At 58.9% G+C, this 114,160-nt stretch carries 111 protein-coding genes and 1 rRNA gene (1 of these 112 cut by a window edge); 40 read left to right on the top strand and 72 right to left on the bottom strand.

Annotated features, from left to right (window positions below; translation table 11 throughout):
* Window positions 1-607 carry the 5' portion of an HAD family hydrolase gene (locus LOH53_RS03535; protein ID WP_230066347.1) on the bottom strand. Its footprint begins 287 nt before the window's first position, so the window shows 607 of its 894 coding nt (coding positions 1-607); the start codon lies at window positions 605-607; its stop codon lies beyond the left edge, outside the window.
* Between the two features lie 93 nt (window positions 608-700).
* A complete protein-coding gene (locus tag LOH53_RS03530; RefSeq protein WP_230066346.1) occupies window positions 701-1,378 on the bottom strand; it encodes a TetR/AcrR family transcriptional regulator in 678 nt (225 codons plus the stop codon).
* 84 nt (window positions 1,379-1,462) lie between these two features.
* Between LOH53_RS03530 and LOH53_RS03525 the strand changes: the two genes are divergently transcribed.
* Window positions 1,463-2,887, top strand: a complete 1,425-nt coding sequence (locus LOH53_RS03525; RefSeq protein ID WP_326832732.1) for an MFS transporter — start codon at window positions 1,463-1,465, stop codon at window positions 2,885-2,887.
* Between the two features lie 98 nt (window positions 2,888-2,985).
* On the opposite strand, the gene serS is transcribed toward LOH53_RS03525, so the two are convergent.
* Complete coding sequence (gene serS / locus LOH53_RS03520) at window positions 2,986-4,263, bottom strand: serine--tRNA ligase (RefSeq protein ID WP_230066345.1); 1,278 nt, start codon at window positions 4,261-4,263, stop codon at window positions 2,986-2,988.
* Window positions 4,264-4,314: 51 nt separating this feature from the next.
* Here serS and LOH53_RS03515 point away from each other — a divergent pair, with 51 nt between their 5' ends.
* On the top strand, window positions 4,315-5,382 hold the full coding sequence (locus LOH53_RS03515) for a diacylglycerol/lipid kinase family protein (protein ID WP_230066344.1): 1,068 nt from the start codon (window positions 4,315-4,317) through the stop codon (window positions 5,380-5,382).
* Window positions 5,383-5,434: 52 nt separating this feature from the next.
* Here the strand turns inward: LOH53_RS03515 and LOH53_RS03510 are convergent, their stop codons facing one another.
* From LOH53_RS03510 to LOH53_RS03500, 3 genes are all read right to left on the bottom strand, one after another.
* Window positions 5,435-5,608 (bottom strand): hypothetical protein, encoded by a 174-nt coding sequence (locus tag LOH53_RS03510; protein ID WP_230066343.1) that lies wholly within the window; start codon window positions 5,606-5,608, stop codon window positions 5,435-5,437.
* 162 nt (window positions 5,609-5,770) lie between these two features.
* Window positions 5,771-6,712, bottom strand: a complete 942-nt coding sequence (pheA, locus tag LOH53_RS03505) for a prephenate dehydratase (protein WP_230066342.1) — start codon at window positions 6,710-6,712, stop codon at window positions 5,771-5,773.
* Window positions 6,713-6,744: 32 nt separating this feature from the next.
* Window positions 6,745-7,071, bottom strand: a complete 327-nt coding sequence (locus LOH53_RS03500; RefSeq protein WP_230066341.1) for a rhodanese-like domain-containing protein — start codon at window positions 7,069-7,071, stop codon at window positions 6,745-6,747.
* Between the two features lie 170 nt (window positions 7,072-7,241).
* Here LOH53_RS03500 and LOH53_RS03495 point away from each other — a divergent pair, with 170 nt between their 5' ends.
* A complete protein-coding gene (locus tag LOH53_RS03495; RefSeq protein WP_326832731.1) occupies window positions 7,242-8,720 on the top strand; it encodes a peptide MFS transporter in 1,479 nt (492 codons plus the stop codon).
* A 96-nt stretch (window positions 8,721-8,816) separates the two neighbouring features.
* On the opposite strand, the gene LOH53_RS03490 is transcribed toward LOH53_RS03495, so the two are convergent.
* Entirely contained in the window at window positions 8,817-9,077 is a 261-nt protein-coding gene (locus LOH53_RS03490; protein ID WP_230066403.1) for a hypothetical protein, read from the bottom strand.
* Between the two features lie 81 nt (window positions 9,078-9,158).
* On the opposite strand from LOH53_RS03490, the gene LOH53_RS16980 reads away from it, so the two are divergent.
* Complete coding sequence (locus LOH53_RS16980; RefSeq protein ID WP_407651403.1) at window positions 9,159-10,409, top strand: hypothetical protein; 1,251 nt, start codon at window positions 9,159-9,161, stop codon at window positions 10,407-10,409.
* A 175-nt stretch (window positions 10,410-10,584) separates the two neighbouring features.
* Window positions 10,585-12,228, top strand: a complete 1,644-nt coding sequence (pgm, locus tag LOH53_RS03475; RefSeq protein WP_230066340.1) for a phosphoglucomutase (alpha-D-glucose-1,6-bisphosphate-dependent) — start codon at window positions 10,585-10,587, stop codon at window positions 12,226-12,228.
* Between the two features lie 20 nt (window positions 12,229-12,248).
* Here the strand turns inward: pgm and LOH53_RS03470 are convergent, their stop codons facing one another.
* The 3 genes from LOH53_RS03470 to LOH53_RS03460 form a co-directional block, all read right to left on the bottom strand.
* Entirely contained in the window at window positions 12,249-13,970 is a 1,722-nt protein-coding gene (locus LOH53_RS03470) for a thiamine pyrophosphate-dependent enzyme (RefSeq protein WP_230066339.1), read from the bottom strand.
* 57 nt (window positions 13,971-14,027) lie between these two features.
* Window positions 14,028-15,614 (bottom strand): FMN-binding glutamate synthase family protein, encoded by a 1,587-nt coding sequence (locus LOH53_RS03465; RefSeq protein ID WP_230066338.1) that lies wholly within the window; start codon window positions 15,612-15,614, stop codon window positions 14,028-14,030.
* 153 nt (window positions 15,615-15,767) lie between these two features.
* On the bottom strand, window positions 15,768-16,703 hold the full coding sequence (locus LOH53_RS03460) for a cation diffusion facilitator family transporter (protein WP_230066337.1): 936 nt from the start codon (window positions 16,701-16,703) through the stop codon (window positions 15,768-15,770).
* Between the two features lie 53 nt (window positions 16,704-16,756).
* Here LOH53_RS03460 and LOH53_RS03455 point away from each other — a divergent pair, with 53 nt between their 5' ends.
* Together LOH53_RS03455 and LOH53_RS03450 are read left to right on the top strand one after the other, a co-directional pair.
* Window positions 16,757-17,065, top strand: a complete 309-nt coding sequence (locus LOH53_RS03455; RefSeq protein ID WP_230066336.1) for an ArsR/SmtB family transcription factor — start codon at window positions 16,757-16,759, stop codon at window positions 17,063-17,065.
* 138 nt (window positions 17,066-17,203) lie between these two features.
* Complete coding sequence (locus LOH53_RS03450; protein WP_230066335.1) at window positions 17,204-18,508, top strand: uracil-xanthine permease family protein; 1,305 nt, start codon at window positions 17,204-17,206, stop codon at window positions 18,506-18,508.
* A 95-nt stretch (window positions 18,509-18,603) separates the two neighbouring features.
* Here the strand turns inward: LOH53_RS03450 and LOH53_RS03445 are convergent, their stop codons facing one another.
* From LOH53_RS03445 to LOH53_RS03425, 5 genes are all read right to left on the bottom strand, one after another.
* Complete coding sequence (locus LOH53_RS03445; RefSeq protein WP_230066334.1) at window positions 18,604-19,719, bottom strand: glycerate kinase; 1,116 nt, start codon at window positions 19,717-19,719, stop codon at window positions 18,604-18,606.
* A 72-nt stretch (window positions 19,720-19,791) separates the two neighbouring features.
* Entirely contained in the window at window positions 19,792-20,577 is a 786-nt protein-coding gene (locus LOH53_RS03440) for a glycerophosphodiester phosphodiesterase (RefSeq protein WP_230066333.1), read from the bottom strand.
* A gap of 19 nt (window positions 20,578-20,596) precedes the next feature.
* Window positions 20,597-21,406, bottom strand: coding sequence for an HAD family hydrolase (locus LOH53_RS03435; protein WP_230066395.1), 810 nt, complete (start codon window positions 21,404-21,406; stop codon window positions 20,597-20,599).
* A 51-nt stretch (window positions 21,407-21,457) separates the two neighbouring features.
* The gene (locus LOH53_RS03430; RefSeq protein ID WP_230066332.1) at window positions 21,458-21,985 is read right to left on the bottom strand and encodes a YbhB/YbcL family Raf kinase inhibitor-like protein; all 528 of its coding nucleotides are present in this window, start codon (window positions 21,983-21,985) and stop codon (window positions 21,458-21,460) included.
* Window positions 21,986-21,988: 3 nt separating this feature from the next.
* Entirely contained in the window at window positions 21,989-22,951 is a 963-nt protein-coding gene (locus tag LOH53_RS03425) for a carbohydrate kinase family protein (protein ID WP_230066331.1), read from the bottom strand.
* Between the two features lie 90 nt (window positions 22,952-23,041).
* Here LOH53_RS03425 and LOH53_RS03420 point away from each other — a divergent pair, with 90 nt between their 5' ends.
* The 3 genes from LOH53_RS03420 to LOH53_RS03410 all read left to right on the top strand — a co-directional run bounded on the left by LOH53_RS03420 (window position 23,042) and on the right by LOH53_RS03410 (window position 25,691).
* Window positions 23,042-24,148 carry a GTP pyrophosphokinase gene (locus tag LOH53_RS03420; protein ID WP_230066330.1) on the top strand — a complete coding sequence of 369 codons (1,107 nt, stop codon included), beginning with the start codon at window positions 23,042-23,044 and terminating at the stop codon, window positions 24,146-24,148.
* Window positions 24,149-24,305: 157 nt separating this feature from the next.
* Entirely contained in the window at window positions 24,306-24,572 is a 267-nt protein-coding gene (locus tag LOH53_RS03415; RefSeq protein WP_230066020.1) for a hypothetical protein, read from the top strand.
* Window positions 24,573-24,686: 114 nt separating this feature from the next.
* A complete protein-coding gene (locus LOH53_RS03410) occupies window positions 24,687-25,691 on the top strand; it encodes an NADPH:quinone reductase (protein ID WP_230066329.1) in 1,005 nt (334 codons plus the stop codon).
* Window positions 25,692-25,697: 6 nt separating this feature from the next.
* Here LOH53_RS03410 and LOH53_RS03405 read toward each other — a convergent pair whose 3' ends face one another.
* The 5 genes from LOH53_RS03405 to LOH53_RS03385 all read right to left on the bottom strand — a co-directional run bounded on the left by LOH53_RS03405 (window position 25,698) and on the right by LOH53_RS03385 (window position 32,116).
* The gene (locus LOH53_RS03405; protein WP_230066328.1) at window positions 25,698-27,179 is read right to left on the bottom strand and encodes an aminopeptidase P family protein; all 1,482 of its coding nucleotides are present in this window, start codon (window positions 27,177-27,179) and stop codon (window positions 25,698-25,700) included.
* A gap of 63 nt (window positions 27,180-27,242) precedes the next feature.
* Entirely contained in the window at window positions 27,243-28,700 is a 1,458-nt protein-coding gene (locus tag LOH53_RS03400; RefSeq protein WP_230066327.1) for an aldehyde dehydrogenase (NADP(+)), read from the bottom strand.
* Window positions 28,697-30,631, bottom strand: a complete 1,935-nt coding sequence (locus LOH53_RS03395) for an NAD(P)/FAD-dependent oxidoreductase (protein ID WP_230066326.1) — start codon at window positions 30,629-30,631, stop codon at window positions 28,697-28,699. The genes LOH53_RS03400 and LOH53_RS03395 overlap by 4 nt, the downstream gene beginning before the upstream one ends.
* Window positions 30,628-30,954 (bottom strand): (2Fe-2S)-binding protein, encoded by a 327-nt coding sequence (locus LOH53_RS03390; protein WP_230066325.1) that lies wholly within the window; start codon window positions 30,952-30,954, stop codon window positions 30,628-30,630. Before LOH53_RS03390 ends, LOH53_RS03395 begins: the two co-directional genes overlap by 4 nt.
* Window positions 30,947-32,116, bottom strand: a complete 1,170-nt coding sequence (locus tag LOH53_RS03385; protein WP_230066324.1) for an NAD(P)/FAD-dependent oxidoreductase — start codon at window positions 32,114-32,116, stop codon at window positions 30,947-30,949. Before LOH53_RS03385 ends, LOH53_RS03390 begins: the two co-directional genes overlap by 8 nt.
* A 264-nt stretch (window positions 32,117-32,380) precedes the next feature.
* Between LOH53_RS03385 and LOH53_RS03380 the strand changes: the two genes are divergently transcribed.
* Window positions 32,381-34,393, top strand: a complete 2,013-nt coding sequence (locus LOH53_RS03380) for an HNH endonuclease signature motif containing protein (protein ID WP_230066323.1) — start codon at window positions 32,381-32,383, stop codon at window positions 34,391-34,393.
* 78 nt (window positions 34,394-34,471) lie between these two features.
* Here the strand turns inward: LOH53_RS03380 and LOH53_RS03375 are convergent, their stop codons facing one another.
* The 12 genes from LOH53_RS03375 to LOH53_RS03320 form a co-directional block, all read right to left on the bottom strand.
* Window positions 34,472-35,140 carry a GntR family transcriptional regulator gene (locus LOH53_RS03375; protein WP_230066322.1) on the bottom strand — a complete coding sequence of 223 codons (669 nt, stop codon included), beginning with the start codon at window positions 35,138-35,140 and terminating at the stop codon, window positions 34,472-34,474.
* Window positions 35,141-35,204: 64 nt separating this feature from the next.
* Entirely contained in the window at window positions 35,205-36,158 is a 954-nt protein-coding gene (locus tag LOH53_RS03370) for an ornithine cyclodeaminase family protein (protein WP_230066321.1), read from the bottom strand.
* Window positions 36,159-36,173: 15 nt separating this feature from the next.
* Window positions 36,174-36,632 carry an aconitase X swivel domain-containing protein gene (locus tag LOH53_RS03365; protein ID WP_230066320.1) on the bottom strand — a complete coding sequence of 153 codons (459 nt, stop codon included), beginning with the start codon at window positions 36,630-36,632 and terminating at the stop codon, window positions 36,174-36,176.
* 82 nt (window positions 36,633-36,714) lie between these two features.
* A complete protein-coding gene (locus tag LOH53_RS03360; protein ID WP_230066319.1) occupies window positions 36,715-37,992 on the bottom strand; it encodes an aconitase X in 1,278 nt (425 codons plus the stop codon).
* Window positions 37,989-38,990 (bottom strand): proline racemase family protein, encoded by a 1,002-nt coding sequence (locus LOH53_RS03355; protein WP_230066318.1) that lies wholly within the window; start codon window positions 38,988-38,990, stop codon window positions 37,989-37,991. The genes LOH53_RS03360 and LOH53_RS03355 overlap by 4 nt, the downstream gene beginning before the upstream one ends.
* Before the next feature lie 10 nt (window positions 38,991-39,000).
* A complete protein-coding gene (locus tag LOH53_RS03350) occupies window positions 39,001-39,906 on the bottom strand; it encodes a dihydrodipicolinate synthase family protein (RefSeq protein ID WP_230066317.1) in 906 nt (301 codons plus the stop codon).
* Window positions 39,907-40,092: 186 nt separating this feature from the next.
* On the bottom strand, window positions 40,093-40,797 hold the full coding sequence (locus tag LOH53_RS03345; RefSeq protein WP_326832730.1) for an ABC transporter ATP-binding protein: 705 nt from the start codon (window positions 40,795-40,797) through the stop codon (window positions 40,093-40,095).
* 5 nt (window positions 40,798-40,802) lie between these two features.
* Window positions 40,803-41,633, bottom strand: a complete 831-nt coding sequence (locus LOH53_RS03340; protein WP_230066315.1) for an ABC transporter ATP-binding protein — start codon at window positions 41,631-41,633, stop codon at window positions 40,803-40,805.
* Entirely contained in the window at window positions 41,630-42,694 is a 1,065-nt protein-coding gene (locus tag LOH53_RS03335) for a branched-chain amino acid ABC transporter permease (protein WP_230066314.1), read from the bottom strand. The genes LOH53_RS03340 and LOH53_RS03335 overlap by 4 nt, the downstream gene beginning before the upstream one ends.
* Window positions 42,695-43,588, bottom strand: a complete 894-nt coding sequence (locus LOH53_RS03330; RefSeq protein WP_230066313.1) for a branched-chain amino acid ABC transporter permease — start codon at window positions 43,586-43,588, stop codon at window positions 42,695-42,697. It abuts the gene before it with no gap.
* Between the two features lie 103 nt (window positions 43,589-43,691).
* Window positions 43,692-44,858: a branched-chain amino acid ABC transporter substrate-binding protein gene (locus LOH53_RS03325; protein ID WP_230066312.1), complete on the bottom strand. Its 1,167-nt coding sequence runs from the start codon at window positions 44,856-44,858 to the stop codon at window positions 43,692-43,694.
* 331 nt (window positions 44,859-45,189) lie between these two features.
* Window positions 45,190-46,008 (bottom strand): LysR family transcriptional regulator substrate-binding protein, encoded by an 819-nt coding sequence (locus tag LOH53_RS03320; protein WP_230066311.1) that lies wholly within the window; start codon window positions 46,006-46,008, stop codon window positions 45,190-45,192.
* A gap of 89 nt (window positions 46,009-46,097) precedes the next feature.
* Here LOH53_RS03320 and LOH53_RS03315 point away from each other — a divergent pair, with 89 nt between their 5' ends.
* Window positions 46,098-46,460 (top strand): DUF5997 family protein, encoded by a 363-nt coding sequence (locus tag LOH53_RS03315; protein ID WP_230066394.1) that lies wholly within the window; start codon window positions 46,098-46,100, stop codon window positions 46,458-46,460.
* Window positions 46,461-46,563: 103 nt separating this feature from the next.
* Here the strand turns inward: LOH53_RS03315 and LOH53_RS03310 are convergent, their stop codons facing one another.
* The 3 genes from LOH53_RS03310 to LOH53_RS03300 form a co-directional block, all read right to left on the bottom strand.
* Entirely contained in the window at window positions 46,564-48,096 is a 1,533-nt protein-coding gene (locus tag LOH53_RS03310) for an APC family permease (RefSeq protein ID WP_230066310.1), read from the bottom strand.
* Window positions 48,093-49,025, bottom strand: a complete 933-nt coding sequence (locus tag LOH53_RS03305; protein ID WP_230066309.1) for a universal stress protein — start codon at window positions 49,023-49,025, stop codon at window positions 48,093-48,095. Before LOH53_RS03305 ends, LOH53_RS03310 begins: the two co-directional genes overlap by 4 nt.
* A 93-nt stretch (window positions 49,026-49,118) precedes the next feature.
* Window positions 49,119-50,486 (bottom strand): flavin monoamine oxidase family protein, encoded by a 1,368-nt coding sequence (locus LOH53_RS03300; protein ID WP_230066393.1) that lies wholly within the window; start codon window positions 50,484-50,486, stop codon window positions 49,119-49,121.
* A 162-nt stretch (window positions 50,487-50,648) separates the two neighbouring features.
* Between LOH53_RS03300 and LOH53_RS03295 the strand changes: the two genes are divergently transcribed.
* From LOH53_RS03295 to LOH53_RS03285, 3 genes are all read left to right on the top strand, one after another.
* Window positions 50,649-51,344 (top strand): TetR/AcrR family transcriptional regulator, encoded by a 696-nt coding sequence (locus LOH53_RS03295; protein ID WP_230066308.1) that lies wholly within the window; start codon window positions 50,649-50,651, stop codon window positions 51,342-51,344.
* 60 nt (window positions 51,345-51,404) lie between these two features.
* Window positions 51,405-51,815, top strand: coding sequence for a hypothetical protein (locus LOH53_RS03290; protein WP_230066307.1), 411 nt, complete (start codon window positions 51,405-51,407; stop codon window positions 51,813-51,815).
* Between the two features lie 153 nt (window positions 51,816-51,968).
* Window positions 51,969-53,492 carry a stealth family protein gene (locus LOH53_RS03285; RefSeq protein WP_230066306.1) on the top strand — a complete coding sequence of 508 codons (1,524 nt, stop codon included), beginning with the start codon at window positions 51,969-51,971 and terminating at the stop codon, window positions 53,490-53,492.
* Between the two features lie 31 nt (window positions 53,493-53,523).
* Here LOH53_RS03285 and csrA read toward each other — a convergent pair whose 3' ends face one another.
* The 29 genes from csrA to LOH53_RS03140 form a co-directional block, all read right to left on the bottom strand.
* Window positions 53,524-53,787: a carbon storage regulator CsrA gene (gene csrA, locus LOH53_RS03280; protein ID WP_230066305.1), complete on the bottom strand. Its 264-nt coding sequence runs from the start codon at window positions 53,785-53,787 to the stop codon at window positions 53,524-53,526.
* Between the two features lie 36 nt (window positions 53,788-53,823).
* A complete protein-coding gene (locus tag LOH53_RS03275; protein WP_230066304.1) occupies window positions 53,824-54,765 on the bottom strand; it encodes a hypothetical protein in 942 nt (313 codons plus the stop codon).
* Window positions 54,743-56,785, bottom strand: coding sequence for a flagellar biosynthesis protein FlhA (locus LOH53_RS03270; protein WP_230066303.1), 2,043 nt, complete (start codon window positions 56,783-56,785; stop codon window positions 54,743-54,745). The genes LOH53_RS03275 and LOH53_RS03270 overlap by 23 nt, the downstream gene beginning before the upstream one ends.
* Window positions 56,782-57,963 (bottom strand): EscU/YscU/HrcU family type III secretion system export apparatus switch protein, encoded by a 1,182-nt coding sequence (locus LOH53_RS03265; RefSeq protein WP_230066302.1) that lies wholly within the window; start codon window positions 57,961-57,963, stop codon window positions 56,782-56,784. Before LOH53_RS03265 ends, LOH53_RS03270 begins: the two co-directional genes overlap by 4 nt.
* Window positions 57,956-58,723 (bottom strand): flagellar biosynthetic protein FliR, encoded by a 768-nt coding sequence (locus LOH53_RS03260; RefSeq protein WP_230066301.1) that lies wholly within the window; start codon window positions 58,721-58,723, stop codon window positions 57,956-57,958. Before LOH53_RS03260 ends, LOH53_RS03265 begins: the two co-directional genes overlap by 8 nt.
* Before the next feature lie 3 nt (window positions 58,724-58,726).
* Window positions 58,727-58,999, bottom strand: coding sequence for a flagellar biosynthesis protein FliQ (fliQ, locus tag LOH53_RS03255; protein WP_230066300.1), 273 nt, complete (start codon window positions 58,997-58,999; stop codon window positions 58,727-58,729).
* Window positions 58,996-59,808: a flagellar type III secretion system pore protein FliP gene (gene fliP / locus LOH53_RS03250; RefSeq protein WP_230066392.1), complete on the bottom strand. Its 813-nt coding sequence runs from the start codon at window positions 59,806-59,808 to the stop codon at window positions 58,996-58,998. Before fliP ends, fliQ begins: the two co-directional genes overlap by 4 nt.
* 47 nt (window positions 59,809-59,855) lie before the next feature.
* Window positions 59,856-60,293, bottom strand: coding sequence for a FliO/MopB family protein (locus tag LOH53_RS03245; RefSeq protein ID WP_230066299.1), 438 nt, complete (start codon window positions 60,291-60,293; stop codon window positions 59,856-59,858).
* The gene (gene fliN / locus LOH53_RS03240) at window positions 60,294-61,004 is read right to left on the bottom strand and encodes a flagellar motor switch protein FliN (protein ID WP_230066298.1); all 711 of its coding nucleotides are present in this window, start codon (window positions 61,002-61,004) and stop codon (window positions 60,294-60,296) included.
* Complete coding sequence (locus tag LOH53_RS03235; RefSeq protein ID WP_230066297.1) at window positions 61,001-61,909, bottom strand: flagellar motor switch protein FliM; 909 nt, start codon at window positions 61,907-61,909, stop codon at window positions 61,001-61,003. Before LOH53_RS03235 ends, fliN begins: the two co-directional genes overlap by 4 nt.
* 32 nt (window positions 61,910-61,941) lie before the next feature.
* Window positions 61,942-62,763, bottom strand: coding sequence for an OmpA/MotB family protein (locus LOH53_RS03230; protein WP_230066296.1), 822 nt, complete (start codon window positions 62,761-62,763; stop codon window positions 61,942-61,944).
* A complete protein-coding gene (locus tag LOH53_RS03225) occupies window positions 62,760-63,578 on the bottom strand; it encodes a motility protein A (protein WP_230066295.1) in 819 nt (272 codons plus the stop codon). Before LOH53_RS03225 ends, LOH53_RS03230 begins: the two co-directional genes overlap by 4 nt.
* A 3-nt stretch (window positions 63,579-63,581) precedes the next feature.
* Window positions 63,582-63,908, bottom strand: coding sequence for a flagellar FlbD family protein (locus tag LOH53_RS03220; RefSeq protein ID WP_230066294.1), 327 nt, complete (start codon window positions 63,906-63,908; stop codon window positions 63,582-63,584).
* Window positions 63,909-64,006: 98 nt separating this feature from the next.
* Window positions 64,007-65,179 carry a flagellar hook protein FlgE gene (locus tag LOH53_RS03215; protein ID WP_230066293.1) on the bottom strand — a complete coding sequence of 391 codons (1,173 nt, stop codon included), beginning with the start codon at window positions 65,177-65,179 and terminating at the stop codon, window positions 64,007-64,009.
* A 54-nt stretch (window positions 65,180-65,233) separates the two neighbouring features.
* Complete coding sequence (locus LOH53_RS03210; protein WP_326832735.1) at window positions 65,234-65,641, bottom strand: flagellar hook assembly protein FlgD; 408 nt, start codon at window positions 65,639-65,641, stop codon at window positions 65,234-65,236.
* A 30-nt stretch (window positions 65,642-65,671) separates the two neighbouring features.
* Window positions 65,672-67,255 (bottom strand): flagellar hook-length control protein FliK, encoded by a 1,584-nt coding sequence (locus LOH53_RS03205; RefSeq protein WP_230066291.1) that lies wholly within the window; start codon window positions 67,253-67,255, stop codon window positions 65,672-65,674.
* Window positions 67,252-67,671 (bottom strand): flagellar export protein FliJ, encoded by a 420-nt coding sequence (locus tag LOH53_RS03200; protein WP_230066290.1) that lies wholly within the window; start codon window positions 67,669-67,671, stop codon window positions 67,252-67,254. The genes LOH53_RS03205 and LOH53_RS03200 overlap by 4 nt, the downstream gene beginning before the upstream one ends.
* A complete protein-coding gene (locus LOH53_RS03195) occupies window positions 67,668-69,032 on the bottom strand; it encodes a FliI/YscN family ATPase (RefSeq protein WP_230066289.1) in 1,365 nt (454 codons plus the stop codon). Before LOH53_RS03195 ends, LOH53_RS03200 begins: the two co-directional genes overlap by 4 nt.
* Entirely contained in the window at window positions 69,029-69,757 is a 729-nt protein-coding gene (locus LOH53_RS03190; RefSeq protein WP_230066288.1) for a FliH/SctL family protein, read from the bottom strand. The genes LOH53_RS03195 and LOH53_RS03190 overlap by 4 nt, the downstream gene beginning before the upstream one ends.
* Window positions 69,747-70,787: a flagellar motor switch protein FliG gene (gene fliG, locus LOH53_RS03185; protein ID WP_230066287.1), complete on the bottom strand. Its 1,041-nt coding sequence runs from the start codon at window positions 70,785-70,787 to the stop codon at window positions 69,747-69,749. The genes LOH53_RS03190 and fliG overlap by 11 nt, the downstream gene beginning before the upstream one ends.
* Entirely contained in the window at window positions 70,784-72,373 is a 1,590-nt protein-coding gene (fliF, locus tag LOH53_RS03180; RefSeq protein ID WP_230066286.1) for a flagellar basal-body MS-ring/collar protein FliF, read from the bottom strand. Before fliF ends, fliG begins: the two co-directional genes overlap by 4 nt.
* Window positions 72,373-72,681, bottom strand: a complete 309-nt coding sequence (locus tag LOH53_RS03175; protein ID WP_230066285.1) for a flagellar hook-basal body complex protein FliE — start codon at window positions 72,679-72,681, stop codon at window positions 72,373-72,375. The genes fliF and LOH53_RS03175 overlap by 1 nt, the downstream gene beginning before the upstream one ends.
* Before the next feature lie 3 nt (window positions 72,682-72,684).
* Window positions 72,685-73,071 carry a flagellar basal body rod protein FlgC gene (locus LOH53_RS03170; RefSeq protein ID WP_230066284.1) on the bottom strand — a complete coding sequence of 129 codons (387 nt, stop codon included), beginning with the start codon at window positions 73,069-73,071 and terminating at the stop codon, window positions 72,685-72,687.
* On the bottom strand, window positions 73,071-73,412 hold the full coding sequence (gene flgB, locus LOH53_RS03165) for a flagellar basal body rod protein FlgB (RefSeq protein WP_230066283.1): 342 nt from the start codon (window positions 73,410-73,412) through the stop codon (window positions 73,071-73,073). Before flgB ends, LOH53_RS03170 begins: the two co-directional genes overlap by 1 nt.
* 132 nt (window positions 73,413-73,544) lie before the next feature.
* Window positions 73,545-73,877 carry a hypothetical protein gene (locus LOH53_RS03160; RefSeq protein ID WP_230066282.1) on the bottom strand — a complete coding sequence of 111 codons (333 nt, stop codon included), beginning with the start codon at window positions 73,875-73,877 and terminating at the stop codon, window positions 73,545-73,547.
* Between the two features lie 53 nt (window positions 73,878-73,930).
* The gene (fliS, locus tag LOH53_RS03155; RefSeq protein WP_230066281.1) at window positions 73,931-74,344 is read right to left on the bottom strand and encodes a flagellar export chaperone FliS; all 414 of its coding nucleotides are present in this window, start codon (window positions 74,342-74,344) and stop codon (window positions 73,931-73,933) included.
* A gap of 13 nt (window positions 74,345-74,357) precedes the next feature.
* Complete coding sequence (gene fliD / locus LOH53_RS03150; protein WP_230066280.1) at window positions 74,358-75,746, bottom strand: flagellar filament capping protein FliD; 1,389 nt, start codon at window positions 75,744-75,746, stop codon at window positions 74,358-74,360.
* Window positions 75,747-75,892: 146 nt separating this feature from the next.
* Window positions 75,893-76,789, bottom strand: coding sequence for a flagellin N-terminal helical domain-containing protein (locus tag LOH53_RS03145; RefSeq protein WP_230066279.1), 897 nt, complete (start codon window positions 76,787-76,789; stop codon window positions 75,893-75,895).
* A gap of 159 nt (window positions 76,790-76,948) precedes the next feature.
* On the bottom strand, window positions 76,949-77,782 hold the full coding sequence (locus tag LOH53_RS03140; RefSeq protein ID WP_268250926.1) for a sigma-70 family RNA polymerase sigma factor: 834 nt from the start codon (window positions 77,780-77,782) through the stop codon (window positions 76,949-76,951).
* A gap of 291 nt (window positions 77,783-78,073) precedes the next feature.
* Here LOH53_RS03140 and LOH53_RS03135 point away from each other — a divergent pair, with 291 nt between their 5' ends.
* Genes LOH53_RS03135 through fliW form a run of 4 tightly spaced genes read left to right on the top strand, consistent with a single transcriptional unit; the run spans window position 78,074 to window position 81,281 of the window.
* Window positions 78,074-78,556, top strand: coding sequence for a flagellar protein FlgN (locus LOH53_RS03135; protein WP_230066277.1), 483 nt, complete (start codon window positions 78,074-78,076; stop codon window positions 78,554-78,556).
* Window positions 78,557-78,571: 15 nt separating this feature from the next.
* Window positions 78,572-79,990 carry a flagellar hook-associated protein FlgK gene (flgK, locus tag LOH53_RS03130; RefSeq protein WP_230066276.1) on the top strand — a complete coding sequence of 473 codons (1,419 nt, stop codon included), beginning with the start codon at window positions 78,572-78,574 and terminating at the stop codon, window positions 79,988-79,990.
* Between the two features lie 29 nt (window positions 79,991-80,019).
* The gene (locus LOH53_RS03125) at window positions 80,020-80,880 is read left to right on the top strand and encodes a flagellin N-terminal helical domain-containing protein (RefSeq protein ID WP_230066275.1); all 861 of its coding nucleotides are present in this window, start codon (window positions 80,020-80,022) and stop codon (window positions 80,878-80,880) included.
* Between the two features lie 5 nt (window positions 80,881-80,885).
* Window positions 80,886-81,281 carry a flagellar assembly protein FliW gene (fliW, locus tag LOH53_RS03120; protein ID WP_230066274.1) on the top strand — a complete coding sequence of 132 codons (396 nt, stop codon included), beginning with the start codon at window positions 80,886-80,888 and terminating at the stop codon, window positions 81,279-81,281.
* A 24-nt stretch (window positions 81,282-81,305) separates the two neighbouring features.
* On the opposite strand, the gene LOH53_RS03115 is transcribed toward fliW, so the two are convergent.
* The 5 genes from LOH53_RS03115 to LOH53_RS03095 form a co-directional block, all read right to left on the bottom strand.
* Window positions 81,306-81,941 (bottom strand): LutC/YkgG family protein, encoded by a 636-nt coding sequence (locus LOH53_RS03115; protein ID WP_230066273.1) that lies wholly within the window; start codon window positions 81,939-81,941, stop codon window positions 81,306-81,308.
* A complete protein-coding gene (locus LOH53_RS03110) occupies window positions 81,938-83,458 on the bottom strand; it encodes a LutB/LldF family L-lactate oxidation iron-sulfur protein (RefSeq protein ID WP_230066272.1) in 1,521 nt (506 codons plus the stop codon). The genes LOH53_RS03115 and LOH53_RS03110 overlap by 4 nt, the downstream gene beginning before the upstream one ends.
* The gene (locus LOH53_RS03105) at window positions 83,455-84,252 is read right to left on the bottom strand and encodes a (Fe-S)-binding protein (RefSeq protein WP_230066271.1); all 798 of its coding nucleotides are present in this window, start codon (window positions 84,250-84,252) and stop codon (window positions 83,455-83,457) included. Before LOH53_RS03105 ends, LOH53_RS03110 begins: the two co-directional genes overlap by 4 nt.
* A gap of 164 nt (window positions 84,253-84,416) precedes the next feature.
* Window positions 84,417-85,421, bottom strand: a complete 1,005-nt coding sequence (locus tag LOH53_RS03100; protein ID WP_230066270.1) for an adenosine deaminase — start codon at window positions 85,419-85,421, stop codon at window positions 84,417-84,419.
* A gap of 26 nt (window positions 85,422-85,447) precedes the next feature.
* Entirely contained in the window at window positions 85,448-86,530 is a 1,083-nt protein-coding gene (locus tag LOH53_RS03095; RefSeq protein ID WP_230066269.1) for a type I restriction enzyme HsdR N-terminal domain-containing protein, read from the bottom strand.
* 307 nt (window positions 86,531-86,837) lie between these two features.
* Here LOH53_RS03095 and LOH53_RS03090 point away from each other — a divergent pair, with 307 nt between their 5' ends.
* The 14 genes from LOH53_RS03090 (at window position 86,838) to LOH53_RS03025 (ending at window position 99,539) form a co-directional block, all read left to right on the top strand.
* The gene (locus LOH53_RS03090; RefSeq protein ID WP_230066268.1) at window positions 86,838-87,956 is read left to right on the top strand and encodes a DUF475 domain-containing protein; all 1,119 of its coding nucleotides are present in this window, start codon (window positions 86,838-86,840) and stop codon (window positions 87,954-87,956) included.
* A 16-nt stretch (window positions 87,957-87,972) separates the two neighbouring features.
* Complete coding sequence (locus tag LOH53_RS03085; protein ID WP_230066267.1) at window positions 87,973-88,563, top strand: TerD family protein; 591 nt, start codon at window positions 87,973-87,975, stop codon at window positions 88,561-88,563.
* 40 nt (window positions 88,564-88,603) lie between these two features.
* Entirely contained in the window at window positions 88,604-89,185 is a 582-nt protein-coding gene (locus LOH53_RS03080) for a TerD family protein (RefSeq protein ID WP_230066266.1), read from the top strand.
* Window positions 89,186-89,251: 66 nt separating this feature from the next.
* On the top strand, window positions 89,252-89,833 hold the full coding sequence (locus LOH53_RS03075) for a TerD family protein (protein WP_230066265.1): 582 nt from the start codon (window positions 89,252-89,254) through the stop codon (window positions 89,831-89,833).
* A 75-nt stretch (window positions 89,834-89,908) separates the two neighbouring features.
* A complete protein-coding gene (locus LOH53_RS03070) occupies window positions 89,909-91,102 on the top strand; it encodes a toxic anion resistance protein (protein WP_230066264.1) in 1,194 nt (397 codons plus the stop codon).
* A 37-nt stretch (window positions 91,103-91,139) separates the two neighbouring features.
* Entirely contained in the window at window positions 91,140-91,760 is a 621-nt protein-coding gene (locus tag LOH53_RS03065; RefSeq protein ID WP_230066263.1) for a hypothetical protein, read from the top strand.
* The gene (locus tag LOH53_RS03060; RefSeq protein ID WP_230066262.1) at window positions 91,748-92,299 is read left to right on the top strand and encodes a TerD family protein; all 552 of its coding nucleotides are present in this window, start codon (window positions 91,748-91,750) and stop codon (window positions 92,297-92,299) included. Before LOH53_RS03065 ends, LOH53_RS03060 begins: the two co-directional genes overlap by 13 nt.
* A gap of 2 nt (window positions 92,300-92,301) precedes the next feature.
* Complete coding sequence (locus LOH53_RS03055) at window positions 92,302-93,153, top strand: hypothetical protein (RefSeq protein ID WP_230066261.1); 852 nt, start codon at window positions 92,302-92,304, stop codon at window positions 93,151-93,153.
* A gap of 75 nt (window positions 93,154-93,228) precedes the next feature.
* Window positions 93,229-94,407: an HpcH/HpaI aldolase/citrate lyase family protein gene (locus LOH53_RS03050; protein ID WP_230066260.1), complete on the top strand. Its 1,179-nt coding sequence runs from the start codon at window positions 93,229-93,231 to the stop codon at window positions 94,405-94,407.
* The gene (locus LOH53_RS03045) at window positions 94,404-95,894 is read left to right on the top strand and encodes a phosphoribosyltransferase domain-containing protein (protein ID WP_230066259.1); all 1,491 of its coding nucleotides are present in this window, start codon (window positions 94,404-94,406) and stop codon (window positions 95,892-95,894) included. Before LOH53_RS03050 ends, LOH53_RS03045 begins: the two co-directional genes overlap by 4 nt.
* Window positions 95,891-97,060 carry a cysteine protease StiP family protein gene (locus tag LOH53_RS03040; protein ID WP_230066258.1) on the top strand — a complete coding sequence of 390 codons (1,170 nt, stop codon included), beginning with the start codon at window positions 95,891-95,893 and terminating at the stop codon, window positions 97,058-97,060. Before LOH53_RS03045 ends, LOH53_RS03040 begins: the two co-directional genes overlap by 4 nt.
* A complete protein-coding gene (locus tag LOH53_RS03035) occupies window positions 97,053-97,940 on the top strand; it encodes an HAD family hydrolase (protein ID WP_230066257.1) in 888 nt (295 codons plus the stop codon). The genes LOH53_RS03040 and LOH53_RS03035 overlap by 8 nt, the downstream gene beginning before the upstream one ends.
* Window positions 97,941-97,978: 38 nt before the next feature.
* Entirely contained in the window at window positions 97,979-99,064 is a 1,086-nt protein-coding gene (locus tag LOH53_RS03030; protein WP_230066256.1) for a GmrSD restriction endonuclease domain-containing protein, read from the top strand.
* A gap of 67 nt (window positions 99,065-99,131) precedes the next feature.
* Entirely contained in the window at window positions 99,132-99,539 is a 408-nt protein-coding gene (locus LOH53_RS03025; protein WP_230066255.1) for a hypothetical protein, read from the top strand.
* Here LOH53_RS03025 and LOH53_RS03020 read toward each other — a convergent pair.
* Window positions 99,536-100,156 carry a LysE/ArgO family amino acid transporter gene (locus LOH53_RS03020; RefSeq protein WP_230066254.1) on the bottom strand — a complete coding sequence of 207 codons (621 nt, stop codon included), beginning with the start codon at window positions 100,154-100,156 and terminating at the stop codon, window positions 99,536-99,538. The genes LOH53_RS03025 and LOH53_RS03020 overlap by 4 nt on opposite strands.
* Before the next feature lie 69 nt (window positions 100,157-100,225).
* On the opposite strand from LOH53_RS03020, the gene LOH53_RS03015 reads away from it, so the two are divergent.
* The 3 genes from LOH53_RS03015 (at window position 100,226) to LOH53_RS03005 (ending at window position 102,528) form a co-directional block, all read left to right on the top strand.
* Complete coding sequence (locus LOH53_RS03015) at window positions 100,226-101,113, top strand: LysR family transcriptional regulator ArgP (RefSeq protein WP_230066253.1); 888 nt, start codon at window positions 100,226-100,228, stop codon at window positions 101,111-101,113.
* 161 nt (window positions 101,114-101,274) lie between these two features.
* Window positions 101,275-102,186, top strand: a complete 912-nt coding sequence (locus tag LOH53_RS03010) for an MFS transporter (RefSeq protein ID WP_230066252.1) — start codon at window positions 101,275-101,277, stop codon at window positions 102,184-102,186.
* A 39-nt stretch (window positions 102,187-102,225) separates the two neighbouring features.
* Window positions 102,226-102,528: a hypothetical protein gene (locus LOH53_RS03005; protein ID WP_230066251.1), complete on the top strand. Its 303-nt coding sequence runs from the start codon at window positions 102,226-102,228 to the stop codon at window positions 102,526-102,528.
* A 121-nt stretch (window positions 102,529-102,649) separates the two neighbouring features.
* Here the strand turns inward: LOH53_RS03005 and LOH53_RS03000 are convergent, their stop codons facing one another.
* A complete protein-coding gene (locus LOH53_RS03000) occupies window positions 102,650-104,134 on the bottom strand; it encodes a TIGR01777 family oxidoreductase (RefSeq protein ID WP_230066250.1) in 1,485 nt (494 codons plus the stop codon).
* A gap of 198 nt (window positions 104,135-104,332) precedes the next feature.
* Here LOH53_RS03000 and LOH53_RS02995 point away from each other — a divergent pair, with 198 nt between their 5' ends.
* Genes LOH53_RS02995 through LOH53_RS02980 form a run of 4 tightly spaced genes read left to right on the top strand, consistent with a single transcriptional unit; the run spans window position 104,333 to window position 113,537 of the window.
* Entirely contained in the window at window positions 104,333-108,004 is a 3,672-nt protein-coding gene (locus LOH53_RS02995) for a TM0106 family RecB-like putative nuclease (RefSeq protein WP_230066249.1), read from the top strand.
* A 38-nt stretch (window positions 108,005-108,042) separates the two neighbouring features.
* Window positions 108,043-109,500, top strand: coding sequence for a DUF3375 family protein (locus LOH53_RS02990; RefSeq protein ID WP_230066248.1), 1,458 nt, complete (start codon window positions 108,043-108,045; stop codon window positions 109,498-109,500).
* Window positions 109,497-110,234 (top strand): DUF4194 domain-containing protein, encoded by a 738-nt coding sequence (locus LOH53_RS02985; RefSeq protein WP_230066247.1) that lies wholly within the window; start codon window positions 109,497-109,499, stop codon window positions 110,232-110,234. The genes LOH53_RS02990 and LOH53_RS02985 overlap by 4 nt, the downstream gene beginning before the upstream one ends.
* A complete protein-coding gene (locus LOH53_RS02980; RefSeq protein ID WP_230066246.1) occupies window positions 110,235-113,537 on the top strand; it encodes an ATP-binding protein in 3,303 nt (1,100 codons plus the stop codon).
* 408 nt (window positions 113,538-113,945) lie between these two features.
* On the opposite strand, the gene rrf is transcribed toward LOH53_RS02980, so the two are convergent.
* Window positions 113,946-114,062 (bottom strand): 5S ribosomal RNA (gene rrf / locus LOH53_RS02975).
* Window positions 114,063-114,160: the final 98 nt, after the last annotated feature.

Genomic DNA, 114,160 nt, shown 5'->3' with positions numbered 1-114,160 from the left:
ACCCAACGGCATAGGTGACGCCCTGCAGTCCGGCAGCTTCGATGGCAGCTGTGAACTCGGCTGTGCTCGCTTCAGCACTGTTGACCACCACTCGTACTGCCTGCGCTTCTAAGAGGTGGTGAAAGTCAACGCCGCGGGCCATGATGCCAAAGCTAGGGTCTTGAAAACGGGAAGTGGAGAGAAAGTTGCCGTTGGCATCCTCCACCGCAAAACGCGCACCTGGAATCTTCTCCCGCAATGTGGTGAGGGCTGCGCGGGGGCTAAAAGTCTCACGGTTGATGATCTCGTAGCCAAGTTCCAAGGATGGATCCAGCCTTAGTGTCACACCACCGTTGGAACAGACTGCATAGCCACTAACCAGCCCCACCTGCTCAACTACGGGCAGCACTGCGCCTAGAGAACGTCCGGTGGCGATGATGACCTCGTGTCCAGCCTCCACCACGGCGCGGGCTGCCAAACGAACGGCGTCGCTCATGTTGCCGTCATGGTCAACTAAGGTTCCATCCACGTCGAGAGCGACGAGGCGGTGTGCGGATGTTGCAGCGGCCGGGGCTGCGATTTTCTGGTCATCGGTGCCAGAAACGGCGATTGTAAATGTCGTTGTCATGTATCAAGTGAACCAGAGAGAAGCCCTCTTGCCCTATGAAAGAGCCCACAGTTTACGTGAACGGCAGGTGAATCAATGCTGCACAAGGGTGGGTCAGTTCGGGGTCGATTGGTTCCGATTGGCGGATAGTACGATGCTCAGCTTGGACTTTAGCGTGCATTCAAGGAGGTCATCGGCGGTGGCATCCGATCCGTAGAATTCAGGTAGCCGCAAGCTGATGAGAGTGTTCATGAGCATGCCTTGGGCCAGGAAATCGCTGGCCTCCTGCGAACCCAGGCCAGCCTCGTCGCAAACTAGACGGTAAAGTGCCAAAAATGCCGCTCGCGCACGGGGGCCGATCACCGGTTCGTGTCCAGTGACGAACGACTGCATGAGCACCATTAAGATGCCACGGTCCTGGATCAGGTCGGCATAAGCACGCGCTAGTAGGCCCGTAAGCTCTCCCGCCCTGGTGCCTAGAAGATCCCCGTCCAACTCAGCTACTTGCACGCCCAGTTCTCCGGCGTCGTAGGCGGCAATGACAGCACGAAACTGAGTGAAGAGCTTCGCAAGCGCCCGGTCCATGGCCTCCAGAAACAGATTCTCTTTGGTGCCGAACATACGCACCACGTAGGGCTGGCTGATGGCTGCAGCACGGGCCACTTGGTCCGTCGTGGCTCCCGCATATCCACGCTCGCCAAAGACGACCGTCGCGGCGCCTAAGATCAGCTCGCGCCGCTCGGACGCCGGCATCCGGGGTGTCGGTACATTTTCGACTTTTTTGATGGCCACACTTGACATGTTATCAGTTGATAACTAAGTTCGATAATTAAGTAATCATTCGATTACCTCAATCTTTGAGACGTTAGGTTTCTCGTGAAACGTACGATTCCCGCCTGGCTCGCAATCACGGCTGCCTCAATCCCCGTTTTCATGGCCTCATTGGATAACTTGGTGGTCATCAACGCCCTTCCCGTCATCCACGAAAAAATCGGCGCAAGCGTGGAGGAATTGCAGTGGATTGTTAACGCCTACTCCCTGAGTTTCGCGGTTTTTATGATGCTCGCCGTCGGATTGGGCGACAGATTTGGACGCCGCCACGTCTTCGTCGCTGGCATTGCGATATTCACTCTCGCCTCAGCCGCATCCGCTCTTAGCCACGACCCCTCACAACTCATTGCTGCCCGCGCCTTCCAAGGCCTTGGTGCAGCTGCGATCATGCCACTTTCACTGACCCTGCTCGCAGGCTCCGTAAGTACCGCGCTCCGTCCACTTGCCATTGGTATTTGGGGCGGCGTGTCCGGAATAGGCGTTGCGCTCGGGCCGCTGATCGGCGGGGCCGTCGTCGAGGGGTGGAGCTGGCAGGCGATCTTCTGGATCAATGTGCCCATCGGCGTTATCTCGGTCGCCCTGGTGCTACTGGCGCTGCCAAACAGTTTCGGCGCCCGGGTTCGCGCCGACGTCGTTGGCCTGCTCCTTTCCGGCTTTGGGCTTCTGGGCTTGGTCTTCGGGATCGTCCATGGGAACGACGCCGGCTGGTCAAGTACCGAGGTTGTCCTACCTTTGGTGGGCGGTGGCGTGCTGCTGGTGGCGTTCGTACTGTGGGAATCCCACACCACAAACCCACTAATGCCGTTGCGGCTCTTCCGGGACCGCAGTTTCACCGTGGCAAATATTGTGGGCCTGACCTTCAGCTTCGGTATCTTCGGCTCGGTATTCATCCTGATCCAATTCCTACAGGTCGTCCAGGGATATAGCCCGCTAGAGGCCGCAATACTGACAATGCCGTGGACGCTGGCACCCATGGTGGTGGCGCCGTTGGCCGGTATGCTAGCACCACGGTTCGGGACACGCACACTCATCATCGCCGGAATGGCACTACTGACGGCCGCCATGGCTTGGCTGGCCACCACACTGTCCGTCGATGCGCCTTATGCGCTCCTGGTCCCCGGATTCGTGGCGGCTGGTCTGGGGATGGGACTAGCATTTGCCCCGATGGCGACGGCGATCCTGGCAAATATGAAAGAGGATGATCACGCCAAGGCATCCGGTACCAACTCCGTTTTACGGGAGGTCGGTGTGGCCTTAGGCGTGGCCGTTCTGAGCGCAGTATTTACTGGCGCGGGCGGACAGCTGACCCCTGGGGGCTACGTCGATGCCGCCATCCCAGCAGTCTGGGTAGGCTCCGCCGTTCTGGGGTTGGCTCTTGTTGCCGCGTTCTGGATGCCCTCCCTGCGCCGTTCCCGGGAGCTCGCTGAGCAACTGGCCGGAGTCGAACTCCAGGAACGCGTGGACGCATAAGAATACAAAAAACGAGTGAACGCCGGGTGAATATCCACAATGATGTGCACATTGTGGATATTCACCCGGCGTTCACTCGTTCGTGAATTTGAACGAGCTTACAGTACGGGGAATACTTCCAGTCCGCCCAAGTACTTCCGCAGTGCCACGGGGACGGTGACGGAACCGTCAGCGTTTTGGTGATGCTCCAAGATTGCGACGATCCACCGCGTCGTAGCCAACGTCCCGTTGAGTGTTGCAACAGCGCGGGTGCCAGCCTTGCCGCCGTCGTCCACGGCCATGCGTTCACGTATATTCAACCGGCGCGCCTGGTACGTGGTGCAGTTGGATGTGGACGTCAGCTCACGGTAAGCGGACTGTGTGGGAACCCACGCCTCGCAGTCAAACTTGCGGGCGGCGGAGTTGCCCAGATCCCCGGCTGCCGTGTCAATGACACGGTAGGGCAATTCAACCTTCGCCAGCATCTCTTCTTCCCAAGCCAGCAAACGCTGGTGCTCCTCGGCCGCTTTTTCAACGGTGGTGTAGACAAACATTTCCACCTTGTTGAACTGGTGAACGCGGATGATGCCGCGCGTGTCCTTACCAGATGCTCCAGCCTCGCGACGGTAGCAAGATGACCAGCCTGCGAACCGGATAGGTTCTTCAACGTCGATGATTTCATCGGAGTGATAGCCGGCCAGGGCGACTTCGGAGGTTCCCACCAAGTAAAGATCATCCTCCGCCAGACGGTAGATCTCGGCGTCGTGCTTGACGTCAAAACCGGTTCCAGCCATGGTTTCTGGACGGACCAACGTAGGCGTGATCATGGGCGTGAACCCGGCAGCTATTGCCTGATCCATGGCCATCTGTAGCAGCGCCATTTCCAAGCGCGCACCCACACCTTTGAGGAAGTAGAAACGTGATCCGGAGACTTTGGCGCCGCGTTCCATATCGATCGCACCAATGAGCTCACCAATTTCCAGGTGGTCACGGGGCTCAAAATCGGGGAATTCACGGGGTGTGCCAACAGTCTTGACAACTATGAAGTCGTCTTCACCGCCTGCAGGGACACCGTCGGAGACCAAATTGGGCAGCGCCCGGACAAGCGCGTCCGCAGTGGCACTAGCCGCCTCCGATGCGCTGGAGGCTGCTTTGACCGCCGTAGCCAGTTCCTTCACCTCTGCTAGTAGAGCCTGTTTTTCCTCGCCCTTGGCTGCGGCAACCCGCTTACCGAACACTTTCTGCTCGGAACGCAGGGATTCAAAGGAGCCGATCGTGGACTTCCGCTCAGCGTCTGCGGCGATGATCGCGTCCACAACGGACACGTCGGCACCGCGCACGCGCTGGCTGTCACGAAATTTTTCAGGGTTTTCACAGAGGTCTCTTACATCGATCACCTGCTAAGCCTATCCAATCAAAACAAGCCGAACCGCTATGGTTAGAGAATCATGCCTACTGAAGTCCTCGTCATCATCATTGTGGCCGCGTTCCTACTCATTGCTGGCTTCAGCTGGTTGGGGGTGCGCAAGCTTGCCCAAAAGCACACCCGAAGTGCCGTAGCGGAATCCCCGCACAAGGTCCAAACGCTCGCCCAGCAAGTAGTTTTCGTCTACAACCCCCTAAAAGCTGGCACTGAAGCTGCTAAGTCTCTACTGCTGCGTTCAACGTCCCTGGCTGGCTGGCCGGAGCCCATCTTCATGGAAACGACGGCCCAGGATCCAGGACATGCCATGGCAAAGGCAGCTCTGCTGGCCAAGGCCGACGTTGTCATTGCCGGCGGCGGAGACGGAACTGTGCGAGCGGTTGGCGAAACTCTGCGCCACACCGATGTGCCGCTCGGGATCATTCCGCTAGGGACGGGTAACTTGCTGGCCCGGAACCTGAAGTTGGATGTCAACGATATTGCTGCCAACGTACAGGTTGCCCTGTTTGGCCATCAAAGGCACATCGACTCCGGACTGATGGAGCTTGAGAACGAAGTCACGGGAAGTGTGTCTAAACACTCTTTTATGGTTATAGCTGGACTGGGCATGGATGCCGAGGTCATGAATGACACCAATAGCAAGCTCAAGAAGTCAGTGGGGTGGCTTGCGTACAGCGAGGCGGGCCTGCGACACATGGCGGGGCGGCGCAAAAAGATCAGCATTGCACTGGACGACCAGCCAGCGCAGCAGCGAAAGGTACGCTCCGTGCTGTTCGCAAACTGCGGACTACTGCCAGGTGGGATTGACTTCGTTCCCGGGGCCCTCATTGATGATGGTGTTCTCGACGTGGTGGTTGTCAGCCCGCGAAGTGCCATCGGCTGGCTCGCCATGGCGGGCAAGGTCGTATTCCAGCACAAGAATCACCTGCCTGTCATTGACTTCTACCGATCGCAGCAACTCGTCATCCGCACAGTTATGCCGGTGGAAACCCAAGCAGACGGCGATCCCTGTGGAAAAGCCACGTTGGTCAAGGTCCGGGTGGAACATCAGGCCGTGCTGGTGAGAGTGCCAGCTCCCAATACGCCGGCCTAAATCGCAGGAGACTGCGCCCGCAGCGTTGACAATTCTCTAGACGTTTTTGAAACTAGTCGGTTTCCGGGCGTAAGGACTGCTCCTTGATCAAGCGTTCTTCCTCATCAAAGCGCAGTTCGTTGGCTTCATCGCCCTCATCGCCCACCGAGGTATCCCTGCCTTCGTCGATACCGGGATTGACGATTTTTCCGTCGTCGTTACCATCCTTGATTCCCTGCGGATTCATTATGATGCACCTCTTCCCTACTGGCACCGGCAACCATCTGGCCGACATTGACTAGCTGATGCCGTCCAGAGAACATCCGGACGGTTATCCACAGCATAGGCTCGCACTTGAGATATCGAAAGAGCCCGCGCAAACCTCGTTTACGCAATCCATACCGTCTGCTCAGCGCAGCAGACTTTGCACCCATGCGTCGGCTTCGGCAAAGACTTCGTCGGAATCGTAGGGGCGAATCAGCGGCGCCTGCTGGTCAGCCCGCGGGTATGAGCCCAGGAACCGGATACCCGGACTGACCCGGCGAAGTCCACGGACGGCGTCGGCCACCCGAGCGTCACGGATATGTCCATCCACGTCGATGCTGAAGTTGTAGTGGCCCAGAAACTGTCCCGTTGGCCTGGATTCAATGCGGCTAAGGTTCACGCCCCGGCTGGCAAACTGCTCCAGAATATCCATCAAGGCACCAGGTCGGTCCTCTGGCAGCGGAATAGATAACGTAGTTTTATCTGCGCCCGTGGGCTCCGGCAAAAACTCAGACCCGCCTACCAGCACAAACCTTGTAACAGCGCCTGTGTTGTCTTCGATCCCTGCTGCCAGCACCTTTAGTCCCGTACGCTGTGCCACCAAGGAGGCACAGACTGCGCCCTGAAACGTTGGGGCGGCGCCGAGTAGTTCATAGGCAGCAGCCGCCGTGGAATTCGTCGCCACATGAGCCGCATGGGGAAGATGCTCGCCAAACCAATCGCGGGTCTGCGCCCAAGCATGCGGGTGCGTGCCAACGTCGGTGATGTCCTCCAGGCGCACGCCGTCCTTGGCTACTAGGACGAAGCTGACCGGCACCACCACCTCGTGCAAGATCCGCAGTTCCACGCCGTTGGAAATAGCGTCCAGGGTCGCCGGCACGCCACCCTCAATGGAGTTCTCAATCGGCAGCATCGCGGCGAAGGCTTCCCCTCTGCGCACCATTGACAGCGCCGAGGCTGCATTCGTAGACGGAACCCGCTGCGCATCAGCAGCAGCAGGCACCAGAAGTAGTGCAGACTCCGTGAACGTCCCTTCGGGACCCAAAAAGGTATATGGCAGGGGGGAAATACCGGGCACGTCGGTCATGGACAACCTATCTGAAAAGAGAATGCAGAAATTTAGAGCACACGCGGGGTTTCGCCGTTGCCGGAAACCATGGGCTTATCCGCTTCGAACCACGCGCCCATTCCACCCGCCACGTTGAACGCACTGTAACCATTTGCGTTTAGCCACGTAGTAGCGCGGAAGGAGCGCCCACCAGTGCGGCAAATAACGTTGACATCCACATCCGGGTCCAGGTCCTCGAGGCGTTCAGGGAGCTGCTCCAGGGGGATATGGAGGGCGCCGTCGATGTGCCCAGCTTCCCACTCGTAATCTTCACGGACGTCCAGAATGACGGCGTCGGACGCCAACTCGGAAACAGTGACGGTCATGATCTCAGACATGGAGTTTCTCCTACAGCTCTGTGGAACAGATTTTGGTTCAAGCCTAGCGCCCGAGGGGCCCGGTGCGAGCGCAGTGAGCGCTGGGAGGGCGGTAGGCGCTAGCGCCCGAGGGGCCCGGTGCGAGCGCAGTGAGTTGTGCTGTGCAAGCACTTTGGTGCGAAAATTGGTCAGTGAGCTCAAACGAAAGCCCAGCTGGCACCGCCCAGTCCGGCCAAGAACCCCGCGATACATCGTTCTTTGGACAGCCGAAAATGCTGCTCAATCTCTTCAGCGTCGAGCTGTGGGAACGCTTCTCCTTCTATGGCATGCAGGGCATTCTCGCCTACTACATGTACTACACCGTCACCAAAGGTGGCCTTGGTATCCCCGAGGCCACGGCCCTCGGGATCGTCGGCGCCTACGGTGGTGGTGTCTACTTATCCACCATTCTTGGTGCTTGGATTGCCGATCGTCTTTTGGGTTCAGAACGGGTGCTTTTTTATAGCGCCATTCTGATTATGGCCGGACACCTTTCCCTCGCTCTTCTCCCAGGTGCGTTTGGACTGATCGTTGGTCTCATTCTGATCGGTGTCGGCTCCGGTGGCTTGAAAGCCAACGCCACCTCGTTGGTCGGCACACTGTACGCCAAGGACGATGAGCGCCGCGATGCAGGCTTCTCATTGTTCTACATGGGTATCAACATTGGTGGACTCATTGGTCCGCTTGCGACAGGTTGGCTCCAAGTGAATTGGGGGTTCCATGTGGGCTTCGGTGCTGCCGCGGTCGGTATGGCCTTCGGTCTCATCCAGTACTCTTTGACACGCAAAAATCTGCCTGAGTCCGCACACCACATCGCCAATCCTCTTCCGCGGGAGCAATTCCTCAAGTTCGGTCTGTTGGCAGCGGCGGCTCTCGTCGTTATTGTTTTGGCTGTGGTCTTCAAGTTCATCACTGCGGAGAACCTCAAATGGGTGATCGTGGCAGTCGTCATCGTGGCCGCTATCGCCTACTTTGCAGTTATTCTCGCCAACAAGTCACTGACTGCCATTGAGCGCAGCCGTGTGTACTCTTTCATGCCACTGTTTTTGGCTAGTGCCGTGTTCTGGTCCTTGTTCCAGCAACAATTCACGGTGGTGGCTCTCTACGCGGACAAACGTCTGGACCTAAACGTCTTTGGGTGGCAGATGCCGCCAAGTTGGGTTGCCTCGATCAACCCGGTTTTCATCATCATCTTCGCCGGTGTGTTTGCTGCACTATGGACAAAATGGGGCAGCCGTCAGCCCGGCACGCCGCTGAAGTTCGCTGCGTCTTTGGTGGTCATGGGCTTGGCTTATCTGACATTCATCCCGTTCGCGGGTTTGGTTTCCGTGCCGCTTTATTCGATCGTGATCATCTTGCTGCTGTTCACGATGGCTGAGCTGCTGCTCTCACCCGTAGGTCTGTCCCTCGCGACCAAGTTGGCTCCGGCAGCGTTCCAGACGCAGATGGTGGCGCTGTTCTTTTTGTCGGTCTCCCTGGGTACGGCCATGTCCGGTGTGCTGGCGCAGTATTACAACCCTGCTAACGAGACGCCGTACTTCCTCGTGGTAGGTCTAGTCGCGATTGTTTTTGGCATACTGGTTTTCGCAGCAAACAAGCCCATCAAGAAGTTGATGGCCGGAATCATGTAAGCCCACTTTAAAGTCCGACGGCGGCACTCACCTCACGTATTTGCGTAAGGGGGGTGCCGCCGTCGGACTTAAGAATAGATGTTGTGTAACTCTAATTTAGAGCCCTGGGAGCATAGACGAATATCCACTGCTATAGCTACCGGAGTCATTGGCCATGATGGCCAAACCGAAGATGAAGAACGCATACAGCCCGCCATAGATCACTAAGGCCAGGTAGTTGGTGATCAAGCCGGTGATGGAAAACGGTTTTCCCTGTGGGCTCTCTTTGGCCACGCCCATGTGACCGAGCACGATTCCCACAATCTGCGGAATGATGAACCAGCCAGCCACGAATAACGATGTAAGACCAATGATCATGCTGGCCAAGCTGAGTCCACGTGGGCCACTAGTGGCGTCTACGTAGCCGGGCCCACCCTGATAGTACGTAGGTGCAGCGAATTGGGGCTGCTGGAACTGCCCGCCTTGGGGTGCACCGTAAGGATTCTGTCCGTACGGGACCTTCCCGTAAGGGGATTGGCCGTACTGCGGCTGGGTTTGCGGCTGCTGGCCGTACTGTGGAGCCTGCTGCTCCTGACCATACTGTGGAGCCTGAGGAACCTGCTGCTCCTGACCATACTGTGGAGCCTGAGGAACCTGCTGCTCCTGACCATACTGTGGAGCCTGAGGAACCTGCTGCTCCTGACCATACTGTGGAGCCTGAGGAACCTGCTGCTCCTGACCATACTGTGGAGCCTGAGGAACCTGCTGCTCCTGACCATACTGTGGAGCCTGAGGAACCTGCTGCTCCTGACCATACTGTGGAGCCTGAGGAACCTGCTGCTCCTGACCATACTGTGGAGCCTGAGGAACCTGCTGCTCCTGACCATACTGTGGAGCCTGAGGAACCTGCTGCTCCTGACCATACTGTGGAGCCTGAGGAACCTGCTGCTCCTGACCATACTGTGGAGCCTGAGGAACCTGCTGCTCCTGACCATACTGTGGAGCCTGAGGAACCTGCTGCTCCTGACCATACTGTGGAGCCTGAGGAACCTGCTGCTCCTGACCATACTGTGGAGCCTGAGGAACCTGCTGCTCCTGACCATACTGTGGAGCCTGAGGAACCTGCTGCTCCTGACCATACTGTGGAGCCTGAGGAACCTGCTGCTCCTGACCATACTGTGGAGCCTGAGGAACCTGCTGCTCCTGACCATACTGTGGAGCCTGAGGAACCTGCTGCTCCTGACCATACTGTGGAGCCTGAGGAACCTGCTGCTCCTGACCATACTGTGGAGCCTGAGGAACCTGCTGCTCCTGACCATACTGTGGAGCCTGAGGAACCTGCTGCTCCTGACCATACTGTGGAGCCTGAGGAACCTGCTGCTCCTGACCATACTGTGGAGCCTGAGGAACCTGCTGCTCCTGACCATACTGTGGAGCCTGAGGAACCTGCTGCTCCTGACCATACTGTGGAGCCTGAGGAACCTGCTGCTCCTGACCATACTGTGGAGCCTGAGGAACCTGCTGCTCCTGACCATACTGTGGAGCCTGAGGAACCTGCTGCTCCTGATTGGGCTGAGGGAGCTGCGGTTCTTGGGCGCGGACCTGATCGACGGTCTGGGGAAGGTAGCCCGGGGGCGTGTAGCCCGCAGGGATGTCGGGTTGGGGCTGCGGTTGATCCGGCTGGTTGGACAATGCTGGCTCCTGCGGTAGCTGGGCTGCGGTAAGGCAAGCTGAAATGGTTACGGAAAACTTGCCTCCCATCGTAGTCCAGCATGCGCGCGCTGGGACACTCGAAGCGCATCGGCTCCGGTTTAAACTACGAATTGCACGTCCATACTGTGACAAATAAGTGCGATACCGTCCCTTACTCTGGCATGCTGGGGACATGGCTAGCCGCGCGGGCACTGTTGCCCTACCCCAGGACCTTGTTGATCTCACTGCGTTGATGGATGCGTACTACGATCTGTCCCCGGACCTAAACGATCCAGCCCAGCGCGTAGTGTTTGGCACCTCCGGGCACCGGGGGTCATCGTTGAAATCATCCTTCAACGAGGCTCATATTCTCGCCATCACACAGGCCATCATCGAATACCGGGCAGGCCAAGGCATCACCGGACCACTCTTCATGGGCAAAGACACCCATGCGCTCAGTGAGCCCGCCCAAAACACGGCACTAGAAGTACTTGCCGGAAACGGTGTTCAAGTACTCATTGACGCCCGCCACGGCTTCACACCCACCCCCGCCCTCTCACATGCCATCCTCACGTACAACGCTGGTCGCACAGAGGGACTAGCTGATGGCATTGTTATCACCCCTTCGCACAATCCTCCCGCCGACGGCGGATTCAAATACAACCCCTCACACGGAGGCCCTGCGGATTCGGATGCCACAGGCACGATCGCAAACCGTGCCAACGAATTATTGGAAAACGCCCTCCGTGGCGTGCGGCGGGTCCCACTAAACGATGCACTTTCAGCGGACACCACCGACAAGTTTGATTTTCTTTCCAGCTACGTCGACGATCTCCCCTCTGTCCTGGACCTGGACGCCATCCGGGCGGCCGGTGTCCGCATCGGGGCGGACCCCATGGGCGGGGCCTCCGTCGACTATTGGGGAGAGATCGGCGAGCGCCACCACCTGGATTTGAGCGTCGTCAACCCAACAGTTGACCCGCAGTGGGCCTTCATGACTCTCGACTGGGATGAGAAGATCCGGATGGATTGCTCCTCGCCCTACGCGATGGCTTCTCTGATCAGCAAGCTTTCAGCGGGCGCACCCTATGACATTGCCACGGGCAACGACGCCGACGCCGACCGGCACGGAATTATCACCCCGGACGCCGGGCTCATGAATCCCAACCACTATTTGGCAGTATCCATCCAGTACCTGTACACGCACCGATCCCAGTGGCCCGCCACGGCCAGCGTCGGCAAGACTCTTGTTTCCTCTTCCATCATTGACAGAGTTGCCGCCGATCTGGGCCGCCAATTAGTTGAGGTACCGGTTGGTTTCAAATGGTTTGTCCCCGGTCTGCTCTCCGGTGAGGGCGTCTTTGGTGGCGAGGAATCCGCCGGTGCATCATTTGTAAAGAAAGACGGTTCGGTGTGGACCACCGACAAAGACGGCATTTTGCTGGCGCTGCTCGCCTCTGAGATCACAGCCGTTACCGGCAAGTCACCCTCGGTTCACTACGGTGAGCTGACCGCCCGCTTTGGCTCGCCGTCGTACGCACGCATCGACGCCGCCGCGACTCGCGAACAAAAGGCGGCCCTGGGGAATCTCGCCGCCGACGATGTCACTGCCAACACCCTGGCAGGGGAAACCATTACGGCAAAGCTGACAAAAGCCCCCGGCAACGGAGCAGCCATCGGTGGACTCAAAGTCACCACTGAAAATGCCTGGTTCGCAGCCCGTCCCTCCGGCACTGAGGACGTATACAAGATCTATGCGGAGTCCTTCAAGGGCCCCGAACACCTAGCCCAAGTCCAAGCCGAGGCTAAGGCCCTCGTTGACGGCGTCATCTCCTAGTTGACTCTAGCCAGCCGGTTCTAGCCAGCTGAGTCCAGGGTTTCCTTGAGTTTTGCGGCGGCAAACCCGAGGGCCTGGCGCATGCTAGTCCGCGGCGGAAGCGACACCTCTTGTGGATTAGTGCGCACGTCTACCAACACAGGGCCGGGATGAGCTAGAGCTTCAAGGATGGCGGCATCCAACTCGCCGACGTCGTCCACCCTGATGCCATGCAGCCCGCAGGCACGTGCCACCTGCGCCAAGTCGGGATTGTGTAGAACTGTGCCAAACTCGGGCAATCCCACCTGCTCTTGTTCAAGCTTCACCATGCCCAGCCGGCCGTTATTGAACACCACCAGCTTCACGGGGAGCTCGTAGGCCACTGCCGTTAGCAAATCTCCAAGCAGCATGGTCAGCCCACCGTCTCCGCAGAACGCAATTACTTGACGGGACCGGTCCCATGCCGATGCCCCGAGGGCCTGCGGCATGGCATTCGCCATGGAACCCAGATTGTATGAGCCAAGGAGCCGCCTGTCACCTTCCATGGACACGAAGCGGGAAAGCCACACAGTGGACATCCCCGTATCAGAGGTAAAAATCGCATCGCTGGCCGCATGGGTATTTACGGCAGCCGCCACGGCCTCCGGACGAATCAAACCATCCGGATTATCCACTGTAGAGCGAAGGCGCCCAGTCAACGTTGACCCGTACCCTGGTTCAGAAAGGCGTGACTGTTCCGCAGTCCATGTAGCGTATTTCTTCCGCGCCTGCGCCAAATGGCCGCCGTCGGAGCGTTCACGGAGCAGGGGCAGCAGCATCTGAAGCGACAACCCTGCGTCCCCCACCACACCGTGATCAACATTGATGCGCGCGCCGATATTTTCTCCACGCACGTCCAGCTGAATCACCGTTTTCCCCTCTGGGAGCCACTCACGGTAGGGGAAGTCCGTGCCAACCATCAGCAGGGCATCGCAGGAGTCAAGCGCGTGCAAAGCAGCCGGGTTTCCAATCAACCCGCTCTGGCCCACTTGGAAATCATTGTCTTTCTCTAAACCTTCTTTGGCCTTCAGCGTGAGAACCATGGGCGCTTGCAGAGCTTGTGCTGCGGCGAGCGTTTCCTCCCGCGACTCGCGGGCACCCATACCAACTAGCATCGTGACCGTGTCGGCGTCGTTAAGTGCCTGCGCCGCGGCACTCACCGCGTCCGGCTCCGGTGCCTGCCGCCGTCGTACATCAACAAAATGAGGACGCACGTCATCTGGCACCTGCGCGGAGCCAATGTCTCCGGGAATACTCAACACTGCCACACCGGAGAGCGCGCGGGCTGCGTTGACTGCCTGTTCTAGCAGATACGGCAGCTGCCCCGGGCTAGTCACTGTCTTGGCAAAAACGGCCACGTCGGCGAAAAGCTGGTCGTTATTGACCTCTTGAAAGAATCCACTGCCAATTTCAGCACTGGGTACCTGTCCACAAATCGCCAGCACGGGAGTCCGTGACTTCTTAGCGTCGTACAGGCCATTCAGCAAATGAATCGAGCCCGGCCCCACGGTCCCCATGCACACACCCAACTCTCCAGAGAGCTGCGACTGCGCCCCGGCGGCAAAAGCGGCCACTTCTTCGTGGCGCACCCCTATCCAGTCCAGCCTGTCCTCCGTACGAATGGCGTCAGTGAGCGGGTTCAGCGCATCTCCCACCACCCCCCAGATCTGCTTGACCCCAAGATCCGCAAGTGCCGTGACGATCATTTTGGCAATAGTGTCCATTGTCTTCTCCCTGTCTAAACCAAGGCCCCGGCCGTACCAGTGACCTCTGGAGGATTCCTAGTTGTGCGAGAAAGCGTCTACGTTAGCCGCGGCCCAGTCTTGCGCCCAAGACTCGGGCGGCTGTTGGAGAAGCTCACCCGGCTGGAGCCAGTTGTAGAGCTCCGCATACGACTTGGTGTCCATATGGCCAATCCGACGTCGGAGCATCGCTGGAGACAACTCGGAGAAATCATGCGCTCCCATCGATGCTGCCATGCGCAATGCCTCCGCCACGGTGGCGTGTTGATAGCGCTGAACGCGGTGGCTTTTATCCTCAACGTTGAGCGCAGACGCCCTACGCGGGTCTTGGGTGGCAACACCGACCGGACACTGATTCGTATGGCAACGCTGGGACTGAATACACCCAGTGGCCATCATCATGGCCCTGGCCGCGTTCGTATAATCCGCACCTTGAATGACACGTTTGATGATGTCGGTACCAGTGGCGACCTTCCCCGATGCGCCGATCCGAATACGATCTCGCAGCCCCGTACCCACGAGGGCGTTGTGGACCAACATGAGGCCTTCAGTCAGGGGCGTTCCCACGTGGTCTTCGTACTCCATGGGCGCGGCTCCGGTACCGCCTTCAGAACCGTCCACGATGATGAAGTCCGGGGTGATTCCCTCGGCTACCATCGCCTTGCAGATACCCAGAAATTCACTGCGTGAGCCTACGCACAGCTTGAATCCCACTGGCTTTCCAAGGCTTAGGGCACGCATTTTGGCCATGAACAAGATCAGTTCCCTAGGAGTTGAGAACACCTTGTGGGAGGGCGGGCTCACGCACTTCACCCCTTCCGGGACGCCACGAGTCTTCGCAATCTCAGCCGTGACTTTACCCGCAGGGAGCACCCCACCGATACCCGGTTTCGCTCCTTGGCTCAGTTTTAGACTCAAACACTTCACCGACGGGTGGGCCGCCTTCTCGGCAAATATGTCAGGGTCAAAATTCCCATCTTTGGTACGGGCCCCGAAGTAGCCACTGCCGATCTCCCAGACAAGGTCACCACCGTGTTTGAGGTGGTACTCGCTCAAACCGCCCTCGCCCGTATCGTGGGCGAATCCACCCATAGCAGCGCCCTTATTCATCGCCATCAAGGCATTGGCTGACAACGCGCCGAAGCTCATGGCGGAAACGTTCAGCAGCGCCATGTCATAGGGCTGCGTGCAGTCGGGCCCGCCTATACGCACCCGGGGTTGTTCCGCCGGCGGCTCCAGTGGAGCCGTGCTGTGGACCAGGTATTCATAGCCGACGGCGTTGACGTCGCGTTCGGTACCGAACGCTTGTTCCTCGTTGGTGCCCTTGGCCCGTTCGTAGATCAATGAACGCGTGTCCCTGTCATACGGGCGGCCATCGTAATTGCGTTCAATGAAGTACTGCTGAAGTTCGGGACGGATGTATTCCAGCATGAAACGCATGTGGCCAAGGACCGGGTAGTTACGCAGAATGGAGTGCTTTTTCTGCGTGACGTCATAGATCGCCACCAGAAACAGTATGAGGAAAACCGCTACGGCTACCCACCACCCCGGACCGACGAACCACGCAAGCGCGGCGGCGCCAAGAGTGAGAACGAACAGTGCACCCAACATTGTGATCCGCAACATATTCTCATGCTACATCCACACTTTGGCAGTTTCCTGAAGACAGTTCAGCTGGGGTGTTCGCCGCGCGAACGGGGAGGCTGGGCTTCCCGCGTCAGGCTTAGTGTGCGCGGGCTTCCCGCGTCAGGCTCCCTGCGCGGGCTCCCCGCGTCAGGCTCAGTGGTGGGCGCCAAGCTCATGTTCGGCGTGCCCCACGGGCTCCAACTGGAATGTGGAATGCTCGATGCTGACGGAGAAGTGACCGGCCACGCAGGATTGAAGGGCGTCAAGCATTGTAGGTGCATGGCCGTCATGGAAGCACCCCTCATCCACCACGACGTGAGCGGAGAGGATCGGCAGGCCTGTGGCGATCTGACTTGAATGGAGATCATGAACGCCACGGACATGGTCAATGGCCATAATGTGCTCCCGGACTTTGTCCAAGTTGAGTCCTGCCGGGGTTGATTCCAGCAGCACACCTATGGTTTCCAGCAGCAACTTCACCGTACGCGGCAAGATCAAGACTCCGATCAGCATCGCGACAATGGCGTCGGCTTGGACCCATCCCGTTGTGGTGATGATGATAGCGGCGACGATGACGGCCACGGATCCCAACGCGTCATTAAGCACTTCCAGGAACGCGGCACGCATATTGAAATTGTTGCTGCGACCACCCAACAGTACGAAGAGGGATATGACGTTACCCACCAGCCCGATCAGACCGAAGTAGATCAGCTCCTGCGAGGCGATCTCGCCCGGGTGCATGAGTCGCTGCACACCCTCAACAAGAACCACCAAACCTACAGCGAGCAGAACAGCGGCTTGCGCCGTGGCCGCCAGGATCTCCGCGCGGGCAAATCCCCAAGTTCGTTTGTTGGTGGAGGGCCGTCCCATGAGGCGCGCCGCCACCAGGGCCATGGCCAACCCTCCGGCGTCGGTGAGCACGTGGGCGGAGTCGAAGAGCAGCGCTAGCGAGCCTGTCAGGATCGATCCAATGACCTGGAGAACAAAGACGGCCAAGGTCACGCACAAGGCGATGGTGATGCGTCCCTGGTGAGTTTCAACGCTGGCGCCGCCATGGCTGTGGCTGTGGGAGTGACTGTGTTCTGACATACCCCAATAGTACATCCATTGATGAATCCACCAAAAGGTGTATCATATTGAGAATGAAGACCATTAGCAACGCGGCTGTCCTTGCGCGCTTTGGCTATGCCATTTCCGACCCGACCAGGGCACAAATCCTCATGGAATTGGCTTCCGAACCCAACTATCCGGCCGCGCTTGCGGAAAAGCTCGGGGTTTCTCGCCAAAGTATCTCCAACCACCTCTCATGCCTGCGTGACTGCGGACTTGCTGTTGCCGTGCAAGAGGGGCGCCGTTCAAGATATGAGCTGGCCCATCCGGCCTTGGCTCACGCATTAGGTGACCTTCTGGGCGTAGTACTGCTGGCCAACGACGGGCACGAACCGCACTGAGTGACCTCAATGCCCGCCGATCCACCGTAACTTTGCGTGACCACCCTCGGGGCTCGCAGTTCCGCACCCGCGGATCCGTGCCTATATCCTTATGCGTGGCCCAGTACATGCGGCACATCACACAAGAAGAGGCATTCAATGAGTTTGTTGGGCACCAAATGGCGCGTCCATGGAGACGGCAAGACCATCAAACCCGGGCAAGTAGTCTCCCCTGATGAGCGCCTGAGCTGGCCCCGCACCATCGGGATCGGCCTCCAGCACGTCGTGGCTATGTTCGGTGCCACGTTCTTAGTTCCGCTCCTCACTCATATGCCGCCAGCGACCACGCTATTTTTCTCCGGAATTGGCACGATTTTCTTCTTGCTGCTCACACGCGGGCGGGTGCCAAGCTATCTTGGCTCAAGTTTTGCTTTCATCGCCCCTATTTTGGCCTCGCAGCAGGAGTTTGGCGTGGCGGGCGCGCTGGGCGGAGTAGTCATTGCCGGTGTGACCCTGGCCGTATTGGGCATGGTCGTGCAAAAGTATGGGGCCACTTGGATCAACCGGCTCATGCCTGCACCTGTCACCGGAACCATTGTGGCGCTGATCGGCCTCAATCTAGCGCCCTCGGCATGGAACAATTTCAAACTGGCTCCAGTCACGGCTGTCATCACCCTTGGCGTCATCATCCTCGTCAGCGTGCTCTTCCGCGGAATTTTGGGCCGGTTGGCCATTCTGGTGGGCGTCGCGGCAGGTTATCTAACGGCAGTTCTGCGCGGTGAAGTGAACTTTTCCACTGTCGACGGCGCTGGCTGGATCGGGCTACCCCACTTCCAATCCCCCACCTTCCACTTCGCCGTTCTTGGCCTGTTCATTCCTGTGGTGCTGGTTCTCGTCGCCGAGAACATTGGACACGTGAAATCCGTGGCCCTTATGACGGGAGAGAATTTGGATCCTTACGCCGGCCGGGCCATCATTGCCGACGGCGTAGCTACGACGCTTGCCGGTTTTGGTGGCGGTTCCGGTACTACCACCTACGCGGAGAACATTGGTGTCATGGCGGCCACCAAGGTGTATTCCACAGCTGCCTATTATGTGGCCGGATTGGCGGCGCTGCTACTGAGTTTCTCCCCTAAGTTTGGCGAGCTCATAGCCACCGTCCCCGTGGGGGTCTTGGGTGGAGCCGCCACTTTGCTCTACGGCATGATCGGCATTTTGGGCGTGCGCATCTGGGTGCAAAACAAGGTGGATTTCTCCAACAACATCAACTTGACCACTGCCGCCGTCGCACTGATAGTGGGCGTAGCGGACTTCACCTGGGTAGCTGGCCAGCTACAGTTTGCCGGCATTGCCCTTGGTACAACCGCCGCATTGGTGGTCTACCACGGCATGCATGCCCTCGCGAAGTGGCGCGGCACCGCAGAGGACCCGCTGGAGCCGGAAAAAGACCCAGCCACCCACTAGGTGCTTCCTGCTGGCGCACCATTGCGCCTCAGTTGTGCGCATAGTGCACCTGGCGCAAAACTGGAGTTGGGTTTTGCGCCAGTGGAAAGTCGGTATTAGATACCGTTGAGTGCTTCCGAGGTGGCCCGGGTCGTATAACGAGCGGCGTCGGCCAAGGCCGCCTCGGATGAGCCGGCAACGTCCGTTGCGCTGACCGCAGCCACAACTCCGTGCTTGGCAAGCTCGGCCGCAGTCACGCTAATGTGCCCGGCCACTACGACGACGGGCAGTCCCCGAGCGTGCGCCGCGTCAGCCACGCCGATGGGAGCCTTGCCAGAGAGTGATTGCGCGTCCAGAGAACCTTCACCGGTGATGACCAGATCAGTGTCGGCAAGCGCTGCGTCCAGCCCCACCATTTCGGCCACCAGAAGAAACCCGCGCTCAATAGTGGTTTTTGTGTAGGCCAAAAATAGTGCCGGGAAGCCGCCTGCCGCGCCGGCACCGGAAACGTCAATATCCACCCCGGTAGACTCCCGGACCAGCGATGCAAGATGACGCAGCCCGGCGTCGAGCTTCTCCACGGCATCCGCATCGGCACCCTTTTGCGGGGCAAAGACGTGCGCGGCACCGTTGTAACCAAACAGAGGATTATCCACATCCACGGCCATGCGCAGGCGGACATTAGTGAGGCGCGGGTCTAAACCGGAAGGATCGACGGCGGCAACATCCAGCAGCGACCCCCCTCCCAACGGCACCAAATTCCCGTGCGAATCCAGCAGCTTCAGCCCTAGTGCACGCAACGCGCCGGATCCTGCATCCGTCATGGCCGAACCGCCAAGACCAATCACGATCTCAGTGGCCCCCGCGTCCAGGGCCGACGCAATCAGTTGGCCCGAACCGTAGGAGTGCGCCCGCAAAGAGTTCTCCACCGTGGGTTCGCTCAGAAGATAGCCGCTGGCCAAGGCTGTCTCAATCACGGCCGTATGGGTTTTCGCGTTGTACGCCCAAGCCGCACCAACAGGCTTGATGATGGGGCCCACAACGGCGTTTATCCGCTCGTCATATCCAGCCGCAACGGCCGCCTCCAGCGTTCCTTCCCCACCATCAGCAACGGGCAGGGTTCTCACCACCGCCTCCGGGTACACGCGCAGGGCTCCTTCGCTCATCGCCGCTGCCGCTTCGACGCCGGTCAGGGTGCCTTTGAACTTGTCAGGTGCAATCAGGATTCGCATGTTCCCATCCTGCCAGCCCTGACGCGAAATGACTTTCTAAGCGCCTCCCGGTCACGCGTTTGGGCGGCCATGTTACGCCCAGTATCCGCGCTCACGCATGACGTCGGCCAGCAGATCAGCCCTGTCCGTCATGATGCCGTCGACCCCTAAATCGAACAGTCGATGCACGAGCGCGGGCTCATTGACAGTCCACACATGCACTTTCAGACCCAAACGATGTGCTCTTTCCAGGGACCTCCGGCTTACGAGTTTGAGGCCCTTGAACCGAAGCGGGATCTGGAGTACGTCCACCCCCTCCATCATCGCTTCGACCCAGCGCGCCGGCAGCCACGAACCGAGCAGAAAGTACGCCGCCAAGAGTGACTGGCCAGGGGAGCTGGCCACCGGTTTGGACAGCCGGGCCAGCACATCCTTCCGACGCTTGTCCGAGAACGACGCCACGCAAACCCTCTCATGAAGGCTGCGTTCTTCAATGAGTTGAGCCAACGCTGCGACCGATCCGTCATCCTTGACGTCAATGTTGAACCGTGCCGACGGCATTGCTGCGAAGAGTTCTGGCAGCGTGGCGATGCGTTCTTGCCCACCAATAAGCGCCTTCTTCACAACATCAAAGGGCAGTTGCGCTATCAGCCCGGATTGGCCTGTGGTCCGTTCTAGAGTGGCGTCGTGAAAGACAATGGTGACACCGTCCACCGTAGTGTTGATATCAGTTTCTAGATACGTGTATCCAAGTTCTTGAGCCGCTTTGAAGGCCATGACGGTATTTTCAAAACCGTCACGGCTAAATCCTCGGTGGGCGATCGCCAACGGAACGGATGACTCCAGAAACGGCTTACCGGGCTGACGCTGATGTTTCATATCCGTTCCCCCGCTGTCCTCAGACCCGGCGAAGATCAGCCAGCCGGGCCTCGATGACCTGGGCTACGCCGTCGTCGGCAAAACTGGGAGCCCTCAACGAGGCCGCAGCTAGCGCGTCCGGGTGCCCGCTCGCCATCGCATAACCGGCGCCTGCCCAGCCCAGCATCTCGATGTCGTTTGGCATATCACCAAATGCCACGACCTCCTCCGCAGCAATGCCGCGGGATCGCGCATATTCGGCCAAGGTCACTGCCTTGTTCACGCCCAACGGGCCCATCTCTAAAAGGGCCAGTTCCGGGGCGGAGTGCGTCACTGAGATCAGTGCACCCACCTGTGGACGGACTAGCTCCATGAATTGGTCGGCATTGCCACTATGCAACACGGCAAGCATCTTCACGATGCCGTCGCGAGCCAGCTGTGCTGTGAGCTCCGCGGGCGTCACGCCCTCTACTCCTGACGGACGCGATGCCCCGAAAAAGCCCGGCTCGACATGGAATCCGTTGAGGCACTCTAACGCAAAGTGCGGTTCCGGGACCAACCCCAAGATAGTGTTACGGACGTTCTCCACTGTGGCCCAGTCCAGTAAATGCGAGCTCACCACGGTCTCGGTTTCCAAGCTGTAGGTGAGTGCGCCATTGGAACAAATGACGGTTCCGGTGTGACCGATCTGCTCACGGATGGGATCGAGCCAGCGCGGAGGACGGCCCGTTACAAAAACAATCTCAACTCCTGCTTGGGCAGCAGCGGCAAAGGCCTTGATCGTCCGGGAGCTGATGCTTCCGTCGTGGCCCAGGATGGTTCCATCGATGTCACTGGCAATTAAGCGCATACTCAAGGCTATCCAACTTCCACACCGTTGGCGGCCGCGGCGATCCGCACGCTACACCTCAAACGTGGCGGTGATCCTGGCCCGAGCCAAGGTATGGAAGGCCAAGTTGAAACCCAGAGCGGCTGGCGTGGAGTCAGCGTTTAGATCCAAAGTGGGGATGTCGACGGCGTGCACCACCACCATGTAGCGGTGTGGCCCGTGCCCGGGCGGAGGCGCCGAGCCCATATAGGCCGAGGTACCGGCGTCGTTCCTCAACAGCAGTGCACCTGTGGGCATGGTAGCGGGACCACTACCGGCGCCCTCCGATAACTCTGTGACCTGGACCGGCACATTAGCCACAGACCAATGCCACCATCCACTGGCCGTAGGAGCGTCAGGATCAAACATGGTGATGGCAAAACTCTTTGTCTCAGCCGGAAACCCCGACCATTTCAGTGCCGGGGACCGATCCTTTCCATCCGCGTGAGCGCCCGGATTCACCTGGGCCGGCGGCATGGCATCACCATCTGCGAACGATCCGCTGGTCAACGTGAATTTCGGGACGGGGGCAAGAAACTCATAAGGGTCATAGTTGTACATGGTCTAACCTTCCTGTAGTTCGGCACGTGTGGGCGGGTTAGCCCCGGCACGGGAAACGGTGATGGCTGCGGCCTGGGCAGCGTAATGGAGCAGTTCCTGAAGCTGTTCGCAGGTGATGGTCCGGAGAGCGGAGCGGCGTTGCGCCCCGTCAAGTTCGCGCTCAACCAGTGCGCTTAGCAGCGCCGCCATGAAAGAGTCCCCCGCCCCCACAGTGTCCACGACGTTCACAGCTGGTACTTGGCAGGAGACCTCGCCGGCCGCGCAGATCGCCCAAGGCCCTTGTCCACCCTGGGTAAGCACCACCATCGCCGGACCCTCCGTGCCACTGCTGGCTCCGGTTCCGCCAATTTCCAGCCAGGCACGTGCCGATTTTTTGGGATCGACTCCCGGATAGAGCCAGGCCAAGTCCTCGTCTGAGGCCTTGACCACATCAGAGAGGGCCACGAACTTCTCTGCTTGCTCGCGGGCGTAAGCAACGTCAGGGATGATGGTGGGCCGAACGTTGGGGTCATAGGAAATTGTGGCACGCGGGTGTGCGGCAATCACGGCGGTCAGAACCTGCTGCGCACCTGGTGCCAGCATTGCAGCAATTGAACCCGTGTGAACCAGCGTGGTGGCTGCCATCATGAAGTTGGGGGCACCGCCTGGACCTGCGGCCGCCGCCGGTAGTTCCCAGTCAAGGTCGAATTCGTACTCGGCCGCACCCTCGGTGTCCAAGACGGCCCGGGCGACGGACGTCGGGAGATCGTCGGGTGCCACAGGAACCAGCACGCCATTTTTTTGCAGATGAGCCGCCACCATGGCCCCGTAAGGATCCTTACCGTAACGTCCCAGAAACTGGACGGGATGACCCAGCCGCGCTAGGCCAACGGCCACATTCAGGGGGCTCCCGCCCACGTGCGGGATGGGGTCCTGCCCCTCCCGGACCACTTCGTCGATCAAGGCCTCGCCCATTATCGTCAGCATGCCACCAGCCTACGGCTACAGCCGCGAAAAACGTTGACACGCAGGTCTCCGGCTCGACCCTGTGCAGCCGGTACGTTTAGGCTCAAGGATATGAGCAGCTATTGGGAACGCCTAGATGAATCTCTACGGCCATCCGTCATTGCCTCCGTGGAAAGCTATGAACGCGCTTTGCCGGAGCTTGTTCGGGTCACCGCGGAGATGGAATCACTCATGCGCCAGGTCATGGGAGAGGCCGACGACGCCCCCTTGTTTATCACGAGCCGGACCAAGAGCGTGGAATCGTTCCGCGAAAAAGCCTCGCGCATGGTGGCCGCAGAACCTGATGTGGCACCCGCACTGCAGTTCCCGGAGCCGCTGCGCAACCTCACGGACATGGTGGGCGTGCGGGTCATCACCACCTTGCCCAGCGAAAACGCGCAGGCCGCCAACTTGATCAAGCGCCGCCGCAGCCTCTTTGACTGCCGTGGCGACCGGGAAAAGGACATTGGCTCTATTGAATCCGGAACGTACGGTTATTCCAGCCGGCACCTGATCCTGCGAACCATTCAAAATGATGTGGTGCGCGCCTACCAAGAAGTATTAGATCCGGGCAACAAGCACAGCGGAAGCTATCTTTTTGAGTGTCAGATCCGCACCGTCTTTGCCCATGCCTGGAGCGAAATTGAGCATGACATCCGGTTCAAGGCTCAGGATCCACGGGCCTGGAGCCCTTACTTTGATCGGCAGTTCACTGCCACTGCAGCCATGCTAGAAACCGTGGAACAGGCTTTTTCAGAACTGCATGAGCGCTATGAAACGGTCACCAGCTTTTGGGATGCCGACGGCGAAGGGAAGGTCTCGCTGACCCCCAACCGAATCAAGGCGGTGTGGCAGACGCTGCTGCCCCACGTTGACCGTAAGGCCGACGACGACTGGGGCTGGGCTGCCGAATTGGTTGCCGCGCATGGGCTGACCAAGACGATTGATCTGGCGGCTCTTTTGCAGCCGGAGATCATCTCCAACGTGCGTAAGGCTCTGGATCACAGGTATTCCCCCGGCCCAGACCGGTTGCTCGATGACTTGTTGTTGTGGCAGTTTGGCCAACGGCACATTGAGCTGACCGCCGAGGACGCCTCTGCCGATCAGACCTCCCGCCGTGACAGTCTCATTCGCCGTCACCAACAAATGCAGCGATACCGTAAGTCGCTGGGCTTCTAGCTACCCACGGCTGGGCTTCTGGCGGCCATTTGGAACGGTCCAAGGCCACTGGGGAGTTGTCCCCATCGACGAACTGCTAACAGCCTTGCTAGATTTCTCTTAGTAGCCCGGATGGACAAGCCATTCGGAAACAACTCTTACGCTAAGGATGTGCATCATGGCCGGTTTGATTGGTAATGACCCCCAGGACATGGCGGATTTGGCAAGCAAGATTGCCCACGCAGTCGATCAGATCCACACCATCACGAGCACCTTGGATTCCAAGGCAAACTCCGTTCAGTGGCAGGGTCCGGATGCTAGCCGCTTCAAGACCAGCGACTGGCCTTCCTACAAGAGCTCACTGACCCGCGTGGCAGCTGACCTCGAGACGGTCAAGGCCACTGTGCTCAAGCAGAAGCAGCAGCAGGAAGCAGCTTCCGCTTAAGTCACACAGAAACACTTTTTCCAAGAGGCCCGGCATGAATCTTATGCCGGGCCTCTTCTCGCTTAGGTGCACATCAGTGAAGTGTTCCCTCGCCAGCAGGCTTAGAATCCAGTCATGACTGTGAGGATGATGAATGCCGCCTACTTCAACCACGTTGGCGAAGCAGGGGTGATCACGTACGCGCAACTTCCCGTTCCGCAGCCCGGTCCTGGCACCGCCCTGGTCAGGGTTCGCGCCTCCGCCGTCAATCATGTGGATACATTTGTGCGCAGCGGTAGCTATGCCACGTCACTGAAATTTCCCCAGGTCCTTGGCCGGGACCTGGTGGGCACGGTTGCCGCCGTCGGCCCCGGAACTCCCGCACACTGGAGCCCCGGTGACGCGGTCTGGTCAAACTCCGCAGGCTTCGACGGCCGGGCCGGGGCTGCGGCAGAATTCACCGTGGTGCCCTTGGATCGCCTGTACCGGCTGCCAGATTCGGTGGACGCGGTGGAGGCCGCCGCGGTCCTTCATTCGGGGGCCACCGCCTGGCTCGCTTTGCACCGACACGCCCGGATCCGCGCGGCAGAAAGCGTTTTTGTGGGAGGCGCTGCGGGTGCCGTGGGCTCGGCACTTCTCATTGCGGCAGTCCGGGCCGGCGCCCGCGTCATTGTTTCCGCCCGAACGGACGACGCCGAATACTGCCGGAGCTTGGGCGCTTGCGTTGCATTGGACTACAGTTCTCAAACCTTCGACGACGAGCTAAAAGCCGCTGTTTACCAGCTCACCGAAGGACGAGGCTTGGATGTGCATATTGAAACTTCGGGGCGGCACCATCTCGAACTCACAGTGGAACTGATGGCGCTGCGCGGACGCATCATCGCACTATCCGGGATCGCGGCCACTAACGCCGTGCCGCTGGGTAAGCTCTACACTCGCGACGGGAGTATTCGCGGCTTCGCCATCAGCAACGCCACGGTCCCCGAGTTGGCGGATGCTGCCGCCGCCGTTAATGCTCTGCTCGTTGACGGTAGCCTGCGGTCCCGTCACATCAACCAGCTCCCCCTATCCCAAGCGGCCACCGCGCACGCCTTGTTGGAGGCGGGCACGGGGCACGGGAAGCTGGTGCTAATACCGTAAAGCCCTTTAGCTCCCCTGGACCTGCTTCATCCAATTCTCGATGCCGGAAGCATCCAACGGCAGGGCGTCGGAGAGCACGGAAGAGCCAGTTCCGGTCACTAAAATATCGTCCTCCAGGCGCACACCGATTCCGCGCAGTTCTGGCGGGAGAGTCAAGTCGTGTTCGTGGAAGTAAAGACCCGGCTCCACAGTCAGAACCATTCCCGGAACCATGGGGGCTCCCTGGTAACTTTCGTAACTTGACTGGCCGCAGTCGTGGCAGTCCAGGCCCAGGTGGTGGCCAACGCCGCAGACAAGATAACGGCGGTGGTGCTGGCCACCCGGCGAAAGCGCCTCGTCCACCGAGACCGGAAGTAGGCCCCAGTCGTTGAGCCCGTTGGCAATTACCTCCATGCACGCCGTGTGGAAATCAGAAAAGTATTTGCCAGGGCCCACCTGAGCCAGCCCGGCACGGTGCGACTTTTCCACCAAGTCGTGCACCATTCTCTGGGTGGGATCAAACGTCCCCGAGCCCGGAAAAGTGCGTGTGACGTCGGCTGTGTAGAAGCTGTTTGTCTCTACCCCCATATCAAGCAGAAGCACCTTGTCTTCCAACACAGGACCGTCACAGCGAACCCAGTGCAGCGTGGGTGCATGCTTGCCGCTGCCAACAATGGTGGCATATCCGACGCCGTTGCCGTAGGTGCGGGCATGGCGATCAAAAGTTCCCTGCAGCCAACGCTCACCACCGACTCTAATCGCGGCGGGAACCTCCCGAACAACGGCGGCGAAACCATCAACAGTATGGTTCACGGCTTCGCGTAATTGGGCAATTTCCCAGTCGTCCTTGACCATGCGCAGATCCGAAAGAACATTCCCGAGGCGGGATCCGGCGTCGATGCCGTGGCGCGCCTCGAGTCCTGTGGGCAGCTTGCCGCCACCTAGAATTGGGCCGCCGCCGGCGCCAGTGGCTCCTCGCATAGCAGCAGTGATGCCGGCGTCGAGCTCAGTGAGCGACTTGACGGCGAGCCCGAGTGCGGCCGCCCAGTCAGAAAAGTCCGGAGCCGAGCCGACCCACATTTCGCCGTGCGCGGCGTTGGTGAAGAACGCTGGGTCCGCGGCGTAGAACGGCGCCGGGATATACAGGACGGCGTCGTGGCCAGACGCCGTGGGTGCCATAACCAAAACTGCGCCGTCGATTGAGGCACCCGTTAGCCAATAAAAGTCAGAGTCGGGGCGGAAGTCGTAGTAGGTATCGTGGCTACGAACGGGAGCAGTTCCTGCCCCGATCACCAACGCCTGCCCGCGGAGCTGATCCGTTGCCCGCGTGCGGTGATCCGCTGCTGCCCCCGCCGCGCCAGCAACCACTGGTGGAGTTCTCTCCGGAGTACCCCAGCCCGTGCCCATATATTCGGTGAACGCCGGCACGTTGGCCAGGCGAGGCATGCGGGGATCTGGGGTGCTTGCGATCGGCATGGAGCGCGTACCTGCGCTCTGGCTCGAGGTCATGTGCTTCACTTTCTTTTGTGCTTTTGTATTTTTTGTTTCTACATCCAGGGCTCCCGGCATCAGTTAGGCAAGCTGGCCGTTGATGCGCTGTGGCACGCCTAGCGGGTTGGCGTCCTGCAAGGCTGCCGGGAGGAGATAGGACGGAAAACCCTGGTAAGCAACCGGGCGCAGGAAACGGGTAATCCCGGCCGTCCCTACTGAGGTGGTGGTGGGTGCCGTGGTTGCCGGATACGGGCCGCCATGTTGCTGGGCGTAGGTGACCGAGACTCCCGTGGGCCATTGGTTCCATAAAACACGTCCTGCCTTCGTCGCCAGTATGCGTACCAGTTCCGGGGCAACCTCATCCGCTTCTTCGCCCTGAATGGTGGCAGTTAGCTGTCCATCCAGTGCGCGGGCTACTGCCAACAGTTCCTCCTCGGATTCATACGTGGCCACCAGGGCCGAGGGGCCGAAGCACTCCGTGATGAGGCCTGCGGGATCCGCCAAGATCTCCGCAGCGGATGTGGCATTCAAAGCAGGGGCGGGAGGGGACGCCACTGTACCCTCCGTGGCGCCCAAAGGAGTCACCGCGCTGTGCCCGCGGAGAGTGCCAAGTGATTCCGTGTAACCGAATTGGATACGGTCATTGAGCAACTTGGCGGCGTCGGGGCGTGCCGTAGTGGCCAGTTCCGCCAGCATGGAAGATGCCGCTGGGATCAGCAAAATACCTGGCTTGGTGCAGAACTGTCCGGCTCCCATCGTGTAAGACGCTACGAACTCAGCAACAATCTGTGAACCCCTGACTGCCGCTGCGGCCGCTGTGACAAAGACCGGATTCACGCTTCCCAGCTCGCCATAAAACGGGATTGGTTCAGGGCGGGAATTTGCCAGGTCAAAGAGGGCCCGGCCGCCAGGGATGGACCCGGTGAACGCCCCGGCCTTGATGCGAGGATCCAACAACGCGTCCTTGCCCACTTGGGTGCCAAAGACCAGTTGCAGCAGGCCGGCCGGCGCTCCAGCCTGAGTAAGTGCCTGCGCTGCTACTCGCCCGACGGCGGAGGACAGACGTGGGTGCCCGGGATGTGCCTTGACCACTACCGAGCAACCGGCGGCGAGCGCTGAACAAGTGTCCCCACCAGCGACGCTAAAGGCGAACGGGAAATTGCTGGCCGCAAAAACGAGCACTGGACCCAGCGGCTCCAAAACACGGCGGATGTCGGGCCGGGCACCCATGGGCCACGCTTGATCGGCGTGATCGATCCGGGCGTCGAGGAAACCGCCATCGGTCAGTAGCTCTGCAAAGAGACGCAGTTGGAACGTGGTGCGCTTAAGCTCACCGCTGAGCCTGCCTTCTGGCAAATTGGATTCCTCTTGAGCTATCGGGACAAGCTCACTGGCAGCGGCATCCAACGCGTCAGCCATCGACGTCAGGGCCTCAGCACGCTTCGTCGCTGGACGTTTCGCCCACTGTGTGGCGGCGGTGTCAGAGGCGGCAAGGATAGTTTCAAGTTCCGCGTTGGTTGTTGTGTCGATAGCGCTCATGTTGCTAGCCCTTCGTCGGAGGTGGATGGTTCGTCAAAGGTTGATGTCGGTTCGGCGGGTATAGGGGCTGTCGGTCCTCGTGAACACTCAAGATCGGCCAACGTCCCCAAACTTATGGGTGCGATGAGAGTGCGCTTAGCCATGGAACGCACGTCAGCGGCGGATGCGCGTGGGCGTTCTACTTTTGCGGGGCGTCCAGGTTCGGCTGAGCGTCCAAGCTTCTCTGCGCGTTCTACTTTGGCTGAGCGTCCAGGCTTCTCTGCGCGTTCTACTTTGGCTGAGCGTCCAGGCTTCTCTGCTCGTTCTACTTTGGCTGAGCTGGGGATACCGTTGAAGCTACCTCGGGTGGCACCTTCACGGTTTGACGTCGGTGGCCCGTCGCCACAAGCGGCAAAGTCTGCAGCTATTTCAGAAGTGGCGAATCCGCAAACTCTTCCTTGACACCAACCCATGCCGGGCCGGGCGAACGATTTCAGACTCCGCGCGTCGGCAGCCCCCAGCTCTGTGTGAGCAGCACACAAAGCCCCATAACTCACCTCTTCGCAACGGCACACAATCGTGTCCGGCGTCAGCCAGCTTGTCCAGCGGACGGGGACGGGGTTGGCGAGGTGCATTGCCACTGCGAAAGCACGCAAGCGGGCACGATCGCGTTGCAGAACGATGATGCGCTTCTCCAGAGCTGCAGCTTCCGGGCCGGCCAGCCAGGCTCGCCCAGACTCCCCAGCTTCTCCAGCTTCTCCAGCTTCTCCAGCTTCTCCAGCAATGCAGAGTGCGGCGTCAAGAGCGGCCAGCTCGCCTTCCAAAACCGCCATGGCGGCTCCACCCACGCCGGTTGCCTCGCCGGCAACACTGATCCCAGGCACCGAAGTTCTCAGCCGCACGTCCACCACGGCAATCAAAGAACCGTCGACGTCAACGTCCGTTTTGCCTCCTGCGGCCAGCACTAGATCCAGCTGGGGAGTGAAACCCCAGCCAAGCGCCACCACATCACACGCTACGCGTCGCCCAGTTTTTGGCACCACTTCCCCGTCTGCGTCGAGCTTCGACAGAGTCACCGATTCCACCCGTTCACGACCATGAATTTCCGTAACGGCAGTACGCACCTTGTATGAAATTCGGTGCTTCAGTAGCTGCACCGCATATTCACCACCCTCGAGGGCCTTCCCTGGTGCCCTGATGGCGCCACGGAGGTTCCGCAACCATCCGGTAGGACTATTGGCTTCGCAAATCGCCGCAACTTTCACTCCGGCTTTCGCGAGCCCTGTGGCAACGGGCAGCAGGAAAGGTCCCGTTCCCGCCACAACAGCAACCTTGCCAACTGCTGTTCCGCTGCTTTTCAGCAATGCCTGGACGCCGCCCGCTGCCATAACGCCGGGAAGATCCCAACCTGGGATGGGCAGCTGGCGGTCGTAACCTCCGGGGCACAGAATTGCCCAATTAGCAGAGACCAGGTGCAAACCTTCGGCCGATTCCGACACTGTTCCTTCACCCCACGTGCCGGCTGCCCCTGACACACCGCCCGGATCCGGCGTTTTATCACTCCCCGGCTCTGTCCCAACACCCGGCCTGCTAGCTGGGTAGACGTCAGACGTCGGGGACAATCGAAGCGTCGTAGCTCCATTAGCGGTTTCAATGAGCCACACCATGGTGTTACGTAGATAGAGAACGTTTCCACGAGACTCCGCCTTATAGAGCCTGGCTCGCATGTCAGCAAAGCGTTTCCAGTCGTGGTGACCTGAGCCATCTGATGCTGCCTCAGATTCCTCGCCATGACGCCAAAATTGACCGCCTGGCTGAGAGTTCGAGTCAATCAGGACTACTCGGAGACCATGTTCTGCCCCGTGAACCGCTGCCGACAAACCTGCGGGTCCGGCACCCACCACGGCAACATCAAAATTCTTGCTTACGCACACGCTCGTGGAGTCACTCATGAATCTCCACTCCCAGCCGCGGGGGCACTCCCGCCTTCCATCTCGGCCCAGCTGTCGCCGGCCAGGCCAGCACCAGCATGACCTGTCTCTAAGGCCATGCCCGCCCGGGCGGGGATGAGACAAGCGCGCTGGTTGGGCACGCCGTCGGCCGTTATGAGGCAGTCAAAACATACACCAATGCCGCAAAACAACCCGCGGGGCCGCCCACCCATGCGAGTAGTACGCCAGGAGGTAATGCCGGCATCGCTCAGTGCTGCACCGACGGTTTGTCCCGGCCGCGCGGACATAGGCGCACCGTCAAGGGTCAAGTGCAATTCAGTCATGAGCTGCCTCCATCTGATTTTCGAAGCGTTCAGGGGCAAACGGCGCTAGATCCATGTCGGTTTTTGCCCCAGTCAGCGATGCAGCTATCAGAGCACCTGTGCCCACGGAGAGCCCAATTCCGGCGCCTTCGTGGCCGCACGCATGCCACATGCCCGGCGCGCGCGGGTCCGGTCCGATGACGGGCAAATGATCTGGGCAGTACGGCCGGAACCCGGAATAGCTGCGCAGGGCCTTCACGTCCCGCAGGAACGGGAACAGCGTTATCGCCTTGCGTGCCATCTCCGCGAGCACGAAGACGCTGAACGATTTATCGAAGCCCACACGTTCCCGGCTGGAACCGATCAGGATAGTCCCGCCACCGGTCCCCTCCACGACTGGAGAGGTCTGCAAGCCCGCATCCGAACTTGCCACATTGTCCACATATTCGGCCGCATACACTTTATGGCGAACAAGTAAGGGAAGCGGCTCGGTCACCATGACATAACCCTTGCGAGGCAGAACTGGAACGTTGACATTAGCTAGTTCCGCAATGACCCCGCCCCACGTCCCGGCGGCATTGACAACGGCCTTGGCGAAAATGGTGCCTCGGTCCGTGACCGTTCCCGTGACAGTTTCCCCGCTCCTGATAAAACCGGTGACCCGCATGCCGGGGTGCACGGTTGCTCCCATCCCTCGAGCCAGACGGAGCAGGTGGGCGGCCGCCAAAGTTGGCTGAACCTGAGCGTCCTGCGAATAGTAGGCGCCGCCGACCATATCCGGGTTGAGGCGGGGTTCAAAGTCATGTAAATAATCCGCGTGAACAAGTTCGACGTCGATCCCGCAGGCACGCTGTCGGCTTGCCAGCTGCGTCAAGTTGGCTTGCGTTCCGGGCTTCGCCGAAACCACCAAGCCGCCCTTGGACTCAAATTCCCACAGGCGCCCGAATTCTGCTAGCTCACCGCGCCATAACGACTGCGAGTATTGAGCAAGCGTCAGTTCCGGCCCGGCTTCCTTGTCAGAAACCAAAATGTTGCCCTCACACGCACTTGACGTACCGCTGGCAATGGCGCCCTTATCTACGACCGCGACCTTCAGTCCCGATTTCGCGGCAAAGTACGCGCAAGCCGCACCGACGGCACCAGCGCCGATGACCACAACGTCAACGGATTGGGGAAGGCTCATATCTGTAGTATGTCACACACTACCCGTTCAGAAAAGGACTTTCCTCCTCGGAGTTGGCATCCGGCCACTACCACCAAAAGATGAGGCTGACGCCATGCTTCGAGGCTGCTACCCGGGGCCATCGCCCAAAACCATCGCTAAGCGATTTACCTCTTCACCCTGCTCACGTGCCACGAATAATAGTGAGGAGAGCGCGTCGGAATTATTAGAACTAATGTTCGTATAACTGTATCTAAATGAATACTATTTTGATAAAATGACAATATGAGCAATTGGGAGAGGATGCCGCTGGATCAGGCTACTGAAGCTACGGGCGATGTGGCGGCGGTCGATGTGGCTTCGGTGATCCGCGCGATTGCTCTTCCTTCAATTGAACCCTTCGGATCAGACAATCCCGACCTCACCGGCCTACCGGCATATTTGCCAGCCTCGACGCCTGATCCAATACCTGCGTCAATAGTCTCTGTGGCGCGAGGCGTGTATGACGCCGCGCTTGCCACGTTGGCCGAACTGAAACGGTTAGAGGACGCTACTGCCGCGTGCAAGGCTTCCGTGGTGGATCGAATGATGTGCGCTTCCCGCTTGGAAGCTGTGGCTCTGGAATTGGATCAGTGGCAGACAGGGATCAGTGATTCTTCCACTTGTTCCGACATTGCCCTCACTCTTTGTGTGCCTGAGCGCACTGCGTCTGCCCTGGCCCACCAGTCCACCGAACTCATAGCTAGTCACCCGCACACGCACACAGCTCTACAAGCCGGTGTGCTGTCGTGGCGACATGCTGTCATCATCATGGATGAGTCAGCGATCTTGGCCGAGACCCCCGGTCTCGACGCTGCCGTGGCGGCCAGTTTTGAGCAACGCCTGCTCGCTTTGGCTCCTGACACGACGGCCACGGGCTTCGCGTCAAAGGCACGCCGGGCAAGGGAATCCACCCATCCAGAATCCCTCGTGACTCGTACCAAACTGGCCTATGCCAAGCGTGAGATGATCCTTGAACCCGGCAAGGACGGGATGTCTTGGCTGACACTGCATTTGCCAGCCCCGGCAGCTGAAGGCATCTGGGTCAATTGCACTCGCAGCGCCCGGAACCTCAAGTACCAAGCAGCTGGCGACCACCGTAAAAACGGACTCAGCGGAGAGCACCGGGCTGGAGAGCACCGGACGCTGTCCCAACTTCGGGTAGACATCGCGGCGGCACTCCTCCTAGGCCAACACCCCCTCCCGACTAAAGCTGACACCACGGCGACGGCCTCAAAGATCAGCACTCCAAGGCCCAACCGCTCGCCTTCAGAAAAGGAATTCGCTTCCGTCATCGTCCCTCCTTTTGACCCACCAACCCCCAACAATGAGCCATCGGAGAATTTTGGGGTCTGCGTCGTACCGGATTGGGCGCATAGAAGCGAACACATTCCCGAGGGCCAGGACTTCGGCACCGTGAGCCCACTCGTAGGCGTGGTCTGTGATAGCCCACTGGTGGGGACGCTACCGAGTGATGGTTCAGGCTATGTCGACGGCATTGTCGACGGGATCCCAGAGGATCCACTGCAGGAATACCTTGAGCAGTTGGATGCAATTCGCGACGGCGCCGTCATCGCGGACCCACCCTCCCCGGAAGCGCAGATCCTGCTCACCGTACCGTTCCTAGGTGCCTTGGGTATTACTGACGAACCAGCAGAACTGGCAGGTTATGGTCCTATCCCTGAATCGATCGCCCGCAAACTCCTTGGCAATAGTGGCACTTTCCTGCGTGTTCTCACCGACCCCGTGTCCAACAAACCACTGGACTTGAACCCGGAGCGCTACCGGAGCCGCGACGTTGAGAAGGCTGTTCTGCGCGCCCTAGCTGGCAGCTGCTATTTCCCCGGCTGCACCAACTCGGTTCTGGACACCGATTTGGACCACCTCACTTCCTGGGACCACGGCGGCAGGTCCACATCGGATAATCGTAGACCTGCGTGCAAACGCCACCACATTCTCAAACACTTCAAAGACGACAAGGATCGACACGGCCGTTACCGCACCGATCGCGACCCTAGTCGTGCGGCCATCAAACTCCGTGGCTGGACCCCCAGCACCACACCCGACGGGCGAGTCGGATGGCGATCACCGTCCGGCAAATACCATCCGCCCCTAAACAATGAAACCCGGGCACCCAGCTATCCCAAGTGGATTAAGCAATGCATCAGCCGCACCATCAATCGAGCCCTGCATGAACCGGAAACCGCAGAGCCTAGCAGCGCCGCATCCCGTCCACATGTCCCCTTCGTCACCAGCTGAAGAGCCTCCGGCGTCATTTCCTTGCGGCAAATTGGATCGCGAACCGTTCCCTTGAATCCCGAACAGCTCGCTCAAGTATCAGTGCTTAGCCCATTCACCACGAACGTGCCCAATGTGACGGGTCATTAGCGCCTGGGCTTCATTCGCTTTACCGGCGCCTATCAAGTCAACGAGTTCCACGTGCTCCAAAGCCATTTCCCGCAGCTTTCCTGAGGCGGCCAGCGGCGCAAGACCCAGCAGACGCGTGTGTGCGCGCAGATCCGAAATCAAGGATACGAGTTTCCGGTTTCCGCGGTACTCAAGGATGGTGATGTGGAACGCACGGTCAGCTTCGGTGTAGGCAATCAAGTCACCCTCACCGGCATACTCGACAATGGCGTCCGCCATTTCACGTAGTCGAACCAACCCGGCGGAGTCGATGAGCGCAGTTACATCCCTAACCGTGGGTGGTTCAATCAATAGTCGAAGGGCGGTGATGTCGTCCAAGTCCGCATCGGAAACCTCCGTGACGCGAAACCCTTTATTCGGCAAGGAAACTACCAGTCCCTCTTTAGCCAGATCCAGCATGGCTTCGCGAACGGGGGTGGGGGAAACACCAAACCGCTTACCTAGGGTCGGCGCCGAATACACTTCGCCAGGCTTCATTTCGCCTGAGATGACGGCAGCCCGGAGAGCTTGGGTAACGGTCTCGCGCAGGCTGACATTCTTTTTGACCATGGTCAGGTGCGAATGTTCCAGGGAGCTCATGACTCCTCCGTTCCCCGTATAAAGCAATGGAAGTGGAACTTGATGTCCACTACAATATGACATTTTAGTCGACGATAGCCCTTGTTGCCGTAAAGAGTTCGTAGGCCCTTCCGGCCACCACGATGTCTTCCCATGACATCCCCACTCCGGTGTACAGCAACGGCTTGCCGGGCTCGGGCGCAAAACGTCCGTTAAGAAGATCCGCCAGTGTCACCAGCCCGCGCGCCTCCCACTCCCGTCCGGATCGCGCAGGAATCAAGTCCCCTGCCTCACGCAGAGCAGATCCATACCCTTCCACCACCACTTCAGCCCTTAATACAAGGGCCGGATCAATCTCTCTCGCATCCAATCCGTGAGATCCAATGGCCGCCACCACCGCTGATTCCTGGACCAAAGCGCCATCAAAAACCGGAACCGATGAAGAAGTCGCACACAGCACGACGTCGGCTCGCGCAACATCCGCCGGCTCACCGGCCCTAGCCGAAAGCCCACGTTCCGTCCACCTGTCAGCAAGCGCTGCCGCGGCCTCCGCACGCCTACCCACCACCACCAGAGAGTCGATTCCACATACAGCCAACAGCGCCTCTATGTGCCTATCCGCCTGTAGTGAGGTGCCAAAAACCACCACGTTCCCCGCCGAATCCGCGTCCCGCAACGCCAGCAGGTGTTTGACGGCCATAATGGTCACGGCGGGAGTTCGGATCAGAGTCATTTCGGCACCGTCAAGGGCCGCCAACGGCGTTAGAAATTCGCCATCGAGCAACAGATAAGTCCCCTGAATCTTGGGGTGGGACTTGGCGGGGTTCTCCGGCGCCACGGTGACCACTTTGACCCCCGCATACTTGGCAGACTGCGCTGGCATGAACAAGAATTCCCCGGTAGCCAGCGGCGCAAACAGGCGCGGCGAATCCGATTCCGGGTCCTGGCCACCGCGTAAAGCCTCCTCGAGAGCTGCGACGGCCGCGGTCGGGGACATTAGCGCGTTCAGAGCTGAGGCGTCGATGTATGGCAGGGCCATGGAGGCTCCTTCTGTTCAGTGGGGGTTCTTAAGTGAGTAAAGCACGACGTCGGCATGTCCGCTCGCGTGCGCCGTTATGCAAATGTGCACGCCGGACGCCGATGCGTGCAGGACTTGAGACTGTTCCGCGTCGAGCAGGACGACCGGCACGAATGTTCCGTAAAGCTCCGCAGCAGCCATCACGCCCAAGGCCACAATGGCGTCTCGCACCAGCAGCAAAATCGCGGCCGGGCCCACGCCGGCACGTATCGCTTCTGCCAGCACCGACGATGATGAACTCGACCCCCGCGAGGCGTCCATCAAGATAACCCTTCCCGCCATCGATGTTCCGGACTGGGGATGGTGGGTGTCAATGATCATGCCGGTGTTCCTATCCATGCCACCCCAGAAAGACAATGGTTCATCCAACGCCAGCAGCGCGCCGCAGCCATCACCGCAGCACAAAGTTAGACCGCGCATAGTTTGACCACTCACTGTTTGACCACACAGCTTTGCATCAGCGAGGTTATGATCAGGCGGAGGTGGAACAGACCCCATTGATCCTTCCCCAGCGCCTTCATTCCCACTGGCGATCATCGCGCACCACCTTTCCGGCGCGAGCTGAGGCTAGGCATTCCCCCAACGTGCCAAACACCACGTCAACGCCAAGATTCATGGGAGCGTACCAAGCCCATTTGCCCGACGGCGTCATCACTGTCCGCTCCTCCGGTGCCAAGATGGGCGTGATGTACGTGCACGTGTCCACCACGATGCGGGCACCACGTTCCTGCGCAGCTTGCACAAAGCCTTTTTCGCGCGCTTGTGCCAAAACCTCTCGTGAAGTGTTGATCCAGACCGTGCAGTCGGCATGGAAGTCGCTTGAGTCCTCAAGCGAAGCTGCGAGTTTTTCAAATTCGTGCACGGAAAAGTGCGGTGTGCCCAAAGCCACGGCATCAAGCGGCGCTGAAGGGTCCGCCGTCGTCAATTCATCGCGAGCCGCTCGCAACATCGCCGCGGTGATGGCAATCCTTGGTTTACCGAACCAGTCTGGATTCCCCGCGGCAGCAATCGCCTCAGGCGTTACACCCGCTACGTGAAAGAGTGCGACTCCTCCGGAAGACGCTGCGGTAGCCCCCAATGCCTTGAGTTTGTCCTCGTCCACCAAAGTTGGATTGATTCCCGTCAGCAGTGGAACCCTGGACCCCGAGCTGCGCCCGACCACGTCACCGAGTGCGGCCCAGATGGCCTCCTCACCCAACATCCGGACAGACAACGCCGAGCAGTCAAGCTCCACTGTGGGCACCCTGTTCCCTTCCAGATGCAGTCCGGCGTGCGGTACTCGACCGGTGATAGCGGCACAAATATCGATGAAGTCCCCATAACGTTCGGTCCGTGCCCCCAACACAGAGTTCGCGAAAACGATCGCGTTCGATTCCGCCCACGCGATGTCTTCGCCGAATCCCGGACGCTCCACGGACTGGTAGGGCGCACACGTCCACGTCGCGCGGGCACCAAGTGCACGGTACGCATCCATCAATGCCCGGGCGTCGATGGCATCCTGCGGGGGCAGCCTTACCAAGCCAGGGTGCAAAAGGTCCAATGAGCTGGTATTCAAAGTGGTGGGAACAGCCACTTTCGCACCAAGACCGGCCAGCTTCTGGGCAAAATCGAGCCCCGCCTGCCCGTGATAGAGACAGCCATCAATGTGCGCGTTGGTCACGGGTATGAGCCGCGTCGCCCCCAACACGCCAGCTAGTGACACCACCATGCGCATGGCCATGGCGGTGCCGTTACCACGATCGCCGCACAGCATGGCAGCCTCCTCGCTCCTGAGCACGAGTACCGGGGCACTCACAAGAGGAATCCCGCTTGGAAAGGGTCCTCCGGGTCCAGGTGATACTGTGCGGTCCCGGTAATCCAGGCCCGTCCAGTGATGGTGGGGATCACCGCGGGAAGCCCAGCCACCGTCGTTTCCGCTACTAATTGGCCTACGAACGCTGTGCCAATGAAGGACTCGTTGACGAAGTCAGTATTGAGCGCCAACGCTCCACGAGCGTGAAGTTGGGCCATCCGAGCACTGGTGCCGGTGCCGCACGGTGAACGGTCAAACCAGCCCGGGTAAATGGCCATGGCATGACGGGAATGCTGAGCTGTGGATCCGGGAGCCGCCAAATACACGTGGTGACAGCCCGTGATGTCCGCCCGCTCCGGGTGGATGGGCATGTTTTGGGTGTTGATGGCGTCCATGATCTTCAATCCTGCATCCAGCAGCTGATCCTTGGCTACCCGGGAAAATGGCAATCCCAGCTCATCCAGGTCAACGATGGCGTAAAAATTTCCACCAAACGCCATGTCGTAATGCACTTCACCAAAGGCTTCCACCTGCACGCTCTGATCAAGCGCTAAAACAAAGGAGGGCACGTTGGTAATGGTCACGGATTTGGCGCTTCCACCCTCCACTGCGACTTCAGCGACCACCAACCCGGCAGGTGTATCCAGCCGAATCGTAGTGACCGGCTCCACCACGTCAACCATTCCTGTTTCCACCAACACCGTCGCCACACCGATGGTGCCATGCCCACACATGGGCAACAGCCCGGAGACTTCAATGAACAAGACCCCATAGTCGGCGTCGGCCCGGGTAGGGGGCTGCAAGATTGCCCCACTCATTGACGCGTGACCGCGCGGTTCGCACATCAACAGGGTGCGGACGTCGTCGCTGTTCTCCATGAACCACTGGCGGCGTTCAGCCATAGTGGCACCTGGGATGGTGCCCACCCCGCCGACGATGACGCGGGTGGGCATTCCCTCGGTGTGGGATTCTACGGAATGAAAGACACGCTTGGAGCGCATTGATTGGCCTTTACTTGTAGCCCTTGGCCAGGACGGCCTCGGTGTCAGCTGTGATCCGCGCTGCTAGCTCGGCTGGCAACGGCAGACGAGGCTGACGGCAGGCGCCGCCGTTGCGTCCTGCGATGTCCATCGAGAGCTTGATGGACTGCACAAACTCCGGTTTGGAATCCCAGCGCAGCAGTGAGTGGAGGTCACGGTAAATGGGAAGCGCTGCCATGATGTCCGCGGCATCGCCACTCGTGGCCAGGTTGTACAGTTTCACGGTGCTTTCCGGGATCGCGTTCGGGTAGCCGGCAATCCACCCCACGGCACCAGCTAGACCAAGCTCTAGCAATACGTCATCGGAGCCGATCAACAGATCCAGATCAGGAGCGAGCTCGGCAATTTCGTAAGCACGGCGAACATCCCCAGTAAATTCCTTCACCGCCACGATCAAGCCCTCACCATGCAGGCGGGCCAGCAGCGCAGGCGTCAAATCGACCTTGGTGTCATACGGGTTGTTGTAAGCAACGATCGGCAGCCCGGCCTTAGCGACCTCACGGTAATGTGCCACGACGGCTTCGTCGTCGGCCTTGAAAGTATTAGGGGGCAGCGCCAGCACGGAAGCGGCACCGGCATCGCGTGCTTGCTCGGCCCAGCGACGGGACTCATCCGCGCCGTAGGCCGCAACACCCGGCATGACGGTAAACCCAGCGGGTGCGGCCGCAACGGCCGTCTCCACGACCTTCGCCCGCTCCTCGAGCGTCAACGTCTGATATTCGCCCAAGGAACCGTTGGGGCAAACGCCGTCGCAGCCATTTGCCGCCAGCCAAGCGACATGCTCACCGTAGGCCGCATAGTCAACGGCGCCGTCGGCCGTGAACTGCAGAGCGGTAGCGACGTGGATGCCCTGCCAGGGCTGAGTGCGACTTGTCATGATGGTCTCCTTTGTCCAAAAGCAATGTGATCCAGGCTCCCCAGAGGAGCAGTGATAACGCTCACACTATCAGTACAATGTCACATAATACTAGTGAAGAAGTGGCCACAGCAGCGCCAACTCAGAACTTAAGCCGCCAACGGGGACCAGCGCAGTAGTGCCCTGGTCCCCGTTGAAGCCCCAACCCTATGCGCCGAGGTAGGCCTCGACGATCCGGGAATCAGCCATGAGTTCAGCACCGGTCCCGGTCATGGTGGTCACACCGTTTTCAATGACATAACCACGACTCGTAATCTTCAAAGCGGCACGAGCATTTTGCTCCACGAGTAGCACCGTGGTGCCGTTGGCGTTGACCTCTTTGATAACGTCCATGACCTGAGCGACGATCAGCGGCGCCAAACCCATAGACGGCTCGTCCAGCATCAGCATGCGCGGCCCTGCAATGAGCGCACGTCCAATCGCGAGCATCTGTTGCTCTCCACCGGAGAGCGTTCCACCTTGCTGCGAGCGCCGTTGCGCTAGCAGGGGAAGCAGCTCAAAGACGTCCTTGAGCCTTTTTTGCACGGCGGAACGGTCCTTGACCAGATACCCACCCAACTGGAGATTTTCCAGAACGGACAGGGTGGAGAAGATTCGCCGGCCTTCGGGCACATGGATGAGCCCCGCATTAACCACGTCCCACGGCTTGGCCCGCGTGATGTCTGCTCCGGCAAAACTGATGGCGCCGGAGTGGACTTTCACAATGGCAGACGCCGCGGATAACGTTGTGGTTTTCCCAGCACCGTTGTTACCCAACAAGGCCACGATCTCGCCCTCTTCGACCCGGATATCGATTCCGCGCAGGGCTTGAATTTTGCCGTAAAAGACTTCAACGTTCTCAAAATTGAGCATTGACATCAGAGCTTGCCCCCGTCCGGATTTTCCGCTCGGCCCGCAGCATCTTTCGCTTCATCAGCCGCCGGTTCATCGGCTTTTCCAAGATACGCCTCGATGACTTGTGGATTCTTTTTCACTTCATCCGGGGTCCCGTCCGCAATTTCCTTACCAAAGTTCATAACTACCACCCGTTCGCTGACCTCCATGACAACGCTCATGTCATGTTCGATCAGTACGACGGCGGCACCAAGGTCACGAATCTTGCGGCACAACTGAAGTAGCTCGCGTTTTTCGGAGTGGTTCAGACCCGCCCCTGGCTCATCCAGAAGCACGAGCTTGGCCTTGCGGGCCATGGCGCGTGCCATTTCGACTTGGCGTTGCTGCCCGTAAGCCAGATTTCGGACGGGAATCCCTCGCCCTCCCCGGTATCCTACGAAGTCCAGCCAACGGTGCGCCTCGTCCGTGTAGTACGCCTCGCTCTTGCGATACCGAGGAGTGTGAAAGAGGGCGTCCACAAAATTCTGTCCGCCATATAAATGCATACCACCGCGAACATTATCCAGCACCGTCAAATCCGGGAACAGGCGCAGGTTCTGGAACGTACGAGTGACTCCGGTTGCTGCAATGGCGGCCGGACGTTTGCCCGTAATATCCTGCCCGTCCACCAAAACCGTGCCGCTAACCGGCTTATAAAATCCGGTGATGCAGTTGAACGCACTCGTCTTCCCCGCCCCATTCGGGCCGATCACCGAGACGATCTCTCCGGCGTCGGCTGAAAAAGTGAGTCCGTTGACTGCCTTGACCCCGCCGAAGGCGATCTGGAGTTCATTGACTTCCAATAGCGGACTCATAGCGTCCCACCTTTCGCCGGGCTCACGGAATCTCCCGGACCAGGATCTGCGTTCTCGCTCTCCCCGTCCGTGCGTTCCACCTCAAAAGCTCGGCTAGGCCAGAAACCTTGGGGCCTCAGCACCATCACAGCTACCAGCACGACGCCGAAAATCACGTACCGTAGATTTCCCATGTCCCGCAGGAATTCAGGCAAGAGCGAGATAGCAACGGCACCGACAACCACGCCTCGAGTATTGCCCATGCCACCGAGCACGACCGCCATCAAGACAAGTGCTGACTGCAAGAAAACGAAGCTCTGCGGAGAGATAGCGGAGAGGTGTGCAGCAAACAGCATCCCTCCCAGACCTCCCCACATGGCCCCGAAGATGTAAGCCGCCAATTTCACCTTGTAGGTGTGAATGCCCATGGCCTCGGCAGCATCTTCATCCTCGCGGACAAAGCGCCACGCCCGGCCTAAACGGGACTTCCCTAACCGAGCCGAGCCCAACACCAGCAGGCTGACCACCACCACACAGAAGTAGTAGAACGGGACCGAGTCGGAAAGTTTCAGGCCGAAAAGTTCGATGCCTGGGATGCCATAGATCCCGGATGGCCCACCCGTGATGGAAAGATTGTTAGCGGTAAGCCGAATAATCTCACCAAATCCAAGTGTCACGATCGCCAGGTAGTCACTGCGCAAACGCAGAGTGGGCCCACCGATGATCAACCCGGCCAGAATGCACATAACCAACACCGCAGGAATGGTGAACAGGATAGGTAGGTCCCACGCCTTGGAAACAATCCCGGAGGTATAGGCTCCCACTGCCATGAACGCGATGTAGCCCAAGTCAAGAAGCCCGCAATAACCCACCACAATGTTCAACCCTGAGGCGAGCAGGATGAAGATCACGGCTGTGGTGCCAATGTTCATGGCGTACGGCGTGGCCAAGATAAACGGGAAAACTATTGCCACCACGAAGGCGCCCCAACCAAGCTGTTTGCTTTCAAACAGACGTGAGAAGCGGCTCGCTGGCTTACCGATGCGGCGCGGAGCGCGGCTTGTGTCTACGTTCTCACTCATTTAGACACGCTCCGTCACTCGTTCGCCCAGCAAGCCGGTAGGTTTCAAGGTCAGGAATGCGATGAGAACTCCAAAAGTGAAGACGTCCCGCCACTGGCCACCGAGCCACTGGGAACCGAAAGCTTCCAGCAAGCCCAACAGTAGCCCGCCCAACATGGCGCCCTTGATATTGCCGATGCCACCAATGACTGCTGCGGTGAAGGCCTTTAGCCCAATGATGAAACCCATCAAAAAGTCGATCTTGCCGTAGTAGGCGCCAGCCATGACACCGGCGGCTCCGGCAAGTGCGGAGCCGATGAAGAACGTCCACGTAATGATTTTGTTGACGTTCACCCCCATCAGGAGAGCCCCCTTGGGATCCAAAGCAATGGCACGCATCGCTCGGCCCATGGAAGTGCGTTGGATGTAGGAGTTCAGACTCAGCATTAGCACCACGGCAATGACCATGAGCACGATTTGTGGTGCGGAAATGCGGGCGCCAAGGAAGTCGAAGCTTTCCCCTTCAAGCCTTACGGGGAACACCTTTGGGTTAGGGCCAGCGATTGCGCTCACGCCGTATTCCAGCGTGAAGGAGGCTCCAACTGCGGTGATCAGCACCGCCAGTCGAGGTGAGTTTCGCAGCGGCCTATAGGCCAGGTATTCAATACCGACTCCGATGCCGCCGGTGATGATCATTGTCAGCAACAGCACTATCAATAGAGCTGTGATCGACATGGAAGCCGGTATGACGCCAACAGAACTCAGCACGGCGAAACCTATGAAGGCGCCGACCATGTAGATGTCACCGTGGGCGAAGTTGAGAAGTTTGATGATGCCGTAGACCATTGAATAGCCTAAGGCGATGAGTGCGTAAAAAGAGCCTACGAAAAGGCCATTCCAAATCAGCTGTGTCATGCGTCCTGCCTTGACTGTGAAAATGGTTCCAGTGAGGGGCGGTCCAAGCAGCGGACAGTTGTTTAGGCTGCCCGCTGCTTGCTAGAAATTAGCTCAAGACGTCTTAGTTCAAAGTATCTTTCAAGACGAACTTTCCACCTTGGACCGCAAGGATTTGGAAGCCACCGTTGCTTAGCGTGTGCTCGGGGGTGAACTTCAGCGGACCGGAGAATATCTGGAAACCATCGATGGCGGTCAAGGCTTTGGTTACGGCATCGCCGTCGGTGCTCTTGGCCTGCTTCATGGCTTCGGCTGCCACTCGGACAGCGTCATAGGATTGCGTGGAGTATGGCCCGGGAGCCGCACCGAACGCTTTGGTGTAGTCGGCAATCCATGTCTCGGCGCCCTTGATGGTGTCCGGGGTCTGGGTCATTGTGGCGAGAACACCCTCGGCATTTGCTGCTCCAGCGATGGTGACGAGGGACGGATCAACGCTGCCATCAGCGACCATAATTTTGCCCTGGTACCCAGCCGCCTTGAGCTGATTGATGATCAGCCCACCCTCTTGGTAGTAGCCGGTCCAGTAAACCATGTCGGGCTTGGCACCCATGATGTCGTGGACCACTGAGGAGTAGTCGCTTTCACCCGCAGTCACCGAGGTGGCCAACGCCGTCTTGACACTGCCTTCGCTCGCCAGGTCCTTCTTCGTCTCGGCGGCAATGTCCTTTGAATAGCTGGTGTTGTCATCCACCAAAGCCACAGTCTTCATACCGTCCTTGACCATGAACTTCACGGCCGCTGCCGCCTGCTGGACGCCGGTGCCATTAATCAAAAAAACGTTGGGTAGCTTCTGATTGACCAGGTCCTGCGAGTTGGCAGCAGGGATAATCATGGGGATATTGGCCTTGGAGAAGATGGGCAGCGTCGGAAGCGTGGCCCCCGAGCAGTATCCACCTACGGAGATAACCGCACCGTTGGAGACTGCCTTGTTGGCAGCAGCAGCAGCCTGAGTGGGATCGCAAGCGCCATCCTCAAGGTCCAAGGCGAGCTGGCGGCCCAGGACCCCGCCCTTTGCGTTGATCTCATTAACGGCCAGTTGCATGCCATTCTTCATGTACACGCCGGTAGGTGCACTAGAACCGGACATCGGAATAACGGCGGCAATTTTGATCGGCCCTGAATCCGCCGTTTTGTCCCCTCCACCGCCAAGTATGCCGCCACACCCGGTAGTGGCGAGCATGGCTGCGGCCACTGCGCCCACAGCAAATACCTTGGGAATTCGAAGTTTCATTGTCTGCATCTCCTTTGACGTGACAACATGCAAGCCAAAAACGCGACGCACAAACACCGTCACGGCAGCTACTGTCAGATAGATCACACTGTCTTGATGTGTAAAATATGACATGTTACGTTCAGCCGTGTCAACGATGTTTCGGGCTAGGCGAACAATCGAGACCGGACTGAAACCAACGGCGCTAGAGACGCCATGTCGCCGTCCGCGCCTTGCACCTAGGGCAAAGGAACGCTAGAACAGTGCGTCCCTGCTGAGGGCTTGCCCGCAGCAGCCTGACAGTTCATTGATACCGCAACTAACCTTTGCTATCCCAAACAACAGGGGTCCGCTAGCGTCGTCCTCGTTTTTGTGCACGCGCCTTACCTCCAGGGCGTCCACCCCCACGAAGGTGCAGGCCGCTCTTGGCGGCACCTTTACCGGCCCCGCCCTTACCGCCCCCCTTACCGTTGGTACTTGTCCGCGAGGTACTCGAGCCTTTCTTGGGGGCTTCGGCCTGTTTGGCCAACACCGACGGCTGCCGGGAGCTATTGGCACTGCGCCCGCGAACTACGCCAATGAACTCCTCTATAACAGTCTCAAAATCGTCCGCCAGCGGCTTATCGGCGCGCAGCCATGCCAATCCGATCCCTGATTCGTCAACACCTGTGAGAATGCGAGCCCGCAACTCCTTGCGGTTGAAGTGCCGAGCCACGGACATTGGCAGGATCAAGATGCCTAGTCCCGCCTCCACTAGGTCTAAGGCTTCCTCTACAGAGCGCATCTTTGGCAGCGGTTTGCGCGTTCCCTCCCGAATTTCAGAGGAGACGTCGCGCCATTGCGGGAAGTCTTCCGGGTGCGCGAGCAGATACTCATCGGCGAGTTCCGCGACGTCAATCTCCTCAAACGCCGCAATCGGATGGTCCTTAGGTGCCACCACCACTGACAATTCGGTATAGAGCGGGATGACGTTTAGGCCGTCTTTTTCAACTGGTAAACGGACGAAGGCCATGTCGGCGGTTCCTGCGCGAACGGCGTCGAGCTGCCCTGACTCAGTGGCGGGGACAGCCAGCAGTTTCACCTGCGGCATCCGCTCTTCCCACCGGTGGATCCATTTTCCGGGAGTCACACCAGGGACAAAGGTTACTTTAAGTTCGCGGGATTCTGGCACTTGTTCACCCTAACGCACTGTATTCCCGCAAACCACTGTCTTTGCACCGGTACCCTTGGAGGATGACCATTGAACCCTCATCCCAAGCCATGAAGCCCGCCACTGCGGCTAAGAAGCTGGGCATCCATTTGCCTGCCGCCCCCACTGATTTCCAGGAAAACGCGCTGACCCATGAGGCATTCAAAGCTCTTCAAGAGAACCCGCCAGAATGGCTGGCCGAGCTGCGCCGCAGCGGCCCGCACCCGCGCCAGGTTGTTGCCCAGAAACTGAACATTTCAATTGGCGGGCTGAACCGTTCCGAGGTTACGGAAACACTGACGACGTCGGAGATCACCGAGCTCCTCAAGAGCCCGCCGGCATGGCTGGTCCAGGAGCGCGCCGTGCACGCAACCGCCCGGGCCGAAGCCAAGTTGGCCAAGGAGCGCGAAGCGGCTAAACGCCCGAAGTCCTAGTAGCAAACAAGGCGACGGCGTGCCGTACTGGCGAGGGCGCGTGAAAGTACACACGCCCTCGCCAGTACGGCACGCCGTCGGTGCTTAATGGCCCTGGAACCGTCTAGGGATTGTAGATCTGGCTACTGCGACTGAGGACTTCGCCCTTGAAGAACTCCGGATGACGCCGATACATCAAGAACATCAGCACCACACCGAGCAGAATTACCCCGGCGCCCAGAATGAACACCATGCCCAGTCCGGCAATATTGGAGCCAGAACCGTAACTCGGATCCATCGAATCGTAAGCGGTCTTGATGAACATGACGAGCAGGATCACGCCGCCTATAAGTGGAGCCAGGAACTTGTACAGGAAGTTGCGCACCCCGTGGAAGGCTTCAGCACGGAAATACCAAACGCACGCCAGCGCCGTGATGCCGTAGTAGAAGCAGATCATCATCCCCAATGCCGTAATGGTGTCCCACAACGCGTTCTCTGAAAGTGTCCGGGTGACGATGTAGAAGCCAGCAGCGGCAATAGCGGCCGCGATCGTTGCATAGCCCGGCGACTTATGAGTGGGGCTGATCTTGCTAAAACTCTTCGGCAGGGCGCGGTAATGACCCATGGACAGCAGCGTCCTAGCTGGTGAGACAAACGTGGACTGCAGCGAAGCTGCGGAGGAACTTAGAATGGCCAGCGACATCAAAATTGCAAACGGTCCCATGATGGGTCCGGCGAGGACGGCAAAGATGCTGCCCTGATTCTCTGGGTTCCCGGCGCCAAGCCCCGTCTCCCCGATCCCTGCGTAGGACAACGTGGCCAGAGAAACCGTCATGTAGATAAGCACAATCACCACCACCGTTGCGGTGGCCGCCCGTCCCGGAGTCTTTTTGGGGTTTTTCGTTTCCTCATTCATTGTCAAGGTCACATCCCAGCCCCAGAAGATGAAAATGGACAAGGACACCCCGGCCGCGAATTGCGAGAATGAGCCGACGGCAAAGGGGTTGAACCAGTCTGGCGAGATCGCCGTGGCATCAAACGCGGTTCCATTGGCAACATGGGCGAAGGCGGCAATGGAGAACCAGCCCAGGATCACCAACTGGAACGCCACCAGAATGTACTGGAATGCCTTAGTGGTCTCCATCCCCCGGTAAGAAATCCAACAGGCGCCAGCAATGAAAACAAGTGTTGTGACGATGTTCAGCGGTAAGTTGCGTGTCAGATCGGCCAGTGACGGGTTGGAAAATATTTGGGCCAGCATGAGGTAAAAGAAGTCCACCGCCACGGCGGCCAAGTTGGACAGGACGATGATGGTGGCAGCAATGAGGCCCCAGCCACCCATCCACCCAAGCCACGGACCGAAAGCGCGCGTTGCCCACGTAAAGGAGGTTCCGGCGTCGGGCATGGCATTGTTCAGTTCACGGTAGCCAAGTGCCACCAGAAGCATCGGGATGAAACCAACCAAGAAAATGGCCGGCAGGTGCACCCCCACTTCAGAAACGGTCGGGCCCAACGCTGCTGTCAGCGTGTAAGCCGGTGCAATGCAGGAAATTCCAATGACGACGGCGCCAATCAGGCCTACCGAACCAGCCTTGAGACCCTTTTCACTGAGCCCGTGGTCGCCGGCGGCATTCTTTACTGTGTCCGGAGAAGTCATTTTTTCGCCTCACGTGGTCCGTCCGCGTCAACGACGGGGATCTGGGTAGTTTGCAGCAGGTCATCGGCGCTTCCCACGTAGTTACGGGGAACCACTATCATCGGAACCGGCAGTGCCCGCAAAATGCGATTGGCGGTGCTGCCAAGGAAAATGGAGTTGTTGTGTGCCAGGCGGCTGGAGCCGATCAACAAGATCTCACCCTTTTTCCAGTTGAGCGCATCCACCGCATCCTCGATGGTCCGTCCACTTCCCACCACGACGTCGATCGCTTGTTTCTCCAGCGAACTCCCCTGAAGAGCTTGGCTGGCAGCAACCACAGCGCGAAGATGAGCCTTGGCGTCTTCGACTGTGGCACCGGCTTCGTTGTTGCCCAGCGCAATGAGGGAGACCACCCGCAGGGGAAGACCACGGCGCTTGGCCGACGCAACGGCAACCGTCAGTACCCCTTCTGCCCCAACGCGGGTGCCCACAGCGCACGTGAGGCGGGTGATCGGTTCGGTGCGGCTGTACCCCGAGGGGGCCAGCACCACGGGTAGCGGCGATGCGTGCAAAAGCGCATTGGCCACCGAGCCAACACTGAATCGCTTGAACAAGCCTGCGCTGCTGGCCCCAATAATCAAGGCCGACGCCCCGAGGTCTCTCGCCGCATTGATGAGTACCCCCGCTTCGGAGTCACCACGGTAAATGTGTGCCTTGGCTGGCACATCCGCCGGAATCAGGGCCAATCCTTCGTCCAACCATGCGGCTACTTGGCCGGCCAGAATGCTCTTAAAACCGGCTTCCGGCGGATAAACACCGTTGTACGGCGAATCCGCCGGCAACACCATGACAAGATCCAAAGAGGCGCCCTGTCTACGTGCAAGGGCCACTGCCAGGTTGACGGCATCGCCGCCACGGGCATTGGCCGTATATCCCACTACGTAACGCATACGGTTCTCCTCAGGACGTCATTGTCAAAGAATGCAATAGTTGCTAAAAATAATTGCTAAAGGTGAAGCCCTGCCGCACGTAAGTGCAGGACTCTAGGCCAGTTCCGCGATCAACTTCGCCGCAGTAAATTGGCCCATCCGGACTGCACCATCGACGTGTTGGTAACCTTCTGCGGCCAAGTCGGAACAGGACCAGTGGATGGGACCAACCGGTGTGAGCTGGTCTGCTCCGTAGCGGTGCAGCCCGCCGAGGTCATACGAGGCCGCGTAGGCTCCCCGGGTCCATTCCTCAGTTCCCCAATCAGATTCGTAATACACCACAGGCTCAGCGGCCTTCGGCCCCAGGAAATCGGCGAGCGCAGACGTGATTTCCTTTTTGCGCTGCTCGGGAGAAAGTGTAAAAGCGTAGTCTGCCTTCTCGTCAGAGATGAATCCCACCAAGGTGCCGCAAGGATCATCGTGATTGGTGTTGTCATACACCTCTTGGACTAGCGAAGAAGCAGAGAATCCTGTACCGGAGAGTCCGTCCTCACGCCAGAACGGGGTGTCGTAGACGGCATGGACCTTGATGACGAAACCCAGCGACTGGTGTTGATGCATCTGGTGCTGGCGTCGCGGCAAGGCGGGCTCGAAGGAAACGCGGTTGTAGAGGTTCGGCGGAACCGCCATGACAACGCGTTTAGCGGTGACCGTTGCCTTATCGGAAATAACACTCACCCGGTAGCCCTCCGAGGTCTCTTCCCAGCGGATGGTGCGGGCCGGGGAATTGAGGATGACGTCCTCCCCCAATTCTTCGGCCATCTTCACCGACACTCCCTGCATACCGCCCACTACGCGCTTGTCGAGAATGAAGTTATCGTCCACCAAGTTGGTGAAGGAGCCGGCGGAGGAGGCCATGAACACCGCCTGCAAGGCAGAGAAGGCATGGGCCGGTTTGGTGAGCATGCCTCCGGCGATGAACAGCCCAATGTTGTTGCAGGCCTCTTCATCGCTGGACTGGGTCCGCAGCCAGTGATGGAAGGAAATAATGTCCAATTCACGGGCTTGCGGATGAGCCCACGGCTTTTCTGGATCCATGGCACCCGCGAGCGAATCCAAGGTCTCAATGAGCTGATTCATCGCAGCCTCAGTGGTGGCGGAGACGGGAAACATTTCTCCCGTGTAGCGGGTTCGTGTCCCATCCGGAGCCACATAGACGCTGTCCCCGTCGCGGTAACGTGAATATGTTTCAAGCCCAAGTTCATCGAGCAGGCCAATCAGTGCCGTCTGGTCGGGGGAGACCCACTGGCCCCCGATTTCCAGCCAGGCACCGTCGATCGTGTTAGACCAAGTGCGTCCACCCACACGATCGCGCGCCTCGACGACGGCGACGCTCAGTCCCGCCTTGCGCAGTTCGCGTGCGGCGCTCATCCCTGACGGACCAGCCCCGATGATGACGACGTCGCGCTCGATGTGTTGCATGTTGGCCATGTTTCCCTCTCCTGCAAACCGTAGGTGATCCGGCTCACTAAATGAATGACGTTCATTTAGATTAGACTGTAACGGACGTCACCGCGTTTGGTAAAGGGGTGACGATAATAAATTTGCGCCACTGCGCGCCGGAATCGTAAAGGAGATCGTGACGTGCCCGACGGCGTACTGCCCCGCAAGTCCGTCAGCACCAAGTCAGCCCGGCGCCGGGCTGGCCGGCCACTTCACGCGCTTCTGGGTCATGCACAAATCACGTCGGCGGCGCTGAAGCTCGTTTCAAAAGACGGATATAAGGCCCTCACCATGTCCAGTCTTGCCAAGTCGTTGAATGTGGCGCCCTCCGCGCTGTACAACCACGTCCGCTCTAAGCAGGACGTTTTGGTCCTTGTGGAGGAGGCTCTGATGGGCCGGGTAGACGTCACAGCTTTTGCAAACCGGCCGTGGGCTGAGGCGGTCAGCGTCTGGGCACGCTCCTACCGCAACGTCTTTTCCGCCCACGTTCCCTTGATCCCCGTGATAGCCCTGCTGCCTGTCACCAATGCCTCGCAGACTCTGTTGATGTACGACGCCGTGACCAAGGGTTTCCTGCGAGCTGGCTGGCCGCAGGAACACATCATTGATGCCATCGTGGCACTGGAATCATTCATCTACGGCTCCGCTTACGACGTCAACGCTCCCGCAGACATCTTTTCCCCCGGTGATCTGGCTGGGCAAACACCCAACTTCACGGCAGCCGTCGCACACCGGAGTAATCAGCACGGCGCCAACGACGCCGATGCAGCCTTTGAACTAGGGCTTTCCGCCCTCATCGCCGGACTCTCCGCCACCATCCAAAAGCCAGCCCTCTAGCCATAGCCAGCCGCCGTCCATAGGCTGGGACTGACATAGGCAATCAGCAAGGGGAACACCATGGGCTTTAGCATCGGCAACGCAGCACTCAGACTTGTTTCTGGTGCATTCATCCTCAATTCAGGTATCGGAAAGCTCGCGATAGCCCCCGAGCACGCGGCCGGCCTGCAAGAAGCGGCAGCCCGGGTGATCCCACAGGCAGGTGGCCTGGAGCCAACCCAGTTTGGGCGCTACCTCAGCTCCCTGGAGATTGGCCTGGGAACCTTCATTCTCACCCCGTTTATTCCTACTCGGATGGCAGGCCTGGCGTTGGGCGCCTTCTCCGGGACATTGGTGGCTACTTACCTAAAGTCCCCCGGCATGACCGAGGCAGACGGAATTCGTCCCACGACTGCTGGCACCGCCATGGCCAAGGACTTTTGGCTCGTTGGCATTGCAGTGGCGCTGCTCTTCCACAAGAAAAGAAAGTAGCGGGACTTCTGCACGGTTCTTCTCGCGCTGGACGGCACCGGGGCCAGGTTCGGACCAGAGCCCCGAAATTACAGGGCCGTAATTTCTAACGCGGTAAACTGCAAGGGAACATGTCAGCCCGCCGGGCCGGCTTTTGCGTGCCAAGGAGACCCGTTGCCTTCCCAGCTTTCATCTGCGGGCGCCCGCATCCTTGAGCGGCCTGACATCCTCAAGGATCATGGAACACTAGCGCTAATCAATGAGACCCTAACGCAGGATCAGGCAGCGGCTGTGGACTTGTTGGCTGTGCGTAGCGCACTGGATGCCTATGCGATTCCCTATCTGCTGGCCCGGGGCAACCGGCGCTTCCCCGTGCTGGCCATTGACAGGGCTTACCGGCATGCGGTAAAAAATGCTCTGGTCCATAGTTTTGCCGACGAACCGTTTTACTCCCGCAGTAGGGACCCGCAAAAAGTCACCCTCCTAGTAGCGGATGGCAAGCTAGCGGCGCATAAGAAGACTCGGATCGTGCGGCTTTTTCGACCTCGTGTAGAACCGCTTGGCGGACTTCATTTTGGTGCTGCCTCTGGAGTCCAGTTGGAATTCTGGACGTTCAAAGACGGACTGATTCAATTGCCGGTGGAGAATTCCCTCACGCGCCGAAGTGTCGTGGCGAGTGATGCACGCCGCGGAACCGTTGAACTGTATGGCAAGACGTGGCCCACCATTGAGGGAATGTTTGCTGAGCATGCCTTTGACGTTCCGTTCCCCATCGATATGGTTTATAGCTGGGTGGATGGCAGTTCTGTGGAATATCAGGCAGATAGACGCAAGCGGGAAGCCGATGCTGTCTTAGGTGAGGGCGACGCACATGAGTCGCGGTTCCGGCAGGTCGATGAACTGAAATATGCGCTGAGATCCATATTCATGTTTGCGCCTTGGATCGGGACTGTCTTCATTGCCACAGATTCCTCCACACCGGATTGGCTTGCCGAGCACCCACGTATCCGCATAGTGCGCAGCCACGAACACTTCGCGGATCCGACAGTGTTACCCACTCATAACTCCATGGCAGTGGAATCACAGCTCCACCATATTTCCGGACTGGCCGAACATTTTCTATATTCTAATGACGACATGTTCTTTGGCCGGCCCGTAGCCCCTGCGATGTTCTTTACCCCCGGTGGCATCAGCAGATTCATGCTCTCCCCCAACAGGATTGGTCTGGGCGAGAGCTCCACCGAACGCAGCGGCTTTGAAAACTCAGCCCGGGTAAACCGGCGCCTGTTATGGGAACGGTTCGGTCGTATAGCCACCCGACACCTTGAACATGCGCCAGCCCCTCTGCGCCTATCCGTCATGACGGAGCTGGAAGCCAACTTCCCGAAGGAGTTCGCGGACACGGCGGCGAGCACTTTCCGGGCCGCGGGCAATATTTCAGTCACCAATTCGCTTTATCACTACTACGCCCTCTTCACCGGACGTGCCGTTATGCATAAGGACGGGAAGGGGGTTTATGTAGACACAACCACCCGAAAAGGACTCAACTCTTTGCAGCGCGTCTTGGCGCGACGAAACGCAGACTTTCTCTGCCTCAACGACGGCAGCTCCCCCGAAGTTGATGCGCAGGAACGCCGCGAACTCGTGACCGATTTCTTAGAAAAATACTTCCCGCTCAAAGCACCCTGGGAAAAATAGGACGCGTCAGACAAACCTTTGGCACAGGAAGCTACTCAGTTGCGGGAGTCGCTAGTCCAAGCGCGGCTAGGATCAACTGCTCTGAGTCAGCATCAGCGCACTCGCCCGTAGTTTGTGCGGCTTCGCGGTTATTAGCCGAGACCGCCTCCACCACCTCGCTGCGATGGATGCTGACATCTCGTGGCGCCTCAATGCCTATGCGAACCCCCTCGCCGCGGCCGCCGTCGAGGATGGTGACGGTGATGTTCGAGCCAATGACGATCTTCTCGCCGATCTTACGTGTCAATACCAGCATGCAGTTCCTTCCATGGATGTGCGCCAGAATTCAAGTCTAAAGCGTGGCAGAGGTGGCTTGATAGCCATCCACCCAACCCACTGGGTAACCCAGCTCGTTGACGGTTTCAGGCGTGGCTGTCTCCGTAGACCCCAGCACTGCGAGAGCGTCCGGCGTCGCGTACCAGGCCGTTTGTCGAGTCCAAACCTGCGTATCCTCCGGTTTGTGGAGCGCGTCCACCACAAGCCACAGCTGGTTTGGCACCACCGAAGCAAGTGCCGTAGGACTCGAGGATCCCTGAGCTCCAACACTGAACGCTATCACCAGCGGTTTACCATCAACCGCCGCCAGCGCCTGAGCCTTCTTAACTTCGGCGCTATCAATGAAAACGTGTCCGATCCCGTTTGACCGATGAACGCCAGCAGTGCGTAACTCCGCGCCGCCTTCTAGAGCTCCGATCATGCTCCAGGCAACATGGAGCGGCTGTTCACGCAGGCCCACCAACACGATCAAGTCCCCCGCAATGGTCGATGGTCGGGGCGTCTCAGGCAGTATGGATTCCCCTGCGCGCCGGCCTTTCCGATTGTTGATTTCTCGGAAAACCTCCATGGAACTGCTGCCGCTATCAACGCCAAGCTGTGCTGACACCTTTCCTAGAACAGCGTCAAAGTCCGGCTTCGCGGTGGAAACCACAAGAGCGGCTGAGGACTTCGCCGAATCGCCGTCGTCGGCGTCGGCCAACAAATCAGCCAAGCCACGCCTGGACGTGGGAGGACGGCGCACAACGCTGGCACTAGGGGTATCGGCGCGTTGCATGTGTGCTGCACGTCCGTCCACCTCCACCGTGACTTCAAAGGAAGTGACGGCTCCCATACCGAACAGCCCTCCAGTCTGAATCTTTTCGGCGCGGATAATCCGGGCACGTGCACCGTAGCGTTCGAAGATCTGCCATCGCAGGCTCTCCAGACTGTGGCCTCTAAGCTGAAATCGACTGGACACTACGCACCACCCCTACAGTTTCAATGTTCGGGTTGCCAGCCGTAGCCTCGGTGTAAGAAAGCACCGGGAGGGCGTTTACTCGTCCCGAAACCAACCGCTGCACGGCAGGGCGCAGGGCCGGAGCGCAGACCAGGACTGGACTACTCCCGGCAGACTCTGCGCTCGTGAACGTTTCTGTCACGGACACGAGAAAAGCTTCAAGCCGGGACGGGTCAACCACAATCTGGGTCCCCAGCTCCGAGGGGCGCAGGCCCTCCAGCAAAGACTGTTCCAGAGAGGGATCAATCATGAGCACAGCCAAACAGGCACCCTCAAGATATTTGTCAGCGATCACCGGGCCCAAAGCGTTCCGTGCTGCCTCGATCAACCCCTCAGCTTCGGTCCCCTTCTTCGCTTGGAGCGACAGCGCCTCATAGATTCGAGGGAGATCATTGATGGGCACTTGCTCGGCTAACAACCCCTGCAGAACACGTTGGACCTCGCCCAAAGACAGCAACCCGGGAACCAGCTCCTCAACTATCGAAGGTGAAATCTCCTTCACGCCTTCCGTGAGTACACGGACGTCTTCGCGGCTGAGTAGTCTTCCGGCGTGGGTCTTCACAATCGCTGAAAGATGAGTGATGAGTACGGAGACACGATCAATGACAGTGGCTCCTTGCATCTCCGCAGTGTGGCGCATCTCCGCCGGAATCCACTTGCCATTGAGCCCAAACACAGGTTCCACGGTAGGAGTGCCGGGGAGCGCGGCTAGGTTTTCACCCAACGCCAGCACCCTCCCGGCAGGGGCAGTGCCACGCCCAGCCTCGACACCGGCAATCCTGATGACGTAGGTGGCCGGCGGAAGTTCCACGTGGTCACGGGTGCGCACCGGCGGCACCACCATGCCCAACTCCATGGCGACCTTGTGTCGCAGCGCTTTGATGCGGGCCAGAAGATCATCGGCGGAACCAGAGACCAAATCCACAAGATCCGTTGAGAGCTGAATTTCCAGCGCTTGAACCCGCATCTTCTCCATGATGTCCTCGGTGGTTTCCTCCTGTGGAGGAAGTTCCGCTGCGCTGCGTGCCGCCAATGCTGCCGCAGTTTCAGCCGCCTTGACCCGTTGGCCCATGAACAGCAGCACCGCTCCCACAGCGAGGAAAAGAAACACCGGCATACCTGGAATGATGGCCATGATGATGGCCGCAACCCCTGCCACCATCAGGGCCGAGCGTGACTGCGTGAGCTGCACGGCCGCCGTCGTACCCATATCGGAGGAAGCATTTGAGCGTGTGACGATCATCCCGGTAGCCACAGCCATCAGCAGGGCCGGGATCTGGGACACTAAGCCGTCACCGACTGACAACAATGAGTAAGTGTTGACGGCGTCGCTAATGTCCATGCCCCGCTGGAGCATGCCGATGGCAATTCCGCCAACCAGGTTGATGATGATAATGATGATGCCCACAATCGCATCACCCTTGACGAACTTCGAGGCCCCGTCCATTGCCCCGTAGAAGTCCGCTTCCGCGGACACTTCAGCGCGGCGTTCCTTTGCCTCAACATCGGAAATTAGCCCGGCGTTCAAATCCGCGTCGATCGCCATCTGCTTTCCCGGCATGGCATCCAAGGTGAAGCGGGCCCCAACCTCCGCAACGCGTTCGGCACCCTTGGTGACCACCACGAACTGGATGACAACAAGGATCAAAAAGATCACGGCACCGATGATCAGGTTTCCGCCCACAGTGACCTGCCCAAACGCCTGAATCACCTGCCCTGCGTGCGCCTGACCCAAAACCAGGCGCGTTGAGGCCACATTCAGGCCCAGACGAAACAGCGTCGCCACCAGCAGCAATGATGGGAAGACGGAAAAATCCAGTGGTTTCTGTACAAACATGCTGTTCATCAGCACCAGCAGGGCCAGGACGATGTTGATGATAATCAAAATATCCAGGAGCAGCGGCGGGATGGGGACCACCAGGAGCAGCACGATTCCCACTACACCCATGGGGATGGCTAGCTTGGAGAAGTTGCGATTCACGCGAGGAGTCCTTTGCTCAGGGAGACGGGTGCCGAAGGTGCGGGGGTCGAGTTCCCCGGCGGACTCTCCGAATAGGAAACGACAGAGGCCGGAATGGCGGATCCCGCCGCTAAGATTTGGTGCATTCCAGCGGCCTGCCCACGCTTCTTCAACGCGATGACGAAGGCCAGGACAGCGGCCACTTGGTTATACAAATCCACCGGGATTTCCGCGCCGATCTCGCAGGATCCATGCAGCGCCCGTGCCAGCGGTATGTCCTTGACCATGGGAACCTTCTTCGCTTCGGCCTCAACACGAATCCTGGCGGCCACACGGTCCGCGCCCTTGGCCACAACCCTGGGCGCGGATTTTCCGGGCTCGTACTTCAGCGCCACGGCAACATGAACAGGGTTGACGAGTACGACGTCGGCCGTTGCCACCGCGCTCATCATGCGGTTGCGGGCCATGGCCAGCTGGCGCTGGCGTCGAGCAGACTTAATCATGGGGTCGCCGTCGCTGGACTTGTTTTCATCCTTGACTTCTTTCTTAGTCATTCGAGTCTTCTTGCGGTTACGCCGGGCAACGACGAAAACGTCCGCCAGGGCCAGCAGCATTCCGGCGGCCACGGCAAACTGCACCAACTGGGCCACCCCCGCAGACGTGGCGGAAAGGAGTTCAGAAATCTGCAACCCGCCGGTTGTCATGAGGGTTGGAACCATCCCCACAATGACGACGTAGAGCACCAGCCCCACCACGGCAGTTTTCAGCAGTGCCTTGACGCCGTTCCACATTGCTTGGGCGCCCACCACGTTTTTGAGTCCGGGAAGCGGGTTGAATTGTTCAAACTTTGGCTTGAATTTCTTGAAGTGAATGCCGCCTTGGATCGCCGCCGCAGCCGTCACCGCGACCACGACCGCGAAGAGCAGCGGGCCCAAAATTCCCGCCACCGTGCCAAGTGCCGATTCCAGAGCCTTCAGGGCCAGCTGTGAATCGGGATGTTCGGTCATCGTGGCTGCTGTGAACATCTGTTCGGCCAATGCATTGGATGCTCGCTCGATCACACCGGGCAGCATGATGACAGCCGTACCTACGCCTACCCACGCGGTTAGATCCTGGGAGCGGGAAAGCTTTCCCTTTTCCCGAACATCCTTCATCCGCCGCTCGGTGGCCTTTTCGGTCTTTTCTCCTGATTCAGCCACCGACGCCGGCCTTTCCCAAAGCGCCCAGCACTGTCTCCACCATGGCCGGAACAATGTGTCCAAGCCCCATGACGAGCAATCCGCCCAATGCAAGACTGAGCATAATCTTCAAAGGAAAGCCCAGCGCAAAGGCGTTTAGTGCCGGAGCCACGCGAGTCAACAGACCCAAACCGGTATCTGCCAGAAAAAGAACCACCAGCAGCGGCCCGGCTATCTGCACTGCGGCTAAGAACATCCCGCTGGTGGTGGTGGCCATCAGATGAGCTGGCTGGGACAGGTCCAAGCCTGTTCCCACGGGGATGGCGTCAAAGGATCGGGCCAGTCCACCAATGATCAGTTGGTAACCGTCTGAGGCGAATAGCAGTGCCAACGCTGTCATTTGGAACAGTCGGGTGAACTGGGCGCCGTTAACCATTGACTGCGGATCGTAGGCCTGGGCTAGGGCAAAACCACCAAAAGTATCAATCATCGAACCAGCTGTTTGTACGGCGGCAAACACCAGGTACACCAGAAAGCCCAGTGCCGCTCCCGTCACAACTTCTAGAATCAGGGAGAGCATGAACGTCCCGGTACTGCTCACGGCCCCGGGAACAGGCAGTTTCGCTGACATCGCCAAGGCCAGCCCCAATGCCAGCATCCCCTTGATGCGCAACGGAATAGCGTTGTAGGAAAACGGCGGAGCGATGACAATGAACGCGGTGATGCGCACCGCAGCGAGCATAGCCACTTCCAACCACGCAAAGTCAAGGGTGATGTTCACCGCTCAACCCCTCAGCAGCATGGGGATCTTGTCAAAGAGCTCATGGGTGAACGTGACAATCTCAGTGATCATCCAATGCCCGGAGATCACAAGCGCTAAAGCCACACCCACCGCCTTGGGCACGAAGGAAAGCGTAGCCTCCTGCACCTGGGTGATGGACTGCAACAATGACACGGCAAGGCCCACGACTAGTGCTGTCAACAGGATCGGGGCACACAGCTTAGCTGCCACCCAGAGTCCTTGGACGGCGATGTTGAGAACTTCGGAGGTGTTCATGGCCCGGCCCCATAACTTCGCACCAGCGCTGTGATAATCAATCCCCAGCCATCTACCAAAACGAAGAGCAAGATCTTGAAAGGGAGGGAGATCATCACCGGGGGAAGCATCATCATACCCATGGACATCAGCGCTGAGGCCACCACAATGTCAATGATCAAAAAGGGGATGAAGATAACAAAACCAATGATGAAGGCACTGCGTAGCTCGGAGATCATGAACGCGGGAATCAGCGTCGGCATAGGGACGGATTCAGGCGTGGCAGGATTCTCCTGACCCGCCGAACGCGTCATCAGCGCGATATCTTCCTCACGGGTGAGCGGCAACATAAAGTGCCGCAATGGTCCGGACGCGGCATCAAAGGCCGTCCCTATATCCATGGTCCCGTTGAGATAGGGCTGGAGAGCTGCACTATTAATGTCCATCAAGGTTGGCCACATGATGAACAGTGACAGGAACAAGGCCAGACCGGCCACCACTTGATTAGGCGGGATTGACTGCAGGCCCAAAGCATTGCGAGTCATTGCCAAGACGACAAAGATCTTGGTAAAAGAGGTCATCATCAACATCAAGGCTGGTGCCACGGAGAGCAGAGTTACTCCCAGCAACGCCACAATTGCTGAGCTGGGCTCCCCGTTGGGACCGTTGAGCGTGATGTTGACCCCGCCTGGGCCGGAGGGGCTCGACGGCGGGGTGGGTGGGGTCGGCGCTACAGGGTCACCGGGGGCCATCACTGAGACTGCATGCGCGGTGGAGGAAAAGAGAATTTGCAACGCCACGATGGTGGCAAGGAGCAGCGCGAGCATCATGGCCGTCCGGCCCCAGCGACGCAGCAAAAAAGAACTGGTCTCGCCGCTCACAGATTCAAGCCCTTGCGCACAGCGCTACCCGCCTGCTGCCATGTTTTAAGAGAAAGAATCGAACCGGCAAGTGCGCCCTGACCAGGGTTCTGATGACGTGCTCGTAGTCGCCTAGGGGCGCCCTCGTTCGGTTCCTGCTCCGGAAGCTTTGCAGCGTCTAAAGACTCTTCGAAGACCGGTTCGGGGACGGGTGCGGGTGCGCTGTGCAACACGTTGATCGAATGTTCGGTGACGCCCAACAGGAAGCGCTGGCCATTGGCATCCACCATGACCACGTGGGCTTTTTGGCCGACGCTGCGGCGGCTAAGAACTTCGAGATCGCTCCCGGGCACGGCACGGCCTCCCTTGGCCCACCGTTTCTGGGCCAGCAAGAGCAGGACCACAACAACAGCCAGGGAAAGTCCCACCCGCAGAACAAGCAGGAACGTATCCACCTACCCGACCGCCTCCGCGGCATCGAGGATCTTCGTGACGCGCACGGCGTATTCCTGATCCACTACCACTACTTCGCCGTGAGCGATCAGCCGTCCGTTGAGGAGAATGTCAGCGGCGGCCCCGGCCGAACGGTCTAGGTCCACTACATCTCCTGGTTCTAGAGCCAGCAGATTAGCGACGGTCATCCGGGTGCGTCCGATCACTACCGACAACGCCATCTCAACATCGTGGATGCGGCCCAATTTCCGAGCACTTACGTCAGACATGGCACGCGAGGAAGGTTGAGCCGAGTCTTTGACCTGTACGGCAAACCAGGCAAACGGCGTGTTGCTTCCCGGCTCACTTATCCGGTAAACGGCCGCGCCTGCATCGGTAAAAATAGTCAAAGTGTTGGTGTCAACGACTTCGCCCATAACTCCCGAGCCCAGCGTTTGGGCTGCGGCTTCCAGGGCTGGGCGCAGAACATCTCCAACGAACACGGCCGAGGAACCGCCAGCCTCACGAATTGCATCCGCCGTTGTGGACGGCAGAGCAATGGAGAGTTCGGCGGAGATGGCGCCTAGATAGTCAACGGCTAGGGTAGTCATCCCCGCCAGCTCCATTTCACCTTCCGCTACCGGCCACAGCGTTGATTCAAGTTCGACGGCGGCGGGCAGCAACGCGATCAGGGCATCGACGGCTGCGCCCTCTAGTACAGTGGTGGTTTTCACGCTGTGTTCTCCTCAATACTTACAATTTGTCCGCCCTGCCGCGAACCATGGGTTACCCCCACTGCTCGGGCCACGGTCTTACCCTCAAGCGTGAGATTGAAGGGCCGTCCCACCGGATGGGGCAACGCCAACACGTCCCCGACGGCAAGATCAAGAACTGTGCTTGCTCTCACGGAGGTCCCCGTCATTTCCATAGCCACGTCTACGGGCGCCTGGGCCACCTGCCCGCGCAACAAGCGCTCGGCCCGCGGGCCGTCAACCACCGTATGGCCGCCGTCGAGCTGGGCAAGAACCGCTTGGGCCGGCAGCGCAACCGTGGCAGCCCAGGAGTTTCCGGCCGTGAGTATCACGAAAGAAGCTACCAACATCAGGGTTCCGGGCGTCCCGGCTTGGGCCACACGGGAATTGAAGTGCATACCCCCAGCGTGCAGGCCACCAACGAGTAGCGAGCCAAACGAATAGGCCAGATGCTCAAGGGCTTCTTCGGTCAGGCGCCGGATGAGCGACTGTTCAAGGTCCGTTAGTTTCCGAAAGCTTGGAACGGTGGAGTCAGTTCCCCCCAGCATCCGCCCCACCCAGGACAGTGCCGCTTCGGCGGGGAACTGTACGACGCCCATGGCCTCTTGGGCATCGAGACGTACTAAAGCCATGGTGGTATCTTCGGGCAACGAGCCGGCATAATCGCCATAGCCCATCAACGCAATGGGGCCGGCAGTGACATTGGCTGGCGCTGTGACACGCGTTGAGAGTTGTGTGGCCCATTGCCGGGCGAAGGTTTCAAATACCACTTCAAGCCGACGTGCATGCTCTCGGGGAAGTGTCGCCGGGCGGCTGAAATCATAGAGCTCCACAGCGCGTTCGCGCCCTACTCCAGGCAGGGGGGGATTCAATGTTGGAGCTGGCACATCTGGGACTATCGGCAGCGGCCGGGATCCCGTTAGGGAATATTTCCTTTGCTTTTCAACGCCTCAGGAATTAACGCTCTGACGTCTTCAGCTTGATTGGAAAGCACCACTATATCCACCCTTCGGTTCAGTTCACGCAACTCCTCCGTGGAGTCGTCGTTGACCTGTCGGGATGAGCCATACCCCATGGCGCCGATCGAAGTTCCGGGGATACCTCCTCGCTCGACCAAGTTTCGCAGCACCCCCACCGCCCGGTCTGCGGATAACTCCCAAACAGAGGGGTAGCTGGTAATGGCGTTGGCTGCGTGGCCTTCTACGGATATTTCCAGTCCGGCGGACGCCAGTTGGGGTGAGATGGCAGCCAAAACCTTGTCGGCGGTCATGGAGAGAGCTGGGCTGTCCGGTAAGAAGAAGGTTTGCGAACCCACGAGCTTCACAGTGAGCCCGCGCTGGTCAATCACAAATTCAACATTGTTAGAGAGCCCCGCAGCGGCGAGACTTGCGGCCATCGAGTCGCGCAGCGCACCAAGTTTGTCAGCTTCCGCCAGCGCCTTGGCCATTTTGTCGTTGGTGAATGTTCCTTCGGTGCCCACATCCTCCGGGCGCACCACCACTCCCGAAGCTGTGTCGATCTTACCGACGTCGACCTGCCCAAAACCGGTGGCCAAGGAGTTCTTAAGTTGGCTGAATTTCTCGCTATCTACTGAGGACATGGCATACAAAACGATGAACAGGCACATCAACACCGTAACCATGTCCATGTAGGAAGCCATCCAGCGCTCGTCCGGGTGGTGATCTCCGGATCCACCACGACGCTTCCTACCCTTACGCCCCTTGCCTCCGGAGGCACTCATGCGACTGACTTTAGCTTTTCATCGTTGCCGTCTCGGCCCGATGACTTTGCAGCTTTGCCCGACTTGCGATGATGGGCCGGGACCATGGCGATCAAGCGTTCGCGCAGCAGCGTGGGCTGTGAGCCAGCTTGGACGGCGAGAACGCCTTCCATGACCAGATTCATCCGGTCAACTTCCAGTTCGGAGAGCCTTGCCAACTTTGAGCCGATGGGCAGCCACAGGAAGTTTGCTGTGAGCAGTCCCCAAAGAGTCGCAACGAAGGCGCTGGCGATCATGGGACCCAAGGTGCTCGGGGTGGAAAGATTTTCCAACACATGGGTCAAAGAGACAACGGTTCCCACAATCCCCACGGTGGGTGCGTAGCCTCCCAAGGTCTGGAAGAATTTAGCGGCGATGCCGTCCGACTTCATTTTCGTGTCGATCGCATCATCGAGCATCTCGCGCAGTTCATCGCCATCAGTTCCGTCGGCAATGTTCTGCAGCGCATCACGGAGGAACTCATCCTTCGTATTTGCCGCGTCCTCTTCCAAGGACAGTAAGCCCTGCCGACGGGCTTTTTCGGCTAGCGCAACCACAGTCTCAATGCTCGCCGTTGGTGCGGTCGGCTTGGCCATGAAGGCCTTCGGCAGCGCCTTGAAGGAATGTATAACGTCTTTGAGCGTGGAGCCTGCCGCCCCGACCGAGATCGTACCAACGAAGACCAGGAGCATGGGCGGTAGCAGTATGACACTGGCAACCGTCGAGCCCTCTAAGTTGATCATGGCAGTGAGCGCCCCAAAAGCGAGCAAGATGCCTATAAGTGTTGCCGGATCCATGGTTTACGCCCTGCCAATATTGGTTCCGCCGGGTGTCCCAGCAGGGTGGATGATGCTCAGACGCGGCGAGCCACGTCCATCCGGAACGCTCACCTCGCCGTCGGTATCGTCGTCGGTGTCGTCGCTGTCATCAGGAGCGTTGTAGGCAATCGCGATTACCCGGGCTCGGAAGCGGGCAATTTTCTCGATGACATCCGCCATGGTTTCGGTGACGATAAACCGTCCACCGTCTGCCATGACCAGGGTGGTGTCAGGGGATTCAAAAATACGCTCAACGAGGTCCGGGTTCACCGCAAAGTGCCGGCCATCCAGGCGGGTCACAATTATCATCGGCGCATCCTTTTCGCGTACCTGCACGGCGTCAACCGCGTACAGCCACCACTGTCGGCCACCCCGCCCCAACCGTTAGGAATGGGGCGGGATCAGCACTAGCGCTTGAGCTGGGTTAGCTCCTGCAGGACCTCGTCCGAAGTGGTGATGATGCGCGCATTAGCTTGGAATCCGCGCTGGGCAACGATCAGGTTGGTGAATTCTTGGGAGAGATCCACATTGGACATCTCCACGTAGCCACTGGTCAGTTCACCCAAGCCTCCTTGGCCGGCCTGTCCGATGGTTGCCGTGCCCGAAGAGGCGGTGGCTCGGTAGCTCGAAGAGCCGGTCTTTTCCAAACCACCGGGGTTAGTGAAGTTGGCCAGAGCAACCTGGCCGACCACCACGTTTTGTCCATTGCTAAAGGTTCCCGTCAGCGTTCCGTCGGTGCCCATGGCAAATGATTCCAAGGTCCCGGCCGCGTTACCGTCTTTCGTGGTCACTGCAACGGTTTTGGCCCCCGCGTTGCCGGTGAGTGCGGTCATGTCTACAGTGATGCCACCAACTGCCATGGTGCCAACAGAGGTCAGTGCGCCACCACTAAATTGCAACGCGATTGCTCCTGTGGCACCGTTTTCATCTGCGGCAGCCACGTCCCAGCCCGTTGCGTTCTTGGTGAACGTCAGGGCCAGGTTGCGTGCCTTGCCGGTGTTGTCGAAGACCTGAATGTCGCGGACGATTTGCTCCGGGACCACGGCGTCGCTGGGCAGATTGCCACCCAGCTTGGCTTGGGAGGTCGCGGCTGCCGGCGCCGTCATGTCTTTGGAGATCCGGATGTCTCCCAAAGCACCCCCCGAGTTAATTTGTCCATTGACGGCTGGCCATCCTTGCAGCAACGCTCCGTCCGGGGAAACCAACCGACCGCGGGAGTCAAAGTCAAAGGCGCCTGCCCGGGCGTAGGACTGCTGACCGCCCTTGCTGACGACGAAGAAGCCGTCGCCGGCGATCATCATGTCTGTGGATCGTCCGGTCGCTTGAGCCGAGCCCTGAGCGAAGTTCGTGGAGATGGCGGCCACCTGCACGCCGAGGCCTACCTGGGCCGGGTTGGTGCCACCGTTGGCGCCTTGCGCGGCAGAGCCCCCACGGGTCAGCTGGGACAAGGTGTCCTGAAATTGCACACTAGAACCTTTGAAGCCAGCAGTGTTGACGTTGGCAATGTTGTTGCCGGTGACGTCGAGCATTGTCTGGTGTGCGCGGAGGCCGGAGATACCTGAATACAGTGAGCGAAGCATGGGTGGAGCCCTTCTATGCCGGGTGAGAGGTGGAACTACAAGTGGAGAAGTTGTTTACTTTGTGCCGATGCCGGAGATAATGTCCAGGGCTACTTCGTGCTCGCCCACCTTCACCTGCGGAACACCTTTAGCGAACGAGACTGACTCCGCCACACCGCTGTGTTCGGTGCCGTCGGCGTCTTTCCAGGAGATCGTCTGACCCAGCGTCGCGGCCGCTACTGCCCGCATTTGAAGGGAAAAGTTCTCCACAGAAGTTTTTTCCATGTTCGTCAGTTTTTCCATGGTGGCCAACTGCGTGGTTTGGCTGATCATCTGATTCGTATCCATGGGGGACGAGGGATCCTGGTTGCGCAGCTGGGTCACCAGCAGGTGCATGAACACCTCCGAGTCCATGGATTGTTTGGGCGTGCGTGAGGCAGCGTTGGAGCTGTAGAGGCCGGTGACTACCGCGGCTGGGGCAATGGGGTCGTTACTGATGGTGACGCTCCTTTTCTATACCGTGATGTCGAGTTGAGTACTGGAGATTCCATGCGGCGAGGACGCCAGCCCTTGTGGGGACCTGCCTAGGCGGCCTACTTCCGCGTTCCGGATCCCGGGTGATCCGCCAAAGGGCACGGGTCCACCGCGGTCAAACGCTTGCTGACGCCCCGGCGCCCCTCCATCGTTGAGAGAACTTGAGAGCTCCATGCTCGAAGACACGCCCTGTGCCGCGAGGTCGCGTTTGAGGTCGTTCAGGATCAGCCGAAGCCCGTCCCTACCCGCATCAGTGGCCGCGAGAAGCTCGATCCGCACACCATCGCCCGCCAAGTGGGCGCGGACAGTGACCGGACCCAATGAATCCGGAACCACCTGCACAGTCATGACCTGCGTTCCGCCAGCCCCAGTGGCAAGCTGGAAAATCGGCCGGGAGAGCTGCTCCGTCAAAGGCACCGCGGTGGGTACGGCCACCACGGGCGCCGGAGCCTGCACAGGGGCCGAAACAGAGTTTGGCGCCGGCGCTTGGTGCCCCAGGGCTGTCAGGGTGTTCAGTTCGACGGTGGGTGCCGGGAGTACGACGGCGTCGCTTGGCTTGCGTTGCGCGCCGGCGTCCGCTGTTAATGCGGAGGCCGCTGTTACTTCGGGGGCCGCAGAGGCGTCAACGGTTGCCGCCGCGCCAAGAATATCGCCAGCTAGGGATGTTGGCGCAGGAGATGCGGCCGAGCCAGAAATCGACCCAGCAGTGCCGGGCGAAACAGTGCCGGGCGAAACAGTACCGGACGAAACAGTGGATGCCGCCTTGGTTGACGTCGCGGGCATCGAAACCGTTGATGGCGCCGGCGTTCCAAAGCCCGCCCCTGCCCCGGCGTTCGCAGCAGCCGCTGTCATCGGGGTTGCGAACTGCTGCGCGGACGTGGCTGGGGCATTCGTGGACTGCGCGGATGTCCCACCGGGCGTGATGGCAACTTGCGAATCCACCGCTGTACCCGCGGCTGTTCCAGCTTGACCCGCCGTCGAGGCAGCTGATGTCCCACCGGACGTGACAGCAGCTTGCGAATCCGCCATTGCACCAGCCGCTGCTCCAGCTTGACCCGCCGTCGGGGCAGCTGCCGTCCGCGTGGACGCTGTCGGATCGAGCGATGTCCCCGGTCCGCCGGATGAAACGACACCTGTCACGGCACTACCAGCAGAGCTACCGACCACAGACGCAATACCTATGGCGGCGCCCGAATCTGTTGGCTCGTGCACGTTCAAGGCAAGGTTGCCCGGCAGCACAGCTGGGTTCTGGGGAGCTGGCACAGCAGGGTTCGCTGATGCGCCAACCTGACCACCAGCGTCTGCCGCGGAGTCTTTGACTTTATCCGTCGATATGCTTGGCGCAGCGGTGGCCGGCGCAGCGGCGCCCGAACCCGCACCAGCTCCGCCCGGACTTCCGGTATTCGAGGTGGTGTCACCGGCGCCGTCAAGCGCTTGGTGGAGTCGTGCTGCAAAACTACGACCCGAGGCGTCCTCGTGGCTATCAGCAAGACCGGATCGGGTTGCGGACACAGATGCCCCCTTGGCAAGCGGCAGCGCAGTGCTTGTTGCGACGGCGCTCATGGCATGTCCGTCCGCTTGCTTGCTGCCAATTCGTCAAGAAAGCGCTGCTCCTCAGCAAGATTCGCCTTTCCCGCGGCCGCTTCGTGGCGTTCGGCAAGTTTCGTGAGTGAACTCGCCGCCATTTTGGCCACCACCAGATCTTCCTGCGCGGTATGAGCACTGGCATCAAGGGCTGCGGCCAACCCGGAGAATTCGTGCAGCATGCTGCGCGAGGCGGCACGCGCAGCAGCTGATGCGCTCAAGGCTGTAGCCGTGGCTGCTTGGGAAGCGGTCTCTGCAAGCTCTCCCAGCGCCTGCGCCGTACGTACGGCATGAGTTCGCCGCTTGCCATTGGCCCGCGCGAGTGTTGCCGATGCCTGGTCTTCCTGCAGCTTACGGAAACGTAGCAAACCAGCAAGTCTAAAAGCGGCGGTCATGGGAGCCCTCCAAACATGTCAACCAGGGAATGCAATGCGGCCCAGGACGCATCTGCAGGAACCTGGTGTTCAAGATCTTGTTGCAAAAAATTGTTGATGGCAGTTTCATGGACCAATGCCGCGTCTATCAACGGGTTTGAACCCGTTTGGTAGGCGCCGACGTCGATGAGGTCTTGGGCGTTTCTCCGCGCTGCCAGAACCCGGCGAAGCACTGCCGCATCATGTTTTTGCTCCGCCGTGCACACTTTGGAGGCGACTCTGGAGATAGATGCCAGCGCATCTACCGAAGGAAAGTGACCAGCCACGGCCAATTTGCGGTCCAGGACCACATGGCCGTCCAGCAGCGAACGGACTGCATCGGCAATGGGCTCATTGTGATCATCGCCGTCCACCAATACCGTGTACAAACCTGTGACGGAGCCAGTCTTGTCTGTTCCTGCCCGCTCCAGCAGCCGCGCCAGCAGCGAAAAGGTCGACGGCGGATATCCGCGAGTGGCGGGTGGCTCACCTACGGAGAGACCAATTTCGCGTTGCGCCATGGCAACACGCGTCAGCGAGTCCATCATGAGGACTACGTCTGCGCCGGCGTCGCGAAAGGACTCGGCAATCCGGGTGGCGGTGAAAGCCGCCCGCATACGGACCAACGCCGGCTCATCGCTTGTGGCAACCACCACGATGGAACGGGCCAGGCCCTCTGCGCCCAGATCATCTTCGAGGAACTCGCGTACTTCGCGGCCCCGCTCTCCCACCAGCGCGATCACGGAAACCTGCGCCTCGGTGCCGCGGGCAATCATGGAAAGCAACGATGACTTGCCAACGCCGGAGCCGGCAAACAAGCCCATACGCTGGCCACGACCCACAGTCGTTAGCGTATCCATGACCCGCACACCAGTGCTCAACGGGGTTCTAATGCGGGTACGTTCCATGGAATTCGGGGCACTATTATCCATTGACACGCCAACGCTGTGCGCAAGAGGTCCCAGCCCGTCAATCGGCCGGCCCAACCCGTCCAAAACACGGCCCAACAAACCCGTACCAGTGGGAACCAGTAGTGGCTCGGTGCGCGCACGAACCAAGTCTCCATAGGCCAGTCCAGCCATTGGACCCAGCGGCATAATGGTCAATGCATCTCTACCCACAGCGACCACCTCAGCGTCCATAACGGCCGCTTCCGGCGAGTTGGCAGAGTAGATGCCTACCAGTTCCCCGACGGCGCAGCGAAGTCCACTGACTTGGGCACCCAGACCGACGACGGCGGTCACGGTGCCTACCCGCTGGGGTGCTGCCGCGCGAAGCGCCGCAGCCAATCGCTCAGTTCCTCGAGGAGTCAGGGTCGGCGTGCCGACGCCCCCCGGACTCATATGCTCTCTCCCAGCAATGCCCGGCGCGCCCGTTCAAGCGCGCTCGTGATTCGGGCGTCCAGAAAACCGTCAGGGTATTCCGCTACGGAATCGCCGGGAGCCAAGGCAGCGTCCGGAACAATGACCAATCCAGCCAGCGAGACGGGCTCAACGGGCGTCAACGAATCAACGTCGGGGTCATGTTCTTTAGAATTAGCAAGCACTCCTGTCGAAGAAGTTCTTCGCGCCGCAGCTTCCAGAGCCTGCGCATCAACGGGGTTCATGCGGACCCGGATACCTTCATGGGGTCCATCTCCGGATTCCTGATTCGCGTCCAGTCCGGCAAGCGCACGGGCTAGTGCCACGCGTGCGGAGGAACCGGCGTCGTACACCTCCCGGTGAACAACCGCACCCGCTAGAGCCAGCGCACATTCCATCAACGTTTGTTCGGCGTCCGCGAGCACCGGTAGCGACGCCTGCGCCAGCGCCGAAGCTGCGCGCACAACTGCCGCCAACTCAACAGTGGTGGTTGAACGCAACTCCTCCTCAAGCGCTGCGTGCCGGGTCGTCAGCTCACGTCGTAGTTCTCCGGTCTCCTGCGCAGCATGGCGCAGTCCAGCCGTGTATCCGGCAGCATGACCCTGCGTGAAACCACGCGTTCTGGCCTGATCTTCATCTTTTCCGACCCCGGTTGCGACCCTGGGGAAGGCCACCGGAACGGTTCCAACGGCGCGACTAGTGCTCATCGTCCGCCCCGTCATCTTCGCGCAACGTGATTTCCCCATTGGCGAACAGCGAACGCATTGAACGAACGATCTGAGCCTGGGCACCGGCAGCGTCGGAGGAACGTACGGCGCCAAGAGCTTCGATCTCGGAGTCAAGGAGTTCACGATTACGCTCGGAGATATTCTCACGGATCACCCCTTCTGCATCGGCCGCCATCCCCTTGAAAGCCATGGCCAAGGTGATGGGCTCGATCCCGCGGAGCACCTTTTGCACATCGGTGCCAGCAAAGCGAATTAGATCTGCCAATCCCAGCATCTTCTCCCGAAGCTCCGCGGCAAGGCCGGGATTGCGGATCGCAAGGTCATCCATCAATGCTTTTTCGGTGGTGCTGTCGGCCCGGTTGATGATGTCCACAAGCGGTTGTACGCCACCAATTGCCGCGCGCCGCGCCCTTGGAGCGACCATCGCCGCAGCCTTTTGCTTGAGTGTCTCTGCCACCAAATCGACAGCTTCCGGCGCAGCAGGTCCCATGGCAGCGATCGCCTGGGCCACTTCGGTCCGCGCGGACGGCAGCATTGCGCTCAAAGACGCTGAAGCGGTCTCGGGGTTTAAGTGAGCCAGGACCAAGGCGATCGTCTGTGGCAGTTCGCCTTCTAACAAGGACATCACCTGAGCGGGACCGGCGTTGTCTAGGAATTCAAAACGTTTTCCGACCACGTCTGCAGCGAGTCGATCCATGAGCCCAGCAGCACGTTCTGAACCAAATGATGCTTCCAGAAGTCCTGCAGCGAACTCCTTGCCTCCCAGAGCAGCCGTACGTCCGCTCACCGCTAGGTTATGAATTTCCTCAATGACCGCGTCGGCGACCTGGGGCTGGACCCGGCGCATGCGCACAATCTCGGTGGCAATTGCCTCGGCCTCCTCGTCGTTGAGATGTCCCATGACGGCGGCCGCCGCGTCCCGGCTCAATTGCATGAGCACGGCCGCGGCTTTCTGTGCACCGCTCAGAGACGGCAACGACTTGATGGCAAAGTCCGCGTGCGCGCTCACACCGTGGTCCGTTCATCCATCAGTGTGCGCAGTAACCCGGCAGCTTTTGCCGGGTCTGCCATGGCCAAAGCGTTGATGGAGGCACGCTTGGAATCCACATCGCTGTTCTCCACAGCGGGCAGTGCAACCGGCTCGTCAATGGCTGGCAAGGTGGTGGTTTCCGGAGAGGTGATGGAGAGGGAATCCAGTTGCGAGAGCGCTTCCTTGCGTTCGCCCAAGTCCACCAACTGACGCACCTGGCGCCGGTTCTTCCTGGCGTAAAGGATCAGGGCCAAAGCGATCAGGAGAACAGCCAGGGCACTGATAAGTATTGTTTGCCAAGTCTTGGCCGTCGCTGCTGCGTTCGCGTCGGCTTTAGCGGCGTCCAGCGCAGACTTCGCGGCGTCGGCTTGGGCAGTGGAGAACGGCACCACTTTCACTGTGACGACGTCACCTCGGGCCCGGTCAATACCGGCCGCTGCAACCACCATGTCCGTCAAAGTCGCTGCGTCCACTTTCTGGGCCGCACCGGCGTCGACAGCTACGGCAAGTGACTGTTTTTGCAGATTTCCAGCCGGGACGGTGGTGTTGGCAGTGGTCTTATCCACGGCATTATTTTTGGTGGCACTGTTGGATTCCGTGGTGCCGCCAGCCGTTCCGCTGGGAACGGCGATGTTATCCGGCCCCAGTACTCCGGCTCCCGTACCGGTACCATTAGTGGACTTATTGGAACTGCTGGATTCATTGAGTGCTGGAACGTTGGCAGGGGCTGCAAACGATTCTTTGAGAACTTCCGACGAAGAATTGTCCATGGCCGCCGTCAATGACACGGTGGAGTTACCCGGCCCCAGTACACGATCCAGCATGGTCTGAACAGCCAGCGAAGTGCGTTTTTCATACTCCGTGGCACTCTTAGCTGCCCCGCCACCTGCTGCTGCGCCCGCTGCGGATAAAACGGTGCCTTTGGAGTCCACAACCGAAACATTCGTCGGCTTCAAGCCTTCCACCGCTGAGGATACCAAGTGCACCACAGCCTCCACCTGATCCGTGGAAAGCTGCGTGGAGGCGGAGGTTTCAACAAAGACGGACGCTGTTGGATCCGTCTTTGTTGCTGTAAACACCGTGCGTTCCGGGATAGCCAGCTTCACTGATGCGTTCTGCACGCCATTCATGGCCATGATGGTCTTAGCCAGCTCCCCTTCCATGGCCCTCTTGTACGTGACGTTTTGTTGGAATTCAGAGGACGTCACCCCCATGGAATCCAAGAGTGAATACCCGCCCGTGGTGGCAGCGGGCAAACCAGCGGAGGCTGCTTTGAGCCGCTCTTCATAGACATTGGCATCCGGGACCAGAATGGTGGAGCCGCCGTTTGATAGCTGGTACGGAACGTTATCCGTCTTCAGTTGGGCAACAATGGCGCTGGCATCGGCGGCGGCAATGCCAGAGAACAGTGGCGCATAGGTGGGCCGGCTCAACCAGGATCCTAGAGCCACGGCACCAAGTACCAAAACTGCCACACCAATAACCGCTAGCGTGCGCTGGGCAATGCTAAAGCCTTTGAGCGTTGTTTGCGCGCCGCCCATAAATTTTGTGAGTACGGGAGGCATCAGGCCTGCATCCTCATGATCTCGTTGAACGCATCGATGCCTTTGTTACGCACCGTTGAGATCAGCTCCAGCGTCACTTGAGCGCGAGTAGCAGCAAGAGTGGCGTTATGAATGTCATCCAAGTTTCCAGTGACGGCCTGCACGGCCAGAGTGTTGGCATTACTGGAGAGCACCTGGGCGTTATCCAGCGCCCCGGCCAGCGCAGTCCCGAATCCGGCACCGCCACCTGGAGCGGAAGCTTGCATACCGTCTTGCAGAAAGGTTGTTGCCGCTGTCGCCTGCACGCCCTGAATCGGTGTAAGGCTCATGGGTTATTTTCCAATCTGCAATCCAGCCTCGTACATAGTCTTGGCACGGTCCACCACAGCAGCGTTGGCCTGGTAGCCACGTTGGGCCATGATGAGCTGGCCCATTTGGGAAGCCAGATCAATATCTGGGTAACGGACGTACCCTTCGGCGTCGGCGAGTGGATGATCCGGTTCGTAGACCATCCGGCCCTCGGCTTTCCCCAGAGCGGTACCAGCCACATATACGCCGGTGTTTCCTTCGCCCGCTTCGGCCAGAACATAGTGTGCTCGGAACGCTTCGCCGCTGGTGGCGGTGGCCGTATTGGCGTTCGCCAGGTTATCCGAGACCGCATCCAACCACTTGCGGTGCAGGGTCAGGGCTGTAGAGGCGATGCCTATTGCGTCGGCCATTACTGGGACTTCAATGCTGTGCGCATGGCGGTAAATTCGCTACCAACAGCTTGTGCGGCAAATTGGTATCGGAGCACTGTCTCAACATTGGAGAGCGTCTCGGTGTCAAGGTTGACGTTATTGCCATCCAAGCGCGTGGGCTCCAACGAGCGGGCAGTACTCGCCGAAGCGTGACCGTCTCCGGCCTTAACCGATGCCGCCAGAGCGTCTTCGAACATGACGCGTTTGGCCGTATACCCGGGAGTATTGACGTTGGCTATGTTGTTGGCGATCGCTTTTTGGCGTTCGGAAAGGGAGCTCAAGGCGCTCGTAAGCGCCACGGTGACCACAGAATCCAGCACTGCGTTCTTCCTTGACGAGATCGGGCCGGTCCATGGCCTGGTGCGAGCAGTCCGTGCTCTGTATCTATCTATCGGCCGCCGCCTGTGGTGCGTAAGGAGCACCTGGGAAGATTTTCTTCCACGTTGCGCTAGCTACCCGATCACGTCCACATACAGTGGACGCACCTGTGCGCGTGGCGGCGGAACAAGGTCTCCCATTTCGGCTTCAACGACGGCCTGGGACGCGGCCAGCAGTGCAGCCGCTCGCTTCTGGAGCTCCAGCACCGTTTGGGCACGTCCCATCAGATCGTCCGGGATCTCTCCCAAGTCCGACGGCGGCGCCCAGGCCAGGATTTCGCCCGCTGTTGCTGGCACATGGCCGCCCTGAGTGGACACGTCCGATCCGCAGCTGGCAATGGCTTGGTCCGCCTGAAGCTGGAGGAGATCTAATGCTGCCACCCAGCGGCGGTTACTCACTTCATCCATGTGGATACTCCTTAGTGTTCCCTCAACAGATACCGTGGCACTGGGCCAAATGTTCATCCAAGATCTCCACGTGGTGAAACTCCGGAGTGGATGGCTGGTGCGGCGGCGGCATCATGCCAGCTCTGGCGCAATGGTTCCAAGAGACCGATGCATTCACGTGTCAGCTCAACGTTGCGGTAGATGTTGGCATTCATCAATGCCGTGCCAGCGTAGCTGTAAATACCCAGCAGGCCGGCCGCCCCGTCCCACGCATCCAGGTCCAGGGAACCGGACAGTTCACCAATAATTTCCTGCGCGTGCATCAGGTTTTCCCGAGCCACGTCCCACTGCTCGGCGGTTTGAGCCGCTTCGGCCCGACCCATATCTAGCATGAGCCGGTCAAAGAGCATCACAAGCAGCCGGGCCGGTGATGCCGAGAGGACTGCCTCACGCGCGAACGCGTTCAAGGCGCGGGTTGAAGCTCTCATGTGCCAGCGTCCATCAGTTCTTGGAGTTGTTCGAGTTAGACATGGAGCTGATTTGCGAGCTCAACCAATCTTGTTGGGACTTCATCCGCCCCAATTGCACTTCCAGATTCGCATAGGTGGTTACTAAAGCGCCACGTCTTTGTGTCAATCGGTCATCCCATTTGAGGATCTGGTCGTTCAAATCGTCGATCACCGTTTGCTTGCCCTTGACAGTTTGGGACAGAGTGCCTTCACGGGGGTCAGCTACGGCCTTGGCAGCGTCAGCCACTCGCTGGGAAATAGTGGCCAATGTGCCCTCAACCGCCGCGGGATCCTTCGCGTACGCTGCAGCAAAGACGTCGGCATCGAAAACGAAGTCTCCATTTTTGGTTGTATTGATCCCTATCGTTGCGGGGGAGAAACCGTTGATGGGCGCGGCGACTGCGTTGAAGAGTTTGTCCTTGGCAGCAGAAGTGGTGCTGTTGCTTGTAAACAAGCCCGAGGTCACCCCGCTTCCGCCAGCGCCCGTAGAACCGGACACTGCGGACTGAGTAAAAATGGATCCCAGAATAATGTTGACGTTGGACATCAACTCTTTCGCCGCGTCCGTGACCATTCCACCGTCGCGGGTGACGTCCACCGAGACGGCAGTCGCGGAAAGCTGGTGGACGGTAATGTCCAGGCCTGGCGCAATGCCTGCAAAGGTATTGGAGGCCGAAGAAATGCTCAGTTCCGCGGGCGTGCCGGCCCATAGCGTCACAGCCGCGTCCTTTCCGGTCCGTAGGACCGCGGCACCTGGGGCTGCCGTCAAGGATGTTGCCGTTCCGGCGGTCACTTCGGCGGCACTTCCGTCATAGACGTTGAAGGCGTTCGCGGCACCGGTATCGGTCGCCGTGAGCTGCAAACGGTACTGCATTGATCCATCGGGCGCTGTTCCCGAGGCTACTTTCACAGCGGAAATTCCCGCATTGGATTTGTTGATTGCATAGGCAACATCGTCCAGCGACCCCGTGGCGGCAGAAATTTCCGTTTTGCTTCCGTCCGCCTTGACGAACGTCAAAACTGCGGGGCTGGTAGGCCAGGCCTGCAGGGGCGCTGTCACCACGGAATGGGCTTGGGCCAAAGCCGTGACAGCCAGGTCCATGGTGATTGGTTTAGCTCCGGTGGCCAGAGTTGCGGTGATGGCGGGGGATGACGACGCCACTTGGTACTTGGCCAGTCCATCAGGCTTGGCCAGTCCTGAAGCCTGTGTTTGTAAATTGGCAAACTTGGAGTTTAGGGCTTGGAGAGCAGTGAGAAGATAACTGTCCTTGGCAACTTTGCTCTTGAGTTGCGTTTGGGGGATGGCCTCCGCACCCATCAAGGCATTGATGATGTCGGTGGACTTCAACCCTGAGGTCAAGCCATCAATTCCAATACCCATGCGTGTGGTCCCCTTCGAGGTGCTGCTGTTGCTTTTGCTCTGCGTCACATGATGACCGTTGCGCCGACGGCGGCCGTGAACATTGCGTTCACGACCGCCGGGGCGCGTTGCGCCAGAAAGTGAAGCTACTGGCTAACTATTTCGGTTTAGCCTAGGAGCTTCAGGACACCCTGGTTGCTCTGGTTGGCCTGAGCCAGCATCGCGGTACCTGCCTGGGAGAGGATGTTGGCGCGTGTGAACTTGACCATTTCCTCTGCCATGTCCGTGTCCGTGATACGCGAGGCAGCAGCGGACAGATTTTCCTTGGATACCGACAAGGAGCGGCTGGCCGACTCCAGGCGGTTCTGGTTTGCACCGAGTTCCGAGCGACCCGTTGAAACATTGGCAATGGCCTTGTCAATGTTCGTGATGGTGGTCTGCGCTGCGGTCTTGTCGGTGACAGCAAACCCTGCAGCTGCTCCTACCACTGTGCCACTGGTGAGCGTCACAACGTCAGTTAGGGCAGTCGCCAAGTTCACGGTGCCAACAGAGATTGAGGATGCCGCCGAGCCATCGGCACCGACCTGGAAGCTCAACGTAGCCGGACCAGCAGGAACGGGGGGGACGGCAGTGGCGTTGCCACCAGCCTGGAACAGGTTGATGCCATTGAAGTTGGTCGACTCGGAGATGCGGGAGAGTTCCCCACCCAGCTGGTCGGCTTCGTTCTTGATGGCCAAACGGGAGTCAACATTGTTGGAATCGTTGGCGCCCTGGACGGCCAGGTCACGCATACGCTGAAGGATCGTGTGGACTTCGGTCAGCGCGCCTTCAGCGGTCTGGACAACGGAGATGCCGTCCTGCGCGTTACGGGCAGCAACGGTGGAGCCGTTGACCTGAGCCTTGAGGCCTTCAGAGATGGAGAGACCGGCAGCGTCATCGGCTGCACGGTTGATGCGCAGTCCGCTGGAGAGCTTCTCCAAGGACTTGGCCAGGTCATTCTGTGTGTTGCTGAGGTTGCGGTACGCGTTATTTGCCGCGATGTTGGTATTTACTTGCATGCCCATGATGTGTGTCCTCCGTGAAATGTGGGTACTGACTCGCCGCCCATCCATGGGCAGCTGCAAACCACTGTCGGCATCTCACAGGAAGCGGTTAGGAGTGTTCCGCCAACAATTCTTCAGATACTCCAAGGCTCATTGCACACGAGGCAAGAAGGGCCGTCATCAGCTAATCGCCGGTTCCCACGCTTGACCCTGAAGCCGGGTCACAGCGCCCAGCGCCCGCGTGGCACCCCCCAGAGTCCGCGCACCCAGCTCAGAGAGATAAGCATCGCGGCGAGAAGGTGCAACTCTGGCATGCGGGACAGAGTTCGCATCAGCCGTCGCCAAGTAGTGTCGCTCAATACCGTCACGCAAGAGACGCATCGCTTCGGAGCGTTGCTGGGAGACGGCCGAATGGCTAGAACCGAGTTCCTCAGCCAGCTCTTTCACGCTGCGATCCCCGTAGTAAACCTGCTCCACGATGTAACGCATCTTTTCCGGCAGTGCGGCTACGGCGGCGGCCAGAAAAGCCGCATGTTCGCTCTCCACCACAGTGTCTTCTGGGTTGGGCGCCGCGGCGGCCACCATGTCAGCGATCACGTCGGTCAAGGGGGTTACAGTACGGGAGGCGTCGACCCTGGCGGCTTCAACCGTGGCGCGGTCCACACCCAAGGCGGCTGCCAGTTCCACCGTAGACGGAACCCGGCCAAGCTTGGCTGAAAGTGTTTCCGCCATGACGGAGTGCTCGCTCATACGCGTCCTGGCCCCGCGCGTGGCCCAGTCCTCGCGCCGCAGCTCGTCGGCAAACGCCCCTTTAATCCGGCGGCGCGCGTAGGCCCCAAAAGGCACACCGAGACTCTCGTCAAAAGATTCGGCACAGTGAATGAGCGCTACAGCACCCACTTGTGTTAGATCAGGCCGTGAAAGGTGGCTGGCCCGCATGCAGATTTCGGAGACCAGATACCCCACTAAAGGCAAATTTTGCACGACTAAATTGTCGCGTTCCTCATTATCCAACGGCAAATCCCCCTTGACACTCAAAAACGAGCGCTGATATGCAAGCGCTGATAAACGACACCCCCCCAGGCGTGCCACCAGTTTTCGATCCCAAGCGGCACTGTCACTTTAGAATAAAATCGTCCCTAAATGGAGATAAAGCGTCAGCAACTAGGTATCGTTTTGGTTACAGTTGGCAAAAGTTCAGGACATTCACAGCAAGGTCACGTAGGTATGGTCCTTACGAAACATATATGTGGCGCCGATAGTTAGAGGCACACGCTGTTCAGCCCGTTGAAAGGACCTAGATACGTGGGGCCTGAAGAATTGACCACATTACTGTGGCGGGAGCGAGAACTACTTGATCTGCTGGTGTTCAAGCTCGAAGAAGAACACCTGATCCTGCAGTCCGGAAAAACGCGGTGGCTTGATCATGCGACCCGGGAAGTTGAGCACGTGATGGGGCGCCTTCGGGCGGCATCATTGGAGCGCACAGCCGTAGCCTCCGCCGTCGCCCTTTCTTGGGATTTGACTGAAAACGCCAGTTTGCAAGATTTGGCAGCCGCCGCCGCTGGCGGACCATGGGAGGAAATTCTCTCATCGCATTTTGCGGCCCTCATCACTCAAGTTGATCACATACGCAGCCTTCGTGACACTAACTTGACGTTCCTGCGCGCCGGGCTCCGCTCCGCACAGGAAACTGTTGCCGGACTCGTACCGGAAACGGGCACCTACAACCATTTGGGACACACCAACCAGGATCCAAGATCACGCTTTCTGGACCAGAGTGTCTGACATGCTAAGGAATCTGTGAGTACTTTTAGCGGCCTGACCACCGCCTTGACCGGTCTCAACGCGGCCCGGACTGGCCTGAACGTGGTTGGATCTAACCTGACCAACGTCAATACGCCCGGTTACACTCGTCAGCGTGCCGAACTTTCCTCCATCGGCGCGCCGGGCAACACGTCGCTCTATGAAGTGGGCGCCAAACCCGGGCAAGGCGTCAACGTTTCGGGGATTTCCCGGCTCGGGGATGCTTTCTTAGACGTCCGCGTCCGCACAGCATTTTCCAGTGCTGGCTACACCAATGCCCGTGCCAACGCGCTCACGGACATTGAAGCCCGGCTCCAAGAGCCGGGAAAGAATGCTCTCTCGGGACAACTGCAGGGATTTTGGGCCGCGTGGTCGGACATGTCCAACCACGCGGACAACCCCGGTACCGCCGCGGCACTGCTGCACAGTGCTACGGCCCTAGCGGACACCATTTCCAACGGTTACAAAGGGCTTGAAACCCAATGGTCACAGACCCGCTCCCGCGCCGACACACTCGTTCAGGACATCAACTCCACGGCGAAGCAAATTGCCGGTCTCAACGAACAGATTCGTTCGGCAACCGCCTCGGGGCATTCCAGCAACGAACTCGTTGACCAGCGCGATACACTCACGGCCAGAATTTCCCAGCTAACGGGCGGTACCGTGCGGGATCTGCCCAACGGGGCCAACGAGATCCTGGTAGGGGGAAACGTCCTGGTCTCCGGCAACGAGGTGAACAAGCTCGCCGTCGGAGGCCCCAAGACCATGGCAGCCGCGGGTCCGGTTATTTTGGAATGGGAACGTCGGCCCGGCGCGGCAGTGAACCTCGACGGCGGACAGCTCGCAGGTACTCTCTCGGTGTTGGCGGCAGCGAACCCGGAGAAAACAGGCGGGATCATTGCCGAGACCGCAGCCAGGTACGATCGCCTTGCCGAAACCTTGGCTAGCCAAGTGAATGCCATCCACAAGACAGCGCACACTGCTAACGGGACCACAAACTTAGACTTCTTTAGTGTCAGCCCCGGTCAAGGTGCGGCCCTTAGCCTCTCCGTAGTTCCCACCAATGCTGCGGGAATTGCCGCCTCGGCAAGTCCGGCCGGCGGATTGGACGGCTCCATGGCGGAGAAGATCTCCCAAATCGGGACAACCGCGGGGTCCCCGGACGCACAGTGGGCCCAGGCTGTGGTGGACACCGGGATCGCCGTGCGCTCAGGTCTGTCTCAAGACGTGACTGCTGGGACGGCCCTGAGCAACGCAGTGGCCCTCCAGCAGTCCAACGCCTCCGTGGACATCGACGAAGAAAACGTCAGTCTTCTCGCTTTCCAGCATGCCTACCAAGCGGCAAGCCGGGTCATGACAGCAATGGATGAGGCACTGGACGTGCTCATTAACCAGACAGGAAGGGTGGGGCGCTGAGAATGATTGGACGCGTTACCTTACAAACAATGTCGGCTTCCGCTCAGCGGAATCTGCAGTCGAGCTCCACCAAACTAGCGCAGCTCCAACAATCTGCGGTGGACCTGAAAAAGAACCCCAACGTATCCTCGGATCCTGTGGCGGCCGCAGATTCACTGGCAATCCGGGCTCAGCAAGCTGCCGCGGCCCAGTACGGACGCAACATCGACGATGGCGTTAACTGGTTGGCAACAGCGGACACTGCCCTGGCAGGGGCCACTACGTTGTTACAGAAAGCGAAAGATCTAACGCTTCAGGGCTCCAACGGCTCGGTCCCACCGGAAGCTCGGAAAGCCATCGCGGCTCAAATTGATTCCATCCGGGCAGATCTGCTCAGCAAGGCAAACACGCAGTATTTGGGCCGCAGTATTTTCGCCGGCAACTCCAGCCAGGGCGTCGCGTACTCGCAGGACCCGTTGACTTACACCGGCGAAGACGGCAGCACCGTTCAACGCCGGACCAGCCCCACCTCAACTACCAGGGTTGATGGCGACGGCGCCGCCATCTTTGGCACTAACGAGGGAGACTCGGTGTTTGGTTTGCTGAGCAAGATCTCCAATGCTCTCCGTTCAGGCGGGGATGTGAATGCTTTGCTCGGAGACGTGGACACAGCCGTGAATAAAGTCATCAGCGGCCGTGCCGAAGTTGGTACCCGGCACGCACAACTACTTCTGGCGCAGACCAGCAACACCAACAATGTCACTGACTTGGAAAACCAGCGCTCCAGTATCGAAGACCTGGATATAGCCAAGGCCATCCTTGACGTCAAGACCCAGGAACTGGCGTATCAAGCAGCTCTCGGCATTACGGCGAAAGTGATCCAGCCTACTCTGATGGACTTCCTCCGGTGAACGCCGTGAGTGAGAACGCATTGATCATGCCGGGGAACCTGCGCTTCGCTACACCTCCGCCAGGGTTGGAACCAGCGGTGGACTTCACCTTGGCGCCCATCCCTAACGCCGTGGGGTTGTTTAGTTTAACTTCGGCTGACGGCTCGATCCGCCTGTTTGTGCTGGATGCGGCAACCCACCTTCCGGACTACTCCCCGCACCAAGCCGACGCGGATCTGAACCAGATTGGCACAACCGACGCCACTGTGTTGGTTGTAGTGACGCCATCGGCCCACAGCACGGTGAACCTGGCCGCACCCATTCTGCTCAACGCGTCAACCGGTTCCGCTCTCCAAGTCATCCTCGAGAGCTCCGCATGGCCGCTGCGCGCGCCCCTCGCCCCAGCTTCCACGGCAGCCTAGTCAGGTATCAGGCCTAACCGGGTATCAGGTCAGGATCAGCACGTCCAAGGTCCGTGGACCGTGGACCCCTTCAACGCGCTCAAGCTCAATGTCACTCGTCGCGCTGGGGCCGCTGATCCAAGTCTGCGGTGCTGTGGCATTCAAGCGGGCAATCGCCTCAGGGAGCACCTCAACGATGTCTTTGGCCGCCAGCAGGCAGATGTGCCGGTCCGGGACCAGGGAGATGATGCGCCGCCCTTGAGAGGAACTGCCGTCGAGGATGATCGTCCCTGTTTCTGACACTGCGACTGCTGCGGTGGTGACTACCGCGTCCACGGAATCCAGTGCACTGACACTCAAACGGTGCTCCGGCGAGTCAACCTCAATTCGCAAGGACCCGGCGTCGTCCCTCAAACCTGAGAGCCAGTGCTCCTCCAACCCATGCGGGACAACGATCGATTCTGCATCTGCCAACAATTGCGCGAGTTTAGCGGGGGCTTGCGTGGTCGGGACCACGTATACGTTGGCTTTGTAGTCCAATAGGCGGCCTACGAGCTGCTCGCATCGCTGGGCCGCGGTCTTATTGGTGGCGAGGCGATAGTTGCGAGGAATGTCCGGGGTGGGTGGGGCGTCACGCAGGGCAGATTTGATACGGGACATCACGTCGTCGCGGGCGCTCATAGCTGGTCCTCTTCTTTTGCCGGGTTACGCCTTGGCTCTGGACTCTGGTGTTCCTTGACCCACCACTGGCGAAACGACTGGCTCGGTGGGGCCGGGATGTCACGGCTTTGTGTCCATCCTGCCGCAATCCCGGGAAGCTTTTTGATGACTTTCGCCCGGCCGGCCGCGAGCTTGCCTATCGGAAGCCCTTTTTCTAGCAGATTTATGTGGCTTCCGTCGGAGAACGCCCATTCGCTGGCTTTCATCATCAAATCCATTTGCGTCGGGACCTTGACCTTGGCACGTTGGGAATCAACGTCCTCCCCGCGCAGATGAACCAGAATTTCGGGGATATTGATCTTGACCGGGCAGGCGTCAAAGCAAGCCCCACACAAGGATGACGCATAGGGTAAGGAGTTGTTTTCTTCACTCTTGATCCCCGTCATCAGCGGGGAGAGAATGGCGCCTATGGGGCCCGGATAGGTTGATCCATAGGCATGCCCACCGGTTCGCTCGTATACAGGGCACACGTTCATGCACGCTGAGCACCGAATGCAGTTCAGTGCTGTGCGTCCCATTTGGTCGGCGAGCGCGGCGGTGCGGCCGTTATCGAGAAGGACCAGGTGCACGTTCTGGGGTCCGTCTCCGGGGGTGACACCTGTCCACAGGGAGGTGTAGGGATTCATGCGTTCACCGGTGGACGAACGTGGCAACAATTGCATGAAGACTTCAAGGTCACGCCAGGACGGAAGCAGCTTCTCTATGCCCATAACCGTGATGAGAGTATCCGGGAGGGTCAGGCACATGCGGCCGTTGCCTTCTGATTCCACCACGGTGAGCGTGCCCGTATCCGCCAAGCCAAAGTTGGCGCCCGAGATGGCTACCTTGGCGGAGAGGAACTTTTTGCGCAGATGCCGGCGCGCGGCTTCAGCCAAGCGGGCGGGCTCATTGCTCAGTCCAGGGTCGACTTCTTCCATCTCACGCAAGAAGATGTCGCGGATCTGGTTGCGGTTTTTGTGGATGGCCGGAACCAGAATGTGACTGGGTTTGTCATGGTCCAGCTGCACGATCAGCTCGGCTAGATCGGTTTCAAACGCGGCAATGCCCTGCTCTTGCAAGTATTCGTTAAGGCCAATTTCCGCAGTGGCCATGGACTTGACCTTGACTACTTCGGTTTCACCCGTTTCCTTGATCAAAGCAGTCACGATTTCGTTGGCTTCCTGGGCGTCGCGAGCCCAGTGGATAATGCCGCCCCGTGCCGTAAAGTTCGTCTCAAACGCTTCCAAGAGCGCGGGAAGATTCGCCATCGTTGCATTCTTGATGGCGCTGCCGGCGTCGCGCATCTCTTCCCAGTCGGGGAGCTCGGCTACCGCATTTTCGCGTTTGTCACGGATCGTATGAGTCGCATGGGCTAAGTTGGCACGCAATTGAGTGTTTTTGAGCTCGCGCTTTGCGGCTTGGGGGAAAGACTCGGTGGCATTGAGGTTGCCCGTGCCGAATACCGGCAGGCTCGGCATACCCAGATATGTGCTGCTCATCGACTGACCCCCTGCCCCTGGACGTGGCCGTCAATATCAATCGGACTTTCCAGGGTGCTGGCCAGAATTTCGGCGAAGTGCAGCGTACGTACCGGGCTACCTTGCCGCGAGAGTCCACCGCCAATGTGCATGAGGCAGCTCGCGTCACCACCGGTGCACAGTTGCGCTCCAGTACTGGCGATGTTGGCGATCTTGTCCTCCATCATGGCCGTCGATACATCAGCATTTTTCATGGAGAAAGTACCGCCAAAACCGCAGCACTGATCGGCCTGCTCCAGCTCCACCATCTCAATGCCGCCTACAGACTTGAGAAGATTGCTCTGCCGGTCCTCAAGCTTTAGCAACCGCATTCCGTGACAGCTGGGGTGGTAGGTGACCTGGTGGGGGAAGTACGATCCCAACTGCTCCGCAGCGTTCTCCACTCCCAGGACGTCGGTGAGTAGTTGTGAAAGTTCATACGTTTTGGCTCCGACGACGGCGGCCCGTGCTTCCAGCGCCGCGTCACCACAGCGCCGTGCGACCTGGACATGCTGATGTTTTACGCTAGCGACACACGATCCCGACGGCGCTACTGCGACATCGTAGTCATCGGCGTCGAATGCGCGGACATGGTTGGCGACCACAGCATGCGCTTCCTTGAAGTACCCGGAATTGACGTGCATCTGCCCGCAACAAGCTTGTCCAGAGGGAAACACGACCTCGTGTCCAAGCCGTTCCAAGATGGCCACCGTGGCGCGTGCCGTACGCGGATACATGGCATCGACGATGCATGTGGCGAAGAGCGCAATTTTCATAGACCCTACTGTAGGTCAATTTTGCGAAAATGTGGACTGACCACACCTTGTTGTGACTTGGGCGCCGTCGCTTTCCACCGGCGTCGAACTCGAGTTGAGTTCGGCGCATAGTCCACCCAGCGCCAAACCCAGCTCGAGTTTTACGCCACAGAGAAGTGGCGCACTTAGGACGCCTGTTCCCGCCATGCCGCAAGCTCGCCCAGGAGTTGGGCCTTGCGCTCCACCGTTGCAAAGGAAGACGTGATGGAGTTAGCGGCAAGTCGTTCGAGCGTGTCCGTATCGAAGGCAAACTCCGTCGCTACCACCTCAAAGTTTTGCTCCGCATACCCACCAAAGTAAGCCGGATCATCGGAATTCAGGCATACATTGAGCCCGCTGGCCAGCATTTGCGGTAAGGGGTGTGCTGCCAGCGAATCAACGGCCCGCAGGCGCACATTGGACAGAGGGCACACGGTCAGCGGTACCTGTTCGCGCGCAAGCCGTTTGACCAATAGCGAGTCCTCTACCGAGCGGATGCCATGGTCAATGCGCTCAGCACCGAGCAGGTCTAGCGTGTCCCACACATAGCTGGGGGGGCCTTCTTCGCCCGCATGCGCCACGAGCCGCAGCCCCGCGGCCCGTGCATTTTCAAAAAGTTTCACAAACTTCGACGGCGGGTTGCCGACCTCCGCAGAGTCCAGGCCGATGCCGATGATAGGCGCTTTCATCTCCAGCAGGTCCGCTAGGACGGACAGCGCCGAATCCTGGGATTCATCGCGCAAGAATGCCGCAATCAGAACGGTGCTGATACCAAAATCGGATTCGCTGGAGGCAAGTGCACCGGCAATGCCGTTGACCGACGTCGCCAGTGAGACACCCCGCGCAAGGTGTGCCTGCGGGTCAAACATGATCTCCGCGTGCCGGACACCGGCCTCCCGGGCGCGAGTGAGATAGGCGCGGGTCATGTCTGCGAAGTCGTCCTCGGTGACCAGCACTGCCATGTTCTCGTAATAGAGATTAAGAAACGACTGCAGATCGGTGAACTCATACTGAGCTCGCAATTGCGCCAAGGTGGCGTAGGGGAGAGTGATGTGATTCCTTGTGGCCAGCTCCAGAATCAGTTCCGGCTCCAGCGTCCCTTCAATATGCAGGTGTAGCTCGGCCTTGGGCAGGGTGGATAGGCTTCTCATGCCCGCCAGTCTACGGCGAGACGCGCCTAGGACTTGTACAGCTTGGCAATGAGCTTTGGGTCGACGATTTCGGTCCGAATAACTTCGCTTAGCGCCTCGGCAGTCGTCACGATCCCGGTTCGGCGTTTCACTTCCTTACGAATCTGCTCAAGCATCGGCTCCGCGAGGATCAAGCCCAAGAGCGCCCCCGGCTCGGTTGCTGCCCGATGCTTCCAAAGATCGTCAATCCTGCGCCGTTTTAGGGCCTCTCGATGCAAAAAGAACATCATGGCAGCATTCGTCTCCAGCGGTTTCGGTCCTAGCAGATCAACCTCAAACGCCATGTTCACCACAACGGGCAGGCCGCCGGTGAGGTGATAGGCCTGCCAGACGGAACCGTTGGTTAACACCATCCACTCCACGCCCTCGTTCACCGCATACATCTGAACTTGGCGAAGGTGACGTTCATTGAGTTTTTGACTGATACGTTTCACCTCAATGAAGGCCACCAACTGCTTGTCGATTCTGACGCCGTAATCAGCGAAGTCTTGCTTGACCATGTACTCCGTTGTCAGGTCGTTGAACTTGTCATAGTCCAAGCCCTCGCAGAGCATGTCCTTGACTACAAGACGGGTATCGCCTTCGTTGGCGTCACGGCTACGGAGTTCACTCAGGGGCACCATGTAGCGCGCAATCGCTTCGCGGACCTGGACCATGGCGGCCAGCTCCCATTTGGGGACCCTGCTGAGCGTGGCAGGCTTTTCACGTTCCCGGGATAACTTCGCTTTGAGTTGCCCGGAAGGCTTCCGTTCCAGAGGCATGGCATCATCCAACACGAGAACCGATGTAATCGTTTTCAGATCCGTCCCCGACGGTACTTTTAGTTCATCTGGCAACTGCATATGGGGGTCAACTAGCCCAAAAGTGGCTTGACTCATGAGCCAGTTCAACGTTGCCGCCCAACCCAGAACTGCATTTGAGTCAAAATCTAGAACTTCCGCACTCTTTACTGCGGCAACTTTTTCCAATTGATCCGCGTCCGGAACCACAAACCCTGATTCCGCAGCGATCACGGCCCACCCGGTCAACGCCTGCAGTCTGGCTTGCGCTTTCGAATCCAAATTTCCCAATGCAACCGTCCCCTTGCCCATTGTTCGAACCATCAGGTTTTAGCCACGGAGTCAAGCGCAGCCGTGGTGCGGCCTCTGCGGGCCAGTCCAAGACTGAACACGCCATTATGAACCGTCCAAACACACCAAAGTCACGGCGTTTTCCCAGGATAATTTCTGTTCTCCATTAGGTATTGAGCAGGCAAATGGAGATAATTGATAAGAGCTTCGCCGCCTGAGGCCAGATGCATTCTTCGGTGGCACCCAAAGCTCGGCGCCACATGCCCGAGTCCATTGAGACAGTAAACTCCCAAGGAGCTTGCCCCGCGTGTTTTTCAAAACTTTTGGGTGGTCGTTCGCGATCACCGGTGTTGCCCTCGTCGTCGCGTTCCTTTATGGCGGCGTTCAAGCTCTAATCGTGTGTGCCATCTTGGGTGTACTGGAGATTAGCTTGAGTTTTGACAATGCGGTGGTCAACGCCCGTATCTTGGAAAAGATGAGCCGTTTTTGGCAGACAATCTTCTTGACGGTCGGTATTCTGATCGCTGTTCTAGGTATGCGAATTGCCTTCCCACTGTTGATCGTCGGCGTGACAGCAAACCTCAATCCCGTCGAAGCCATACAACTGGCCCTCGAAAAAGGCGACATTCACACGGCTGGTAGCTATGCCTATCTGCTCCATGATGCGCATCCGCAGATCGCCGCATTCGGCGGAGTCTTCCTGCTCATGCTTTTTCTTGACTTCATGTTTGAGGAGCGCGAAATCCACTGGCTGGGTTTCATCGAAAAGCCTTTGGCCTTCATTGGGCGCCTCCATGGGGCATCCATGGCAATCGCGCTAGCCGTCCTGGTCGTGTCCGCTGCCATGGTGCGCCCGGGCAAGGAAATCGATGTTCTCATCGCCGGAATCCTTGGCATGGTCACGTATCTGCTGGTCAACGGTCTGGGCGAGCTGTTTGACGTAGACGGCGACGGCGACACCGATAGTGACGATACCGATATCGAAGCCACTGCCATTTCCAAGAAGTCCAACAAGGGTGTGGGCAAGGCCGTCGGCAAGGCTGCCTTCATGCTCTTTCTCTACTTGGAGGTTATTGATGCGTCGTTCTCCTTCGACGGCGTGATTGGCGCTTTCGCCATTACCTCTGACCCCATCGTGATTGCTTTGGGCCTTGGCTTGATCGGTGCCATTTTCGTTCGGTCGTTGACGGTCTTTTTGGTCCGCGAAGGAACTCTGGACGAATACCGATACTTGGACCATGGCGCGCATTGGGCTATCGGCGCCTTGTCTGTCATCTTGTTGTTGACGATCAGCATCGAGGTCAGTGAAATTATTACCGGCGTTATTGGCGTGGTCTTCATCGGCGCCGCGTTTATTTCCTCGATCATCCGCAACAAACGTTCCAATCACGAAACCGCGGATAAAGTAGATCAATTTTCCAACTAATCTAGGAGAGAAAATCATGGGACTTAGCTTGAAAAAGGGCCAGTCACTTTCACTGAAGAAGAACGACGGCGCGTCGCTCACCCGAGTGCGAATGGGCTTGGGCTGGGATTCGGCGGCACCGGTGAAGCGTGGCTTTTTTGGTAACAAGAAGGCCGCTGAAATCGACTTAGATGCTTCGGCCATTTTCTTTGATCAGCAAGGCAAAGCCCTTGACACGGTATTCTTCAACCAGCTTCAGAGCAAGGATGCCTCCACCCGCCACACGGGTGACAACCTGACAGGTGAGGGCGAAGGCGACGACGAGACCATCCTGGTCGACTTGAGCGCAGTCTCCCCCGCTGTCCAACAAATAGTTTTTGTCATCAGCAGTTACACCCAGCAGACGTTTGACCAAGTCGAGAACGCGTTTTGCCGACTGATTGACGATTCCTCCGCAGGCTCCCCCGAGGTGGCCCGCTTTCAGCTCACTGATGCTGGGACACACACAGCAATGATCATGGCTAAAGTTTCCCGCGAGGGCAGTGGATGGTCATTCAAGGCCATTGGAGACCGCGCCAACGGGCGCACCGTCATGGACCTCATTCAGCCTGCCGCCGCAGCACTCTAACAATCAACATCAGCGTCACAACACAAAAGGAGTCCCCGTCATGGCATCTTTGACACTGTCCAAGGGCAGCAATCTCTCCCTCACCAAGGCTGATCCCGGCCTGCAGATCGCCATGGTTGGCCTTGGCTGGGACCCTCGCACCACCAGCGGCGCCGACTTCGATCTGGATGCATCGGCAATTCTGGTCGGCAAAAACGGCAAGGTCCGTAATAACGACGACTTCATCTTCTACAACCAGCTAGAAGCAAAAGACGGCTCCGTGGTTCATCAAGGAGACAACCGGACCGGCGACGGAGACGGAGACGATGAGCAGATCCTCATCAATCTCAATACGGTGTCCCCCGACGTCGAACGAGTGGTCATTGTGGTCTCGATCGACCAGGCGGAAGCCCGGCATCAGAACTTTGGCCAGATCCGAGATGCTTACTGCAGGGTGGTCAACCAGGACAACGACGTTGAGATTGTCCGTTACGACCTCTCCGAGGATGCCGCAGCAGAGACGTCGATGATCTTTTCAGAGATTTACCGTAATGGTGCCGAATGGAAATTCCGGGCGGTAGGGCAGGGCTACGCAAGCGGCCTGCATGGCATCGCCACAGACTTTGGCATCTCCTTGGATTAGTCCCATCCAAGCAACCATTCATTTAGAGAAACCGTAGCTTCCACCAAAGATGAAGGAAACGAACTAATGGCTGGACTTACTCTTACAAAAGGCAACAATCTTTCTCTCACGAAGGTCGATCCCGGCCTCCAAAAGGTCTTGGTAGGTCTTGGCTGGGACCCCCGCACCACCACGGGTGAGGCTTTCGACCTAGATGCGTCAGCGCTTCTGGTTGCAACTAACGGCAAGGTGCGCTCCGGTGATGACTTCATCTTCTACAACCAGCCTTCCGCTAAAGACGGTTCAGTGGTCCATCTCGGTGATAACCGCACAGGAGACGGCGACGGCGACGACGAGCAGATCGCGGTTGACCTCTCCAAAATTGCCGCAGACGTTGAGCGCGTAGTCATTGTGGTCTCGATCGATCAGGCAGATGCGCGTGGCCAAAACTTCGGCCAGGTCCGGGGAGCCTATTGTCGAGTGGTCAACCAGATGACTGAGACGGAACTTGTCCGTTTTGATTTGAGCGAGGATGCAGCGCCCGAAACATCCATGCTCTTTGCTGAGATCTACCGCAACGGACAAGAATGGAAGTTCAAGGCCGTCGGCCAAGGATACGCCGCCGGCTTGGCCGGAATTGCTAAAGATTTTGGCGTTCCGCTGGGCTAGCGTTCCCTTCTTCCGATCGCCGATGCTTCGGCGAACTACTCCGTATGCGCCGCCCGAAAAGAAAATGGTTTATTCATGACTTCTCCTCTGACTCCTCCCAGTGATGCCGAAGTTTCTTTGGTTTTGAAAGCTCCCGACGCCCCAGAAATCGTCGCGCCGGAGCTCGCCCCCGGAATGGTACCGGTACCGGTTGAACGCCAAACCGAAATCACCCGCCAGGCCAGTGAATATATCTCTGAAATAGCCACTATGGATGCCCGCAGCCCAGATTTCAGCGCCAAAGTGGACGGCATTTCCAAGCTTGCCGGCTCGGAGATGACCAACTCCTCAGATGCTTCCAGCCGCATGTTGGAGCGCTCAAGCACATCTGTGGCGGGGGCAAAGAGGAGTGGCAACAGTGCACAGGCCCAGGTCGCCGGCACTTTGAACGATCTGCGCACCACGGTGGAGGACCTCACCCCCAACAATGCAGATTTGAGTGTCGGCCGCAAGATCCTTGGCATCATTCCAGGCGGCAACAAGTTGGCCAAGTACTTTCAAAAGTACGAGTCGGCACAGACTCAAATCGATGCCATCATCAAATCTCTCATGGCTGGCCAGGACGAGTTGTTGAAGGACAATGCTTCGCTGGCTGGGGAGAAAGTCAAGCTGTGGGAGACCATGCAGAGCCTGAGCGAGTATGCAGTGTTCGCTAAAGCCCTCGATGCCGCCTGTGTTGAGAAGATTGACTCAACTCGGGCCAGCGGTGCGGTGGAGCAAGCACAGAAGCTAGAGGCTGATGTCCTGTTCCCCATTCGGCAGCGCCATCAGGACATCCTGACCCAACTCGCTGTGTCAGTCCAGGGCTACTTGGCCATGGACTTGATCCGCAAAAACAACCTTGAGCTGATCAAGGGCGTTGATCGGGCCAGGACCACCACCATTTCCGCCCTGCGTACGGCCGTGATCGTGGCCCAAGCCTTGGCTAACCAGAAGATGGTGCTGGATCAGATCGACGCGATCAACACGACCACAAACAATATGATCCTCAAGACTTCCGAGATGCTCAAGGATCAGACGGTTCGCATCCACCAGCAGGCAGCCAACTCCGGCGTCAGCGTGGAAACACTGCAAAAGGCGTTCGACAACGTTTTTGCCACGATGGATGCCATTGACACGTTCCGCGCGTCTGCCGCAAAGAACATGGAAGGCACGGTACAGGCTCTAGAAGTCGGACTGGCCAAGGCAAAGCCATACCTGGAACGTTCACGCCAGTCTGACCGGGAGTAGCCTAGGAGTTTCGACGACGATGTGTGAGGTTTGAACGATGATTGGCCGTTTCATGGGTGGTTTGTTTGGCGGTGACCCGATACCTCAGGTGCAAGTTTCCGCACAGGTGCCAGGTTCCCCGCAGGCGAGCACTGCCGAGCAGGAGATTGCGGAGATGAGCTCTTCGGCGGACCGACTTCGCGCGTCGGTTCTCCGTTCCGGCAGCCAGCTGCCTCCTTTGCTGACGTCCCAGTTACGACACTTGGGTGACCTCATGCACCAAGCCGTGATCGACATTGGCGTACATGGAAGTTCAACCGAACAACGAGTCCTTCTAAACACCATGATTTGCAGTTACGTGCCAACACCCCTGCAGACGTATCTGTCGTTGCAGCCAGCACACCACGAGGAGAAATCACGGGCAACTTTCATGCTCGCTGAACAACTGGCCACGCTGGAGGAAACCCTCACCGACCTGCTCAACCAGATCCGTATTGGTGCTGTGGAGGAACTCTCCACGCACGGACGTTTCCTCGCGGACAAGTTCGCCAGTCAGGACGCCGCCTTGCGACTCGAACACACACCCGAGAACCACGGGCAAGAAGGTTTTGTGTCAGCACCCCAGCCACTCGTCGAGAGGGATCCATTGCGTTTGGAAGGCCAGCCATGGCGTCGTTGATTTCCGGGGCCAACGCGGCCCTTACCGTTGAGAACCCCGGCTTGGACCACGTGGTCGTCGGAATGAACTGGGAGAGCATACCCAGCAACGGGCCCCGCGCCGAATTTGTCCCGTTTGCTGTCATGTGTGGAGCTGATGGACGCGCAGTTTCCAATGATCACTTGGTTTTCTTCAACCAACTACTTAGCTCCGACGCCGCACTCGCCTTTGTTGGAGATGAAGATCAAGAACAAATCGACGTGGAGCTCAGCCGTGTTCCGACGGAAATCTCCAAGATTGTGTTCTTTGTCTATGTTGATCCTGAAGTGCGTGGCAAGGGAACCTTTGCCTCGGTACGAAACTCACACATCAGAGTGTCAACGGCAACAAGGAAAGAACTGGTCCGCTTTGACCTCCCTGCCGGAAAGCAGGAATCCGTGACGGCCATGATCTTCGGTGAACTGTACCGCCATCGGACAGACTGGAAGTTCCGCGCACTGGGTCAGGGGTACACCACTGGACTAACCGGTGTGGCCAAAGACTACGGAATCAGTCTCTAGCCATGGTCAATCGGCAAGATCCTCTCCGAATAGACGTCCCGTTTATGCGCAGACGGGTAAAGCAGACACCGGCGTCGAGCACTGCGGCGGTGGCTGACACCGGACAAAGCCAGCGTGTTCAGACTGTGACTGGGCACCAGCAGCCACAAGGGCTGCATCTGAGGGCTCCGTCTTCCTCCGCGTCGCCTCATGCGCTCCAGCCGGCGACTGTCCCGTCAAGATCAGCGCCTGTCTCCGGCCTGTCCCTGGCACGCAACTCGCCGGCGTCGTCTGCTTCTTCTCCAAGTCCGGAATTGGATGCCGTGCATCAGGGCGCCAAAGTTGAAAAAAACCAGGCTGCCCTGCTGTTTCCGGCCCCTAAAATTCGGGACACTTACGAACTCAACCTCAACGAGCAAGTGTTGCGGTTGACGGCGTTGGAGTCAGCGGTAGGAACCCTGGTGGTCAGCGGCAGTACTGCTGTGGCGTGGGAGAGTGTGCGGCACGTTGTTGGCGCTGCGGACGTCCTGGGTAACACGGCCGGCACACCCATTATGACTGCCGGTAACAGAGCGTTAGTAGGTTACGAGAAACAAACGGCCCTTATCCCACTCAGGCACATACGTGAACTACGTCGTGCCATCTTTATCAACCGCGGTAACTCCCCTATGGGTGTACAAATATTCAACGGGGCGTCCGTGGCAATACCGCCCCCAGCCAATGGCGTTCAATTTGTGCTGCTGGCACACCGGATCGCCAATCTGCTAGAGCTGCGAGCGGAACCTGTCCCCATCGCCTGGACGGATCAGCAAATTTGGCAAGAGTTTGACTTTACGATGACCCACCAAGCCCCTGTGTCCAACTACCGCCGCTAAAGTGCCTTAGAGTGCAGCCGCTCTCGGCAACCGTACTATCGAGGCCACTTGTGGGTACTCCGCCAGAAAGGACCCATGCGACACTTCCCCAACATTCACGATCCCGAGCTCTCGCGGCTCTTCTACAAGGAGCCGCAGGAACTCCGCGTTGACAGCGATCGTTTGGTGCTGGCAGTTGGTTTGGGTGCCACTCTATATACCCCCGCAAACCGTGCAGACCTTGTCAAGGACATCCTGCGCCAGCGGGATTTGGGGTGCACCAGCCTGGTGCTTTGCCTTGAGGACTCCATCCCGGACGCAGAAGTTTCCGCAGCAGAGAAAAATGTGGTGGGAGCAATAAGACTCTTACAGCAAACTCACGACGATCTGCCTCTGCTGTTCGTGCGCGTCCGCACGGCCGAACAAATGATTTCTCTTAGCCGGAGCATCGGTGCCGCCATGAAGGTACTGACAGGCTTTGTGATCCCCAAGTTTGACAATGAATTAGGACGTGGACAGAGCTTCATCGATGCTCTCCACCAAGTCCAAGTCGAATCCGGGTTTGACGGAAACCATGGCGGACGGCGCCTGCAAATCATGCCCATTTTGGAATCAACGGCCGTGATCCACCTACAAACCCGTGAAAAGGCGCTAAACAACATTTTCAAGTTATTGACCGCCAACCGGGCAGACGTACTATCTGTACGGATAGGCGCTACGGATATGTCCAGCGCGTTTGGTCTTCGCCGGTCCCGTGACCTGACGATTTACGACGTCCACGTCGTTGCGGGCGTTATCGGTGACATCGTCAACGTCCTGGGCCGCCCAGACGGCGGGTTCGCCATCTCGGGCCCCGTTTGGGAACACTATTCCAACACCGAGCGCGTCCTGCGCCCACAGTTACGAGCCACTCCCTTCGCCGCGCCGTCCGAGAGAGAACTACGCACCAGGATCATGACCGAGAATTGGGACACGCTAATCCGTGAAATTGAGCTAGATCTGGCCAACGGCCTGGTCGGCAAGACAGTCATCCATCCCTCCCACATAGCCCTTGTGCACGCACTGAACGTGGTTAGTCATGAGGAGTTCCTTGACGCGGAAGCAATTGCAGGCAACAGTCGTGGCGGAGCGACGGCCTCACCCTACGGCAACAAGATGAATGAGATGAAGCCACACCGAGCGTGGGCGCACCGGACGCTGCTAAGGGCCGACGCCTTCGGCGTCTCGAATCCGGGAATCACCTTTGTGGACCTCTTGGAAGCGTGCATGTCATGACCACCGAAAAGGAAACGATTAAGGACAATCCCGCGTGGACCGGAAGTTTCGTGGCCCGCGAACTTGGCGTGCGCATTAGCAGTGATCCATCGGGAGCCGTGGCAGTTGCGGACCTCGTGGGTTTGGCCTTGCGGCGCAACCCACGGCGCGCCCATCTGCTGGTGTCAACGGTTCTTGCCAAACATGTTCCCACGGAGCCCCTGCTGGTCAAGGCTGTAGGGGAATTGTTGGGCGTCTTCGTGGCGCGGTCCTTGGGTGGCTTGCTGCCGAGCCGTGACTACGGCGACGACGGTGAGACACTGGACGTACTTTTAGGATCGGCTACCATCGCGCTCACTCACGCGTTATCCAGCAACGGCGCGTCCAGGGTTCTCGCCATTGCAACATTTGCGGCGCAGGTGAAACGGCTTCGCGTCGAAATCCCGGATGCGATTGTGATTGGGTACGCGGAAACTGCCACGGGTTTAGGCCGCCTAGTGGCTAATTCACTGGGCTCCTATTACATTCACTCCACGCGCCACGCCACCCCAGGGGTGGTCCAGACTACTGGCTTTGAGGAGGGCCATTCACACGCTACTTCGCACCGAATGGTGCCTACCGATCCGGGCTGGCTGGATCGATCCGGCCCTTTGGTCTTGGTCGACGACGAACTAAGTACCGGCTCCACGGTCATCAATACCATTCGGTCGCTGCATTCGATGGTTCACCGACCGACGTATGTGGTGGCGACGCTTATTGACGTCAGATCAGCGGCGGACCGCGAGCGCTTTAACACATTGGCTGCTGAGTTGGACTGTCGCATTATCACGGCAACTCTGGGGACCGGCAGCATTGAACTTGGTCCGGACATCCTGGACCGAGCTGCGGAAATTATTTCCGGAGTCTCTGCTCCGTCCTTGGTGCTCACCGGGACGGGCAGAACGTCCTTACTGGAACTCACGGCGCAGGACATCGCCCCTGTCCGCAGCGACCGCTTTGGTTCTGCGGAACCCCCGCCAGCCGCTGACATGGCTTTAGTCGCACGTCGAGTGGCTGCGTTTATAGAGGACAACGGCTGCTCTGGACCCGTCGTTGTGCTCGGTTGTGAGGAGAACATCTACTTTCCGCTGACCGTGGCTGAAGAGTTAGCTGCTCTTCGGCCCGACTTCGACGTTCGTTTTTCCACCACGACGCGTTCACCAATTGTTCCCATCAACAGGGCCGATTACGCCATCGCCGATTCGCTCATGTTCGCCAGCCATGACAATACGGTGGATGGACCAGGGCAACGGTTTGCTTACAATCTTCAAGGAATGAGCCCCCGTAACGGGACTATTGTGGTGTTTCCTGAACCGGGCGTTGATGCTGACACGATTATCTCGGGCCGCCCAGATGCCGGATTGCAAGGGTTGATGCCAGCACTTGCAACTGCAGCGGATGACGTGCTGGCAGTCCTCCTACCCGCGAATTATCCCCTGCCTTCCCTCCCAGCCAAGGACAAGCAATGAACGGGCCAAGTTTCCCACCACCTCTGACAAGTCCGGCGTTTGGTTCCTACGCACCCGAGGAAGTTTCATGGCTGCTCAAGGACCTTAGCCACGTGAAGTTGGAAGCATCCACGGCGGTTCGTGAACAGGCCATTCAGTCAGGCGCAGCCAATTACGCTCAATCTCTACCGGTCGAATACACGCCCAGCGCTGACTATCAAACGCTTTATCGGCAAGGGCTCGAACGCTCCAGTACTCGCATTGCCACCGCGGTGGGGGTCGTGACTGAGCTTGGACTTTCGGCCCGAAACAATGAACCCGTCTTGGTCTCCTTGGCACGTGCCGGCACACCAATAGGGATATTGATGCGCCGGTGGGCACAGCAGATGCACGGGATCGACGTACCCCATTTCACCATGAGCATTGTGCGCGGTGTGGGCCTGGACCAGACGGCGTTGCGCTATCTGGGGGCACATTTTGACCCCAGCCGGATTCTGTTTGTAGACGGCTGGACGGGGAAAGGAGCCATTTCCCGGGAACTTGCAGCGGCTCTCGACGCCTTTGAACTCAGCGACGGCGTACGCTTCCGCCCCGATCTGGCCGTCCTGGCAGACCCGGGGCACTGCGCGCAAATGTATGGCACACGGGAGGACTATCTCATCCCGTCGGCGTGCCTTAATTCCACCGTCTCGGGATTGATTTCGCGAACCGTCTTCAATACCGATCACATTGCCTCGGATGAATTTCATGGGGCAAAATTCTATGCAGAGCTCGTTGCCAGTGACGTTTCCGCCGAGTTCTTGGACGCGATATCGGCGAACTTCAACGCAGTGAGTGACGACGTTCGCTTGGCACACAAGGAAATGCTGGCCTCCGACCGCTCGCCCACGTGGATGGGTTGGGAAGCTGTAGAGCGCATCAGCAAGGAGTACGGCATCAACAATGTGAACCTAGTCAAGCCAGGCGTTGGAGAGACCACTCGAGTGTTATTGCGTCGGGTGCCATGGCGGGTGCTGGTTAACCCCGATGCCCGGGATGACGTGGCCCATGTGCTTTTGTTAGCACAGCAGCGCGGCACACCTGTGGAGGAAGTCGCGGGCCTGCCCTACAGTTGCGTAGGGCTTATCCACCCGTTGTATGACAAAAGTGCCGTTGGTGCCGATGGAAAGGCTGTCCACCATGCATGAGGCAAGTTCGCCTCGAACCGTCATGGTGGCTTGCGACCTTGACCGCACGCTGATTTACTCCAAAAACGCGCTGTGGCTGGAAGGGGCTGACAAGGATGCTCCGCGATTGGTCGTCTCCGAGGTCTACAAAGGTAGTCCACTCTCCTACATGACAGGTGCGGCCGAGGAGCTTTTGCGCACCATCATGGATTGGGCCATTTTTGTTCCCGTCACCACTCGCACACATGCCCAGTACCAGCGCGTCCAGCTACCAAAAACGAACACCCAGCCGGTGACCGAGTATGCGATCGTCGCTAATGGCGGAGTCATCTTGCACCAAGGGGAACCAGACCCCCAGTGGCAAAAGCACATCGCCAAGCAGATAGCCGCAAACTGTTCACCTCTGGAAATGATTGCGGCCCATCTTTCCAAGCCTGAATTTCAGGCTTGGATCCTGAACGTGCACAACGCAACTGATCTGTTTATATATGCCATCACGGACCGAGCTGCCATCCCCACCGAGTTTCTTACAGAGCTCGAGATTCTGTGCCAGGGATCCGGCTGGTCAACCTCTCTCCAGGGTCGAAAGCTGTACTGCGTACCGAACCCGGTGAATAAGGCCGACGCGCTGGCCGAACTCGCCCGGCGGACCAATGCGGACACGGTACTTGCAGCCGGCGATTCCCTCTTGGACCAGGAAATGCTTGCGCAAGCGGACCTGGCCTTCCGGCCTCTGCACGGCGAATTGCACGATGCCTGCTGGCAAGCTCCCAACCTTCAGCTCACCGATGTACGTGGCGTGCTTGCTGGCGAGCAAATTCTCCAACGAATACTCGCCGTCCTCCAGTCCCAACTGGGGGCCGACCGCAATGCAGCGCGCCGGCGAGCCGATAAACTGTAGCTTCACCCGTTTTCTTCCCCGCGAAAGAGCGCTGCCCTGTGCCCAAGTCCCATCCAAGCAAGACCCGCACCACCGCAGCTAAGCACTCTTTTAGGTCAACGGACGTCATGATGGGAGCAGTGCTGGCTTCCGTTTTGATCGTGAGCACTGCGTGTGGGAGCACGTCGGCGCCTACCGTGCGTCCGGCGTCGCCCGTCTCCACCTCAGCGTCCGCCTCGGCACTGCCCAGCGGAACGCCGTCGCCCACCAACTCAGCGCCGTCCACTACGGCTCCTGCTGGCGCAAATGGAACCCTCGCCGGGAACATCGAATCCAGCGCCAAAGCACTCAGTCTCCTGGCCACTTTGCCGCTCAAGGGCCGGGCGCCGAAGACGGGCTACAGCCGCGCCGAGTTCGGTCAGGCGTGGGCCGATGTCGATAAGAATGGCTGCGATACCCGTAACGACATTTTGAACCGTGACCTCACCGCGAAAACTTTTAAGGCTGGCACCCGCGACTGCTTGGTGCTCACCGGGATCTTGGCGGACCCCTACACGGGGAAAACCATTGATTTTGTCCGCGGAGCCGCCACCAGCTCCAAGGTGCAGATCGACCACGTGGTGGCTTTGAGCGATGCTTGGCAAAAGGGTGCCCAGCAGCTTTCCAGCGCCCAACGCACAGCCCTTGCTAATGACCCGTTGAATCTGCTGGCCGTGGATGGTGCGGCAAACCAACAAAAGAGTGACGGCGATGCTGCCACGTGGCTCCCCGCCAATAAGTCGTATCGCTGTGAGTACGTCAGCTTGCAAATATCAGTGAAAGCCGCCTACAACATGTGGGTCACACAAGCCGAACACGATGCCATGGCGCGGGTATTGACCCTTTGCTCCGGAGCACAAACATCAACAACCCCTCCGCCCCCAGCTCCTGCTCCTGCGCCCGCTCCTGCTCCACAGCCTGCGCCCGCTCCTGTTCCTGCCCCGGCTGTGGCACCGATCGCTCCCGCCCCTCCGGCCATCGGGCCACAACCGTTTTACAAAAACTGTTCGGCTGTGCGCGCGGCCGGGAAAGCCCCTATTCACAAAGGCGACCCCGGGTTCTTGTCCAAGTTTGACGGCGATGGCGACGGGATAGGCTGCGAGTAGCGTCGATACTATCCAAGGCCGCTGGAGGGACACTGGCAAGCTGCACCAGATTGGCTAAAATCGAAGTGTGGGCGCACGCGATGAACAGCCGGTGGTCCCGGCCCTGTGGATCCGCAACGACAGTCAAATATTGCCGTTGTGGTGGGATCGGCTGTGCGCCCAGATGGGTCAGCAATCAGCTTCGCGTTATTCCAACGGACTCTTTAGCCAGGACAGGCGCCGACCTATTGCCCAGTGGCACAATCCAGCTCTGGACGCAGCGTTGTTGGTAGCCATCGAGACCAGTCCGGAATGGCCCGTCCAGCGGTTTGGAATTTTCTATGCGCCCCCAGGGGTCGGATTCACTAAAGTCACCATGAACCACCATCAATGGTTTACGCGAACCCCACACAAGTCGCCTACCGAAGAAGAGGCGTTCGCAGCATCCATTGCTTCGGCGGAGGCCTTCTTGCAGGTGGAGATGGACTTCATCTAAGCGCTCCACGCCATCTTCAGCCCCAAGAAAACCATCACTACGGCAATTATGGCGTCCAAAACACGCCATGCACCGGGCTTGGCAAAAACAGGCCGCAACGCTCGTGCGCCGAAGCCCAGAGCGCCAAACCACAGAACACTCCCGATGACTGCTCCTGTCCCGAACCACCACCGTAATTCTCCATGTTGATTGGCAAGGCTGCCTAGCAACAACACGGTATCCAAATACACGTGTGGGTTCAGCCAAGTCAACGTCAGCACAGTGACAAGTACGGCCTTACGGCTCAGCGATCCTTGTTGGACTCCCGCATTCAAGGTACCCGGCCGCAGGGCACGTTTAGCCGCCAGTGCGCCATAAGCGAGCAGGAACGCAGCCCCGGCTAACCGAATCACCACTACCACTGCCGGAACTGCTTGGACCAGCACACCGATGCCAAAAATACCCGCAACTATCAGGACTACGTCACTGAACATGCACACGAGGACCACCAGGAGTACATGCTCGCCTCGAATGCCTTGTCGCAGAACAAAGGCATTTTGCGCCCCGATCGCAATTATCAGGGCCAGGCCAGCACCCAAACCGGTGGAAAGCGTGGCAAGTACGTTCAGTAGGGTCATGGTTTCGAAGCTACTAGAATGACCAAATGAAATACAGCTACTTTTTTGATAGATAGATAAGGATTGCTAATGTCGAGTTTCCAAACTGATCAATTGCGCACCTTCCTTGCGGTTCTTGAGCACGGGACTTTCGACGCCGCCGCGAAAGAATTGTGTGTGAGCGCGTCTGCCGTTTCGCAGCGAATTAAGGCCATGGAGCAGGCTGCCGGACAGGTCCTGCTGGTACGGGCCACACCCGTTCGATCCACGGCGGCCGGCATGGCAGTACAAAAGCTGGCCCGCCAGCTTCGTCAACTTGAAAGTGACTGTGCAGCGGAATTAGGACTTGGTGGAAAGCCCGGGGCCGCCATTGCGATGGCTGTCAACGCTGACTCACTGGCCACCTGGTTCATCGATGCCCTGGGAGCCGTTCCCGCCAGTGAGAGACACAGCTTTGAGGTTTTGCGTGAAGATGAACAGCATTCAGCGGCCCTCTTGCGTTCTGGTGAGGTCATGGCAGCGGTGACTGCCACGTCGGACCCCGTCCAGGGTTGTTCCGTTCGCTACCTTGGCGCTTTAGAATACAAGGCTGTGGCGTCAGCAGAGTTTATGACCCGGTTCTTCCCGGCAGGGTTCGACTCCTCGCTGCTTTCAGCGGCACCCGTCGTCCAGTTTGATCGGACAGATACCCTACAGAGCAACTTTTTCAAGGCCTTGACAAATGGAAGTCTCACGGGGTCCCAACGGTTCATCCCCGATCCCAGCACGTTTGCTGTCGCGATCGAGCATGGGCTTGGCTGGGGTCTGCTGCCGGAAGCCAATTGTCGCGAAGGCCTGGGCTCGGGCAAGCTGGTGGAGTTGGTGCCCGGGCTGACCACCCGGATTCCGCTCTATTGGCAGCGCTGGAAAATACAATCCCCCGCGCTCGATGCGCTCACCGCTGCCGTCACCACGACGGCGGCCGCCGCGCTCTCATGATCTAGCGCAGGGACCGGCTGATGGTTCGAAAAGGTGGCGTGGGAACAAATACCGCACGGCCCCCAGGACAGCGTGTGGCAGGGCGGCTCGCTCCCCTGTCACACTGAACATGTGCTCTCATCATTGCGAGTACATGCCCTCACGACGCAAGGACAGCGCGCATGCCCGGCCTCACCCATCAACGACACAACCAGCTGGTGCTGGTGGTCGGACAGCTTCTCTCCGGCGTGGGCGTTGCCTCCGGAATTTCGGTGGGCGGTATTCTGGCCGCTCAACTGGCAGGTACGACTGCAGCTTCAGGCTTCGTCCAAACGGCCTCCACTTTGGGCGCTGGATTGGTTGCTGTACCACTAGCCAATCTTGCCATTCGCGCCGGGCGCCGCTGGGCCCTGAGCGCTGGCTTTGCACTCGGCGCAACGGGAGCTGCCATTGTTCTCCTCGCGGCTGCCGTGGGCCAGTTCTGGATGATGGCCGTGGGCATGCTGCTCTTTGGTGCAGCCAGCGCCTCGGGCCTTCAAGCCCGTTACGCAGCAGTTGACGGGGCTGCTCCGGAAAAGGCCGGCCGGGCCATGGCAATCGTCATTTGGGCCACCACTATCGGGTCGGTGGCCGGACCCAATCTCTCCGAACCCGGGCGTCTCTTGGGTATCAGCATTGGCATTGTGCCGCTTTCCGGGCCCTTCATCTTCTCGCTGATCGCCTTCATCACAGCTTCTTTGGTCATCGCAGTGTTCTTTCTGGGAACCCCCGCCTCGCACAAGCCCACACTCCGCAGGATCCCCACCCGAAAGATCGGGGCTTGGGCGGCACTTCACTTGGCTTCTGGCAATCCAAACGCTCTTTTTGCCATGGCCTCAGTCACTGGCGGACACATGATTATGGTGGGCGTGATGGTCATGACGCCGGTAGCTATGAACGCCCACGGGCACTCATTGCAGATCATCGGCATAGTCATCAGTTTGCACATTTTAGGCATGTACGCGGCCAGTCCCTTGTTCGGTTGGTTGGTCGATAAAGTTGGCGCACGACGCGTAGTCATGCTGGGGTGCGGTATTTTCTTGACGGCGATCTGACTTGGTGCCGCGGTTTCAGATTCCAGCAACCCCTACTTCATGTCGGTCGCCCTCACCACACTGGGGCTCGGCTGGTCCGCGTGTCTCATTGGCGGGTCCTCGCTACTGAACGCCTCCGCGCCGGAGGAGATCCGGGTGCCCTTGCAAGGCGCCAATGACATGCTGATGAACTTCGGGGCGGCAGCGATGGCGGCCGTAGCCGGACCAATCTTGGCCGCTGGCGGCTTCTTCTGGGTGAATATGGTGGCTCTGCTGGTGCTGACCCCAATGGTGGTTCTAGGACTACGTGCCAAGCGGGCGGGCTTGCTCAGGCAGGCACCCGCTTCCGGGCCCGGACATTAGCTCGCAAACGCCCAGCGACTTTCCATGCCCGACCCGACGCGGCTCAGCACTAACCCGACGCGGCTCAGCACCAACCCGACCCGACGGGGCCCAACCCAACCCGACCGGGCCCAGACGCTGATCAAGCACCCAATATATGCCTCAGTGCCTGCTCTAAAGACCCATGGCGGAACTCGTAGCCGCTGGCTACTACCTTGGCACTTGATGCGCGTTGGTCCGCGAGCGCTAGTTCTGTGGCACCTTCGCTACCTAGCAAAAGCTTGGGGCCCACAGTCGGGACGGCCAGTATGGACGGACGGCGCACCACCGCTCCGAGAGTTGTCGCAAACGACTCCGCCGTGACGGGGTGCGGGGCCACAGCGTTATACGCTCCGTGGATCTCGGGAGAGAGCACTGCGTGGGCGAAAATCCCAGCGATATCGTCAATGCCGATCCAGCTCTGCCACTGCTTCTTTCCCACGGGTCCCCCAACCCCCGCTAAGTAAAGGGGAAGCAGCCGCTGCAGGATTCCGCCAGCGGCGGATAGGACCAACCCCGTTCTTACCGTGACCACACGTACCCCGGCCTTGGATGCTGGCAAGCAGGCAGCTTCCCAGTCGCGGCACACCCCCGCCAAAAAACCACTTCCGGCAGGGTCCTCCTCCGTCAATGCCCGAGACGTGCGTTGGCCGTGGCCTCCGGGATTGTGGGGTGTGGCTCCGTAGTACCCAACGGCGGAACCGGACACTAGTGCCCTGGGGCGGCCATCTGAGGCTAGCTGGGCAAGGGTTTGCGCCAACAGCTCAGTGCCCTTGATTCGGCTACTACGGATCAGATCTTTGGTATGTGAGGTGAAGCGACCGCCGATGCTGTGCCCTGCGAGGTTGATCACCGCATCGCATCCAGCCAACTCCTGTGCATCAAGGGTTCCTGCGTCAGGATCCCACGCTACCTCCGTGGCGTTGCGTGCGGGATGGCGCACCAGTTTCACCACTTGGTGCCCTCCGCCGGTCAGAAGGGCGCAGAGTTGCGTCCCGATCAACCCGGAGGCCCCGGTGACAGCAATTTTCAACAACGGGCCGGAATGTCCCTGATGAAATGCCAAATCACCACGCAAAGCCCGTTCCCGAAACGCAAACATGCGCTTGAGTTCGGCATCAAGGTGTTTGCTCACCCAGCCACCACGAAAGCCAAGTGGTAGCTCGTAGTCAACCGCGTCGGTCATGATGGTGCTGCCCGGCACTGGCCCGTCGCTAAAGCTATGCGTGTGTGTCCAGCTAGTGAACGGGCCAGCAGTCATGATGTCGGTAAAACTCTCTCCTGGCACCAACCGCGTGTGCAGTGCTTCCCACCGTAACTCGGGCGCAAGGGCCTGCGTGGAGCGCAGGGACTTTGGCAACATCCCCCGCAGGGACCCAGCGGCAGTCCCCAGCCACATGCCCAGCGACCCAGGTGCACCCACTCCCATGGCCGCCGTCGAGCCCGGGTTAATGCCATCGCTTGGCTCTGCGAGTACATTGCCAAAGAACGACGGCGTGAGGCGGACTAAGGCGCCAGGCCGGGAAAACCAAGTGAAAACATCATCCCGGGCGAAGGGAAGAGCCGTGGTGTACTGAAAGGTGTTCATTGACTCTCCCGATGCTTGTATCTGCTGGGCTCTGAACTTGCCACGTTACCCCGGAGCGCAGACATCTGTTCCTATTCTGGCAGGACCAAGCAAAGTGTCTTTAGACTAATCTCTTCGCCCCAACAGCAATTTTGTCAGTGCTTCTTGGTTTCTTGTTAGATTCGACTAAAAGTTCCAGTTCTTGGTGGAAGGCGCCACATGTTCTTGCTTGAATCCCCAGCCGGCGGCGAAGAATCGCTGATATTTTCTGCCTCAGACTTGGTGACTGCCAGCGAATGCGGCTACCGGACATTGCGAGTCTTGGACGAGAAACTCGCACGCGCCAGCAAGCCGAATTTCCCCCAGGATGCCATGTTGGCCAGGGCGGCAGAGCTGGGTGACGCCTATGAAGCCAAGGTGTTGGCAGAGCTCGTATCCGAGCATGGGTTCTGGGATCCCGTAACGGGGCGCGGAGTAAAAATCGTCGACCGTGTACGGGATGCGGACGGTTTGCCCACGCCGCCGAGTTGGGCATCACTGGAAGCAAAGAGGGAGGAAACTCTGGCGGCGCTGCGCGGTGGAGCGGACGTGGTCTTCCAGGCAACGTTCTTTGATGGCTCACTGGTGGGTTTTGCCGATTTTTTGGTGAAACAAGAGGACGGCTCCTATGCAGTCTGGGATACCAAACTTGCCCGGCACGCAAAGGTCAGCGCTCTTTTGCAGTTAGCTGCCTACGGGGACCAGTTGGGAAAGTACGGCATTCCTGTGTGGCCCGTCACCACGCTGGTCCTGGGCGATCGCAGCCACAGCGATCACCCCATGGCGGACCTGCTGCCAGTGTTTCGTGAACACAGGAACAACTTTTTGGCCCTGACGCAGGCACATCGTTCCGCGCCCAATCGCGTTACTTGGGAGCAGACTGGCATCACGCACTGCGGCCGTTGCAACTACTGCGCCGAGCAGATCGTGCTCCATCATGATCTGCTGCTGGTGAATGGGATGACCGGTTCGCAGCGTCGTAAGCTCATGGCGCAGGGCATCATCACAATCGACCAACTTGCCCGGCTGCCCGAAGCCAACGCAAACGGCCCGCTAGTGCGGCTGCGCGATCAAGCTCGCATGCAGCTACACCTGGATAAACCCGATGGAACCAGCGTGTATGTCAAGGACGGTTCCGCCCACACCGTCTCATTCAAAGTCCTACCGGGGAGCATCAGCCAACTCCCAGCGCCCTGTGACGGCGACATCTTCTTTGATTTTGAGGGCGATCCCCTCTGGCAGGACCCGCTGACGCAAAAGTGGGGGATCGAGTACCTCTTCGGCACCGTGGAGGCCCCGGTTCCTGGTTCCGCGCCCGGCACAAAAGAGGTCTTCAAACCATTGTGGGCGCATTCCCGCTCCGAGGAACGGCAGGCACTCGTTGACTTCATTGCCTACGTTCAAGCCCGACGTACGCAGTTTCCGCAGATGCACGTGTATCACTACGCGCCCTACGAAAAATCTGCGCTGCGCAATTTGTCGGTGTTCCACGGGGTGGGTGAAGACGCCATTGACGACTGGCTGCGCACAGGGCTGCTGGTGGATCTCCTGGACACCGTCCGGCATTCGCTGCGAATTTCCGAAGCGTCTTACTCGATCAAGAAACTCGAGCCCTTGTACATGGGAACAAACTTGCGCGCGGGAGACGTCAAAGATGCCGGAGCTTCCGTGGTTGCCTACGCGCAGTACTGCGCAGCTCGCGATGCAGCCGTGACCGGTGACTGCGCCATGGCTGCCGAAGCGAATAAAATTTTAGCCTCCATCTCTGACTACAACGAATACGACTGCCTCTCCACCTTGCGACTACGCGATTGGCTGTTATCGGTCGGTGCCGCCATAGTAGCCCCCGAACGCGCAGAAAGCACCGGCGCATTGGAAGATGCGACGCCGGGAACACCGGCGTACGAACCCAGCCCTGAAGAGCAACGGCTCCACGACTATTTGGAATCTTTGGCTGCGGAAAAGGGTCACGAATTCACGGCCGACGAAACGGCCATCGCTCTGGTCTCAGCTGCCGCCGGCTACCACCGCCGCGAGGACAAGCAATTCTGGTGGGCTCACTTCGATAGATTGGAAAAAGGGCCAACCGCTTGGAAGGAAGAGCGGAACATGCTGGTGATTGACTCGGTTGAGATTCTCGATGACTGGGCAAAGGCAACACCCCGGGCCCGCACCGAGAGCCGAACCTTACGCCTCACAGGCCAAGCCACCGAGGGCTCGGACTTCCGGGCCGGAACTTCGTGGTTCGGCATGTATGAAGCCCCTCTGCCCGAGGGCTTGAACGAAGACACGCAGGCTCAGCCGTTGCGTGCGGGACTTTTCAATATGACTGTCATGGAAGACGCAGGTGACCCGTCCGCGCCTGAACTAACGACCCTCGTAGTACAAGAGAAATCCACTCAAAAGGTCCCATCTCATACTCAGCTCCCCAGTGCGCTAACCCCAGACAAGCCTGTGCCGACAAAGAGCATCCGAGAAGCCCTTGCCGCACTTGCCAACGAGGTCGGGGGAATGCTGCCGTCTCTGCCCAAACACCCGGGTGTGGAAATCCTCCGCAGGGCCCGTCCTCGACTGTTCGGCGGCGGAGCCCTGCCTTGCGTCGAACAAGGACCGCATCCGACGGATTACATTGGCCCCATCACCGATGCACTCCGGCAGCTGGACTATTCCTACCTTGCAGTCCAAGGTCCGCCCGGGACAGGCAAAACCCATGTGGGATCACACGCCATTGCTGCTTTAGTGGCGGAGGGATGGAAGATCGGCGTTGTTGGGCAGTCACATGCGGTAGTTGAAAATATGTTGCGGGCGGCAATTGAAAAAGCGGGTGTAGACCCCTCGAAAGTGGGTAAGAAGCTCGCTGCGGCCCACGACGTTCCGTGGGAGATCACGGACGAGAAACAGTTCGCGAAATTGCTCACTTCCGAGGATGGGGCGCTCATCGGAGGCACCGCGTGGACCATGACCGGAGCTAATGTGCCTGCCGGTTCACTGGATCTGCTGGTCATTGATGAAGCCGGGCAGTACTCGTTGGCCAACACGCTGGCTGTCTCCGCATGTACCAAACGACTCTTACTGCTGGGTGATCCACAGCAATTGCCCCAAGTTACGCAGGGTTCTCATCCTGCTCCCGTAGACGAATCAGCACTCGGCTGGCTGTCCGAGGGGAAAGCCACGCTTGAAAAGCACCTAGGCTATTTCCTGGCCGATTCGTGGCGTATGCATCCGCAACTGTGCGCCGCCGTATCCAGATTGAGCTATGACGGAAAGCTCAGCTCCGCCCCCGCTGCGCAACTGCGTCATTTGGAAGGCAAGCCAGCTGGCGTGGAGACAGTGCTGGTTCAGCACAACGCCAGCGCACTGGGCGAGAACACGCAGTCTTCCCCTGAAGAAGCCGCAGAGGTGGTGGCACAGATCCAAAGCCACCTTGGTTTCACGTGGACCCCTGGTGAGGGTCTGCCTTCGCGTCCTCTGGAGCAAAAGGACTTTCTCGTGGTGGCTGCGTACAACGCCCAAGTGCACTTGGTCCGCAGCGTGTTGGATGCGGCCTCGCTGTCCGGCGTTCGTGTGGGCACAGTAGACAAATTTCAAGGGCAGGAGGCCGCAGTGGTTCTGCTGACCCTCGCCTGCGCAGATCCCACGGCAGCACCGCGCGGCATGGAGTTTCTGCTTAACCGCAACCGCATTAACGTCGCCATTTCCCGCGGTCAGTGGCGTGCCATCATTATCCGCTCCCCGCAGTTAAGCAACTTCATGCCGTCCCGTCCCGCCGCAATGTCTGAATTGGGCGCCTTCATCGGTCTTTGCGAGCGCGGACAGCAGGCAAACACGGTCATAGCGGCAACCATGGCTTAAAATGGTAGAACCTCCTTCCCCTCGCATGAAAGTTGCTTATGCGCCTCACTGACGACGCCGTTGCGCACTGGCATGCCCAAACGCAGTTGCGGAAGGCCCCGTCCTGGAAATTGTTACAGGGTGCCCCGTGGACTGTGGCGTTCCTGACGGCAGTTTTCTCACCGTCGCGCCAGCGCATTCCACTGGAGGAATTCCATACCGAGCTAACAATGTTCATGAAGCAATTGCGCCGAGAAAATCTGAGTTTGAACGAATCGTGGCAGGCCGCCAACTACGCCGATTCCTGGGTCCGGAGCCAATTTTTGTCCCGTCCCATGGTCGACGGACGCTTCGTTTACGAACCCACCGCCAGTACAGCACGGGTGCTAGCGTTCCTTGAGACATTTATTGCGGAGCGGACCAATCTCAACAGTTCCCGTTTGAACACTCTTTTGACCAGTATTGAGACTCTTTCATTCCAAACAGACCCCGATTCGCACAGCAGAATCGTGGCCCTTGAAGCCGAAATTGTTGCCCGTCAAGAAGAAATCAGCGCCCTGCGTAGTGGCAAGAGTCCTGCCGTCCTTTCCGATGACTCGGCCTTGGCCGCCGCCCGAAGCATTTTGGACCTTGCGGGAAGTCTCCCGGCAGATTTCAAACGCATGCGCGACGGCGTCGATCTGATGCTCCACTCAGTGCGCCAAGAGATCATGGAATCCTCGGTCACTAAGGGTGTTGCCGTCGGCCAGGTCTTAGAAGGTGACAAAGCACTGCGCAACACCGCCGAGGGGGAAACATTTGAAGGCTTCACAGCATTCCTCAACGACCCCATCCAGCAAGCCCGCTTTCGTCAATCCGTCAACGAAGTTCTGGAGCGCGATTTCACGGAGAGACTCACGGCCGCGGAACGAGCCACGCTGGCCACGCTGGTGCGGGAAATGCGTCGCCAAGCCGCCGACGTCCACACCATGTACGGCCGCCTTTCCGAGAGCCTGCACACGTATGTTCAGTCTGCAGAGTTTAAGGACTCGCTGATCCTGCGCAATGCCATTCATGCCGCGGAACAGGCTGTCGCGAAAGCCGCACTTGGGCCTCGGCGAGCCGTCATAGACCCACGCCTGTTCACCCCAAACTTTGAAACCCTCTCGGGTCTAGGAATCTTCAACCCACAAGATCATCTCCCACCCCCCAAACTTGATGCACCCCCTGTGCTCAGTGACGCCGATATCCACCGCACCCCCGTCACGCCCGCGCCGGACATGCCCGTCCTGCACGACGCCGTCGCACGTGCCAGAAGCATCCGCAATGGCCAGGCCACACTGGCGGATGTCTATGCGGGGCTTCCGGACCAGCTGCGCCACATCAACAGCATCCGCGGGCTGATCCTGGCGGCCCGCAGCAGTGAGCAGAGCTTCGACCTCGACGCCACCCAAACACTTCATTTCACCCAGATCGACGGCAGCCAACGGACCGCACGCCTGCCCCTGATCACCTTCACAAAGGACACCGCACTATGACACTTAGTGACGAACTGGCAAAGGACACGCACGACGCCGGGGCCGCACCAGTGCCACTATCCCCAGCCCGCGCTTCCCACACTCCCGGTGACGCCGCCACTGAGCGAGCCCTGTTTGCCGGTGACACGGGTTCCTTTCCCTTGGACATGCGCCAGACACTGGTTCGGCTGTTGCGCGGACCTTACATCGACGGCGCCGCCGATCCCACATTGTGGACCACAATTCTCACGAACAAGGCCTCATTACAGCAGTACCTCAGCGAGATTTTTCTCCTGCTTTCCATAGATCCCGAACGTAAGATTGCGATGCTCGCGCCAGCTGACATTGAGGCTGTGCATACCCAACCCATCGTTGCGCGCAAGCCGTTGCGCCGAGAAGAGACTCTGCTGGCATTGCGGCTGCGAATGCTCTTGGATCGCCATGCGTCGACCGGGACGGACGTCACGATTACTCGCAGCGGTGCCCGTGAGATCCTCGCCGAACATCGTGGTCCTGGCAGCGTCGATGACAAGCGTTTGGATGAGCAAACTGATTCCTCGTTGGGCCGGTTGGTGGCCTTGAAGCTGCTCCTACCAACCGAACTAGCCAGCGAATACCGGGTCAGCAACGCTTTGGCGCTTGCCCTACCGTTTGATTCGATCGACCAGATCCCCGCTTATCTGCAGGCCTTAGAGCCAGAAACAGCAGAGGACGCGGACATTGAAGCGGACGTCGCAACGGAAGAGAACGAATAGATGAGTATTGCCACCACTTTGCCCTTTGGCACTGAAATCAACCCCGGGCAGTACCGTTTAAGCCAAATTCAAATCATCAATTGGGGTACATTCCACGGCCGTCACAGCATGTATGTGGATCGTTCGGGCACACTGTTGACGGGCCACCCCGGCGTGGGAAAGTCGACTTTATTTGATGGCATCGGCCATATCTTTTATGCCGCACCACGCTTGAACGAGTCCGCTCACGAAGCATCAAATCGCAAGGACCGCCGCACAACTTTCAGCTATATGCGCGGACGCAAGATCAAGAGCGCCGAGGGCACCGTTTTCCAGCGGCCCGGTGCTACGTGGTCCGCCATCTCTCTACTCTTCGAGGACGGATTGGGCCGCCAGGTAAGCATCGGCGCGCTCTTTGACTTACCGTCCAATGGTCTAGAAGGCCAAGTGGGCAAACACTATGTGATCGGCACTTCAGCCTTGGACACGGAAGCTTTGGAAAGTCACGGCAGCCGCCGCTTCTCCCCGTCTTCCCTGCATGCCACGCTTCCCGGATGCGAAGCTTTTGACGTTCATAAAACATTCGCGGAACGGTTCCGACGCAAACTCGGAATCGATAACGATAAGGCTTTCAGCCTGCTGCGCACCCTCCAAAACGGAAAGGGGCTGGATAAGGGAGTTAACCGCTTCTTCCGCTATGAGGTACTTGACCGTCCAGCAACGCTGAGCGCCGCCAAGGCAGCGGTGGAGGACTTCAGCCATCTGAGAGGAATCTACCGCGAACTAGAGGACGCCAGAAACCAGCGTGATGTCCTGGCACCCGTACCCGAGTTACACACAAAGCTTCGTGAAGAAAAGGAATCACACGAGCAAACTACAGAGCTAAAAAACGTTCAACTGCCATTACTTCGGCGCCAACTCCTCGCCGATCTCCTAACCAACAACTCAGCAGCGCTCCAGCAACTCCACGGCGAAAAACACGCAGAAATCGAAGCCACCCTGCGACTCAAGGAAACTCTTACAGAGTCCGTGGCAACGCTCGAGGAACAGCACACCAGCCATGGTGGGCTTGCCATTGAGGGCTTAGAGAAAGACATCCGCTCCCTCAAACGAGAACTTGAGGAACGTCTGCGGCTCGAGTCCTCAGTCCGAGACACCCTGGACGCTGCCGGACTCACCCGCGAGTGGAGCGCCGCTGGGCTCAACGCCGCACGGCTGGCCGCAGCAGCGAGCGTCGAACTCCAACAGGCCGAAGCTGACTCCGCCCGTACCAGCGAGTATGAAGCTGTTGCGACCAGCATTAACGCCAAGGCGGAGGAAAGGAAGCTGCGCGCAGAGATCGCGTCCTACCAGCGGCGAGGTACCAACATCGATGGCCGCAGCGCTGCTGCTCGTCGTGCCATCTGTGAAGCAACCGGATTGGAAGCGGCACAGATGCCCTTTGCCGGTGAACTAGTCGACGTGGCCGGCGAGCATACCGAGTGGCGCCCGGCAGCGGAAAAGGTGCTTCGCTCGCTCGCGACGACCCTGCTGGTGCGCAGCCAAGACATCAAGGCTGTCACGGGGGCCATCAACGCCTTGGACGGGCACGGCAAACTTCGTTGGGTGGAACTGGGAAGCTCCGTCACCCATGGAGAGGCTGGGACGGATGAGCTTGCCACCAAATTGGAGTTCGCCACTTCCGACGCCGGTGAATGGGTTCGAGCGAAAATCTGCCGGGATTTTGCCTTCCGGTGTGTTGGTACGGATTTAGAATTGCATCAACATACCCGAGCCATATCTTTAGCTGGCACGCTGAAAATCAATACAACGACTTTTGAACGGGACATCCGTTCAACGGGCCCCCGGGACTACCTTCTGGGTTTCAACAATACTGAGAAGATTGCCCAGCTAGAGGCTCGCGCAGACGATCTTTCCGGAGCCCATAACAAAGCTGCCGAACTGGCGCAACAGCGTAGCAAGGCCAAGGACACCCAAACGAGCCGGCTAGTCGCCTTGAAAACGATCGCCGCGGATCAACGGACTTTTGACGAGGTGGATTCAGGGGCTCTAGCGCGCTCACTGACAAAGTTGCAAGCAATCCTCTCAGCCACCTTGGACAGTAGCGCCGCCCTTGCCGAGATCAGGGACGCCCTAGGTGGCGCCAAAGCGGAACTCGAGGCCGCCGTCGGACACTTAGCAATTCTCCACAACGATCTTGCAGCGGTGGACCAGGAACTTACCCAAGTACAAAAGTCCGCGGAAGCCACGCGCCATAGAGCCCAAGAGTCGCCACCAGCTGATTGGGCAAGCGCCGCCTTTGAACGGTATCTCCATGATGAAACTCCGTCCTCAGTACATGAGCTAGAACAGCTCTTCAGCAAGGCGGCTGTGGACCTGGGTGAGCAAGCAGCCACATTGAAAGAACGGGTTTTCAGGGCTGAAAACGTCTTGTCAGAAATATTCAAAGCCTTCGCCCGTCAGTTTGGACCTACCATGAGCGCCAGCCACGGTACCGGAGCTAACGCGACCACAGAGTACGAGGACCTGTACCGGCGGATTCTCGCTGAAGGCCTTCCGGCGAGGCAAGAAGAATTTCGCGAATACTTCAACAACCGATCCTATGAAAGGTTCTCCGATCTCTTGCAGCTACTCGAGGAGGAACGCCGCGCCATTGCGGATCGGATCCTCCCGCTGAACCAAATCCTGGCAGACGTCCCCTTCGAGAAGGGCAGCCGGCTGCGTCTGGAAGTAAAGACCACCATTCCCGAAGAAGCACGCATATTCCGTGCTGAGCTAAAGGACGCCCTAGGGAACGCCTACAGCAAAGCTACGGAAGAGAAGGTGGCGTCAAGCTACCAACAACTTGAAAAGCTAGTGGATGCACTCAACGATTCTTCCAAGCAGTCATGGATTGACACCGTCCTTGACGTTCGAGCGCACGTGAGTATCAGCTGCAACGAGCACCGACCCAATGGTGAAGTGGAACTTGGCTTGGAGCCTGGCACGCTTTCAGGGGGCGAAGGGCAGCGATTCACCTCTTTCATCATGGGCGCAGCCCTTGCCTACCAGCTCGGCATTGATGAACAGGGCTACAGCACCTACGGAACCGTGATGATAGACGAAGCATTTATCCAAGCGAACTCGGAGTACGCCGGGGCGGGTATTAACGCTCTGCAGGAGTTCGGTTTTCAGCTATTGCTCGCTGCCCCGGAGGATAAGGTCGATCTCTGCCGGCATCTTGGCTCAGTCACGGACATTATCAAACACCCGCAGGCTAATGTGTCCGGATTTGTCTCATCAGGACGGTCACCCGCCACAGCAACAGACATTATCTTGCACTGAAGGAGCCGGACTCCGCCGGACCTCTGAGTGGCCTGCTGGTTATCCCAGAGGAAACGGACCAGATTGCGGGGTGGGTGCACCAACAGTGTTGGTACCCTGGTGCCGCTCTCGAGTGCTGAGTGGATTGCCGCCGCACCCGCTAAACCCCGTTGAGGGGGGTGTTGAGTGCCGGCGTCGGGTGCTGGCTCCTGAGTCGCGGCCGGGAGCGATGTATGTACCGGCACCGGGGGTGTTATATGTACCGGCTCCTGATGCCTGGTGCGTTGCCTGCCTTGGGCACCCGGCGTTGCGGGTGTCGGGTGTGGGGTGTGGGGTGTTGGCTTGCTGCGAGGTGCTTTTTGTGGTGGTGTGTTTTAAGTGGGGGAGGCCCCCACACTGGTGTGTGGGGGCCTCTACCCTTGTGGTGTTGTCCGGCGGTGTCCTACTCTCCCACATCCTCACGAATGCAGTACCATCGGCGCTGTGGGTCTTAGCTTCCGGGTTCGGGATGGGACCGGGCGTTTCCCCCACGCTATGACCACCGTAACTCTTCCTCCGCCCATAAACCCCTGTGTGGTGATCACTGCGGGCAGTGATCATGTGTGGGGTGTGGGGGAATTCTGTGTTGGTGTTCTTTGTGGAAC

The organism is Arthrobacter cryoconiti, assembly GCF_020905375.1.
Taxonomy (GTDB): domain Bacteria; phylum Actinomycetota; class Actinomycetes; order Actinomycetales; family Micrococcaceae; genus Specibacter; species Specibacter cryoconiti.
Note: the sequence above shows the minus strand (reverse complement) of the source record. Positions and strands in the feature narration are given on the sequence as shown.

What these genes read in the sequence shown, in the direction of transcription:
- LOH53_RS03515 (WP_230066344.1), top strand. Translation starts at nt 4,315, where the DNA reads ATGCCTACTGAAGTCCTCGTCATCATCATTGTGGCCGCGTTCCTACTC.
- LOH53_RS03510 (WP_230066343.1), bottom strand. Translation starts at nt 5,608, where the DNA reads ATGAATCCGCAGGGAATCAAGGATGGTAACGACGACGGAAAAATCGTC.
- pheA (WP_230066342.1), bottom strand. Translation starts at nt 6,712, where the DNA reads ATGACCGACGTGCCCGGTATTTCCCCCCTGCCATATACCTTTTTGGGT.
- LOH53_RS03500 (WP_230066341.1), bottom strand. Translation starts at nt 7,071, where the DNA reads ATGTCTGAGATCATGACCGTCACTGTTTCCGAGTTGGCGTCCGACGCC.
- LOH53_RS03490 (WP_230066403.1), bottom strand. Translation starts at nt 9,077, where the DNA reads ATGATCATTGGTCTTACATCGTTATTCGTGGCTGGCTGGTTCATCATT.
- pgm (WP_230066340.1), top strand. Translation starts at nt 10,585, where the DNA reads ATGGCTAGCCGCGCGGGCACTGTTGCCCTACCCCAGGACCTTGTTGAT.
- LOH53_RS03470 (WP_230066339.1), bottom strand. Translation starts at nt 13,970, where the DNA reads ATGGACACTATTGCCAAAATGATCGTCACGGCACTTGCGGATCTTGGG.
- LOH53_RS03465 (WP_230066338.1), bottom strand. Translation starts at nt 15,614, where the DNA reads ATGTTGCGGATCACAATGTTGGGTGCACTGTTCGTTCTCACTCTTGGC.
- LOH53_RS03460 (WP_230066337.1), bottom strand. Translation starts at nt 16,703, where the DNA reads ATGTCAGAACACAGTCACTCCCACAGCCACAGCCATGGCGGCGCCAGC.
- LOH53_RS03455 (WP_230066336.1), top strand. Translation starts at nt 16,757, where the DNA reads ATGAAGACCATTAGCAACGCGGCTGTCCTTGCGCGCTTTGGCTATGCC.
- LOH53_RS03450 (WP_230066335.1), top strand. Translation starts at nt 17,204, where the DNA reads ATGAGTTTGTTGGGCACCAAATGGCGCGTCCATGGAGACGGCAAGACC.
- LOH53_RS03445 (WP_230066334.1), bottom strand. Translation starts at nt 19,719, where the DNA reads ATGCGAATCCTGATTGCACCTGACAAGTTCAAAGGCACCCTGACCGGC.
- LOH53_RS03440 (WP_230066333.1), bottom strand. Translation starts at nt 20,577, where the DNA reads ATGAAACATCAGCGTCAGCCCGGTAAGCCGTTTCTGGAGTCATCCGTT.
- LOH53_RS03435 (WP_230066395.1), bottom strand. Translation starts at nt 21,406, where the DNA reads ATGCGCTTAATTGCCAGTGACATCGATGGAACCATCCTGGGCCACGAC.
- LOH53_RS03430 (WP_230066332.1), bottom strand. Translation starts at nt 21,985, where the DNA reads ATGTACAACTATGACCCTTATGAGTTTCTTGCCCCCGTCCCGAAATTC.
- LOH53_RS03425 (WP_230066331.1), bottom strand. Translation starts at nt 22,951, where the DNA reads ATGCTGACGATAATGGGCGAGGCCTTGATCGACGAAGTGGTCCGGGAG.
- LOH53_RS03420 (WP_230066330.1), top strand. Translation starts at nt 23,042, where the DNA reads ATGAGCAGCTATTGGGAACGCCTAGATGAATCTCTACGGCCATCCGTC.
- LOH53_RS03415 (WP_230066020.1), top strand. Translation starts at nt 24,306, where the DNA reads ATGGCCGGTTTGATTGGTAATGACCCCCAGGACATGGCGGATTTGGCA.
- LOH53_RS03410 (WP_230066329.1), top strand. Translation starts at nt 24,687, where the DNA reads ATGACTGTGAGGATGATGAATGCCGCCTACTTCAACCACGTTGGCGAA.
- LOH53_RS03405 (WP_230066328.1), bottom strand. Translation starts at nt 27,179, where the DNA reads ATGACCTCGAGCCAGAGCGCAGGTACGCGCTCCATGCCGATCGCAAGC.
- LOH53_RS03400 (WP_230066327.1), bottom strand. Translation starts at nt 28,700, where the DNA reads ATGAGCGCTATCGACACAACAACCAACGCGGAACTTGAAACTATCCTT.
- LOH53_RS03395 (WP_230066326.1), bottom strand. Translation starts at nt 30,631, where the DNA reads ATGAGTGACTCCACGAGCGTGTGCGTAAGCAAGAATTTTGATGTTGCC.
- LOH53_RS03390 (WP_230066325.1), bottom strand. Translation starts at nt 30,954, where the DNA reads ATGACTGAATTGCACTTGACCCTTGACGGTGCGCCTATGTCCGCGCGG.
- LOH53_RS03385 (WP_230066324.1), bottom strand. Translation starts at nt 32,116, where the DNA reads ATGAGCCTTCCCCAATCCGTTGACGTTGTGGTCATCGGCGCTGGTGCC.
- LOH53_RS03380 (WP_230066323.1), top strand. Translation starts at nt 32,381, where the DNA reads ATGAGCAATTGGGAGAGGATGCCGCTGGATCAGGCTACTGAAGCTACG.
- LOH53_RS03375 (WP_230066322.1), bottom strand. Translation starts at nt 35,140, where the DNA reads ATGAGCTCCCTGGAACATTCGCACCTGACCATGGTCAAAAAGAATGTC.
- LOH53_RS03370 (WP_230066321.1), bottom strand. Translation starts at nt 36,158, where the DNA reads ATGGCCCTGCCATACATCGACGCCTCAGCTCTGAACGCGCTAATGTCC.
- LOH53_RS03355 (WP_230066318.1), bottom strand. Translation starts at nt 38,990, where the DNA reads ATGCGCTCCAAGCGTGTCTTTCATTCCGTAGAATCCCACACCGAGGGA.
- LOH53_RS03350 (WP_230066317.1), bottom strand. Translation starts at nt 39,906, where the DNA reads ATGACAAGTCGCACTCAGCCCTGGCAGGGCATCCACGTCGCTACCGCT.
- LOH53_RS03345 (WP_326832730.1), bottom strand. Translation starts at nt 40,797, where the DNA reads ATGCTCAATTTTGAGAACGTTGAAGTCTTTTACGGCAAAATTCAAGCC.
- LOH53_RS03340 (WP_230066315.1), bottom strand. Translation starts at nt 41,633, where the DNA reads ATGAGTCCGCTATTGGAAGTCAATGAACTCCAGATCGCCTTCGGCGGG.
- LOH53_RS03335 (WP_230066314.1), bottom strand. Translation starts at nt 42,694, where the DNA reads ATGAGTGAGAACGTAGACACAAGCCGCGCTCCGCGCCGCATCGGTAAG.
- LOH53_RS03330 (WP_230066313.1), bottom strand. Translation starts at nt 43,588, where the DNA reads ATGACACAGCTGATTTGGAATGGCCTTTTCGTAGGCTCTTTTTACGCA.
- LOH53_RS03325 (WP_230066312.1), bottom strand. Translation starts at nt 44,858, where the DNA reads ATGAAACTTCGAATTCCCAAGGTATTTGCTGTGGGCGCAGTGGCCGCA.
- LOH53_RS03315 (WP_230066394.1), top strand. Translation starts at nt 46,098, where the DNA reads ATGAAGCCCGCCACTGCGGCTAAGAAGCTGGGCATCCATTTGCCTGCC.
- LOH53_RS03310 (WP_230066310.1), bottom strand. Translation starts at nt 48,096, where the DNA reads ATGACTTCTCCGGACACAGTAAAGAATGCCGCCGGCGACCACGGGCTC.
- LOH53_RS03305 (WP_230066309.1), bottom strand. Translation starts at nt 49,025, where the DNA reads ATGCGTTACGTAGTGGGATATACGGCCAATGCCCGTGGCGGCGATGCC.
- LOH53_RS03300 (WP_230066393.1), bottom strand. Translation starts at nt 50,486, where the DNA reads ATGCAACACATCGAGCGCGACGTCGTCATCATCGGGGCTGGTCCGTCA.
- LOH53_RS03290 (WP_230066307.1), top strand. Translation starts at nt 51,405, where the DNA reads ATGGGCTTTAGCATCGGCAACGCAGCACTCAGACTTGTTTCTGGTGCA.
- csrA (WP_230066305.1), bottom strand. Translation starts at nt 53,787, where the DNA reads ATGCTGGTATTGACACGTAAGATCGGCGAGAAGATCGTCATTGGCTCG.
- fliQ (WP_230066300.1), bottom strand. Translation starts at nt 58,999, where the DNA reads ATGAACACCTCCGAAGTTCTCAACATCGCCGTCCAAGGACTCTGGGTG.
- fliP (WP_230066392.1), bottom strand. Translation starts at nt 59,808, where the DNA reads ATGATGCTCGCGCTGCTCCTTGCCACCATCGTGGCGTTGCAAATTCTC.
- LOH53_RS03230 (WP_230066296.1), bottom strand. Translation starts at nt 62,763, where the DNA reads ATGAGTGCCTCCGGAGGCAAGGGGCGTAAGGGTAGGAAGCGTCGTGGT.
- LOH53_RS03225 (WP_230066295.1), bottom strand. Translation starts at nt 63,578, where the DNA reads ATGGATCCGGCAACACTTATAGGCATCTTGCTCGCTTTTGGGGCGCTC.
- LOH53_RS03220 (WP_230066294.1), bottom strand. Translation starts at nt 63,908, where the DNA reads ATGATAATTGTGACCCGCCTGGATGGCCGGCACTTTGCGGTGAACCCG.
- LOH53_RS03215 (WP_230066293.1), bottom strand. Translation starts at nt 65,179, where the DNA reads ATGCTTCGCTCACTGTATTCAGGTATCTCCGGCCTCCGCGCACACCAG.
- LOH53_RS03205 (WP_230066291.1), bottom strand. Translation starts at nt 67,255, where the DNA reads ATGAGCGCCGTCGCAACAAGCACTGCGCTGCCGCTTGCCAAGGGGGCA.
- LOH53_RS03200 (WP_230066290.1), bottom strand. Translation starts at nt 67,671, where the DNA reads ATGACCGCCGCTTTTAGACTTGCTGGTTTGCTACGTTTCCGTAAGCTG.
- LOH53_RS03195 (WP_230066289.1), bottom strand. Translation starts at nt 69,032, where the DNA reads ATGAGTCCGGGGGGCGTCGGCACGCCGACCCTGACTCCTCGAGGAACT.
- LOH53_RS03190 (WP_230066288.1), bottom strand. Translation starts at nt 69,757, where the DNA reads ATGAGCACTAGTCGCGCCGTTGGAACCGTTCCGGTGGCCTTCCCCAGG.
- fliF (WP_230066286.1), bottom strand. Translation starts at nt 72,373, where the DNA reads ATGCCTCCCGTACTCACAAAATTTATGGGCGGCGCGCAAACAACGCTC.
- LOH53_RS03175 (WP_230066285.1), bottom strand. Translation starts at nt 72,681, where the DNA reads ATGAGCCTTACACCGATTCAGGGCGTGCAGGCGACAGCGGCAACAACC.
- LOH53_RS03170 (WP_230066284.1), bottom strand. Translation starts at nt 73,071, where the DNA reads ATGGCCGACGCAATAGGCATCGCCTCTACAGCCCTGACCCTGCACCGC.
- LOH53_RS03160 (WP_230066282.1), bottom strand. Translation starts at nt 73,877, where the DNA reads ATGGATGAAGTGAGTAACCGCCGCTGGGTGGCAGCATTAGATCTCCTC.
- fliS (WP_230066281.1), bottom strand. Translation starts at nt 74,344, where the DNA reads ATGAGAGCTTCAACCCGCGCCTTGAACGCGTTCGCGCGTGAGGCAGTC.
- fliD (WP_230066280.1), bottom strand. Translation starts at nt 75,746, where the DNA reads ATGGGTATTGGAATTGATGGCTTGACCTCAGGGTTGAAGTCCACCGAC.
- LOH53_RS03145 (WP_230066279.1), bottom strand. Translation starts at nt 76,789, where the DNA reads ATGGGCATGCAAGTAAATACCAACATCGCGGCAAATAACGCGTACCGC.
- LOH53_RS03125 (WP_230066275.1), top strand. Translation starts at nt 80,020, where the DNA reads ATGTCGGCTTCCGCTCAGCGGAATCTGCAGTCGAGCTCCACCAAACTA.
- LOH53_RS03115 (WP_230066273.1), bottom strand. Translation starts at nt 81,941, where the DNA reads ATGAGCGCCCGCGACGACGTGATGTCCCGTATCAAATCTGCCCTGCGT.
- LOH53_RS03110 (WP_230066272.1), bottom strand. Translation starts at nt 83,458, where the DNA reads ATGAGCAGCACATATCTGGGTATGCCGAGCCTGCCGGTATTCGGCACG.
- LOH53_RS03105 (WP_230066271.1), bottom strand. Translation starts at nt 84,252, where the DNA reads ATGAAAATTGCGCTCTTCGCCACATGCATCGTCGATGCCATGTATCCG.
- LOH53_RS03100 (WP_230066270.1), bottom strand. Translation starts at nt 85,421, where the DNA reads ATGAGAAGCCTATCCACCCTGCCCAAGGCCGAGCTACACCTGCATATT.
- LOH53_RS03085 (WP_230066267.1), top strand. Translation starts at nt 87,973, where the DNA reads ATGGGACTTAGCTTGAAAAAGGGCCAGTCACTTTCACTGAAGAAGAAC.
- LOH53_RS03080 (WP_230066266.1), top strand. Translation starts at nt 88,604, where the DNA reads ATGGCATCTTTGACACTGTCCAAGGGCAGCAATCTCTCCCTCACCAAG.
- LOH53_RS03075 (WP_230066265.1), top strand. Translation starts at nt 89,252, where the DNA reads ATGGCTGGACTTACTCTTACAAAAGGCAACAATCTTTCTCTCACGAAG.
- LOH53_RS03070 (WP_230066264.1), top strand. Translation starts at nt 89,909, where the DNA reads ATGACTTCTCCTCTGACTCCTCCCAGTGATGCCGAAGTTTCTTTGGTT.
- LOH53_RS03065 (WP_230066263.1), top strand. Translation starts at nt 91,140, where the DNA reads ATGATTGGCCGTTTCATGGGTGGTTTGTTTGGCGGTGACCCGATACCT.
- LOH53_RS03060 (WP_230066262.1), top strand. Translation starts at nt 91,748, where the DNA reads ATGGCGTCGTTGATTTCCGGGGCCAACGCGGCCCTTACCGTTGAGAAC.
- LOH53_RS03055 (WP_230066261.1), top strand. Translation starts at nt 92,302, where the DNA reads ATGGTCAATCGGCAAGATCCTCTCCGAATAGACGTCCCGTTTATGCGC.
- LOH53_RS03050 (WP_230066260.1), top strand. Translation starts at nt 93,229, where the DNA reads ATGCGACACTTCCCCAACATTCACGATCCCGAGCTCTCGCGGCTCTTC.
- LOH53_RS03045 (WP_230066259.1), top strand. Translation starts at nt 94,404, where the DNA reads ATGACCACCGAAAAGGAAACGATTAAGGACAATCCCGCGTGGACCGGA.
- LOH53_RS03040 (WP_230066258.1), top strand. Translation starts at nt 95,891, where the DNA reads ATGAACGGGCCAAGTTTCCCACCACCTCTGACAAGTCCGGCGTTTGGT.
- LOH53_RS03035 (WP_230066257.1), top strand. Translation starts at nt 97,053, where the DNA reads ATGCATGAGGCAAGTTCGCCTCGAACCGTCATGGTGGCTTGCGACCTT.
- LOH53_RS03020 (WP_230066254.1), bottom strand. Translation starts at nt 100,156, where the DNA reads ATGACCCTACTGAACGTACTTGCCACGCTTTCCACCGGTTTGGGTGCT.
- LOH53_RS03015 (WP_230066253.1), top strand. Translation starts at nt 100,226, where the DNA reads ATGTCGAGTTTCCAAACTGATCAATTGCGCACCTTCCTTGCGGTTCTT.
- LOH53_RS03010 (WP_230066252.1), top strand. Translation starts at nt 101,275, where the DNA reads ATGCCCGGCCTCACCCATCAACGACACAACCAGCTGGTGCTGGTGGTC.
- LOH53_RS03005 (WP_230066251.1), top strand. Translation starts at nt 102,226, where the DNA reads ATGTCGGTCGCCCTCACCACACTGGGGCTCGGCTGGTCCGCGTGTCTC.
- LOH53_RS03000 (WP_230066250.1), bottom strand. Translation starts at nt 104,134, where the DNA reads ATGAACACCTTTCAGTACACCACGGCTCTTCCCTTCGCCCGGGATGAT.
- LOH53_RS02995 (WP_230066249.1), top strand. Translation starts at nt 104,333, where the DNA reads ATGTTCTTGCTTGAATCCCCAGCCGGCGGCGAAGAATCGCTGATATTT.
- LOH53_RS02990 (WP_230066248.1), top strand. Translation starts at nt 108,043, where the DNA reads ATGCGCCTCACTGACGACGCCGTTGCGCACTGGCATGCCCAAACGCAG.
- LOH53_RS02985 (WP_230066247.1), top strand. Translation starts at nt 109,497, where the DNA reads ATGACACTTAGTGACGAACTGGCAAAGGACACGCACGACGCCGGGGCC.
- LOH53_RS02980 (WP_230066246.1), top strand. Translation starts at nt 110,235, where the DNA reads ATGAGTATTGCCACCACTTTGCCCTTTGGCACTGAAATCAACCCCGGG.